This window comes from Pseudomonas huaxiensis, assembly GCF_003231275.1.
GTDB lineage: Bacteria > Pseudomonadota > Gammaproteobacteria > Pseudomonadales > Pseudomonadaceae > Aquipseudomonas > Aquipseudomonas huaxiensis.
The window spans coordinates 1-97,839 of record NZ_QKVL01000025.1; the positions used below are offsets into that span (position 1 = coordinate 1).

The 97,839-nt window shown below is 62.7% G+C and carries 94 protein-coding genes and 2 pseudogenes; 60 read left to right on the plus strand and 36 right to left on the minus strand.

Going from position 1 to position 97,839, the window contains the following annotated elements; translation table 11 throughout:
* The 3 genes from DM374_RS33790 to DM374_RS22000 form a co-directional block, all read left to right on the plus strand.
* Positions 1–229 (plus strand): hypothetical protein (locus tag DM374_RS33790; RefSeq protein ID WP_225422560.1); only part of this gene is annotated, 229 nt, incomplete at its 5' end.
* Between the two features lie 72 nt (positions 230–301).
* The gene (locus DM374_RS21995; RefSeq protein WP_110971799.1) at positions 302–1,378 is read left to right on the plus strand and encodes a diguanylate cyclase; all 1,077 of its coding nucleotides are present in this window, start codon (positions 302–304) and stop codon (positions 1,376–1,378) included.
* A gap of 57 nt (positions 1,379–1,435) precedes the next feature.
* Positions 1,436–4,027 (plus strand): bifunctional diguanylate cyclase/phosphodiesterase, encoded by a 2,592-nt coding sequence (locus DM374_RS22000; protein ID WP_110971800.1) that lies wholly within the window; start codon positions 1,436–1,438, stop codon positions 4,025–4,027.
* A gap of 24 nt (positions 4,028–4,051) precedes the next feature.
* Here DM374_RS22000 and DM374_RS22005 read toward each other — a convergent pair whose 3' ends face one another.
* Entirely contained in the window at positions 4,052–4,375 is a 324-nt protein-coding gene (locus DM374_RS22005) for a DUF2025 family protein (protein ID WP_110971801.1), read from the minus strand.
* A gap of 200 nt (positions 4,376–4,575) precedes the next feature.
* On the opposite strand from DM374_RS22005, the gene DM374_RS22010 reads away from it, so the two are divergent.
* Positions 4,576–5,790, plus strand: coding sequence for a GAF domain-containing sensor histidine kinase (locus DM374_RS22010; protein ID WP_110971863.1), 1,215 nt, complete (start codon positions 4,576–4,578; stop codon positions 5,788–5,790).
* Here DM374_RS22010 and DM374_RS22015 read toward each other — a convergent pair.
* On the minus strand, positions 5,729–6,646 hold the full coding sequence (locus DM374_RS22015; protein WP_110971802.1) for a LysR family transcriptional regulator: 918 nt from the start codon (positions 6,644–6,646) through the stop codon (positions 5,729–5,731). The genes DM374_RS22010 and DM374_RS22015 overlap by 62 nt on opposite strands.
* 119 nt (positions 6,647–6,765) lie before the next feature.
* On the opposite strand from DM374_RS22015, the gene DM374_RS22020 reads away from it, so the two are divergent.
* A complete protein-coding gene (locus DM374_RS22020; protein ID WP_110971803.1) occupies positions 6,766–7,524 on the plus strand; it encodes an SDR family NAD(P)-dependent oxidoreductase in 759 nt (252 codons plus the stop codon).
* Here the strand turns inward: DM374_RS22020 and DM374_RS22025 are convergent.
* Positions 7,521–8,309: a LysR family transcriptional regulator gene (locus DM374_RS22025; RefSeq protein WP_110971804.1), complete on the minus strand. Its 789-nt coding sequence runs from the start codon at positions 8,307–8,309 to the stop codon at positions 7,521–7,523. The genes DM374_RS22020 and DM374_RS22025 overlap by 4 nt on opposite strands.
* A 100-nt stretch (positions 8,310–8,409) precedes the next feature.
* Here DM374_RS22025 and DM374_RS22030 point away from each other — a divergent pair, with 100 nt between their 5' ends.
* The gene (locus DM374_RS22030; protein WP_110971805.1) at positions 8,410–9,138 is read left to right on the plus strand and encodes an SDR family oxidoreductase; all 729 of its coding nucleotides are present in this window, start codon (positions 8,410–8,412) and stop codon (positions 9,136–9,138) included.
* Here the strand turns inward: DM374_RS22030 and DM374_RS22035 are convergent, their stop codons facing one another.
* From DM374_RS22035 to DM374_RS22055, 6 genes are all read right to left on the minus strand, one after another.
* Complete coding sequence (locus DM374_RS22035) at positions 9,139–9,996, minus strand: efflux RND transporter periplasmic adaptor subunit (protein WP_110971806.1); 858 nt, start codon at positions 9,994–9,996, stop codon at positions 9,139–9,141. It abuts the gene before it with no gap.
* 11 nt (positions 9,997–10,007) lie between these two features.
* Positions 10,008–10,214, minus strand: coding sequence for a DUF1656 domain-containing protein (locus tag DM374_RS22040; RefSeq protein ID WP_110971807.1), 207 nt, complete (start codon positions 10,212–10,214; stop codon positions 10,008–10,010).
* Positions 10,201–12,189: an FUSC family protein gene (locus DM374_RS22045; protein WP_110971808.1), complete on the minus strand. Its 1,989-nt coding sequence runs from the start codon at positions 12,187–12,189 to the stop codon at positions 10,201–10,203. The genes DM374_RS22040 and DM374_RS22045 overlap by 14 nt, the downstream gene beginning before the upstream one ends.
* A gap of 208 nt (positions 12,190–12,397) precedes the next feature.
* A complete protein-coding gene (ccoM, locus tag DM374_RS34160; protein ID WP_042122864.1) occupies positions 12,398–12,514 on the minus strand; it encodes a cytochrome c oxidase subunit CcoM in 117 nt (38 codons plus the stop codon).
* Between the two features lie 134 nt (positions 12,515–12,648).
* Positions 12,649–12,819 (minus strand): hypothetical protein, encoded by a 171-nt coding sequence (locus DM374_RS33520; RefSeq protein ID WP_175652346.1) that lies wholly within the window; start codon positions 12,817–12,819, stop codon positions 12,649–12,651.
* Positions 12,820–12,885: 66 nt separating this feature from the next.
* Positions 12,886–13,218 carry an aspartate-semialdehyde dehydrogenase gene (locus DM374_RS22055; protein ID WP_110971810.1) on the minus strand — a complete coding sequence of 111 codons (333 nt, stop codon included), beginning with the start codon at positions 13,216–13,218 and terminating at the stop codon, positions 12,886–12,888.
* A gap of 189 nt (positions 13,219–13,407) precedes the next feature.
* On the opposite strand from DM374_RS22055, the gene rapA reads away from it, so the two are divergent.
* Complete coding sequence (rapA, locus tag DM374_RS22060; protein WP_110971811.1) at positions 13,408–16,254, plus strand: RNA polymerase-associated protein RapA; 2,847 nt, start codon at positions 13,408–13,410, stop codon at positions 16,252–16,254.
* A 30-nt stretch (positions 16,255–16,284) separates the two neighbouring features.
* Here rapA and DM374_RS22065 read toward each other — a convergent pair whose 3' ends face one another.
* On the minus strand, positions 16,285–17,640 hold the full coding sequence (locus DM374_RS22065) for a spinster family MFS transporter (protein WP_110971812.1): 1,356 nt from the start codon (positions 17,638–17,640) through the stop codon (positions 16,285–16,287).
* Positions 17,641–17,922: 282 nt separating this feature from the next.
* On the opposite strand from DM374_RS22065, the gene DM374_RS22070 reads away from it, so the two are divergent.
* Complete coding sequence (locus tag DM374_RS22070; RefSeq protein WP_110971813.1) at positions 17,923–20,181, plus strand: bifunctional diguanylate cyclase/phosphodiesterase; 2,259 nt, start codon at positions 17,923–17,925, stop codon at positions 20,179–20,181.
* Here DM374_RS22070 and DM374_RS22075 read toward each other — a convergent pair.
* Positions 20,081–20,971, minus strand: coding sequence for an NAD(P)-dependent oxidoreductase (locus tag DM374_RS22075; RefSeq protein WP_110971814.1), 891 nt, complete (start codon positions 20,969–20,971; stop codon positions 20,081–20,083). The two genes, DM374_RS22070 and DM374_RS22075, sit on opposite strands and share 101 nt — an antisense overlap.
* Before the next feature lie 196 nt (positions 20,972–21,167).
* On the opposite strand from DM374_RS22075, the gene DM374_RS22080 reads away from it, so the two are divergent.
* On the plus strand, positions 21,168–23,351 hold the full coding sequence (locus tag DM374_RS22080) for a hypothetical protein (RefSeq protein WP_110971815.1): 2,184 nt from the start codon (positions 21,168–21,170) through the stop codon (positions 23,349–23,351).
* A gap of 190 nt (positions 23,352–23,541) precedes the next feature.
* On the opposite strand, the gene DM374_RS22085 is transcribed toward DM374_RS22080, so the two are convergent.
* The gene (locus DM374_RS22085; protein WP_095154947.1) at positions 23,542–23,847 is read right to left on the minus strand and encodes a DUF2288 domain-containing protein; all 306 of its coding nucleotides are present in this window, start codon (positions 23,845–23,847) and stop codon (positions 23,542–23,544) included.
* 368 nt (positions 23,848–24,215) lie between these two features.
* Between DM374_RS22085 and DM374_RS22090 the strand changes: the two genes are divergently transcribed.
* The 7 genes from DM374_RS22090 to DM374_RS22125 all read left to right on the plus strand — a co-directional run bounded on the left by DM374_RS22090 (position 24,216) and on the right by DM374_RS22125 (position 31,787).
* Positions 24,216–25,343 (plus strand): branched-chain amino acid ABC transporter substrate-binding protein, encoded by a 1,128-nt coding sequence (locus tag DM374_RS22090; protein ID WP_095154946.1) that lies wholly within the window; start codon positions 24,216–24,218, stop codon positions 25,341–25,343.
* 228 nt (positions 25,344–25,571) lie between these two features.
* A complete protein-coding gene (gene livH / locus DM374_RS22100; RefSeq protein WP_095154945.1) occupies positions 25,572–26,495 on the plus strand; it encodes a high-affinity branched-chain amino acid ABC transporter permease LivH in 924 nt (307 codons plus the stop codon).
* Complete coding sequence (locus DM374_RS22105) at positions 26,492–27,748, plus strand: high-affinity branched-chain amino acid ABC transporter permease LivM (RefSeq protein WP_095154944.1); 1,257 nt, start codon at positions 26,492–26,494, stop codon at positions 27,746–27,748. The genes livH and DM374_RS22105 overlap by 4 nt, the downstream gene beginning before the upstream one ends.
* Complete coding sequence (gene livG, locus DM374_RS22110; RefSeq protein ID WP_110971816.1) at positions 27,745–28,512, plus strand: high-affinity branched-chain amino acid ABC transporter ATP-binding protein LivG; 768 nt, start codon at positions 27,745–27,747, stop codon at positions 28,510–28,512. Before DM374_RS22105 ends, livG begins: the two co-directional genes overlap by 4 nt.
* Positions 28,513–29,214 carry an ABC transporter ATP-binding protein gene (locus DM374_RS22115; protein ID WP_095154942.1) on the plus strand — a complete coding sequence of 234 codons (702 nt, stop codon included), beginning with the start codon at positions 28,513–28,515 and terminating at the stop codon, positions 29,212–29,214. It abuts the gene before it with no gap.
* A 176-nt stretch (positions 29,215–29,390) separates the two neighbouring features.
* Entirely contained in the window at positions 29,391–30,065 is a 675-nt protein-coding gene (locus DM374_RS22120; protein ID WP_110971817.1) for a COG3650 family protein, read from the plus strand.
* A 105-nt stretch (positions 30,066–30,170) separates the two neighbouring features.
* Positions 30,171–31,787, plus strand: coding sequence for an NAD(P)/FAD-dependent oxidoreductase (locus DM374_RS22125; RefSeq protein WP_110971818.1), 1,617 nt, complete (start codon positions 30,171–30,173; stop codon positions 31,785–31,787).
* Positions 31,788–31,836: 49 nt separating this feature from the next.
* On the opposite strand, the gene DM374_RS22130 is transcribed toward DM374_RS22125, so the two are convergent.
* Entirely contained in the window at positions 31,837–32,931 is a 1,095-nt protein-coding gene (locus tag DM374_RS22130; protein WP_110971819.1) for a PLP-dependent cysteine synthase family protein, read from the minus strand.
* Positions 32,932–33,196: 265 nt separating this feature from the next.
* On the opposite strand from DM374_RS22130, the gene nhaA reads away from it, so the two are divergent.
* The gene (gene nhaA, locus DM374_RS22135) at positions 33,197–34,378 is read left to right on the plus strand and encodes a Na+/H+ antiporter NhaA (protein ID WP_110971820.1); all 1,182 of its coding nucleotides are present in this window, start codon (positions 33,197–33,199) and stop codon (positions 34,376–34,378) included.
* Between the two features lie 80 nt (positions 34,379–34,458).
* Here nhaA and DM374_RS22140 read toward each other — a convergent pair whose 3' ends face one another.
* Positions 34,459–34,923 (minus strand): outer membrane lipoprotein, encoded by a 465-nt coding sequence (locus DM374_RS22140; RefSeq protein ID WP_095154937.1) that lies wholly within the window; start codon positions 34,921–34,923, stop codon positions 34,459–34,461.
* 145 nt (positions 34,924–35,068) lie between these two features.
* Here DM374_RS22140 and DM374_RS22145 point away from each other — a divergent pair, with 145 nt between their 5' ends.
* Positions 35,069–35,305, plus strand: a complete 237-nt coding sequence (locus DM374_RS22145; protein WP_110971821.1) for a hypothetical protein — start codon at positions 35,069–35,071, stop codon at positions 35,303–35,305.
* On the opposite strand, the gene pdxH is transcribed toward DM374_RS22145, so the two are convergent.
* The 7 genes and pseudogenes from pdxH to dinG all read right to left on the minus strand — a co-directional run bounded on the left by pdxH (position 35,302) and on the right by dinG (position 42,824).
* The gene (gene pdxH, locus DM374_RS22150) at positions 35,302–35,949 is read right to left on the minus strand and encodes a pyridoxamine 5'-phosphate oxidase (RefSeq protein ID WP_110971822.1); all 648 of its coding nucleotides are present in this window, start codon (positions 35,947–35,949) and stop codon (positions 35,302–35,304) included. The genes DM374_RS22145 and pdxH overlap by 4 nt on opposite strands.
* 19 nt (positions 35,950–35,968) lie before the next feature.
* Entirely contained in the window at positions 35,969–36,952 is a 984-nt protein-coding gene (locus DM374_RS22155) for an OmpA family protein (RefSeq protein ID WP_110971823.1), read from the minus strand.
* An 82-nt stretch (positions 36,953–37,034) separates the two neighbouring features.
* Positions 37,035–38,180, minus strand: a complete 1,146-nt coding sequence (locus DM374_RS22160) for a serine hydrolase domain-containing protein (protein ID WP_110971824.1) — start codon at positions 38,178–38,180, stop codon at positions 37,035–37,037.
* A gap of 106 nt (positions 38,181–38,286) precedes the next feature.
* Positions 38,287–39,027, minus strand: coding sequence for a beta-galactosidase (locus DM374_RS34655; protein WP_450088431.1), 741 nt, complete (start codon positions 39,025–39,027; stop codon positions 38,287–38,289).
* Positions 39,005–39,097: pseudogene (locus tag DM374_RS34660) on the minus strand (hypothetical protein); the annotation flags it as partial. The pseudogene DM374_RS34660 and the gene DM374_RS34655, both read right to left, overlap by 23 nt.
* A gap of 914 nt (positions 39,098–40,011) precedes the next feature.
* A pseudogene (locus DM374_RS34665) lies at positions 40,012–40,551 on the minus strand (beta-agarase); the annotation flags it as partial.
* A 128-nt stretch (positions 40,552–40,679) separates the two neighbouring features.
* Positions 40,680–42,824, minus strand: coding sequence for an ATP-dependent DNA helicase DinG (gene dinG, locus DM374_RS22170; protein ID WP_110971826.1), 2,145 nt, complete (start codon positions 42,822–42,824; stop codon positions 40,680–40,682).
* A 98-nt stretch (positions 42,825–42,922) separates the two neighbouring features.
* Here dinG and DM374_RS22175 point away from each other — a divergent pair, with 98 nt between their 5' ends.
* Positions 42,923–43,387, plus strand: a complete 465-nt coding sequence (locus DM374_RS22175) for a CopD family protein (protein ID WP_095154930.1) — start codon at positions 42,923–42,925, stop codon at positions 43,385–43,387.
* A 36-nt stretch (positions 43,388–43,423) separates the two neighbouring features.
* Here the strand turns inward: DM374_RS22175 and DM374_RS22180 are convergent, their stop codons facing one another.
* The 4 genes from DM374_RS22180 to DM374_RS22195 all read right to left on the minus strand — a co-directional run bounded on the left by DM374_RS22180 (position 43,424) and on the right by DM374_RS22195 (position 46,043).
* Positions 43,424–44,182 (minus strand): collagen-like triple helix repeat-containing protein, encoded by a 759-nt coding sequence (locus DM374_RS22180; protein ID WP_110971827.1) that lies wholly within the window; start codon positions 44,180–44,182, stop codon positions 43,424–43,426.
* Positions 44,175–44,450, minus strand: coding sequence for a DUF1145 domain-containing protein (locus DM374_RS22185; protein ID WP_095154928.1), 276 nt, complete (start codon positions 44,448–44,450; stop codon positions 44,175–44,177). The genes DM374_RS22180 and DM374_RS22185 overlap by 8 nt, the downstream gene beginning before the upstream one ends.
* An 84-nt stretch (positions 44,451–44,534) precedes the next feature.
* Complete coding sequence (locus DM374_RS22190) at positions 44,535–45,254, minus strand: OmpA family protein (protein ID WP_110971828.1); 720 nt, start codon at positions 45,252–45,254, stop codon at positions 44,535–44,537.
* A gap of 90 nt (positions 45,255–45,344) precedes the next feature.
* Entirely contained in the window at positions 45,345–46,043 is a 699-nt protein-coding gene (locus DM374_RS22195) for an OmpA family protein (RefSeq protein WP_110971829.1), read from the minus strand.
* A 159-nt stretch (positions 46,044–46,202) separates the two neighbouring features.
* Here DM374_RS22195 and DM374_RS22200 point away from each other — a divergent pair, with 159 nt between their 5' ends.
* From DM374_RS22200 to DM374_RS22235, 8 genes are all read left to right on the plus strand, one after another.
* The gene (locus DM374_RS22200) at positions 46,203–46,697 is read left to right on the plus strand and encodes a DUF6231 family protein (protein ID WP_110971830.1); all 495 of its coding nucleotides are present in this window, start codon (positions 46,203–46,205) and stop codon (positions 46,695–46,697) included.
* Between the two features lie 4 nt (positions 46,698–46,701).
* Entirely contained in the window at positions 46,702–47,178 is a 477-nt protein-coding gene (locus DM374_RS22205; RefSeq protein ID WP_110971831.1) for a YchJ family protein, read from the plus strand.
* A 5-nt stretch (positions 47,179–47,183) separates the two neighbouring features.
* Positions 47,184–47,657, plus strand: coding sequence for an LEA type 2 family protein (locus DM374_RS22210; protein ID WP_110971832.1), 474 nt, complete (start codon positions 47,184–47,186; stop codon positions 47,655–47,657).
* A 5-nt stretch (positions 47,658–47,662) separates the two neighbouring features.
* Positions 47,663–47,866 (plus strand): SEC-C metal-binding domain-containing protein, encoded by a 204-nt coding sequence (locus DM374_RS22215; protein ID WP_095154922.1) that lies wholly within the window; start codon positions 47,663–47,665, stop codon positions 47,864–47,866.
* Between the two features lie 119 nt (positions 47,867–47,985).
* Positions 47,986–48,627 (plus strand): glutathione binding-like protein, encoded by a 642-nt coding sequence (locus DM374_RS22220; protein ID WP_110971833.1) that lies wholly within the window; start codon positions 47,986–47,988, stop codon positions 48,625–48,627.
* Positions 48,628–48,743: 116 nt separating this feature from the next.
* Positions 48,744–51,176 (plus strand): penicillin acylase family protein, encoded by a 2,433-nt coding sequence (locus DM374_RS22225; protein ID WP_110971834.1) that lies wholly within the window; start codon positions 48,744–48,746, stop codon positions 51,174–51,176.
* Between the two features lie 181 nt (positions 51,177–51,357).
* On the plus strand, positions 51,358–52,377 hold the full coding sequence (locus tag DM374_RS22230) for a ligase-associated DNA damage response exonuclease (RefSeq protein WP_110971835.1): 1,020 nt from the start codon (positions 51,358–51,360) through the stop codon (positions 52,375–52,377).
* Entirely contained in the window at positions 52,374–54,032 is a 1,659-nt protein-coding gene (locus tag DM374_RS22235) for an ATP-dependent DNA ligase (RefSeq protein WP_110971836.1), read from the plus strand. Before DM374_RS22230 ends, DM374_RS22235 begins: the two co-directional genes overlap by 4 nt.
* Here DM374_RS22235 and DM374_RS22240 read toward each other — a convergent pair.
* Positions 54,025–55,647: an MFS transporter gene (locus tag DM374_RS22240; protein ID WP_404821366.1), complete on the minus strand. Its 1,623-nt coding sequence runs from the start codon at positions 55,645–55,647 to the stop codon at positions 54,025–54,027. The two genes, DM374_RS22235 and DM374_RS22240, sit on opposite strands and share 8 nt — an antisense overlap.
* Before the next feature lie 256 nt (positions 55,648–55,903).
* Between DM374_RS22240 and DM374_RS22245 the strand changes: the two genes are divergently transcribed.
* Genes DM374_RS22245 through pdeM form a run of 7 tightly spaced genes read left to right on the plus strand, consistent with a single transcriptional unit; the run spans position 55,904 to position 63,268 of the window.
* Positions 55,904–56,686, plus strand: a complete 783-nt coding sequence (locus DM374_RS22245) for a transporter substrate-binding domain-containing protein (protein WP_110971838.1) — start codon at positions 55,904–55,906, stop codon at positions 56,684–56,686.
* Between the two features lie 60 nt (positions 56,687–56,746).
* On the plus strand, positions 56,747–57,475 hold the full coding sequence (locus tag DM374_RS22250) for an ABC transporter permease (RefSeq protein ID WP_095154910.1): 729 nt from the start codon (positions 56,747–56,749) through the stop codon (positions 57,473–57,475).
* The gene (locus DM374_RS22255; RefSeq protein WP_095154909.1) at positions 57,472–58,182 is read left to right on the plus strand and encodes an ABC transporter permease; all 711 of its coding nucleotides are present in this window, start codon (positions 57,472–57,474) and stop codon (positions 58,180–58,182) included. Before DM374_RS22250 ends, DM374_RS22255 begins: the two co-directional genes overlap by 4 nt.
* 8 nt (positions 58,183–58,190) lie before the next feature.
* Complete coding sequence (locus tag DM374_RS22260; protein WP_110971839.1) at positions 58,191–59,306, plus strand: succinylglutamate desuccinylase/aspartoacylase family protein; 1,116 nt, start codon at positions 58,191–58,193, stop codon at positions 59,304–59,306.
* A gap of 10 nt (positions 59,307–59,316) precedes the next feature.
* Entirely contained in the window at positions 59,317–60,081 is a 765-nt protein-coding gene (locus DM374_RS22265; protein WP_110971840.1) for an ABC transporter ATP-binding protein, read from the plus strand.
* Between the two features lie 60 nt (positions 60,082–60,141).
* Complete coding sequence (locus tag DM374_RS22270; RefSeq protein ID WP_110971864.1) at positions 60,142–62,625, plus strand: ligase-associated DNA damage response DEXH box helicase; 2,484 nt, start codon at positions 60,142–60,144, stop codon at positions 62,623–62,625.
* Complete coding sequence (gene pdeM / locus DM374_RS22275) at positions 62,609–63,268, plus strand: ligase-associated DNA damage response endonuclease PdeM (protein ID WP_110971841.1); 660 nt, start codon at positions 62,609–62,611, stop codon at positions 63,266–63,268. The genes DM374_RS22270 and pdeM overlap by 17 nt, the downstream gene beginning before the upstream one ends.
* A gap of 1 nt (position 63,269) precedes the next feature.
* Here pdeM and DM374_RS22280 read toward each other — a convergent pair whose 3' ends face one another.
* The gene (locus DM374_RS22280) at positions 63,270–63,500 is read right to left on the minus strand and encodes a hypothetical protein (RefSeq protein ID WP_095154905.1); all 231 of its coding nucleotides are present in this window, start codon (positions 63,498–63,500) and stop codon (positions 63,270–63,272) included.
* A 99-nt stretch (positions 63,501–63,599) separates the two neighbouring features.
* Complete coding sequence (dcd, locus tag DM374_RS22285) at positions 63,600–64,166, minus strand: dCTP deaminase (protein ID WP_042122772.1); 567 nt, start codon at positions 64,164–64,166, stop codon at positions 63,600–63,602.
* A 345-nt stretch (positions 64,167–64,511) separates the two neighbouring features.
* On the opposite strand from dcd, the gene DM374_RS22290 reads away from it, so the two are divergent.
* Positions 64,512–64,721, plus strand: coding sequence for a cold-shock protein (locus DM374_RS22290; protein WP_028943495.1), 210 nt, complete (start codon positions 64,512–64,514; stop codon positions 64,719–64,721).
* Positions 64,722–64,828: 107 nt separating this feature from the next.
* Here DM374_RS22290 and apbC read toward each other — a convergent pair whose 3' ends face one another.
* A complete protein-coding gene (gene apbC, locus DM374_RS22295) occupies positions 64,829–65,923 on the minus strand; it encodes an iron-sulfur cluster carrier protein ApbC (protein WP_110971842.1) in 1,095 nt (364 codons plus the stop codon).
* A gap of 155 nt (positions 65,924–66,078) precedes the next feature.
* Here apbC and metG point away from each other — a divergent pair, with 155 nt between their 5' ends.
* The 7 genes from metG to DM374_RS22330 all read left to right on the plus strand — a co-directional run bounded on the left by metG (position 66,079) and on the right by DM374_RS22330 (position 71,861).
* Entirely contained in the window at positions 66,079–68,121 is a 2,043-nt protein-coding gene (metG, locus tag DM374_RS22300; RefSeq protein WP_110971843.1) for a methionine--tRNA ligase, read from the plus strand.
* A gap of 90 nt (positions 68,122–68,211) precedes the next feature.
* Positions 68,212–68,793, plus strand: a complete 582-nt coding sequence (locus tag DM374_RS22305; RefSeq protein ID WP_110971865.1) for an Rnf-Nqr domain containing protein — start codon at positions 68,212–68,214, stop codon at positions 68,791–68,793.
* On the plus strand, positions 68,790–69,773 hold the full coding sequence (locus DM374_RS22310; RefSeq protein ID WP_110971844.1) for an RnfABCDGE type electron transport complex subunit D: 984 nt from the start codon (positions 68,790–68,792) through the stop codon (positions 69,771–69,773). The genes DM374_RS22305 and DM374_RS22310 overlap by 4 nt, the downstream gene beginning before the upstream one ends.
* The gene (locus tag DM374_RS22315) at positions 69,770–70,381 is read left to right on the plus strand and encodes an RnfABCDGE type electron transport complex subunit G (protein ID WP_110971845.1); all 612 of its coding nucleotides are present in this window, start codon (positions 69,770–69,772) and stop codon (positions 70,379–70,381) included. The genes DM374_RS22310 and DM374_RS22315 overlap by 4 nt, the downstream gene beginning before the upstream one ends.
* On the plus strand, positions 70,374–70,934 hold the full coding sequence (locus DM374_RS22320; RefSeq protein WP_110971846.1) for an Rnf-Nqr domain containing protein: 561 nt from the start codon (positions 70,374–70,376) through the stop codon (positions 70,932–70,934). The genes DM374_RS22315 and DM374_RS22320 overlap by 8 nt, the downstream gene beginning before the upstream one ends.
* Before the next feature lie 3 nt (positions 70,935–70,937).
* Positions 70,938–71,576 (plus strand): endonuclease III, encoded by a 639-nt coding sequence (gene nth, locus DM374_RS22325; protein WP_110971847.1) that lies wholly within the window; start codon positions 70,938–70,940, stop codon positions 71,574–71,576.
* A 105-nt stretch (positions 71,577–71,681) separates the two neighbouring features.
* A complete protein-coding gene (locus tag DM374_RS22330) occupies positions 71,682–71,861 on the plus strand; it encodes a PA3496 family putative envelope integrity protein (protein WP_110971848.1) in 180 nt (59 codons plus the stop codon).
* 66 nt (positions 71,862–71,927) lie between these two features.
* On the opposite strand, the gene DM374_RS22335 is transcribed toward DM374_RS22330, so the two are convergent.
* Positions 71,928–72,554 (minus strand): response regulator transcription factor, encoded by a 627-nt coding sequence (locus DM374_RS22335; protein ID WP_095154897.1) that lies wholly within the window; start codon positions 72,552–72,554, stop codon positions 71,928–71,930.
* Between the two features lie 471 nt (positions 72,555–73,025).
* On the opposite strand from DM374_RS22335, the gene DM374_RS33795 reads away from it, so the two are divergent.
* Entirely contained in the window at positions 73,026–73,553 is a 528-nt protein-coding gene (locus DM374_RS33795; RefSeq protein WP_225422561.1) for a hypothetical protein, read from the plus strand.
* 27 nt (positions 73,554–73,580) lie between these two features.
* Here the strand turns inward: DM374_RS33795 and DM374_RS22345 are convergent, their stop codons facing one another.
* Together DM374_RS22345 and DM374_RS22350 are read right to left on the minus strand one after the other, a co-directional pair.
* Positions 73,581–74,798 carry an argininosuccinate synthase gene (locus DM374_RS22345; protein ID WP_095154896.1) on the minus strand — a complete coding sequence of 406 codons (1,218 nt, stop codon included), beginning with the start codon at positions 74,796–74,798 and terminating at the stop codon, positions 73,581–73,583.
* Between the two features lie 128 nt (positions 74,799–74,926).
* Entirely contained in the window at positions 74,927–75,946 is a 1,020-nt protein-coding gene (locus tag DM374_RS22350) for a flagellar protein MotY (RefSeq protein ID WP_110971849.1), read from the minus strand.
* Between the two features lie 131 nt (positions 75,947–76,077).
* On the opposite strand from DM374_RS22350, the gene pyrC reads away from it, so the two are divergent.
* The gene (gene pyrC, locus DM374_RS22355) at positions 76,078–77,124 is read left to right on the plus strand and encodes a dihydroorotase (RefSeq protein WP_095154894.1); all 1,047 of its coding nucleotides are present in this window, start codon (positions 76,078–76,080) and stop codon (positions 77,122–77,124) included.
* Positions 77,121–77,789 (plus strand): ribonuclease T, encoded by a 669-nt coding sequence (rnt, locus tag DM374_RS22360; protein WP_095154893.1) that lies wholly within the window; start codon positions 77,121–77,123, stop codon positions 77,787–77,789. Before pyrC ends, rnt begins: the two co-directional genes overlap by 4 nt.
* Before the next feature lie 153 nt (positions 77,790–77,942).
* On the opposite strand, the gene DM374_RS22365 is transcribed toward rnt, so the two are convergent.
* The gene (locus DM374_RS22365; protein WP_095154892.1) at positions 77,943–78,545 is read right to left on the minus strand and encodes a peroxiredoxin; all 603 of its coding nucleotides are present in this window, start codon (positions 78,543–78,545) and stop codon (positions 77,943–77,945) included.
* Positions 78,546–78,772: 227 nt separating this feature from the next.
* Here DM374_RS22365 and DM374_RS22370 point away from each other — a divergent pair, with 227 nt between their 5' ends.
* Positions 78,773–78,994: a bacterioferritin-associated ferredoxin gene (locus tag DM374_RS22370; protein WP_110971850.1), complete on the plus strand. Its 222-nt coding sequence runs from the start codon at positions 78,773–78,775 to the stop codon at positions 78,992–78,994.
* Between the two features lie 208 nt (positions 78,995–79,202).
* Positions 79,203–79,673: a bacterioferritin gene (gene bfr, locus DM374_RS22375; protein WP_095154890.1), complete on the plus strand. Its 471-nt coding sequence runs from the start codon at positions 79,203–79,205 to the stop codon at positions 79,671–79,673.
* A gap of 220 nt (positions 79,674–79,893) precedes the next feature.
* Here the strand turns inward: bfr and grxD are convergent, their stop codons facing one another.
* Entirely contained in the window at positions 79,894–80,229 is a 336-nt protein-coding gene (grxD, locus tag DM374_RS22380; protein ID WP_095154889.1) for a Grx4 family monothiol glutaredoxin, read from the minus strand.
* Between the two features lie 91 nt (positions 80,230–80,320).
* Positions 80,321–82,429 (minus strand): molybdopterin oxidoreductase family protein, encoded by a 2,109-nt coding sequence (locus tag DM374_RS22385; protein ID WP_110971851.1) that lies wholly within the window; start codon positions 82,427–82,429, stop codon positions 80,321–80,323.
* Between the two features lie 396 nt (positions 82,430–82,825).
* Between DM374_RS22385 and argF the strand changes: the two genes are divergently transcribed.
* Both argF and DM374_RS22395 read left to right on the plus strand, forming a co-directional pair.
* Positions 82,826–83,746 (plus strand): ornithine carbamoyltransferase, encoded by a 921-nt coding sequence (gene argF / locus DM374_RS22390; RefSeq protein WP_110971852.1) that lies wholly within the window; start codon positions 82,826–82,828, stop codon positions 83,744–83,746.
* Positions 83,743–84,852 (plus strand): ABC transporter ATP-binding protein, encoded by a 1,110-nt coding sequence (locus DM374_RS22395; protein WP_110971853.1) that lies wholly within the window; start codon positions 83,743–83,745, stop codon positions 84,850–84,852. Before argF ends, DM374_RS22395 begins: the two co-directional genes overlap by 4 nt.
* A 61-nt stretch (positions 84,853–84,913) precedes the next feature.
* Here DM374_RS22395 and ybaK read toward each other — a convergent pair whose 3' ends face one another.
* Positions 84,914–85,384, minus strand: a complete 471-nt coding sequence (gene ybaK, locus DM374_RS22400; protein ID WP_095154886.1) for a Cys-tRNA(Pro) deacylase — start codon at positions 85,382–85,384, stop codon at positions 84,914–84,916.
* A 297-nt stretch (positions 85,385–85,681) separates the two neighbouring features.
* On the opposite strand from ybaK, the gene DM374_RS22405 reads away from it, so the two are divergent.
* The 11 genes from DM374_RS22405 (at position 85,682) to DM374_RS22455 (ending at position 97,837) form a co-directional block, all read left to right on the plus strand.
* Entirely contained in the window at positions 85,682–86,530 is an 849-nt protein-coding gene (locus DM374_RS22405) for an MIP/aquaporin family protein (protein ID WP_110971854.1), read from the plus strand.
* Between the two features lie 57 nt (positions 86,531–86,587).
* Positions 86,588–88,087 carry a glycerol kinase GlpK gene (glpK, locus tag DM374_RS22410; protein WP_110971855.1) on the plus strand — a complete coding sequence of 500 codons (1,500 nt, stop codon included), beginning with the start codon at positions 86,588–86,590 and terminating at the stop codon, positions 88,085–88,087.
* 127 nt (positions 88,088–88,214) lie between these two features.
* Positions 88,215–88,970 (plus strand): DeoR/GlpR family transcriptional regulator, encoded by a 756-nt coding sequence (locus DM374_RS22415; protein ID WP_110971856.1) that lies wholly within the window; start codon positions 88,215–88,217, stop codon positions 88,968–88,970.
* Positions 88,971–89,155: 185 nt separating this feature from the next.
* Positions 89,156–90,688, plus strand: a complete 1,533-nt coding sequence (gene glpD / locus DM374_RS22420) for a glycerol-3-phosphate dehydrogenase (protein ID WP_110971857.1) — start codon at positions 89,156–89,158, stop codon at positions 90,686–90,688.
* 331 nt (positions 90,689–91,019) lie between these two features.
* Positions 91,020–91,943 carry a glutamate/aspartate ABC transporter substrate-binding protein gene (locus DM374_RS22425; protein WP_110971858.1) on the plus strand — a complete coding sequence of 308 codons (924 nt, stop codon included), beginning with the start codon at positions 91,020–91,022 and terminating at the stop codon, positions 91,941–91,943.
* Positions 91,944–92,041: 98 nt separating this feature from the next.
* Entirely contained in the window at positions 92,042–92,788 is a 747-nt protein-coding gene (locus tag DM374_RS22430) for an amino acid ABC transporter permease (protein ID WP_095154880.1), read from the plus strand.
* Complete coding sequence (locus DM374_RS22435) at positions 92,788–93,459, plus strand: amino acid ABC transporter permease (RefSeq protein WP_110971859.1); 672 nt, start codon at positions 92,788–92,790, stop codon at positions 93,457–93,459. Before DM374_RS22430 ends, DM374_RS22435 begins: the two co-directional genes overlap by 1 nt.
* Entirely contained in the window at positions 93,456–94,190 is a 735-nt protein-coding gene (locus DM374_RS22440) for an amino acid ABC transporter ATP-binding protein (protein ID WP_095154878.1), read from the plus strand. Before DM374_RS22435 ends, DM374_RS22440 begins: the two co-directional genes overlap by 4 nt.
* Before the next feature lie 66 nt (positions 94,191–94,256).
* A complete protein-coding gene (locus DM374_RS22445) occupies positions 94,257–96,164 on the plus strand; it encodes a two-component sensor histidine kinase AauS (protein ID WP_110971860.1) in 1,908 nt (635 codons plus the stop codon).
* Positions 96,161–97,486: a two-component response regulator AauR gene (locus DM374_RS22450; protein WP_110971861.1), complete on the plus strand. Its 1,326-nt coding sequence runs from the start codon at positions 96,161–96,163 to the stop codon at positions 97,484–97,486. The genes DM374_RS22445 and DM374_RS22450 overlap by 4 nt, the downstream gene beginning before the upstream one ends.
* 24 nt (positions 97,487–97,510) lie before the next feature.
* Positions 97,511–97,837, plus strand: coding sequence for a GlpM family protein (locus tag DM374_RS22455; RefSeq protein WP_177431592.1), 327 nt, complete (start codon positions 97,511–97,513; stop codon positions 97,835–97,837).
* Positions 97,838–97,839: the final 2 nt, after the last annotated feature.

A 97,839-nucleotide genomic window follows, 5' to 3' on the forward strand; every position in this document is an offset into this window, starting at 1 on the left:
TTCGCTTCACTCTGCGGCATTTGCTCGCTTCGTGGGGGCGCATTCTACAGAACTACAAAACCCCGTCAAGAGAATATTTCGAGAATTTTCAGAAATTTACGCCATCCCTGCCACAGGGGTTTTCCTGCCCAATCCCCTTCCTTATATAGAGAGAACAATCCCCTGTTTTGGCTGCGGATTAACAGGTTGCCGCCAGCAACCTTTAAATGGCTCGCAAGGCCATTCTTGAGCGGTGCGTGAATGTTCAACAATATTCAGGCGAATTATGCGATAAACGGCGCCCCCGGAAAAAACGAACACCATGACGGACAATAAACGAGGCAAGGGACTTTCATTTGTCAGGAGGATCTATGCACCGCGCACCATCGGCATGGGCATCGGCCTGCTCGGTGTGTACGCCGGCATGCTGCCTCTCGACCCACCACCATGGGTATGGGCAGTCATGTTCTTCAACGGACTGCTCTGGCCGCATCTGGCCTATCAGATAGGCCTTCGCTCGCGCACACCCTACCAGGCAGAGCAACGCAACCTGCTGATCGACTCCCTGACCGGCGGCTTCTGGACCGCCAGCATGCATTTCAATCCACTGCCAAGCATCACCATCCTGTCCATGATGACCATGAACAACGTGGCCGCAGGCGGCCAGCGCCTGTTCGTGCGCGGGATGCTTGCGCAGATCGCTGGCATGCTGCTCGCGATCGCCCTGTTCGGCCCCGGCCTGCAACTGGTGAGCAGCAACCTGCAGGTCTATGCCTGCCTGCCAATGCTCACTCTTTACCCGCTGGCACTTGGCTGGGTGTGCTATCGCTTGGCGATCCAGCTTTCCGAGCACAAACGTAGCCTCAGCGCATTGAGCCGTACCGACAGCCTCACCGGCCTGCTCAATCACGGCTCATGGAAGGACCTGCTGCAACTCAAGTTCCAGACCTGCCAGCAACAACTCAGCAGTGCCGTGATCGCGATCATCGACATCGACCACTTCAAGTCCATCAATGACACCTACGGCCATGTGGTCGGCGATGCCGTGCTACGCCACCTGAGCGCCGAGCTGAAAATCGGCCTGCGAGAGGATGACCTGGCCGGACGCTACGGCGGCGACGAGTTTTGCGTGATCCTTCCCGACACCAGCCTGGAGCAGGCCGCAAGAATCATGGAGCGCCTGCGCCAACAGGTTGCCAGCTACCGCGACCCCGCCCTTCCCGAGCTGCGTATCAGTCTGAGTATCGGCCTGGCCATCTGCCGCACCGACTTCGACGACCCGGTGGCCTGGCTCAACGAGGCCGACAAGGCGCTGTACACGGCCAAGAACAGTGGTCGCGACCGGGTCAATTTTGTCGGTGGGGAAAACGTGCCGTCCAGAGTCGCCTATCCTGAGTGAAGTTTGCCCGCGCCGCACGAGCCCGTGCGGTGCGCGCCCACAGGATTCGGCATCACCATGGAAAGGAATACCACCGCTCGTCAGCGCTGGGCTCAGCCCAGGCTGCAAACGCGAAAACTGATTACCGGCGCCGTCCTGCTGTTTTCACTGGCCTGCCTGATAGCCCTCGGTGCCCTGTTCAACATCGCTCATCAGTTGAACCAGAACGAAAGCCGACGAAGCATCTTTCACACCGACCGGGCCCTGCACCAGCGACTCGACGCGTCTCGCCAGTTTCTTTCCAGCTACGCCGTGTGGGATGCCGCCTACCAACACTTCAAAGGCGATCCGGACACACACTGGGCTTATATAGAGAAGAACATCGGCGAATCTCTCTACACCGCCAGCGGTTATGAAGGTGTATTCGTCATTGATGACCAGCGCACCAAGTACGCGTTGTTCAAGGGCCAGCCCAGCGACTCCCCGATAACCGCCTACCTCGACACCCCGCTGCAAGCCCTTGTTGACGAAGCCCGGAGGCTTGCGGCGAGCCGCCGTCAACTGAGCCGCTACGTGCTGTTCAACGGTTGGCCGGCGCTACTCAGCGCCGCAGCGATTCGCCCGGACGACGATGTACTGAGCATCGATCCGCAAACCGCCCCGGTCCTGATCTTCGTTGACCAGTTGACCCAACCCAAGCTCGACAAACTCGCCAGCGATATCGGCCTGGATACTATGCACATCGTCAAAGCCGGCGACGAATCCGCCAACTCTGTGCGCTTGCCGCTGGACACTATCGGCTACAGCCTGCAATGGAACCCGCCGCGTCCCGGCGACCACCTGCTCTGGGCCGTACTGCCGCCACTGCTCGGCGCAATCCTGGTGCTGAGCCTGTTGATGGCGTACTTCTTTCGTTACGCGTTGCACGCTTCACGGGAAATCGACAACAACCTGAATGCCCTGCAAGACAGCAACCAGGCCCTCGAAGCCAGCGAGCAGCGCTTTCGCGCCGTGGCCGAGGCCGCATCGGACTGGATCTGGGAGGTCGACCGTCATCAACGGTTGACCTACCTGTCGCAACGTTTCGTCGATGTCACGGGCTACCGTACCGAAGACTGGCTGGGCCAGCCGCTGAACCTGCTGCTCACCTGCGAAACCACGCCGCTGGGTGCCTGGCTCGACACCCTGGACGAACCAACCGGCCAGCAGGCCTCGCATCTGCGCTGCGCTTACCGCGACCAATACAACCTGCTGCGTTTCTGCCGGGTTTCGGCGCGACCGATCTACCTGAAGGGTCAGCCTGCGGGCTTCCGCGGCACCGCCAGCGACATCACCGACGAAGTGGCGGCCCATGCGCGCATCCAGCACCTGTCGATGCACGACGCTCTGACCGGTCTGGCCAATCGCAACAAGCTCTCGCGGTTTCTTGAGCAGGCGCTGCTCAAGGGCCCGGATGCTCCGCCGCTCACGCTGATCCTGCTGGATCTGGACAGCTTCAAGCCGATCAACGACTCCCTCGGCCACGCTGCCGGCGACGCGGTGTTACTGGAGGTGGCCGCACGGCTACGCGATTCGACCCGGGACGGCGATCTGGTGGCTCGGCTTGGCGGTGACGAATTCGTGCTGGTGATCGCCAAGCTGGACAACCGCAGCGAAATCGACCGTTTCTGCGCCCGCCTGATCGAAAACCTGCACACCCCAATCCTTTATGAAGATCACAGCCTGCATATCGGCGCCAGCCTGGGCATCGCCCAGACCCGCCTGCAAGGCACCGATGCCGGCGAACTGATCCGCTGCGCCGATATCGCGCTGTACCAGGCCAAGGCCGAGGGCAAGAACACCTGGCGTTACTTCTCGGCGGAGATGAACCAGCAGATCCAATACCGCCGGCAATTGGAAAACGATTTGCGCCGCGCCGTGAAGAACCACGAATTCGTCCTGCACTTCCAGCCGCGCTACCGCCTGCAGACACTGGAAATCGTCTCCGTCGAAACCTTGGTGCGCTGGCAACACCCGGTCGAGGGTTTGCTTGGCCCAGACACGTTCATCCCGCTTGCGGAACAGACTGACCTGATCGTCCCGCTGGGCCTGTGGGTGTTGCGCAGCGCGTGCGAGATAGCCCGCGGCTGGCCGGGGGCGTTACTGGTGTCGGTAAACCTGTCGCCGGCGCAGTTCTCCCGCAGCGATGTGGTCGCCGATGTCCGGCAGATCCTCATGGAGACAGGCTTCCCGGCCCAGCGCCTGGAGCTGGAGATCACCGAGAACGTCATGCTCAACGATATAGAAGGCGCGCTCGGCACCATGAATGCGCTGAAGGAACTCGGCGTGCGCCTGAACATGGACGACTTCGGAACCGGCTATTCATCGCTGGGTTACCTGCGCACGTACCCCTTCGACAGCATCAAGATCGACAAGCGCTTTGTCGCCGGGCTCAGCAGTGACAGCAATGACCGCGCGGTCGTCCAGGCGATCATCAACCTCGGCAAGGCCCTGGGCCTGACCGTCACCGCCGAAGGCGTGGAAACCGAGCAGCAGCTCAAGGCGCTGAGCATGGAAAACTGCCATGAGGTCCAGGGCTTCTATTTAAGCCACCCGCTGGAGCGCGGGGCATTCGAACAACTGCTCGAACGCCATCGCGAAGAAAGAAGTGAACGCGGGCAAGCCGGTTAAAGCGGCAACGCCCGCCCGACGCGCTCAGCTCACCCGACGCCGCTGCGCCATGATTTCCGGCAGGTCACGCCGCCGCTGGTAAACCCGCAGCGGTTCGCTGACGTTGAGCCGATCATCGACGTTCTGTGCCAGCAACACATCGATCAGTTCGCGACTGAGGGTCATGGCCTCGCCATCGCTACCCTGCCAGACGAATTCGCTGCTGGGCGTGATGCTGTCATCGGCCACATCCATACCGAACGAGTCTTCGCTGAAACGCACGATGTGCTTGCCGAGTTTGCGGTGGAAACCGACGAAGCCCTTGAGCTGGTCGGCGGCGGAGCAGATGTCCTGGGACGTGATGTGCATGTCAAACCTCGCTGAAAACACCCAAAAGGATGCAGGTCAAAAAGAGTTGGCACGCAAGTAGATGGGCATTCCTCTGACGTGAATGCTCGGGTCGGACAAGAGTAATGGAAATCACCTACCGCTTGTTCCGATTTTTCTATCTCATGCCGGATGCTCGCTACACTTGCAGCCGACACTCGATTTTCTGCAGCCGATGTTCCATGAAGACTTCAATATTTCCAGACAGCGCTACCATCAGCCGTATCCAGGTAGTGCCCGCCATTCTCCAGGTCATCAGCGAAACCACTGGACTGCGCTTTGCCGCCATCGCACGGGTGACGGAAACCCGCTGGACCGCCCTCGCCGTTCTCGACACCCTGGGCTTCGGCATGAAGGTCGGCGACGAGCTGGATGCCCACAGCACGTTGTGCGGTGAAATCCGTCGCACCCACCAGACCCTCGTCATCGACAAGGCCAGTGAAGATGCCACCTGCCTCACCCACCCCGCTCCGCGCACCTATGGCTTCGAAAGCTATATCGCCGTGCCGGTGTTTCGCAGCGAAGGCAGTTTTTTCGGCACCATCTGCGCGTTTGATCCACTGCCGCGATCACTGAAAGGCAGCGCCATCCAGCCGATGATGGAAGCCTTCGCCCGACTGCTGACCATCCAGATCGAAAGCGAAGAGAGCGCCCAGCGCACCGAAATCGCCCTGGAGAAAGAACGAGAAATCGCCGCGCTTCGTGAGAAGTTCATCGCGGTGCTCGGCCATGACCTGCGCAACCCGTTGTTCGCCATCACCGCCGGCGCCGAACTGCTTGTCAAGCGCCTGAGTGACGAACGTTCGCGCAATATCGCCGGACATATCCTCACCTCCGGTCGCCGGGCGACCCAACTGGTGCGCGATGTTCTGGATTTCGCCCGCGGGCGACTGGGCGATGGCATTCCACTGAGCATCCTGCCCTGCCCGGACCTGGGCGAGGCGCTGCAACATGTCGCCTCCGAGCTGCACCGGGTGCATCCGCAACGCCAGATACGACTGAACATCGCCGACCTGTCGAGCATCTATTGCGACCGCGAACGCATCTGCCAACTGCTCTCCAACCTGATCGCCAACGCCGTGCAACATGGCGACGAAAGCAGCCCGATCACCGTCTCGGCGACGATGGAGGACAACCTGTTCATCCTCGGCGTGCACAACTTCGGTCCGCCCATCGCACCAGACGTGGTGACGCAACTCTTCGAACCGTTTTCCCAGCTTCCATCGGAAACGCCCCAGGTTGGCCTCGGACTTGGCTTGTATATCGCCAAGCAAATCGCCCTGGCCCATGGCGGGCACATGGAGGTGCGCTCGTCCGCCGAGGCCGGGACATTGTTCAGCCTGTACCTGCCTGTGGATCGAGTTGAGTCGCCAGCACTCCCGCCAGCCAATCCATGAACACCCGCACCCGCGGCGGCAAGTAGCGCTGGCCGGCATAGAGCAGCGATACCGGCATGGCAGCCGGAACATGATCGGGCAGCAGTGCCACCAGTTGCCCGCGCGCCAGGTAGTCGCGCACGCCGATCCAGGGCGACTGGATGATGCCCAGTCCGGCCAGCCCGGCGCTTTCGTACGCATCCGTGTTGTTGGCGGTGATGGACCCGCCCATGCTCAGGAAACGGGAAACGCCCTGCTCCTGGTACTCGAAGCCCGGGCTGCGCGAACCGAGAGCCTGCACGTAGTGCACCAGATGATGGCACGCCAGATCCGCCAGCGACGTGGGCGTACCGAAGCGCGCGAGATAAGCCGGGCTGGCACAGTTGACCATGGCCAACTGGCCCAATGGCCGCGCCACTACCGCCAGGTCGCTCAAGGCACCAATTCGCATCACGCAGTCGAAACCTTCGCGCAGCAGATCGACCTGGCGATCGGTGCAGCTCAGTTCAACGCTCAAACCCGGATGCGCCGCCATGAATTGCGGTAGTTGCGGCAGGATGATGCGCCGGGCCATGCGGGTCGGCAGATCGACCCGCAGGCAGCCACTCAGCTCGGCGGGGTCGGCGCGAAACAGTCCCTCGATTTCCTCCATCCGCGACAGCAGCTCTTTACTACGCTCGTAGAGCAGCAAGCCGTCCTGGGTCGGCTGCACACGGCGCGTGGAGCGGTTGAACAAGCGCGCGCCGAGTTGGCGCTCCAGCGTCCGGATCTGCTCGGACACGGTCGAACGCGGCAGACCAAGCTGCTCGGCGGCCAAGGTGAAACTGGCCAATTCATTGACCCGGATAAAGGTGCGCAGCAGTTCCGGCTTGAGCATGGGCAGCGCCTGATTGTTCGATTGACCCGAACAGTATTTCCGAATATTGCGGATTTATCAGCAAATACGCGACCAATAGACTGCGCCCATCACGACCATCCCCTCCAGAGGTACAGCGCATGTCTCGCAAAATCGCACTCATCACCGGCGCCAGCCGTGGCCTGGGCAAGAACGCCGCACTGCACCTCGCGGCGCAGGGTTTCGACATCATCGGTACCTATCACAGCAAGGCCGGCGAAGCGCAAACGCTGGTGACCACGCTTGAACAGAGCGGCACCCGTGCCGCCATGCTGCAACTGGACGTCGGCAACAGCGCCAGCTTCGAAACCTTCGCCGGGGCCTTGAGCGAAACACTGAAACGCGACTTCGGCCGCGATCAGATTGATGTGCTGGTGAACAACGCCGGCATCGGCATCAACGCGCCCTTCGCCGAAACCAGCGAAGCGCAGTTCGACCAGTTGCTCAACATCCAGCTCAAGGGCCCGTTCTTCCTCACCCAGCGCCTGCTGCCGCTGATCGCCGATCAAGGCCGGATCATCAACGTGTCCACCGGACTGACCCGCTTCGCCCTGCCCGGCTATGCCGCCTACGCCGCGATGAAAGGTGCCATGGAAGTGCTGACCCGCTATCAGGCCAAGGAGCTGGGCCAGCGCGGCATCCGCGTGAACATCCTCGCGCCGGGGGCCATCGAGACCGACTTCGGCGGTGGCGCGGTGCGCGACAACTCGGACGTCAACGCCTTTGTGGCCAGCAACACAGCGCTGGGCCGGGTCGGCCTGCCGGACGATATCGGCGCCGCGATTGCGCTGCTGGCCAGTGACGCTGCCGGCTGGGTTACCGGCCAGCGCCTGGAAGTCTCGGGCGGAATGTTCCTTTAATCCGCCGAAGCGCCCAATGCCACCCGCAACTGCGCCAGCGCCGGCAGTTGCAGAGCCTGCGCGGCGTAGCACAAGCCGACCCGGCGACTCAGGGCCGCGCCCTGACACGGTCGCCAGTGCACGCCCGGATGATGTTCAACCAACGATTGCGGCAGCAGCGCCTGCCCCAGCCCCGCCGCTACCATATGCACCACCTGCTGCAGGCTGGCGGCGGTGCCGGCGCAATCCTGCGCGGCATCACCGTAAAAGCCGAGCAGGCGTTGGTGCGACGGCTGCTGCGGGCACGTGATCCAGCGCAACGCCGCGCCACTGCTCGGCAGCGCCAGCACGAACGGCTCGTCCCACAGCGGCAGGAACAGTTCATCCTCGCAGCACAATGATTCGACGCCGAGCCGCGCATCGCCCACGCACCCGTCCAGCAGCGTCAGTTGCAACGACGGCAGCGCCGCGCTGGCCATACGGAGGAAGGATTCCACCTGGCTGCCGGCAATATCCGCCTCGATCCCCAGTTGCAGCACCAGTTGCTGACGGCCTTCGCGAAAACTCAGGCTCAACGCCTCGGCCTCGGCCACCATGCGCTGCGCCTGCGGATACAGCACCCGCGCCTGCTCGCTGACGTCGACGCCACGGGCCTGCCGCAGGAACAAGGCGACGCCGAGCTCTTCCTCCAGTTGCCGGATGGTCACCGACAGCGACGGCTGGGCCACGCACAGGCGCTGCGCGGCCGAGGTGATGTTGCGTTCTTCGAAGACCGCGATGAAGGCCTTCAGGTGTCGAATATCCATAGTCATTTCCGATGCCAGCCAGCGGAATAAGCCGTTTCTCAAGACTTTCCGGGCTCAATAGAATTCAGCCATTCAAATTGATTATGCCTTGGAGGTCATCATGCTCAAGCCCCTGATTATCATCACCGGTGCCAGTTCCGGTATCGGCGAAGCCTGCGCGCGGCTGTTTTCGCAGGCCGGCCATCCGCTGTTGCTGCTGGCCCGCCGCCTGGAACGGATGCAGGCACTGGCGTTGCCCAACACCCTTTGTCGCGCCGTCGATATCCTCGATCGCGAGGCCTTCGCCGCTGCGGTGAACGAGGCCGAGGCGACCTACGGCCCGGCCGATGCGCTGATCAACAATGCCGGCGTCATGCTGCTCGGGCAGATGCACAACCAGGACCCGGCGCAGTGGGAGCGCATGCTCGACGTCAACGTCAAAGGCCTGCTCAACGGTATTCACCTGCTCGCCGCCGGGATGATCGAACGCCGCCACGGTACGCTGATCAACGTCAGTTCGGTGGCCGGGCGCAAGACCTTCCCCAACCATGTCGCCTACGTCGGCACCAAGTTCGCCGTGCACGGGATTTCCGAAAATCTGCGCGAAGAGCTGTCGCCGCACAACGTGCGGGTGGTGACCATCGCCCCCGGCGCGGTGGAGACCGAACTGCTCGGCCACACCACCGACGAGGCGATCAAGCGCGGTTACGAAGACTGGAAACAGCAGGACATGGGCGGCCAGGTGCTCAGTGCCGAGGACGTTGCCGGTTCCATCCTGTGGGCCTGCCAGCAGCCGCAGCACGTGTGTATCCGCGAGATCGTCCTGGCCGCAACCCGCCAACAGCCCTGATCAGTGCTCCTCGACCTGGACGCTGGCGGTCATCCCGGCGCTCAGGGCGAACCCTTCCGGCACCTCGTCGAGGCTGATCCGCACTGGAATGCGCTGGGCCAGACGCACCCAGTTGAAGGTCGGCTCGACTTCGGCCAGCAACTGGCTGTCAGGTGTGGCGTTGCGGTCGGTGATGCCGCGGCTGATGCTCTGTACATGGCCTTTCATCGGCTCGCCGGCACTCATCAGCCAGATTTTCACCGGCGCACCGACCTTGATTCGTGGCAGTTTGGTTTCTTCGAAATAGGCCTGCACGTAGAACGTCGAGTCGTCCACCAGGGCCATCACCGGCTGCCCGGCGTTGACGTAGTTGCCCTCGGCCAGGCGCAAGTTGGTGATGTGCCCGTCGCGGGGCGCCTGGACCTTGCTGCGGGCCAGGTTGATGGCGGCGAGTTTGGCATCGGCCTGGGCCTGACGCAGTTCGCCGCGGGCCACGGCGGCGTTGATCTGGGCGTTCTCGCGCAGCTCGGCACTGATCGCCTGTGGCCCCAGCGCGGCCCGGCGCGAAGCCTCGTGTTCACGCAGGCGCAACTGTTGCTGACGGGTTTCGGCCACGGCGTTGGCCTTGTCCAGCGCCGCCTCGAAACGGTCGCTGTCGATCGACATCAGCAACTCGCCGGCTTTCACCTGCTGGTTGTCCTTCACCTTCAATTCACGCACCCAGCCGGAAACATCCGGGGCGACGATCACCACATCGGCGCGAATCTTCGCGTCGCGGGTCCAGGGGGTAAGCATGTAGTACTGCCACAAGTGGGTGCCGGCGAACACGGCCACAGCCACCAGGCACAGGGTCAGGGCGATACGCACGGTGGTACGCATGGACAAACTCCTCAGACAGTTCCCAGGTACAGCGTTACCAGGGTCAGGATGCAAACGAACAAGGCGCAATCGAACAGGGCTTCGTGCCAGATCCAGCGCCCCACCGGGGTCAGGCGCAGGAGCAGACGCACAAGGCCGGTGAGCAGCAGCGCCAGCAATACATAAATCAGAAACGGACTGAGCAGGACCCCGCCCAGCGCCCATTCACGCAAGCCCATGGATTTCCTCCAGCCGGCGGCACCAGCGGCCCCAGCTCTTTTGCAGTTGCAGAACGGCGCCCACTGCCAGGCGCAGGGCGTCGCTGGTTGGCTGAGCCTGCAACGCGGCGATAAAGGTGGTGCTGGCCTCGTCCAGGCGGTGTTCGCGCCCGGGGCCAGGACCTTGCGCCAGCACCGCCTGCAGGTGTTGCAGGTATTCGCGCTGAGCCGACTCCACCGGCGCCCGGGCTACCGCCAGGCACATGCGCAGGTGCAACAACTCGTCGCCCATGTCCAGGCCATGCAATCCGTCATCCCAACGTCCGCGCTCCTGCTCGGGCAGTGCCGCGAAGTGCCGCGCCAGTTGCAGCAGGCGGTCGGCCATGCGTCCGCCAAACCAGGTTTCGGCCCCGCGCAGCTCACGGCGGGTCAGGCGCACCAGATCGCTCTGGGTCGCGGCGCGCAGGCGCCGGCCGTGCCAGGCGGGATTGCGCAGCACCAGCAGTTTGAACGCCAGAACCGCCACCCCGACGCCGATCATCATCGCCTGGCCATTGTTGAGAAAAGCCTCGACGCTGAAACTCATGTTGTTCAAGGGCGACACCAGCACGATGAAATGCAGGCAGTAAGAAGTGGCTGTGGCGCCGATTCGCGGATTGGCCATGCCCAACGCGCCGAAAAACAGCGGAACACCCATCCCCAGGCAGAGCATGGCGAAACTGCTCCACTGCGGCAGCAGAATCTGCCCGACGAAAAACGCCACCGGCAGCGCCAGCAGAATGCCGCGCAGAAAACTCATACCGATCTGCGCGCCATTTTCGCGGCTGGCGAACAGGCTGCAGACCACGCAGGTCAACACCAGCCCGCCCGGCGCCGAAGTCCAGGCGGTGGCCATCCAGAAGCTGGCCATGGCCAGGAATGCCAGGGCGCTGCGCGAGCCGAACAACAGGCCCAACGGAAAATCGCGGTGCACGGCAAGACTGTCCGGCAGGTCCGCCGGCGCCTTGCCCTCTTCTACTGCGTGCAGCGCGTGGGTCGCGGCGGCGGCGTTATCCAGCAGCAGGGTCAGGCGCGCCAGGCAATAGTGTTCGGCGGCGCTGTCACGCAGGTCCTGCGCGCCCTGCGAGACTCGCTGCCGCAGCGCCATCAGTTGCTCGGCGTCAGGCGCAGCCAGCGCCGCATGTACTTCGTCGAGCCAGGGCCGCAAGTGCTCTGCTTCGCCTTCGTCCAGTTGTCGCCACTGCCGGCGCACCGAACGGGCGATACGCAGCAGGATCAGCAATTTCTGGCTCAAGCCACGAATGGCCCGGGCGCGCTCACGGCCCAGGCGGCCTTCGAACCAGGCGTGTTCGCGCTGCGAATCGACTGCGACGATCCGCCCGAGGATTTCCACCAGGCTTTTGCGCCCTTCTTCATCGCCGGCAAGCGTCGCACTGGCCGCCTGCAATCCGCTTTGCCAGGCCTGGCGCGCCTGCCCGGCCAATTGCTGCTCGACCCGCATCGGCCAGAGCAAGGCACTGCTCAAGGTGGCGCAGATAATGCCCAGGCTGATTTCAGTGCAACGCGCCACCGCCTGATCGAACACCAGCAACGGATGATTGACCGTGGGCAAGGCGATGATCGCCACGGTGTAGCCGGCCAGTACGAAAGCGTAGGCCCAGGCGCTGCGCAGCAGGGTCGAACACGCGGTACACAGGCCCAGCCACAGCGCCAGGCAGATCAGGAACAACCAGGGCGTCTGGGCGAACACGGCGATGAACACCACCGACATCACCGTCCCCACCAGCGTCCCGACCAGGCGCGCCAAACCCTTCTGCAACACCATGCCGGACAACGGCTGGGCAACGATGAACGCGGTCATCAAGGCCCAGGCCGGTTGCTCCAGCCCCCAGCGCAACGCCAGCCACAACGCCAGCCCGCCACCCAGCAAGGTCTTGATGGCGAACTGCACGGCAAGGGTGTTGGGCGCGAAAAGCGCCTGCAAAGTGATTGGCACGGAGCGAACCTGAGGACGGTGGGGTTAACGATAGACAGAGGTGACAGGAAAAGATCTGAAACAAATTATTAGCTAGCTAACTATCAGAGTCCAGTGTCTTTTTCGACGTTCTCTTTCTACCCGCCTCGTCCTGCAAAAATCGCAGACAAAAAAAGGGGCGACCGAAGTCGCCCTAAATGCCTTGCGTGCTCGTTGTATCGGGAAGGAATCAGCGATCTTTGCGCTTCTGCGAGTCCTTCCAGATGAAAAGTCCGAAGCCGGCGAAGAAAACAAACATCAATCCGACTGTGACTACCCCTGCGACAACCACATTATCGAAGAACATGTTGGCCTCCATTTGCCTGTGCCTGTCCGATGAGTGAACAGTAGCGAATGTGCCGGGAGGGAAAATTGATCGAGGTCAATAGCGCCCTGAGCGGGCGCCGAAGGCGGGAGCAGGCTTGACCTGCATCAAGATTTTCAGCGCTTGGCGGGTTTGCCCTTGGGCTTTTTCTTGCCTTTCTTGGCGGCGCCCAAAGGCATGGCCTGCTCGAAAGCGTTGCGCACTTCGTTCAGGCGTTTCTCTTTAAGGTCGTGGACACGACGGGCGCGCTCGGCGCCGAAATCAATCAGGTTGTCGTCTTGGCTCATGGTCAGGCTCTGAGGCAGCGAAGGCTCCATGATGAAGGCTGATGCCGGTGCTGAACAGCCCGACGGTCAGACTTCGATGTCCACCAGCAGCCCTTGACGGCCTTCACCGCCCATCAACGGGGCCACCGGCACGGTGTTGTCGGCGTTGAGTTCGTCGCCGGGCATCGGCTGATAAGGGTCGTCGTCCTGTTCCTGGGACGCTTGCTGGCCCTGGCGCCTGCGCTGTTCTTCGCGCAGGAGCACGGCGGCCTGCTCGGGGTGGCGATGCTTGAGGTCGATCGTACCGTCGCTGGAACTGGGCTGGGTGGGCACCACGGGCTTGATGTCCGGGGTCGGTTTGACCGGGTCCAGTTGCGACGTGACGGGCACGGCGCTCAGCGGAATCATCGGTGGCAGCATGGTGAAGGGTCTCCTGTTGCCTCTGTGTCGGCACGTTTGACCACGGCTTGAGCAAGGAGTGCCGGCAACTGTGAGCGGCGTCACGGCGTGGAACCGACGCCCGGTCACCCGCTCATGGGCCAGAACCTTTGGTCAATACGCCGCTATCCGTTAAGATAGCCAGCTTTTTCATGGCGGGAGTCAGGCAGTATGGTGCAGCAGTATCAACCGGGGCAACGCTGGATCAGCGACAGCGAAGCCGAGCTGGGTCTGGGTACCGTCCTCGCACAGGATGGTCGCTTGTTGACCGTGCTCTACCCGGCCACTGGCGACACTCGCCAGTACTCACTGCGCAACGCCCCCCTGACCCGGGTGCGTTTCTCTCCAGGCGACCAGATCACTCACTTCGAAGGTTGGAAACTGACCGTCCGCGAAGTCGAAGTGATCGACGGGCTGCTGGTCTATCACGGCCTCAACGCACAGAACGAGGCGTGCACCCTGCCGGAAACCCAACTGTCGAACTTCATCCAGTTCCGCCTGGCCAGCGACCGCCTGTTCGCCGGGCAGATCGACCCGCTGTCGTGGTTCTCCCTGCGCTACAACACCCTCGAGCACACCAGCCGCCAGTTGCAGTCGTCGCTCTGGGGCCTGGGTGGCGTGCGCGCCCAACCGATCGCGCACCAGCTGCACATTGCCCGTGAAGTGGCCGACCGTATCGCCCCGCGGGTACTGCTGGCGGACGAAGTGGGCCTGGGCAAGACCATCGAAGCCGGCCTGGTGATCCACCGCCAACTGCTTTCCGGCCGTGCCAACCGCGTGCTGATCCTCGTCCCGGAAAACCTCCAGCACCAGTGGCTGGTGGAAATGCGTCGACGCTTCAACCTGGAAGTCGCGCTGTTCGATGCCGAGCGCTTCATTGAAAGCGACGCCAGCAACCCGTTCGAAGACGCCCAACTGGCGCTGGTCGCACTGGAATGGCTGGTCGAAGACGAGAAGGCCCAGGACGCACTGTTCGCCGCCGGCTGGGACTTGCTGGTGGTCGACGAAGCCCACCACCTGGTCTGGCACGAAGAGAACGCCAGCCCGGAATACGCGCTGGTCGAGCAACTGGCCGAGGTCATCCCCGGCGTGCTGCTGCTCACCGCGACCCCGGAACAGCTCGGTCAGGACAGCCACTTCGCGCGTCTGCGCCTGCTCGATCCGAACCGTTTCCACGACCTGGCCGCGTTCCGCGCCGAGAGCGAGCACTATCGCCCGGTCGCCGAGGCGGTACAGGAACTGCTCGACGAAGGCCGCCTGTCGCCCAAGGCCCACGCCACCATCCAGGGTTTCCTCGGTGCCGAAGGCGAAGCCCTGCTGGCAGCGGTCAACGATGGCGACACCGAGGCCAGCGCCCGCCTGATCCGCGAACTGCTCGACCGCCATGGCACCGGCCGCGTGCTGTTCCGCAACACCCGCGCCGCCGTCCAGGGTTTCCCGCAGCGCCAGTTGCACGCCTATCCGCTGCCGTGCCCCGACCAGTACATGGAACTGCCGGTTGGCGAGCACGCCGACCTCTACCCGGAAGTCAGCTTCCAGGCCCAGGGCGACAGTGATGAAGAAAACCGCTGGTGGCGTTTCGACCCGCGGGTCGACTGGTTGATCGACACCCTGAAGATGCTCAAGCGGGTCAAGGTGCTGGTCATCTGCGCCCACGCCGAAACCGCCATGGACCTGGAAGACGCCCTGCGCGTGCGCTCCGGCATTCCGGCCACGGTATTCCACGAAGGCATGAGCATCCTCGAGCGCGACCGTGCCGCAGCCTACTTCGCCGACGAAGAGTTCGGCGCCCAGGTGCTGATCTGTTCGGAAATCGGCAGTGAAGGCCGCAACTTCCAGTTCTCCCACCATCTGGTGCTGTTCGACCTGCCGGCCCACCCGGACCTGCTGGAACAGCGCATCGGTCGTCTGGACCGCATCGGCCAGAAACACACCATCGAACTGCACGTTCCGCACCTGCAGAACAGCCCGCAGGAACGCCTGTTCCAGTGGTACGACCAGGCCCTGAACGCCTTCCTCGCCACTTGCCCGACCGGCAACGCCCTGCAGCACCAGTTCGGCCCGCGCCTGCTGCCGCTGCTGGAAGATAGCGACGAAGACCAGTGGAAAGCCCTGATCGACGAAGCCCGCGCCGAGCGTGAACGCCTGGAAACGGAACTGCACGGCGGCCGCGACCGCCTGCTGGAGCTGAATTCCGGCGGTGCCGGCGAAGGCCAGGACCTGGTGGAAGCGATTCTCGAACAGGACGACCAGTTCACCCTGCCGATCTACATGGAAACCCTGTTCGACGCCTTCGGCATCGATAGCGAGGACCATTCGGAAAACGCCCTGATCCTCAAGCCGAGTGAAAAAATGCTCGACGCCAGCTTCCCGCTGGGCGACGACGAAGGCGTGACCATCACCTACGACCGTGACCAGGCGCTGTCCCGTGAGGACATGCAGTTCATCACCTGGGAACACCCGATGGTGCAAGGCGGTATGGACCTGGTCCTGAGCGGCTCGATGGGCAACACCGCCGTCGCGCTGATCAAGAACAAGGCGCTCAAGCCCGGCACCGTGCTGCTGGAACTGCTCTATGTCAGTGAAGTGGTCGCCCCACGCGCGCTGCAACTGGGCCGTTACCTGCCGCCGGCGGCGCTGCGCTGCCTGCTCGATGCCAACGGCAACGACCTGGCTTCGCGGGTGTCGTTCGAAACCCTCAACGACCAGCTCGAAAGCGTGCCGAAGGCCAGCGCCAACAAGTTCATCCAGGCTCAGCGCGATGTGCTGACGCCACGGATCAACGCCGGTGAAACCAAGATCCAGCCGCGACATAACGAGCGCGTAGCGGAAGCGCAACGCCGCCTGGCTGCGGAAACCGAAGAAGAGCTGGCACGCCTGACCGCGTTGCAAGCGGTCAACCCGACCGTGCGCGACAGCGAAATCGACGCGCTGCGCAAGCAGCGGGAAGATGGCCTGGCGATGCTGGACAAGGCAGCGCTGCGGCTTGAAGCGATCCGGGTTCTCGTCGCCGGTTGAAAGCATTGGGGCCGCAATGCGGCCCCAACATCACACAGCTTCGGCGGCCTTGCCGCCCAGGCCTTCTGCCTCCTCCAGCATCCCCGCCTTCATCTTCTGCGCATCGCGACTGAAACTCCGTGCCGCAAACAGTAAAAACACCAGAGTCAACAGCAAGGCCACCGGGATCAGCCCCATGGCGTCATGCAAGCCCACGGCCTTGAACACCTCACTCATCTCCTGCGCCCCCGCCTCCAGCATCGCCACCTTGGCGTAATGGTCCGACAACGACCCCACCACCACCGGCCCCAAGCCGCCACCCAACAAGTACAGTCCGGCGAAGAACAGCGCCATGGCCGTCGCCCGCAAGCGCGGCTGGACCACATCCTGAATCGCCGTGTACACGCAGGTGTAGAAGTTGTAGGCGAACAGCCAGCCCACACCGAACAGTGCGACGAACACGCCGATCTCGACACGCCCGGCATACAGCGCCCAACCTGTCCCCACCGTAGCCACCAGCATGCTGAATGCCCCGAACAGAAGACGCCCGGCTGGCATACGCTGGTGGATCTTGTCGGCGACCCAGCCGCCGAAGGTCAGGCCGATCAACCCTGTCACCCCGACGATCACACCAGTTGCCACCGCCGCCTGGTGCAGCGACAACACGAAGTAGCGCTGCAACATCGGCACCATGAACGAGTTGCAGGCATAGCTGGCGAAGTTGTAGCTCAGGCCCGCCAGCACCAGCCAACCGAAAGTCGGAATGCTCAGGACCCGGCGCAGCGGCCGGTCCAGTGGTGCCTGGGACGAGGCAATGACCTCCGCCGCGCCACGCGCCGGCTCGCGAATCATGAACATGAACAGCGCAAGGATCAGCCCCGGCACTGCGGCGATGAAGAACGGTGCACGCCAGCTGTCGAAGGCCTGGACCATCGCCCCGATCGTGAAGAACGCGAGCAACAGGCCCAGCGGCAGCCCGAGCATGAAGATGCCCATGGCCCGTGCACGACGCTCGGCGGGAAACAGGTCACCGATCAGCGAGTTGGCCGCGGGTGCATAGCTGGCCTCACCGACGCCGACACCCATCCGCACCAGCAGAAATGTCCAGAAGCTGCCGACCATACCGTTGACCGCAGTCAGACCGCTCCACACGGCCAGGCCCCAACCCATGACTTTGCGGCGCGACCCGGTGTCGGCCAGGCGTCCCAGCGGCAGGCCGGCAATCGCATACACCAGGGTGAACGCGGTCCCTATCAGGCCAATCTGCAAATCACTCAGGTGCCATTCCAGCCGAATAGGCTCGATGACGATGGCCGGAATCGCGCGATCGAAAAAATTGAACAGGTTCGCCAGGAACAACAGAAACAGAATGCGCCAGGCATTTGCCGCTTGGGTGGGGGTATGCATCAGTCAGATCCCTCTTGTTTTTGTCAGTACGCGCCAGTACGCCGGACAAAATCTAGAAGGCAATTTCAAGCCTGTCTGCCATCATCCATGTGCTTGATAGCAGGTAATTGTAACCATTTGCGCCGTTAGAACTGTTGGCTATTGGGGTCATTACCAATTCATTGAAGTCAATCTGCCATTAATCCCGATGCCTCAGCGCGGTCTTTCTATACTCAGCAAAAGAAAAGAGTCTCCAGGCGGTGTGGGGACGAGTGCGAACTCGGCTGAACTGGGAGGCACGCTATGGAATGGCTGCACATGCTGCTTGCCGATCATCCGGCGGGCCATTTTGCTCTGGCTGTACGCCATAACCCCTACCTGATACTGCTCGCCTATCTGGTGATGTGCGCAGGCAGCTTCGCCACCCTCGACATCATCGAACGCATCGGCGACAGCGAACACGGCGCCGCCCGCCGCCGCTGGAAAGTGCTGGGGGCCTGTTGCCTGGCCTGCAGCGTGTGGGCGATGCACTACATCGGCATGCTGGCCTTCGAAACGACGCTGGAAGTCCACTACGACATGTTCCTGACCGGCGTCTCGCTGCTGATCATGCTGTCCGCCGCCCTCTGCGCCATGAACATCCTCGGCCAGCCCCTGCCGCGCACCCGCCATTACGGCCTCGCCGCGCTGTGCGTCGCGGCCGGGGTGGCGATCATGCACTACACCGGCATGGCCGCCATGCGTTCCAACGCCTTGCAGCACTACAACCCCACACTGGTGCTGGTGTCGGTGATCGTCGCCCTGGTCGCCGCGCTTCTGCCGCTGTTGATGGCTCGCTACCTGCGTGGCGGCAACGGCTCCCGCCCGCAACTGTTCAAGTACAGCGCTGCAGTGGTCATGGCCGGGGGCATCATCGCCACCCATTACACCGGCATGTGCGCCCTGAGCCTGATCCTGCCCGACGGCACCAGCACGCAAATGGCCCTGAGCGACAACAGCCTGCAACTGAGCCTCACCATCGCCGTGATCACCCTGCTGATCAGCGGCAGTTGCATCAGTGCGGCGCTGTCGGACAAGAAACTGCAAAGCAAGGAGCAGGACCTGCGTCGGGTCAACACCCTGCTGAGCCAGCTCGACCAGGCCAGAGTTTCGCTGCAACAGGCCGCGCACTACGACGCCCTGACCAACCTGATCAACCGTCGCGGTTTCAACCAGATTTTCGCCGAGCGCCTGGCCGAGCAAAGCCAGATCGGCGGCATGCTCGGGGTGATGTTCCTCGACATCGACCATTTCAAGCGCATCAACGACAGCCTCGGCCACGACGCCGGCGACCAGTTGCTCAAGGCCATCGCCAACCTGATCAAAGCCGCGACCCGTAACCAGGACGTGGTGTCGCGGCTTGGCGGCGACGAGTTCTGCATCCTCTTCAACCTGAAAAGTCCGGATGAGGCCCGCGGCCTTGCGCAGCGCATCCTGCAGAAAGTCCGCGAGCCAATCGACCTGGCCGGGCGGCGCATGGTCATGACCACCAGCATCGGCATCAGCCTGTTCCCGGACGACGGCGGCAGTTGCGACGAACTGCTCAAGCACGCCGACCTGGCGCTCTATCAATCCAAAGGCAGCGGGCGCAACAAACTCAATTTCTTCAGCGACAACCTCAAGACCCGCGCCACCCTGGAGCTACAACTGGAGGAAGAACTGCGCATCGCGCTGCTGGAAGAGCGCGGCCTGCGTATTCACTACCAGCCGATCTACGAACTTGCCAGTGGTCGGGTGACCAAGCTCGAAGCGCTGATTCGCTGGCAACATCCGCAACATGGCCTGCTCAGCCCCGACCGTTTCATCGGCATCGCTGAAACCAATGGCTTGATTGCCGACCTGGACCTGTGGGTCATGCGGCGGGCCTGCCTGGACCTCGCCGAACTGAGCCAGCACGGCTTCGGTGATCTGAAAGTAACGGTCAACTGCTCCGCCCTCACCCTGGGCCGCGATGAGCTGGCCAACGAAGTCCAGGAAGCCCTGCTGGGGGCCGGCCTGCCGGCCTGGCGCCTGGAGCTGGAAGTGACCGAAAACGCCTTGATGGCCAATATCCACAGCACCATCGCCCTGCTGCGGCGGATCCGCGAGCAGGGTGTGTCGCTGTCCATCGATGACTTCGGCACCGGCTATTCATCCCTGGCCTATCTCAAGCGCCTGCCGCTGGACACCCTGAAGATCGACCGCTCGTTCATCCAGGACGTGCCGCGCTCACGGGCGGACAAGGACATCGTCCAGGCGATCATGGTCATGGCCCACACCCTGCACCTCAAGGTGATCACCGAGGGTGTGGAGACCGAGGAACAGTACGAATTCCTCCAGCAACTGGAGTGCGACGCCATTCAGGGCTACCTGCTCAGCCGGCCGGTGCCGCTGGAAGCGCTGCGCGACGTGCTCAACGAGCTCAACCATCGCGAAGAACGGCTTATGGCTTGCTGCGATACAGATCAATCAGCGTCGCGGGATCTTTTTCCAGATAGCCCTGACTGCCATGCAGGCGCATCAACTGCGCGGCCAGTCCGCTGACCGGGGTTGCCGAGCCCTGCTCGCGGGAGAACTTGACGGCGGTATCGAGGTCCTTGAGCAAGGTCCGCACATGCCACTTCACTGGCTCGAAACGGCTTTCGGCCATTTGCGGCGCAAGGATCTGCAAGGGTTTCGAGTCGGCGAAACCACCGGCCAGGGCTTCGGCGATCAGGCTGGCATCGACCCCGGACTGCTCGGCCAGGGCCACCACTTCGGCAATCACCAGCGCATTGCAGGCCACGATCATCTGGTTGCAGGCCTTGGTCACCTGCCCCGCCCCGACCCCGCCCATATGCGTCACCCGCTGACCCAGTGACAGCAACGCCGGGCGCACCCGCGCCAGATCATTCGCCTCACCGCCAACCATGATCGCCAGGGTGCCAGCCTCAGCGCCCGGGGTGCCGCCGGACACCGGCGTATCCAGCCAGCTCATGCCGCTGGCGGCCTTGAGCCGCGCGGCCATTGCGCGGGTGGCGGTCGGTTCCAGGCTGGAAAAGTCCACCAGCAACTGCCCGGCCTTAGCCGTACTGGCGATACCCTCGGCACCGAACACCACGTCGTGGACCACCGAGGTGTCCGCCAGACAGAGCATCACCACATCCGCCGCCTCGCACAGCTCGGCCGGCGTTGCCACTTGTCGCGCTCCGGCAGCCACCAATGGTGCGCATTTATCCGGCGAGCGGTTCCACACTGTCAGCGAAAAACCCGCCGCCAGCAGGCGCCGACACATGGGCAAGCCCATCAGACCGATACCGGCAAAGCCCAGGGACAACGGCATTGGATTGCTCATCTACAGCTCCAGATAATTAAAGAAGTTGACGACTTGGACGATTCAGAAGAGGTACGAGGGGAAAACCCCTAGGGTTTATAGGGTAAAACCTGATCGCGTACGCCAGAGACGCGCTGATACAGTCGCGAAACTTATCCAGGGATGGCTGAATGATATCGACTGTTTCAATGCCACCCTCCCAGGCAAATGGCGCAAAATGACCTCCAAGAATACTCCAGCCAACGTGATTTCCGAGCTGCTTGCAGCCACCGCGCCCTCCAGCTACGGGGCCCGCGGCTATTACAACCAGCCCACCCTGACGCCACAGCAATACCTGTACTTCACCGAACCAGACACCCAGCGCATCCTCGACAACCTCGACGGCCTGCGCGATCTGGTGTTCCCGCCGAGCCTGCATGTCGAAGACGACAGCCAGTTGCGGCTGGACCAGCAATTCCCCTCGGTCTGCCTTATTGGCCTGGGCCGCTGCGGCTCGAACATCGCCCTGGATGTCGCCGAGTTGGTCTACAACGCCCGGACGTTCTACCTCAACGAATTCAATAACGACGAGCGCACCGGGACCGACCCGAGCTACAACCCGGCGCGCTGGATCCGCAACAACCTGCGCCTGGTCCAGGCCAAGAGCGCCAAGCCGGTGTTCCTGGTCGAACCGCTGGTCATGCTCGGCGACCTGGACAAGGACATCGCCGGACGCATCCGTTTCTCGCGCAAAGGCGAGAAAAGCGGCTTCCTGCGCGACTACAGCAAAATGAAGATCATGGACCTCTCCGAAGTCCATGCCGGCGGCGCCGGTAACGCGCCGATCCTCGGCCAGTACCTGGCGAAGATCATCCTCAACAAGGAAACCCACCGTTTCTCCAGCGCCGACTGGAAGCTGATCCACTCGTACCTGATCGATTCCTGCGGGATCAAGGCCAACCAGTCGCGATTGTACTTCTACATTTTCAGCGCCGGCGGCGGTACCGGCTCGGGCATGGCCTCGGAGTTCGGCCTGGCCCAGCAGTTCTCGTACATGAACAAGACGTTCGACACCAAGCCTGCCGACGAGCAAGACGGCGAGTCCGGGCATTCGTTCGTCTTCGAGCCGATCTTCACCAGCGGCATCTGCGTGCTGCCGAACATTTCCGACCATCGCAGTGAAATGTCCGAGGCGTTGCACATCAACGCCGGCCGACTGCTGTGCAAATACCTGTCGGAAGAATGGGACTTCTCGTACAACTTCGACAACGAAGACAGCAGCGAAGCCAGTGTCATGGGCCGCATTCGCCCATGGAACGCGATGATGCTGATCTCCAACGACATCATGCGCTATGCCGAAGAAAGCGATGACGGCAACATCCAGAACATCGACGTCAACGCAATGGAGAAGCACGCCAACCAGTACATCTCCCAGCAGATATTCAACATCCTTACCGCCCAGGCGGTGACCACCGACTACGACCAGAACTACTTCCGTCGCGCCGGCATCGACATCGGCGAAACCATCCGCCTCGACGCCAACGACCTGTTTATGAGCCTGGCCGGCCCGGTGGCCATCGCCTACGCCGAATCGGTCGTGCCGGAAACCCCGACCCAGAGTTCCGAGAAGGGCTTCAAGGTGTTCGAGAAGGAACAGCCGCGACTGGACATCGACGACCTGTTCTTCCGCTCCATCGACCTGCCGCACTTCAACAAGGACACCCAGGCCATCGAGGGCATCAGCCTGCTGCCGATCGAGTCCAAGCGCTATCGCGCGGCCCTGGAGCAATACCGCACGTCCGGCTGCGACGCCGCGGCGCTGCATGACCTGCACTTCTTCAAGAACTGCTCGTCGGTGGTGTCGATCGTTTCGCTGCCCAAGGACTACAAGCTGTCCTATATGGACCTGAACCGGCTCAAGACCCACCTCAACAGCCTGTTCCCCAACACCACCCTCAAGCGTTACGCGCTGGTGATCGGCGCTTCGGCCAACCTGTCGCTGACCACACTGATCGCCAAGAGCCCGTGCCTGTCGGACGATTTCCTGACGCTGATCGTGGCATTCATCAAACGCTGCTTCGCTCGGGCGCCTTATCGCTTCGACGAAACCCTGGACAACGCGATCCTCGACTTCATCACCCAGGAGGAATTCGAGGAGGAGCGCATCGATGAGTTGCTCAACGAATTCGAGAACCCGGCGAAGATCCTCGATACCAACTGGTACGCAATCAAACCGATGTACGAGAAGAAGTATCGCGAGTTGATCAACGACAAGAGCAAGTTTGTCTCGATCAACGATATTCGCCTGTCACGGGAATGCGTGAAGAAAGCCGTGAAGTATCTGCGCGAGATTTATCGCCACCGGATTGGCAAGACCAAAGTCATTTCGCTCAATTACCACACCGGTAAAGTCGACTACTGAGTCTGCCAAGAAACAAAAACGGGGCGCCCATAAGAGCGCCCCGTTTTGTATTTGCCCTGTTTCAAGGCTGGTGACTGTTACCGCCCGCCCGTGATGCGGCAGGACTGTTACCAACGGTCACCTTGCCTGAACAGGCTCGCGCACCAAAATGGACTCGCTGTGCGTTTTCACGCACCAAATCAGATCGCGATCAGGCGGATTTGCGTTCCTGAATCAGGATGAACGGCGAAACCACCACCGCCCATATCTCTGGATCGCGGCTCTGAAGGTCAAGGGCCTGCTCGGCAGTGACCGCGCCGACAGTGCCAGCATTGCGCCACAAGGCCACGCTTTCGGCACGATTCTCGGCCATTGCCTGTGCGACTTCGATCAGGTCGACGGTAGGCTCGACCCAAATCAGGTCACCCTTCGCCCAAAAACGCTCCAAGGCTTTCCACTCGATTACCGCCGTCTCACCGAGCAATTTGGCATAGAGGGTGCTTGGTTCATCTGTCATGGGTTCCACCAAAAATAATCCGGCTTGAGTAAAGCCCGGTATTTTTGCAGAAAAACCCAGTTTCAAATAAGTAATTGATCGACGGATACAGCAAAGCCGAGTCTTTCCGGGCAATACCGGAACACTAGAAGACGCTTTTTTGTAACTTTATGTCGATCAGGCGACACCCTCGGTTTTTGCCTCGGCGCACCTGCTTTTCAAGCGAGGAAGCAGCGCTCTACACTGTACCGGTACAGTTGCCAGGGCATTCACCGGGGGCGATTCCGGAAGATCAGCCTCGCGGTACGGCGTAGCCGCACCGGATCTGGTCAGGTCCTCTGCCTTGGCGCTTAGGACTATAAAAATTACAACAGAATGAGTGGAGCACTATGAGTAAGGCTACCAAGCAAATTTCCAAGCTGTTTGCCGCAATGGTTCTGGCCGGCGTCGCCAGCCATTCGTTTGCAGCCGATACCATCAAGATCGGCATCGCCGGCCCGAAAACCGGTCCGGTCACTCAATACGGTGACATGCAGTTCCTCGGTGCAAAACAGGCAATCAAAGACATCAACGCCAAGGGCGGCGTCGATGGCAAGATGCTCGAAGCCAAGGAGTACGACGACGCTTGCGACCCTAAACAAGCCGTGGCCGTTGCCAACAAAGTGGTCAACGATGGCGTCAAGTACGTGATCGGTCACCTCTGCTCCAGCTCCACCCAGCCAGCGTCCGACATCTATGAAGACGAAGGCGTGATCATGATTACCCCGGCCGCTACCAGCCCGGAAATCACCGCTCGTGGCTACAAGCTGATCTTCCGCACCATCGGTCTGGACAGCGCTCAGGGCCCGGCCGCCGGCAACTACATCGCCGATCACGTCAAGCCGAAAGTCGTCGCGGTCCTGCACGACAAGCAGCAGTACGGTGAAGGCATCGCCACCGCGGTCAAGGAAACCCTGGAGAAGAAAGGCACCAAGGTTGCCGTCTTCGAAGGCCTGAACGCCGGTGACAAGGACTTCTCCTCGATCATCCAGAAGCTCAAGCAAAACAACGTCGACTTCGTTTACTACGGCGGCTACCACCCAGAGCTGGGCCTGATCCTGCGCCAGGCCCAGGAAAAAGGCCTGAAAGCCAAGTTCATGGGTCCGGAAGGCGTCGGCAACGACTCCATCTCGCAAATCGCCCAGAACGCCTCCGAAGGCCTGCTGGTCACCCTGCCGAAGTCGTTCGACACCGACCCTGCGAACAAGGCCATCTCCGACGCCATCAAGGCTGACGGCAAGGATCCAAGCGGTCCGTTCGTGTTCCCGGCCTACTCCGCAGTCGAGCTGATCGCTGAAGGTATCAAGGCAGCCAAGAGCGAAGACACCGACAAGGTGGCAGCCGCCATCCACGCCGGCACCTTCAAGACTCCGACCGGCGATCTGTCGTACGACGCCAAGGGCGACCTGAAGGACTTCAAATTCGTGGTCTACGAATGGCATTTCGGCAAACCGAAAACCGAAGTTTCCCCTCAGTAACACTGTTTGATACATGACCGAAAAGCCCACTGTGCGAGCAGTGGGCTTTGTTTTACGAGGTTCATGGACCTGTTTCCCGCGATCCGGGATCGGGTTCACCTGAAAATCTTAAAACCGTCACCAGCGGTTCCCTGGCAGTTGCGCGCGTCGAAGTGGCTATAGACCACAAGGCCGTGCCGGGTACAAACCCACCAGAGAAATGCGTATCAGGTTTTTAGGAGCGCTGTAATGCCTGAGATCTATCACTTCTTCCAACAGCTGGTTAATGGCCTGACCATTGGCAGCACCTATGCCTTGATAGCCATTGGCTACACAATGGTTTACGGCATCATTGGAATGATCAACTTCGCCCATGGCGAGGTGTACATGATTGGTTCCTACGTGGCCTTCATCGTCCTTGCCGGACTGGCCATGATGGGCATCCACTCACTGCCGTTGCTGATGACCGCCGCGTTTGTCGCGACGATCCTCGTTACCAGTGCTTATGGCTACAGTATCGAACGGGTCGCCTACCGGCCGTTGCGTAACAGCAACCGCCTGATCCCGCTGATTTCCGCCATCGGCATGTCGATTTTCCTGCAGAACACCGTACTGCTTTCCCAGGATTCCAAGGACAAGTCCATTCCCAACCTGATCCCGGGGAGCATCTCCTTCGGCCCGGGCGGCGCGGAAGAAGTCCTGATTTCCTACATGCAAATCCTGGTCTTCGTGGTCACCCTGATCGCCATGACCGGCCTGACCCTGTTCATCTCCCGCTCCCGTCTGGGCCGGGCCTGCCGGGCCTGCGCCGAAGACATCAAGATGGCCAACCTGCTGGGTATCAACACCAACAACATCATCGCCCTGACCTTCGTCATCGGCGCCGCACTGGCGGCCGTCGCGGCCGTATTGCTGAGCATGCAGTACGGCGTGATCAACCCCAACGCCGGCTTCCTGGTGGGCCTGAAAGCCTTCACCGCGGCAGTCCTCGGCGGCATCGGCAGCATTCCGGGCGCCATGCTCGGTGGCCTGGTGCTGGGTGTGGCCGAAGCCTTCGGCGCTGACATCTTCGGCGACCAGTACAAGGACGTCGTGGCGTTCGGCCTGCTGGTTCTCGTTCTGTTGTTCCGGCCGACTGGCATCCTGGGCCGTCCGGAGGTTGAGAAAGTATGAACAGACACCTCAAATCGGCGTTTTTCAGCGCCTTGCTGGTCTGGGCCGTGGCATTCCCGGTACTGGGCCTGAAGCTCAGCATTGCCGGCATCAACCTCGAAGTGCATGGCCAGGGTCCCTTCACCCTCGGCGTCATCGCCTTGTGCTCGGTGCTGATGTTCCTGCGCGTGCTGTTCGACAAGCAATGGAGCGCGGCGATGAAGTCCCGTCGCGACGGTCCGTTGATCCCCGCCAATGTCAGCAACTACCTGACCCTGCCGAAGACCCAGCGCTACATCATCCTCGGCCTGATCGTGGTCGCCCTGGTCTGGCCGTTCTTCGGCTCGCGCGGCGCGGTCGACATCGCCACCCTGATCCTGATCTACGTCATGCTCGGCCTCGGCCTGAACATCGTGGTCGGTCTGGCGGGCCTGCTCGATCTGGGTTACGTCGGCTTCTACGCCGTCGGCGCCTACAGCTACGCGATGCTGTCGCACTACTTCGGCCTGAGCTTCTGGGTCTGCCTGCCGATCGCCGGCCTGATGGCTGCCACCTTCGGCTTCCTGCTGGGCTTCCCGGTGTTGCGCCTGCGCGGTGACTACCTGGCCATCGTGACCCTCGGCTTCGGTGAGATCATCCGCCTGTTCCTGCGTAACCTCACCGAGTGGACCGGCGGCCCCAACGGCATCAGCAACATCGAGAAACCGACCTTCTTCGGCCTGACGTTCGAACGCAAGGCCGCCGAAGGCATGCAGACCTTCCACGAGTTCTTCGGGCTGGAATACAACTCGATCAACAAGGTGATCTTCCTCTACCTGGTTGCGCTGTTGCTGGCCCTGGTGGCGCTGTTCGTCATCAACCGCCTGCTGCGCATGCCGATCGGCCGCGCTTGGGAAGCGCTGCGTGAAGACGAAATCGCCTGCCGTGCGCTGGGCCTGAATCCGACCGTGATCAAGCTGTCGGCCTTCACCCTGGGTGCGTGCTTCGCCGGCTTCGCGGGTAGCTTCTTCGCCGCTCGCCAAGGGCTGGTGACACCGGAATCCTTCACCTTCATCGAATCGGCGATCATCCTCGCCATCGTCGTGCTCGGTGGCATGGGCTCGCAACTGGGCGTGATCCTCGCGGCCATTGTGATGATCCTGCTGCCTGAGCTGATGCGTGACTTCAGCGAGTACCGCATGCTGATGTTCGGCGCCCTGATGGTATTGATGATGATCTGGCGTCCGCAGGGCCTGCTGCCTATGCAACGTCCTCATATGGAGCTGCGTCGATGAGCCGCGAAATTCTGAAAGTCAGCGGCCTGAGCATGCGCTTCGGCGGCTTGTTGGCGGTCAACGGCGTCGCCCTCACCGTCAAGGAAAAACAGGTGGTTGCCCTGATCGGCCCGAACGGCGCCGGCAAGACCACCGTGTTCAACTGCCTGACCGGCTTCTACAAGCCAAGCGGCGGCACCATCCTGCTCGATGGCCAGCCGATCCAGGGCCTGGCCGGCCACCAGATCGCCCGCAAGGGCGTGGTGCGGACCTTCCAGAACGTGCGGCTGTTCAAGGAAATGACCGCGCTGGAAAACCTGCTGATTGCCCAGCACCGCCACCTCAACACCAACTTCTTCGCGGGCCTGTTCAAGACCCCGGCGTTCCGCCGCAGCGAGAAGGAAGCAATGGAGCGGGCCCAGTACTGGCTGGAAAAGGTCAACCTGACCGAGTTCGCCAACCGCACCGCCGGCACACTGGCCTATGGTCAGCAACGCCGCCTGGAAATCGCCCGCTGCATGATGACCCAACCGCGGATCATCATGCTCGACGAGCCTGCGGCCGGCCTGAACCCGAAGGAAACCGACGACCTCAAGGCACTGATCGGCTACCTGCGCGAGTCCCACAACGTCACCGTGCTGCTGATCGAGCACGACATGAAACTGGTCATGAGCATTTCCGACCATATCGTCGTGATCAACCAGGGCACTCCGCTGGCCGACGGCACGCCGGAGCAAATCCGTGACAACCCTGATGTGATCAAAGCCTACCTGGGGGAAGCGTAAATGCTGCAGTTCGAAAACGTTTCCACCTTCTACGGCAAGATCCAGGCGCTGCACGACGTCAACGTGGAAATCCGCCAGGGCGAGATCGTCACCCTGATCGGAGCCAACGGCGCCGGCAAGTCGACCCTGCTGATGACCCTTTGCGGTTCGCCGCAAGCCCATAGCGGCAGCATCCGCTACCTGGGTGAAGAACTGGTCGGCCAGAGTTCCTCGCACATCATGCGCAAGAGCATTGCCGTAGTGCCGGAAGGCCGTCGGGTGTTCTCGCGACTGACCGTCGAGGAAAACCTGGCGATGGGTGGTTTCTTCACCGACAAGGGCGATTACCAGGCGCAGATGGACAAGGTCCTGCAACTGTTCCCGCGCCTCAAGGAACGCTTCAGCCAGCGTGGCGGCACCATGTCCGGCGGCGAGCAGCAGATGCTGGCCATCGGTCGTGCCCTGATGAGCAAGCCCAAGCTGCTGTTGCTCGACGAACCGTCGCTGGGTCTGGCGCCGATCATCATCCAGCAGATCTTCGACATCATCGAACAACTGCGCCGTGATGGCGTGACGGTGTTCCTGGTGGAGCAAAACGCCAACCAGGCGCTGAAGATCGCTGACCGCGCCTATGTGCTGGAAAACGGCCGGGTGGTGATGCAGGGCACGGGTGAAGCGCTGTTGACCGATCCGAAGGTGCGGGACGCCTACCTCGGCGGTTGATCCTTCAGCGTTTTGGGGCTGCTTTGCAGTCCTTCGCGACGGTTCGGCGCCCCGCCGAGCTCGCGAAGGGCCGCAACGCGGCCCCAAGCATTTTCTGAAGCAACTTCACTTGTGATCCCACGCCTCCCTGCGTACCGTTGAAAACTTTTCTGGTCGAGATCCCGGAGTTTTCCTCGATGCGTATCGCTCATTCCCTGTTGGTCGCCGCCCTGCTGCCGCTGTTCGCCGGTTGCCAGTTGCTGGCCGACCAGCCGGAACCCGTCTCCACCGCCGGCATGACCCGCCTGCAAGGTGAACTCAGCGCCGCCAATGGCCAGTTGCTGTTCAAGCCCTGCACCGAAAGCCGCCGCTTCGTCATCAAGGACACCGGCAACACCAGCCTGTTGCAGGAGGCCGTAGCCCTCGCCAACACGCCCGGAGCACTGTTCGCCGACATCCGCGGTACCCTCGCCGGTAGCCAAAGCACCGGCGCCGACGGCCAGTTCAACGTGCACCAGGTCTACCGTGTCGAACACGCCGCCAACGCCTGCAGCGACCCGAACTTCAAACGCCTGACCCTGCGCGCCTTCGGCCACGAGCCGGACTGGAACCTGAACATCAGCGGCAAGGGCATGGTCCTCGACCGTCCAGGCCAGCCGCCCTTGGCGCTGCCGTACCTGGAAGAGCAACTGCCGGAAGGCCGCATCAACCTGAGCACCGAGGCCAACGGCCAGAAGATCGACCTGTGGCTCGCCCCGCAACGTTGCGTCGACAGCGCCACCGGCGGCATCAGCCACCTCAGCGCGCAATTGCGCCTGGACGGCAAGACCCTGAACGGCTGCGCCTACTACGGAGGCTCGCGCAACGACTGACAGCCGGCGCGCATTCAACCTGAGTGCTCGCACGGCGAAACCTTTATACTCGGCGGTTTGTGTAAAGCCGCCGGCCCCTCCATGGCCGGGATACTGGACCCTGTCATGCTACGAATTACCGAACTGAAGCTGCCGCTGGATCACCCCGACGAAGCCCTGCGCGACGCTATCGTGCAACGCCTGGGCATCAGCGACGACCAGTTGCTGGACTTCACCATCTTCAAGCGCAGCTACGATGCGCGCAAAAAGAACACCGAACTGCTGTTCATCTACGCCATCGACCTGAATGTCCGTGATGAAGCGGCCGTACTGAGCAAGTTCGCCGACGATCACAACATCGGCGTCGCCCCCGACGTGACCTACAAACCCGTGGGACCAGCACCCGAGGGTGGCCTTGCCGAACGTCCGATCGTGGTCGGTTTCGGCCCCTGCGGTATTTTCGCCGGCCTGATCCTGGCCCAGGCCGGGCTGCGCCCGATCATCCTCGAGCGCGGCAAGGAAGTTCGTCAGCGCACCAAGGACACCTGGGGTTTGTGGCGTAAAAGCGAGCTCAACCCGGAGTCCAACGTCCAGTTTGGCGAGGGCGGCGCCGGTACATTCTCCGACGGCAAGCTGTACAGCCAGATCAAGGACCCGAACCACTACGGCCGCAAGGTCCTGCACGAGTTCGTCAAGGCCGGCGCGCCGGACGAGATTCTCTACGTCAACAAGCCGCACATCGGTACCTTCCGCCTGACCGGCATGGTCGAGAACATCCGCGAGGAAATCGGTGCGCTGGGCGGCGAAGTGCGCTTCGAACACAAGGTCACCGACCTGGTGATGGACGACGGTCAACTGACCGGCGTGGTCCTGCAGAACGGCGAAACGCTGCATTCGCGCCATGTGGTCCTGGCCCTCGGCCACAGCGCCCGCGACACCTTCCGCATGCTGCACAGCCGCGGCGTGTACATGGAAGCCAAGCCGTTCTCCATCGGTTTCCGCATCGAGCACCCGCAATCGCTGATTGACCAGGCTCGCCTGGGCAAATACGCCGGTCACCCGAAACTCGGCGCCGCTGATTACAAACTGGTGTACCACGCCAAGAACGGCCGCTCGGTCTACAGCTTCTGCATGTGCCCAGGCGGCACCGTGGTCGCCGCCACCAGCGAACCAGGCCGGGTGGTCACCAACGGCATGAGCCAGTACTCGCGCAACGAGCGTAACGCCAACTCGGGCATCGTCGTCGGCATCACCCCCGAGCAGGATTACCCGGGTGGCCCGCTGGCAGGCATCGAGTTGCAGGAACGCCTGGAATCCCTCGCCTACGTGCTGGGCGGCAGCAACTACCAGGCGCCGGCGCAACTGGTCGGCGATTTCGTCGCCGGTCGTCCGTCCAAGGCCTTGGGCAGCGTCGAACCTTCCTACAAGCCGGGCATCAACCTTGGCGACCTGGCTCCGAGCCTGCCGGACTTCGCCATCGAAGCCATCCGTGAAGCCCTGCCGGCCTTCGACCGTCAGATCAAAGGCTACAACCTGCCAGATGCAGTGCTGACCGGCATCGAGACGCGCACCTCGTCGCCGCTGCGAATTACCCGCGACGAGACGCTGCAGAGCCTGAACCTGAAAGGGCTGTTCCCGGCCGGTGAAGGCGCAGGTTACGCCGGCGGGATTCTCTCGGCCGGTGTCGACGGGATCCGCATCGCCGAAGCCGTGACCCGCAGCATGCTGGGCCTGACCAAGTAATCACGCCTGTCGCGACGGTTGCGGGTACCGAACCGTCGCGACAAGCGAGTCAAATCCCTTCGCGCAAGACCGTCTCGGGCAGCGCTTCGCCCCGCTCGACACATCCCGCCACCACCTCGATCAACGCCTCCAGTTGATACCCCTGCGCCTTCAACCACTGCTCGTCGTAGTAGGTCGTCGCGTAGCGTTCGCCGCTGTCGCAGAGAATCGCCACGATCGATCCCGCCTCGCCTGCCGACTTCATCTGCAATGCTGCCTGCAACGCCCCGATCAGGTTGGTCCCGCTGGAAGCACCGACCCGCCGCCCCAGACGGCGCGCCAGGTAATGCATGGCCGCCAGCGACAAAGCGTCCGGCACTTTGACCATCGCATCGATCACCGCCGGCAAGAACGAAGCCTCGACCCTCGGCCGGCCAATGCCTTCGATCCGCGACCCGCAGTCCAGTCGCAGGTCGCGGTCACCGGTGCGGTAGCAATCGAAAAACACCGACCGCTCGGCATCCGCACACAACACTTGGGTGGCATGGCGCCGATAGCGCACATAGCGCCCCAGTGTCGCGGTGGTGCCACCCGTACCGGGGCTGGAAATCAGCCAGCTTGGCTCGGCATGCCGCTCGAAACGCAATTGACTGAAGATCGATTCAGCGATGTTGTTGTTCGCCCGCCAGTCGGTGGCGCGTTCGGCATAGGTGAATTGGTCCATGAAGTGCCCGCCGCTTTCCCGGGCCAGGCGTTCGGACTCGGCGTAGATCTGCGTCGGATCTTTCACCAAATGCGGCTGCCCACCGTAGAACTCGATCTGAGCGATCTTCTCCCGCGACGTGGTGGCCGGCATCACTGCAATGAAGGGCAGGCCCAGCAAGCGGGCGAAGTAGGCTTCGGAAATCGCCGTCGAACCGCTGGAAGCCTCGATTACCGGGGCTCCGGGCCGCAACCAGCCGTTGCACAGCGCATACAGAAACAGCGATCGCGCCAGCCGATGCTTGAGGCTGCCGGTGGGATGGCTGGATTCGTCCTTGAAATACAGGTCGACCTCGGGAAAGCCAACCATCGGCAACGGAATCAAGTGCGTGTCGGCGCTGCGCTGGAAATCGGCCTCGATGATGCGGATGGCTTCGCGGGCCCAAGTGCGGTCATGGGTCATGGGGGGTTCTCAAGCGAAAGGACTACAGCACGCTAACACAGGATGTGTAGCGCTTTAAAAATCACAAGCGCGCCTCAAATTACAAATCCTGTCTAACCAACTACTGTCCAGATAAGCCAATTCCTACATTCCATTCGGAAAACATGGACGAAACTGAAACAGTCGAAATTACTTATAACAAAAAAGAATATAGTTTTTATTTTAATGAATAACACAAAGGGTTAGGGTGGCCGGCCTTTTGCACATTTGATAGGAGGAAGCGACCTTGCCTCTTCGTAGCACATTCAATCGTTTCTTTCAGTTGGAAGCCGCCAGTGGCCTGTTGTTGATCGCTGCCGCGGTCCTGGCCCTGATCATCAACAATTCCCCTCTTTCCTGGTTATACAGCGGGCTGTTGGAAGTCCCGGTGGCCGTCCAGATTGGCGCACTGAATATCGCCAAGCCGCTGCTGCTGTGGATCAACGACGGCCTGATGGCGCTGTTCTTCCTGCTGATCGGCCTGGAGGTCAAGCGCGAGGTATTGGAGGGACAACTGTCCAAACCTTCACAGGTGGTACTGCCCGCCGCTGCCGCAGTTGGCGGCATGGTGGTACCGGCGCTGATCTACTGGTTCCTCAACCGGGACAACCCCGCCGCTGTCGCGGGCTGGGCGATTCCTACCGCGACCGACATCGCCTTCGCGCTTGGCGTGCTGGCCCTGCTGGGCAAGCGGGTACCGGCCTCGCTCAAGCTGTTCCTGATGACCCTGGCGATCATTGACGACCTCGGTGCCATCATCATCATCGCGCTGTTCTATTCCGGCTCGCTGTCCAGCCTTTCGCTGATGCTGGCCGCCGCCTGCCTGCTGGTGCTGATTGCGATGAACCGGCTAGGGGTGGTCAAGCTCGGTCCGTACATGGTGGTCGGCCTGATCCTCTGGGTCTGTGTGCTGAAAAGCGGTGTCCACGCGACCCTGGCCGGGGTCACCCTGGCGCTGTGCATTCCACTGCGCACCCGCAATGCCGAGACCTCGCCGCTGCGCAGCCTCGAACATGCCCTGCACCCTTGGGTCGCATACGGCATCCTGCCATTGTTCGCCTTTGCCAATGCCGGTGTGTCGCTGACCGGCGTGACCCTGGAAAGCTTCACCCACACCGTGCCCATGGGCATCGCCCTCGGCCTGCTGGCAGGCAAGACCATCGGCGTGTTCGGCCTGACCTGGATCGCCATCAAGCTCGGCATGGCCGCCCTGCCCAGCGGCGCCAACTGGGGACAGGTCCTCGGCGTGGCGATTCTCTGTGGCATCGGCTTCACCATGAGCCTGTTTGTCGGTTCGCTGGCCTTCATGCCCGGTAGCAGCGAATACGCTGGCATGGACCGGATGGGTATCCTCACCGGTTCACTGTTTGCCGCGCTGATCGGCTACGGCATCACCGCCCTGTCCAGCCGCAAGGCCCAGGCAAACTGATTCACGGCCTTTTCAGGCAGCAATAAAAAACCCCGAACGGCGCGAGCCGTGTCGGGGTTTTGTCTTTCAGGCGTTGCCGATCAGTGGGTGACGCGGCTGGTGCCATCGACGGTCACGATACGCACGCGCTCGCCGACCCGGAAAATCTCGTTTTCCTGAACCTGCTGTACATAGGCGCGCATGCTGCCATCATCCTCGCGAACGGTGACTTCCACACCTTGGGTACGGGTCAGCCCTTCCTCGGCGGCAGAACCGGCCAAGCCGCCGGCTACCGCACCGATCACCGCCGCGACGATGCTGCCGCGACCGCCACCGATGGCGCTACCCGCTACACCACCGACCACCGCACCGGCGCCACCACCAATCGGGGTTTTGGTGCCTTCAATTTTCACAGGGCGCAGGGATTCGATGGTACCCATGCGCACGGTCTGGACGCGGCGTGCCTCGTCCCGAGAGTAGGAGTCGCCGGACAGGTTGGAGGCACATCCTCCCAGCAGCAGCGACATCGTGGTGAACGATGCAACCAGCAGAACAGACTTACGCATAGGATCATCTCCTTAAGACAGGTGCTCATTAGACTCCGCACATTGACGACTGTCACGACACGCACCGGATAAAATTGCTTCCATTCAGCTTGGGTACAGGCAGCACACCTGGAACTGTCAGAAGGCTTGGTTAACAAGGATAGACATGGATTACTTCATCATCGCCGTCACCACCGTGGCCGGCCTGTATTTTCACGGTTGGCTGTACGTGCGGATCAGGCGCTGGACCGACCGGGACCTGGCCCTGTCGTTTGCGGGGAAGGATGAGCAGAAACGCGAATTCATGCTTCAGCGGCTGGACGCCGCGAAGGCGCAGAAGGTCAAGCGCAAGGAGTTGGCGGCCTGGCTGGAGCGCGAGGCCGCCGGATACAGCGCGGGTTAAGGCGCCAGCCGCTCACGCAGCCAGGCGCCCTGCTCCAGACGGTAGTTGAGGCGATCGTGCAAACGGCTCGGACGGCCCTGCCAGAACTCGATGCGCTCCGGCAACAGGCGGTAGCCACCCCAGTGCTCGGGGCACTGCGGCTGGCTGTCGCTGAAACGCTGCTCGGTCGCCTTGAGCAGCGCTTCAAGCTCGCCACGATCGGCGATCACCCGGCTCTGCGGTGAAGCCCAGGCACCCAGGCGGCTACCCAACGGACGCACCTGATAATAGGCATCAGACTCTTGCGGCGACACCTTCACCACCTTCCCTTCGATACGCACCTGGCGCTCCAGGGTCGGCCAGAAGAAGGTCATGGCCGCGTACGGATTGGCCAGCAAATGCTGCCCCTTGGCGCTCTCGTAGTTGGTGAAGAAGGTAAAGCCCTGCTCGTCCAGGCCCTTGAGCAGGAGAATGCGGCAATGCGGACGGCCGTGCTCGTCCACGGTTGCCACGGTCATGGCATTGGCTTCCACCGGAGCCTGTTCGGTTTTCACCGCGTCGGCGAACCATTGGTGAAACAGCGCAAAGGGCTCGCTCGGGGCCTGGGCTTCGGCCAGGCCGTCGCGGGTGTAGTCACGGCGCATATCTGCCAGCGTCTGAGTCATCTACAGCGTTCCTTGAGGATCAGTTGGTCTTCGCAGGGCTGTTGGCCGCAACCTTCTTGGCTGCGGGCTCGGCTTTTTTCGCAGCCGGTTTGGCTGGTGCCGCTTTCTTCTTGGCCGCGGTATCTTTCACCGGGGCAGCTTTCTTCGCAGTCGCCGCTTTGGCCGGGGCTTTGGCAGCAGCCTTGGCGGCTGGTTTGGCCGCAGGTGCCTTGACCGCAGGTTTGGCATCCTGGACAGCGACCAACTCAGCCGGGGTCGGGGTTGGCTGCTGGTACTTGGCAAGCAGCGCCACCATGGTAGCTTGCGGGGTCAGGATCATTTCCACACGACGGTTCAGCGAACGGCCCTGCTGGCTGTCGTTGGCTGCCCGTGGCGCCACCGAACCCAGGCCGCGCAGGCCCAGGCGATCACGTTGCAGGCCGCTGAGGCGGAAGATCGCTGCCACCGACTGGGCGCGCTCCTGGCTCAGCTTCTGGTTGGCCACGGCGGCGCCGCTGCTGTCGGCATGGCCGAGGACCAGGACGGCAGTCTTGGTGTCGGTTTCGACGATCTTGGCGATCCGGGTGATCGGGCCGAGGGTAACCGGCAGCAACATGGCCGGACGATCCGGGTTGTAACCGCTGTCCACCGGTAAGATCACCACCAGAACGTCTTCACGGCGTTCCAGTTCCAGCTTGCTGTCCTTGACTGCCTCGCGCAGGCGCGGCTCGTAAGTGTCCAGCCAGGCCTGGGTGGCCTTCACGTCAATCTTCGGTACCGCCGCCGCTGCGACCTCCTTGTCGTCACTACCACCAAAAGGCCACCACCAACTACCGCCTTCGGACTTGGCTTCGGACTTGACGACTTTCTCGGTTACGGCTGCCTTCACTTCCTGATCGGCGACCTTGTCCGAGCCAAACGGCCACCAGCTGTGACCGCTGTCGGCGGCGTCTTTCTGGGGGTTCTGGGCGCAGCCGGTGATGGCCAGGCACAGGGCAAGAGCTAAGGTTTTATGTGAAGACATCAGCGATACACCATGAAAATGAAAGAAAAAATACGTGGAATGCAGAATAGCCAACCGGCCCCCTGAGTGCAGGGCCAACCGATCAAAGGCACGCTTTCAGGACCCGCACCAGCTTTTGCGCACGGGGGTCCATGAGGATGTAGGGGCCCAGGGTATTGGTGACGAAGCCGAAGGCAACGTCATGCTCAGGGTCAGCGAAACCGACCGAGCCACCCGCGCCAGGATGCCCGAACGCACGGGCGCCTAGGCCAAACGTCGCGTTGGCCACCGCCGGCTGGTCAAGCATGCAGCCCAGGCCGAAACGGGTGCGGGTGAGCAGGGTCTTGTCTTCGCCGAGGCTGTGTTCGCGGGTCAGTTCGTCGAGCAGTTCGGATTCCAGCAGGCTGCCATCGAGCAGCCCGGCGTAGAAGCCGGCCAGACTGCGAGCGTTGCCGTGGCCATTCGCCGCCGGCTGCTGCATGCGCCGCCACTCGGGCTTGTTGGTGCTGGTCAGGATGGCCGGCGGGTTGGTGAAGGCCCGGGTCGACAAGGCCTGCGGCTCGCGCATGGTGACCTGAAGCAGGCGCTGCGCCGCTTCGTCGCCGAGGTTGCCCTTGCCACGAGCGATATGGGCGACACGGTGGAACTCCTCGTCGGCCAGGCCGATATGAAAATCCAGTCCCAAGGGTTTTGCCGTACGGGCAACGATCGACTCCCCTGGTCCCCGGCCATCGGCGCGGCGAATCAGCTCACCCACCAGCCAGCCATAGGTGATCGCGGCGTAGCCATGCGCACTGCCCGGCGTCCACCATGGCGCTTCAGCGGCCAGGGTGTCGACCATGGTTTGCCAGTTATAGAGAGCTTCGGCGGGGAGCAGTTCGCGGATCGCCGGCAGGCCGGCCTGATGGCAAAGCAGGTGACGCAGGGTCACCGACTCCTTGCCGGCCTGGGCGAACTCGGGCCAGTAGCGCGCAACCGGCGCATCGAGTTGCAGCTTGCCCTCGCCCACCAGTTGCAACGCGGTGACTGCGGCAAATGTCTTGGTGCACGAGAACAGATTGGCGATGGTGTCGCTGTGCCAGGCCTCCTGGCCGTCCTTGTCGGCGCTGCCGGCCCACAGGTCGAGGACGGTCTCGCCACCAACCTGGATGCACAACGCCGCACCGCGCTCCTGGGGATCGTCGAAGAGGGCCGCGAAGGCCTCGCGTACCGCTTCGAACTTCAGTTCGAAATGACCCTGAATCTGCACCCGACGACTCCTGCACAACCTGCCTGAAAAGTGGCGTGCATTGTTTCAGCACGGAGCGGATTTGGGAACAGACACGGGTCAGACGGCGACATCATTCATTTAAGGCTCAGGGTTTGCCTGGCTCGCTCGCCGGTTGCCGGGCCGGTGCACTGCCGACGATCTCTTTCTCCACCTGCAGGTTGGCCTTGCGCACCTGTTCGACGAAGCCCTGGAACGGCACGTCGGTGATGCCGACCAAACCGAAGTGGCCGTTTTCGCCATCGAGCAGACGTCCGCTGGCCGGCTGATCAGCGAACTGGAACCAGTGCGCGCCGACAATGCTCGGCTCTGACAGCGCCGCCTTGAGGAACGCCGTGTAGGCCGGGCCGCGATCTTCTTCACGGGCGACTTCCATCGGCCCCGGCCAGAACGGTCCGCGGTCGCGGGAACCGAAGTGGAACTCGGAGACCAGCACTGGTTTGTCCAGCGTCCGCAACTGGGCGAAGTCGTAGCCGTCCTGAGGTTTCAGGGTGTAGAAATTGAAGCTCAGCACATCACAGTATTGGGCGCAGGCCGCCACGGCCTCCGGGGTGGTAACCGCGAAGCGGCCGCCCAGCAGCAGTTGGTTCGGCGCATGCCACTTCAGTGCATCGGAGATGGTCTTGAAGTAGGCGTCGGCGAAGGTGCGCTGGAAATGCTTGAAGTCGGCTTCGATTTCCGGGTGCTCGGCGCTTGGCAGCGGCGGCTCGAAGCCCGGGTCTTCCATCAGCTCCCAGGCGCTCAGCTCGATGCCCCAGGCCTTGGACAGACCTTCCTGGTTGCGGTACTTGTCGCGCAGTTGCTTGAGGAAGGCACGCTTGGCCGGCACGTCGGTGGTCAGGCGCAAGGTGCCGTAGGCCAGGCCATAGCGCGACTTGGGGTCGTCTCCCGGCGCAGCCCAGGCCAGTTCGTTGTCGGCGAAGTAGCCGATCAGCCACGGATCATCGCGGTGATCCCGGGCAGCAATGGCGACCGCACGTTCGGTGGCCATGGCGAAACGCGGGTCGAACGGGTCGGGCATCGCGCCCCACCAGTCCATGCCGGTGCTGATGCTGGCGTAATCGCCGACGATCGCCAGCGGCAAGGTGTAAGGCAGACGCTGGGCATGGCCCAGGTCGGGGTCGCTCCAGTTGCCGAGGGTGTTGAAGCCCCAGGCCTGCAAACGGTCGAGGGCCTGGGCCTGCCAGCGCCCGGCATCGAAGGCGACTGGCGGGCACGGCGCGGCCGGAGCGCTCCCGGTTGCTGCGACGGGTGTGCAAGGTTTGCCGTAGCTGCGTTCGAGGTTGGCCGCATAGAAGTCGAACCAGCGGCCCTGGTTGAAGTTGCGGCCCTTGGACGAGGCATTGCCGTCGTTGTTGTTGCCTTCACCGTAGAAGACCGCCAATGGCGAATCCGCCGCCGGCAACCCGCTGAACATCGCTTCACGTCCGGCGACATAAGTGCGCCCGGGTTCAGCGTTCACCGCGTTGACGCCCAGCGAATAGAACGGATGCCCCTCCGGCGTAACCAGGTACCAGCGACCATCACGCTTGACCGTGCGGAAGAAGCCCTTGGCATCGAAGGTCTGCCCGCCGGTCCAACCGCCGAAGCGGTCCAGCGGCTGCTTCTGGCGTTCAGCCAGCCAGGTCTTGAGTTGTTGCTGCTCTTTGGCGGCGGCGCTGCGCAGTTGCTCGTCGCTGCTGACCTTTTCCGGCCAGCGACCCCGGCTGAACTGGCCATAGCCATCGATCAACTGGCTGTAGGCCGCCTGCTGCAGGCGGTCGTCGTCCTGCACGTTGATGCATTCGATCAGCACGCTCTGGGCGACATTCGGCTGGTTCATCGACAGGGTGACGGAGGTGACCTGGCTCAGGTCCAGCTCACCAGCACTGCCGGTCAGGATCAGACGCTGACCTTCGAAGGTCCAGGGCATCGGCGGGCCGGCGCGCATGCCCTGGCTCAGCGGCGAACTGGCCTGGAGCGGGATCAGCACAGTCTGTGCCGGGCCGGCTGGCAGGTCGATGCGGCTGGTGAGGGTTTTGCCGTCGGCACTCTGGATGGTCACGTTGACCGTCAGGGCCCAGTCCATACCGCTTTGCAGGCGCAGGGTCAGGGCCTTTTGCGCGGACCAGTCCCAGACGCCGGTTTGCGGGCTCATTCGCAGATTGGGACGCTGCACCGGATTGAACACCACTCGGCGCAGTACTTCGCCTTCGGCCGTCTGCTCAGCGTTGTACTGCGGCAGGCTGGCCTCCTCGGTCGCCACATTGACCACCGAAGTGGGGCGCACAAAGTTGAACAGCGTCTGCTGCGCGGCCAGCAGTGGCGGGCAGAACATCAGCGCGAAAACGGCGGGAAGGGTACGGCGCAACATGGGGCTCGAGTTCTCCTTGAAGGACCCTTGCGGGTCTTGGGTCCGGTGAATAGACAGCGAGAAATGCAAAAGATTTTCAGGACCTGATCGCTGCGGCTTGGCGGGACGCCGAAGCGCAGCGATTGGGCTCAGGAAATTTCCCGGCGAAACGGCGGCAGCGCGTTAAGAATAGCCTTGCCGTAGCGTTGGGTGACCACGCGGCGGTCAAGCAGGGTGATGATTCCACGGTCCTCTTCGGTCCGCAGCAGGCGACCGCAGGCCTGGATCAGTTTCAGCGACGCATCCGGCACGGCGATTTCCATGAACGGGTTGCCGCCGCGCGCCTCGATCCATTCGGCCAACGCCGCTTCCACCGGGTCATCCGGCACGGCGAAGGGGATCTTGGCGATCACCACGTGCTCGCAATAGGCACCCGGCAAGTCCACCCCTTCGGCGAAACTGGCGAGGCCGAACAGCACGCTGGAATCACCACCATCGACCCGCGCCTTGTGCTTGTTCAAGGTTTCCTGCTTGGACAGATTGCCCTGGATAAACACCTGCTTGCGCCAGTCGCGGTCCAGGCCGTCGAACACGTCCTGCATCTGTTTGCGTGAGGAGAACAACACCAGCGAACCCCGCGAACCTTCCACCAGTTCCGGTAGATCGCGAATGATCGCCGCAGTGTGGGCGGCCGCGTCTCGCGGATCGGCCCGCAGGTCCGGCACGCGCAGAACGCCAGCATCGGTGTGATGGAACGGGCTTGGCACCACCGTGGTGACCGCCGCCCGCGGCAAACCGGAGCGCATGCGGAAACGGTCGAAGGTGCCTAGCGCGGTGAGTGTCGCCGAGGTCACCAGGGCGCCGTGGGCGACGCTCCACAGATTGCGGCGGAGCATCTCGGCGGCCAGGATCGGGCTCGCGTTGACTTCGATATCGAACAGCGCGCCGCTCTCGGCCAGGGTCAGCCAGCGCGCCATTGGCGGGCTGTCTTCCGGGTCTTCGGCGGTGAAGGCGGTCCACAGTTCCCAGTTGCCCTGGGCGCGGGTCAGCAAGGTGCCGAACAGCGGGTACCACTCCTCGGCCTGGTGGCTGGCGATGCCGATATTGACCTCGCCGTCCATGCCTTCCTTGAGCAGGTCGGTGAGACGGGAGAACAAGTCGTTGAGACGTGAAAAGCCCTTCTTCAGTTCGATACCGATCTCGCGGATATGCTCCGGAATCACACCACCAACGAAGCGATGCCGAGGCCGCTCGCGGCCTTCGATGTCTTCGCTGGGACGGAAGTCGGCAACCTGCTCGCAGGCGCTGAACATGAACTGCTGCTGGTTCTTGATCTCCCGGGCCAGCTCCGGCACCTGCTCGATGAACTTGCCGAGGTCGCCCGGCAGCGGGTTCTGGGCCAGCAACTTGGTCAGGTTCTTCGCGGTCTGTTCCAGCCAGTCGGCGGTGGAACGCAGGCGGCTGTAATGGGCGAAGTGGCCGATGGCCTTGTCCGGCAGGTGATGGCCTTCGTCGAAGACGTAGATGGTGTCGCGCGGATCGGGCAACACCGCGCCGCCGCCCAGGGCCAGGTCGGCGAGGACCATGTCGTGGTTAGTGACGATCACATCGACCTTGCCCATGCCCTCGCGCGCCTTGTAGAAGGTGCACTGGCCGAAGTTGGGGCAGTGGCGGCCGGTACACTGGCTGTGGTCGGTGGTGACCCGCATCCAGTCCTTGTCTTCCAGGGCCATGGGCCAACTATCGCGGTCACCGTCCCAGCGGTTGCCGGCGAGCTTCTCGATCATGCTGTTGAACAGCTTCTGGCTGACTTCATCCACCTCGATCTTGAAGCCTTCTTCCTCGAACAACTGCGCCGTGGCGCTCTGCGCGTGGCCTTCCTGCAACAGCAGGTCAAGCTTGGACAGGCACAGGTAGCGGCCGCGCCCTTTGGCCAGGGCGAAGCTGAAATTCAGGCCGCTGTTGCGCATCAGGTCGGGCAGGTCCTTGAAGACGATCTGCTCCTGCAGGGCGACGGTTGCCGTGGCGATGACCAGGCGCTTGCCGGCGGCTTTGGCCGCGGGGATCGACGCCAGGCTGTAGGCCACGGTCTTGCCGGTACCGGTGCCAGCCTCGACCGCCACCACGGCAGGGTCGCCAGAACGCCGACCTTCGTCGTCGCAGTCGATGTCGCCGAGCACCTTCGCCACTTCGGCGATCATCAGGCGCTGGCCATAACGCGGTTTGAGGCTCTTGGCTTCGAGAAAACGGGAATAGGCGCCCTGAATCTGGGACTTGAGTTCGGTACTGATCATGGTCTCGGGGCGCCCAAAAGGCTGGATAAATTTTCAGTGTTTCGAGTGGGCCGGCTATCATACCCCGCTATTGCCCTTTGCGCCGAATGGAGTGCCCGATGACTGCCTACGCCCTTCCCTACAGCCTGCATGTCCTGGCCGCCATGGTCTGGGTCGGCGGCATGTTCTTCGCCTGGATGATCCTGCGCCCGGCGGCCGCCACGGTCCTCGAAGGCCCGCCCCGGCTCCAGTTGTGGCTGGAAGTGTTTCCGCGTTTTTTCAGTTGGGTGTGGATCGCCGTGCTGGTGCTGGCGGTCAGTGGCGTGGGCATGCTGCACATGCACTATTCCGGTTTCGACCATGCGCCGCGCCATGTGCAGGTGATGATGGGCGGTGCCATCGCCATGTTCGCCCTGTTCATGCGGGTTCAGAGCCTGTTGCTGCCTGAGCTGCGCAAGGCCGTCGAGGCGGGCGACTGGGCAGCAGGCGCCGGTGTGATGGGGCGCATCCGGCGCATGGTGGGGATCAATCTGTTGCTGGGAATTGCCGTGATCGTGGTGGCGGCGTCGCGATTGTCGTTCTGAGGGCCGCGGCAGCGCCGCCGACCCTCGCGCCACAGGTTACAGCCGCTGCACGCTCAACTCGCCCGGCGACCCGGCCAGCCCAGGCTGGCCAGCGGCACCGGGACGACCATCGGCACCGCCATCGGTGCGATAGACCAGGCACCCTTTGCTCGCCCCGCCCTGACCCGGCTTGCCGGCGACGCCCGGCGCACCGGGCGCCCCGCCGTCCAGACGCACCTTGATCTGCTCTGCCGGATAATCCGCCGGCAGGCTCAGGCGCACCCGGCCACCGGGAGCACCGTCATGACCATTGCCGCCGTTGTCACCATTGGCGCCACGGCTGGCCTGGCCCCAGGTGCAGCCACCGGCCTTGCCGTTGGCGCCATCGAGCCCCACGTAACCCGGCGCCCCGGCACCGCCACGTGCATCGATGAACAGCAGCGGCGCCTGCAAACGGTTCAGCCGCAGGTCCAGATTACGGCCTGACTGCGCCGGTTTTTCATAAGTCCCCGGCGCACCATGGGCGGCGATCTGGCTGCCTTCGGCCAGTTGCGCGCTGCCGGCTTCGATACGCAAGGTGTCCTGGGCCGGCACCACGGCAATTCGTGCATCGCGGCCGAGTGTCAGTTGATCGACTTTCAGCTCCACCAGACTGGACGGCAGCAGCAAGGTGGCGGAATCCGCCACATCGAGGCGCTCCAGGTGAACGACACTGGCCTTGTTTGCCAGACGCAGCACCGAATGCGGTGCAACGCTCAGGACATCGGCCATGCTCAGCGGGCTGAACAACGCGGTCAACAGCATCAGCTTACGCATGCTTGGCTTCCTTGGGAGGTGCGGGAATGGAGAGGATATGGAAGATGCCCACCAGCAGAATCTGCAAGCGGTCGAACCAACGGTGGCTGCGCTGGCGCAGGCGACCGTTGAAGAACAGGATTTCGAGCAGATGAAGCCCCAGCAGTGAGGCGCCGGCCAGGTTGATCAGTTGGTGGAACGGCGGTTGCGCGGGAATCAGCAGATTCACCAGCACCACCCACCAAAACACCACTGTCAGCGCCTTGAACAAGCCGAGAAAGCCTTTCATAGCCTTGCCTCCTGAAGGGTTCGCGTCAGCCGTGGCGGTCCGCCAGGAGACAGACTGCCACCATAACGGCTGACGCCGCGCCGATCAATTGAGGTGCAGCTCTACCCGGCGATTCTGGGCACGGCCAGCGTCAGTTTCATTGTCCGCGACCGGCTGGCTTTCGCCGCGTCCCTCGCTGGTGACTTTCTGCGGTGACACGCCCTGGCTGATGAGGTACTCGGCGGCAGCGCTGGCGCGGCGCTCGGAGAGGCTCTGGTTATAGGCATCGGTGCCCTTGCTGTCGGTGTGCCCGACCACGCGGATGCGGGTCACCGCCGGGTTACCCAGGCGCTCGACCAGCGCTTGCAGTTGCTGCTGCGCGGCCGGCGTCAGTTCGGCCGAGTCGAAGGCGAACAGCACGTTGCCCTGGTCACTGAGGGTGATGACTTCCTGCACAGGCTCAGGCTCGGCGACTTTTTCCGATACCGGGTACTGCGGCAGCGGGCAGCCGTTGTGGCTGACCGGGGTATTGGCCGGGGTGTCCGGGCAGCGGTCGCGGCGGTCGAACACGCCGTCGCCGTCTTCATCGCCATCATGGGCATAGCAGATCAATCCGCCGGCAATGACACCGGCAGCACCACCGCCCGCCGCCCAGGCCGAGCTTTCGATGGCGCCGAGTCCACCGCCCACCAGGCCGCCGAGCAGGCTACACAGTGGCCAGGTCCGTTGATTGAGTGGTGCGCTTCCATCGCTGTGGGTCGCGCAACCGGGGAGCAAGCCGGCCGCCAACAACACGGGAAGCGCGGCTCTGGTAAGTGCGGTCATGGGGAAATGCCTCCTGTGTTACTGGCTATTACCAGCACACAGGAGTAAAGACCGGCCCGCGACACTTCACAAGCCACGGGCCGCGAGGCTTCAGCGCTCGATGCGGATTTCCGTACGGCGGTTCTGTGCCCGTCCGTCCGCAGTGCGGTTGTCGGCTTCAGGCTGGCTTTCACCGGCACCGCGCACCGAGACGAAGCTGGCGCGTGGCACGCCGCTTTCGATCAGGTACTCGGTCACCGAATGCGCGCGGCGCTCGGAGAGTTTCTGGTTGTAGGCGTCGGAACCGACGCTGTCGGTGTGCCCGGTCACGCTCAGTCTGGCGCTTGGCGCTTCCTGTTTCAGGCGAGTGGCGATGGTGTTCAGGCGGGACTTGTCAGCCGCCGTCAGCTTGGCCGAGTCAAACTCGAAGTGGATGTCACGGATCACGATGGTCTCTTCCTTCACGACCACCACTTCTTCGACCACCGCGACCGGCGCAGGCTCTGGTGGGCAACCGTTGGCATCTACCTGGACGCCACGCGGCGTGCCCGGGCACTTGTCGCGGCTGTCCGGCACGCCATCGCCGTCTTCATCACCATCGCCATGCACCCAGCAATACGCTGCGGCCAGAGTACCGCCGGCCAGCGCGCCCCAACCGGCCCAAGCGCTGCTCTCGATCGCGCCCAGCGCGGCGCCACCGACGCCTCCGACGGCTGCACATTTCGGCCAGTCGGTTTTTTGCAAACCTGCACAACCAGTCAATACGCTGGCTAGCAGAACCAGAGGTAAAGCTGTGCGAACTATGCTCATTTGTTGCATCTCCCAGGAGGATTCGGTGCAAAACCGATGCTCTGGGAGTAAAGACCGCAGCGTCCATCTCCGCCAGCAATAAGCCATGACGCAACCACCGCGCCCCTTTGCCTTGGCGCCGTGGCCCGCTAGTCTTGGCGGATCAGATGAGGACCTTCGATGACTGAGAGCTTTTCTTCGCGCACGCCGCAACAGGCCCTGGCCGCGCTATTGGAACACCATGCCCCGCAACGCCTGTTGCTGGTGGGCACACGCTTCCCCGCCCTGGAAGCTTTCGCCGCCGCGCATCCGCAGGCCAGCATCGATGTCGCCGCACCCGGCCCGCTGCCGGCGGAACTGGCGGGCAAGCGCTACGACCTGGCGCTGCTGGTGGACTGCCTGGAACACCTGCCCAAGCGCAACGGCCTGGAATTGGTGGGCGGCATCCGCAACCTCAATTCCAACCGCATCGCCGTGCTGGCCGACCTCGCCGCCAGCGGCTGGGAAGACACTGACTTCTACTCGCTGGCGCTGCAGGCCAACGAGCGTTTCCAGCGTGATGACCAGGTCCTCGGCCTGTTCAGCTACGATCTGCGTGACTATAAACAGGTACCCGACTGGCTCAACGCCAAGTTCTGGGCCAATCCGCAAAACTTCGGCAAGTACTGGTGGTGACGCGATGAGTGTTTCGGTTTGTCCCTGCGGCAGCGGCAACCTGGTGGATACCTGCTGCGGGCACTATCACGCCGGGCACCCGGCTCCGGACGCCCAGACGCTGATGCGTTCGCGCTACAGCGCCTACGTGCTGGGCCTGGTGGACTATCTGGTGAAAACCACCCTGCCGGTGCAGCAGGTCGGCCTCGACCGCCCGGCCATCGCCGCCTGGAGCGCGCAAAGCACCTGGCTCGGGCTGGACGTGGAATCGGCGGAGGTCTTCGGCGGTCAGCCCGAGCACGCCTTCGTCACCTTCACCGCGCGCTGGCATGACGCTGATGGCGAACACAGCCACCGCGAGCGTTCGGCCTTCGTGCAGAACCAGGGCCACTGGTACTTCATCGACCCGACCGTCGGCCTCAAGGCCGGCCGCAACGACGCCTGCCCCTGCGCCAGCGGGCAGAAATTCAAGAAGTGCTGCTCCAGTTATGTAGGCGGATAGCGACCATGCGCCGTCTGGCCCGTCTGTCAGTGCTCATGCTCCTGCTGAGTCTGACAGGCTGCGCCAGTTGGCTGGACAGCGACTTCCGCGATCCCGAGGTGCACCTGATCAAGGTGGAAACGGTCAGGGCGCGGCTGATGCAACAGCGCTTCATCCTTCACTTTCGTATCAACAACCCCAACGACAGCGCCTTGCAGGTCCGCGGCCTGAGCTACGCGGTACGACTCAACGAGCTGTTGCTGGCCCAGGGCGACGACGGCCAATGGCTGCGGATCGATGCCCACGGCCGGCGCACCGTCCAGGTCGAGGTGCGGACCAACCTCTGGCAGCACCTGAAACCGCTGGCGAAGATGCTGCGCGCCGGTACGCCGCTGCACTATCGCCTCGAAGGCACGCTGCGCACCGGATTATTCTTCACCCGCAACCTGCACTTGTCCCGCAGTGGTGAGATAATTCCCGGCGATTTTGTCCCGGAGTAACCCAGATGACCCAGCAACCTCACGTTCACGGCCCTGATTGCAATCACGATCATGACCATCACCACGATCACGACCACGGCCATGTGCACGGTCCGCACTGCAACCACGCGCCCCAGGAGCCGGTGCGCAACACGTTGAAAGATGTCGGCCGCAACGACCCTTGCCCCTGCGGCAGCGAGAAAAAATTCAAGAAGTGCCACGGCGCCTGAGTGTGACTTCCTGTAACAGCGGTCGCGCTTTGTGATATCCATAACGCCGACCGCTGCGCCCTGGCGCGGCAGAACGACGGCAGCATGCGCCATGCTGCCGTTTCCTGATGGAGCGCCTCATGATCGATCTGTACTACTGGACCACCCCCAACGGCCACAAGATCAGCCTGTTTCTTGAGGAGACCGGCCTTCCGTACCGGATCCACCCGATCAACATCGGCAAAGGCGAGCAATTCGCCGCCGACTTTCTGAAAATTGCCCCCAACAACCGCATTCCGGCCATCGTCGACAACGACACCGCCGACGGCCAGCCACTGTCGCTGTTCGAATCCGGGGCCATCCTGCTTTACCTCGCCGAAAAAACCGGCCAATTCATTCCGCAAGACCTTCGCGGTCGCCAGGAAGCCCTGCAATGGCTGTTCTGGCAAATGGGCGGCCTCGGCCCGATGGCCGGGCAGAATCACCATTTCAATCGCTTTGCACCGGAAAAGATCCCGTACGCCATCAAACGCTACGTCGACGAGACCAAACGCCTCTACGGGGTGCTGAACAAGCGCCTGGAAGACCGACCGTTCGTCGCCGGCGAGGCGTACAGCATTGCCGACATGGCGATCTACCCGTGGATCGTTCCGCACAAATGGCAGGAGCAGAATATCGACGACTTCCCGGCCCTTAAAGGCTGGTTCGAGCGCATTCAGGCCCGTCCCGCCACCCAGCGCGCCTATGCCCTGGTGGAAAAGATCAACCCGCCGCAGCCATAAGCCCGCGTCACCGGCGCGGCGCTTTGCAAATAAAGCCCGCGCCCCCGCTTGCATGGGGCCATCGCGCTCACTAACGTAGCGCCTTTCAGCCGCCACCCCCTTGCAGGAGCTTTGCCATGGCCTCGCCAGCCTTTCCCCTTTCACGTCTTCGGTTCGGCGTCGCCGCGGCCGCACTCGGGCTGCTCAGCCTGGGTGGTTGCCAGATGGGCAACGTTCGCGACAGCGTGCCACCGACCGTCGGGGTCGAGCCGCTCAAGGGCCTGGCGCAGAACGTTTCGGTACGGCGCAATGCCCAGGGCATGCCGCTGATCGAAAGCAGCTCCTTCCATGACGCCCTGTTCAGCCTCGGCTACGTGCACGCCTCCGACCGCATCGGCCAGATGCTCGGCATGCGCCTGCTGGCCCAGGGTCGGCTGTCGGAGATGGCTGGCGCCGAGGCGCTGGACGTCGACCGCTTCATGCGCGCCACCAACCTGCGCCAGAGCGCGACCCAGCTCTATGCCGACGCCTCGCCGCGTCTCAAGCGCTTCTTCGAGGTCTATGCCCGCGGCGTCAACGCCTACCTGTTCCGCTACCGCGAAAAACTGCCGTCGCCGCTGGCGGGCTACCGTCCGGAGTACTGGAAAGCCGAGGACTCGGCGCTGGTCTTCGCCCTCTATAGCTTCAGCCAATCGGTGAACCTGCAGGAAGAGCTCGCTGCCCTGACTCTGGCGCAGAAAGTCGGCGCCGACAAACTGGCCTGGCTGCTGCCCAACTACCCGGACGAACCGCTGCCGGAAGCCGAGGCCGACAAGCTCAAGGGTCTGAACCTCGCCAGCCAGTTGACCGGCCTGGCGCCGGTGGCGGCGGTCAGCGCGCAACTCGCCGCGTTCAACGTGCTCGGCAATGCCAACTCGGCCAACTGGGCCCTCGGCCCGCAGCGCAGCCGCAGCGGCCGCAGCCTGCTCGCCAGCGACAGCCAGGGCGGCTGGGTGCTGAGCCCGGTGCAGATCCGCACCAGCAAATACCAGGCCGCCGGCTTCACCCTGCCCGGTCTGCCTTTCGTGCTCGCCGGTTTCAACGGCAAGCTGGCCTGGAGCGGCAGCGCGGCCATGGGCGACAACCAGGACCTGTACCTGGAAAAACTGCGGCGCCAGGGCAGCCAGTTGCTCTACGAAGTGGACGGGCGCTGGCAACCGGCGCGGGCGCGCAACGAAACCTTCTTCGTCAAGGGCCAGCGCCCGCAGCGCGAAGTCATCTACGAAACTGGCCACGGCGCCCTGCTCACCGGCGACAAGGGCGGCCTCGGCCTGGCGCTGCGCATGCCCGACCTCAAGGGTGACAAGAGCCTCGACGCGTTCTTCGACCTGTCGCGGGCCCAGAATGTCGAGCGCGCCTTCGACGCCAGCCGCGAGATTGGTGCGGCAGCGCTGAACATGGTCTTCGCCGATGCCAGCAACATTGGCTGGCAAGTCACCGGCCGCTACCCCAACCGCCGCGAAGGCCAGGGCCTGCTGCCCTCGCCGGGCTGGGACAGCCGCTACGACTGGGACGGCTACGCCGACGCCATGCTCCATCCCTACGACCAGGACCCGCCGCAAGGCTGGCTCGGCAACGCCAACCAGCGCAGCGCACCGCGCGGCTACGGCATGCAGTTGTCCAACAGTTGGTCGTACCCGGAGCGTGCCGAACGCCTTGCGCAACTGGCCGGCAACGGCAAGCACGACAGCCGCAGCCTGATCGCCATGCAGAACGACCAGACCACCCTGTTCGCCAACAAACTCAAGGCCATGTTTGAAGCGCCGGGCATGGCCCAGCCGCTGAAAAAGGCCATCGACAGCCTGCCGGCCGAGCAGAAGGCCCGTGCCCGCGAGGCCTACACCCGTCTGATGGCCTTCGACGGCCGCCTGAGCCAGACCTCCGCCGATGCCGCGGTGTACGAACTGTTCCTCCAGGAAAGCACGCGGCTGACCTTCCTCGATGAACTGGGTCCGGAGTCGAGCCCGGCGTGGCAGGCGTTCGTCGCCAATGCGCGGCTGTCCTACTCGGCCCAGGCCGACCACCTGCTGGGTCGCGACGACAGCCCGTTCTGGGATGACCGCACGACCCCGGCGAAAGAAGACAAACCGACCATTCTCGCCCGCAGCCTGGCTGCGGCGATCAGTGCCGGTGAACAGCAACTCGGCGCCGACCGCAAGACCTGGCAGTGGGGCAAGCTGCACCAGTACCAATGGCCGACGGCCAACCTGCATGGCCTGGGCGACAACCTCAGCCGACGTGCGCAAGCGGTGGGCGGCGACCACAGCACCCTGAACCCGTCGACCTATGCCTGGGGCCAGGACTTCAAGGCCAGCCTCGGCCCGGCAGTGCGCATGGTGGTGGACTTTGGCCAGGTCGAGCCACTGCAGTTGCTCACCAGCAGCGGCCAGTCCGGCAACCCGGCCAGCCCGCAGTTCGCCAATGGCCTGGATGCGTGGTTCCGCGGGCAGTACCAGAGCGTGCCGCTGCAAACGCAGAACTATGAGCGGGCGTATGGCAGCAAGCGCCTGACCTTGGTGCCGGGGAAGTAATTTAGCGATCTTTAGGGCCTCACATCGCTGGCAAGCCAGCTCCCACAGGGTTCACACACATCTCAAGATTTGTGCAAAACCTGTGGGAGCCGGCTTGCCGGCGATGAGGCCCTCAAAAACACCGAACTTCCCCAACCCGTAACCGCTCTACCGATACAAGCCCTCCACCAGCAGCCCTGCCATGGACCTTGTCATCGCCCGCCCCGAAGGCCTCTACTGCCCGCCCGGTGATTTCTATATCGATCCCTGGCGCCCGGTGGAACGGGCGGTCATCACCCATGGCCACGGCGACCATGCCCGCACCGGCAATCGCCATTACCTGTGCGCAGCCCCCGGCGCCGGGATCCTGCGCGCCCGCCTCGGCGCCGACATCAATCTGCAAACCCTGCCCTACCACGAACGCCTGTCGCACCACGGCGTCACCCTGAGTTTCCATCCCGCCGGCCATGTGCTCGGCTCGGCCCAGGTGCGCCTGGAATACCAGGGCGAAATCTGGGTCGCCTCGGGGGACTACAAGGTCGAGGCCGATGGCACCTGCGCGCCCTTCGAGCCAGTGCGCTGCCACACCTTCATCACCGAATCCACCTTCGGCCTGCCGATCTACCGCTGGCAGCCGCAAGCCGAGGTGTTCAGTGAAATCAACGACTGGTGGCGCGCCAACCAGACCCGCGGCAAAGCCAGTGTTTTGTTCTGCTACGCCTTCGGCAAGGCCCAGCGCATCCTCCACGGTATCGACGCCAGCCTCGGGCCGATCCTCGCCCACGGTTCGGTCGAACCGCTCAACCGGGTCTACCGCGAGGCCGGCATCGCGCTGCCATTGACGCAATACGCTGGCGACATTCCACGCAACGATCCCCTCCTGCGCCAGGCCCTGATCATCGCCCCGCCCTCGGCCGGCGGCAGCACCTGGATGCGCCGTTTCGGCGATTACAGCGATGCCTTCGCCAGCGGCTGGATGCGCCTGCGCGGCACGCGGCGGCGGCGTGGGGTCGATCGCGGCTTCGTGCTGTCCGACCACGCCGACTGGCCGGGCCTGCTCTGGGCCATCGCCGAAACGGGCGCGCAACGGGTAATGGTCACCCACGGCTCGGTCAATGTGCTGGTGCGCTATCTCACCGAGCAGGGACTCGACGCCCGTCCCTTCGTCACCGAATACGGCGACGAAGACGACGCACCGACCGCAGCGCAGGCCGAGGGATGAAAGCCTTCGCCGAGCTGTACCTGCGTCTGGACGCCACCACCTCCAGCAACGCCAAGCTGCAAGCCCTGCAGGACTACTTCAGCCAGGCGCCAGCGCGGGACGCCGCCTGGGCGGTGTACTTTCTCTCCGGCGGTCGTCCCCGACAATTGGTGCCCACTCGCCTTTTGCGCGACATCGCTACCCGCCTGGCGGCGCTGCCGGAATGGCTGTTCGAGGAAAGCTATCAGGCGGTGGGCGATCTGGCCGAAACCTTCTCCCTGCTGTTGCCGGAGGCTGAACACAGCAGCGACGCGGGCCTGGCGCACTGGGTCGAAAACGAGCTGCTGCCGCTGCGCGGCCTGCCAGCCGAAACCCTGGCGCAGCGCCTGCCGCAACTCTGGGCGCAACTGGACCGCAACAGCCTGCTGGTCTGCCTGAAACTGATCACCGGCAGTTTCCGTGTCGGGGTGTCGAAGCTGCTGGTCACCCGCGCCCTCGCGCAACTGGCCGGCCTTGACGCCAAGCAGGTAGCCCAGCGCCTGGTCGGCTACACCGACCTCAGCCACCGGCCTACCGCGGACAGCTACCATGCGCTGGTCGCCGAGGCGTCCGCCGACGAGCACGCCCAACGCGGCGGCCAGCCTTATCCCTTCTTCCTCGCCCACGCCCTGCAACAGCCGGTCGAGCAGTTCGACGCATTGCTCGGCCCCGTCAGCGACTGGCAGGCGGAGTGGAAATGGGACGGCATCCGCGCGCAACTGGTTAAACGCGACGGCCAGTTGTGGATCTGGTCGCGGGGCGAAGACCTGGTCACCGAGCGTTTTCCCGAGCTGCACGCGTTGACCGTGAGCCTGCCCGACGGCACGGTGCTCGACGGCGAAATCGTGGTCTGGAAACCCGATCCCGAGACAGACGCCATCGCCGTCCAGCCCTTCGCCCTGTTGCAGCAACGGATCGGCCGCAAGACCCTCGGCAAGAAGCTTTTGGCCGATGCCCCGGTGGCCCTGCTCGCCTACGACCTGCTGGAATGGCAGGGCGAAGACTGGCGCAGCCGTCCGCAGCACGAACGCAGGCGGCAACTGGAAAGCGTGGTCGGCCAGTGCCAGGACGCGGTGCTGCAACTGTCGCCCGTGCTCGCCGCCAGCGACTGGGCCGACCTCGCCCGCCAGCGCGAGAACTCCCGCAGCCTTGGCGTCGAAGGGCTGATGCTCAAGGCCCGCGACGCCCTCTACGGCGTGGGCCGGACCAAGGACATGGGCGTGTGGTGGAAATGGAAGATCGACCCCTTCACCGTCGACGCCGTGCTGATCTATGCCCAGCGCGGCCACGGCCGCCGCGCCAGTCTCTACAGCGACTACACCTTCGCCGTCTGGGACGCCCCGCCCGGCACGCCGGAACGCACTCTGGTGCCGTTCGCCAAAGCCTATTCCGGGCTCAGCGACGCCGAGATGCGCAGCGTCGACGCCATCATTCGCAAGACCACGATCGAGACCTTCGGCCCGGTACGTAGCGTCACCCCGACCCAGGTCTTCGAACTGGCCTTCGAAGGCATCGCCCTGTCCCGCCGCCACAAAAGCGGCATCGCCGTGCGCTTCCCGCGCATGTCCCGCTGGCGCCAGGACAAACCGGTGGAAGAAGCGGATGACCTGGCGACGTTGCAGGCGTTGCTCAGCTAGCGCTGACCCCGCGAAGCCCGCGCAGCGCTACCCATGCGAATAGCGCCGCAACAACCGCCACCACTGCGCTGGTCTGCTCCACGCCTGCGCGAAACGCCAGATCCACCGCGTGCAGCAATGCCGAGGCCCCGTCGAACGTCCCCGCATGGCCAACGGCATGGGCGCCACCCAGTGTGTCGGCGGCCTTGCTCGCATCCTCCGACAGCCCGGGCGGCAGCACCAGCGACAAGCGATACAGCGCCGCCACCGCGCCACCGATCAGGGTGGTGCCCAGCACCACGCCGACTTCGTAGGCGGTCTCGCTGACCGATGACGCACTCCCGGCGCTCGCCGCTGGCACCGTGGACAGCACCAGGTCGTTGGACACGGTGGTAATCGCCGCCACGCTGACATTGAGCAAAACAAAAGCGACACAAACGCTGACAACGCTGGCGTGCAGCAGCGCCATCACGGCGAACGCCGCCGCACCCAGCAGCAGGCAGCCCGCGATCACCCGATTAGGGGCGACCTTGCGCGCCACCGGAACGATGGACAGACCAGCCGCGATGCCGAGCACCTGCCCCGGCACCAGAATGAGGCTGGCGAGCAAGGGCGACAGGCCGAAGACCAGTTGCAGCAACTGAGTGGCGAAGAAAATGAAGCCAATCAGCAAGCCGAGGCTGACCAGGTTGACCGCGATCGAAACGCTGAACGCCGGCAAGCGAAACAGGCGCAAATCCAGCAACGGCTGCGCGACCCGCAACTGGCGGCGAACGAACAGCACACCAACAGCGACACCGGCGCACAGGAACAACAACGCCTGACTGTCCAGCCCGGTGGTAGCGCCATGCTTGAGTCCGAGCATGACGCCGGTCATGGCGCCAAGGCTCAGGACGATGCTCGGAATATCGGCGCGCTGCCCCGGTTGCAGTGCCGTTTCGCGGAGGGAAGGCGCCAGCACCAACACCGGCAGCAGGAACGGCAGCGCGACCAGAAACACCACGGGCCAGTCGAAAAACTCCAACAGCACGCCGCCAAACAGCGGCCCCAGTGCCGAGCCAAAGGTCAGGCAGGTCGCCCACACGGCCACTGCCACACGCCGTTCTTCACGGTCTTCGAACGCGCTGCGGATCAGCGCCAGGGTCGAGGGCAGGATCATCGTGCCGAACACACCCAGCAAGGCCCGGCCGCCGATCAGTTGCCAGGCCTCTTGCGACAGCGCGACCAGCAGCGACACGGCAGCGAACCCCGCGCACCCCAGCAGCAACATGCGTCGATGGCCCAGGCGGTCACCGGTACTGCCCATGGTCACCAGCAGGCCCGCAAGCACCAGAGAATAGGCGTCGATCATCCATAGCTGTTCGGCAGCCGAAGGGCTCAATCCCGCAGCGATATGCGGCAAGGCAAAGTTGAGGATGGTGTTATCGATAGTCACCAACAGGACGGGCAGCATGATCACCAGCAGGGCGAGCCCTTTCGAACGATCCCTGATGATCGCGGACAGCGGGCTGACGGCATCTTGCATCCGGCGTTTCTCCTTGAAACGGGTTCGGCAACTTGAAAAGACTGACGCTACTGCTGGCTTGATTCCCACAAACACGCGCCAAGCGAGCGAACCTAGCAGACTCGCAACCACTGGCAATGAATGCGCCGATATCGAAATGTTTCAGTTCTTGAGCCAAACAGCCCGCACACGCACCGGCACAGGGCGCGCTGCAACGCAGCATGCACTCCTGCGAGGCGGCCCACCATCGCTGAAGAGGGCCTGAACACGGGACAAAACCGCGTCACCTTTACAGTGGTGCGGAACTTGCTATCACTGTGATGTCGGGCCGCGACCGGTAACGGTGCACGGCCACCCCAATATTTCGCCGCTTCTCAAGGACTACACGATGAAAAAAGCATGGCTGACGCTTTCCGCTGTTGCTCTGTGTCTGGCTGCCGGCAACGCCCTGGCCAAGGAGTACAAGGAGCTGCGTTTTGGCGTCGATCCTTCTTATGCGCCGTTCGAGTCCAAAGCCGCCGATGGTTCGCTGGTGGGCTTCGATATCGACCTGGGCAACGCGATCTGCAAGGAGCTGAAAGTCACCTGCAAGTGGGTGGAAAGCGATTTCGACGGGATGATCCCGGGCCTCAAGGCCAACAAGTTCGATGGTGTGATTTCGTCCATGACCGTGACGCCAGCGCGACAGAAGGTCATCGACTTCTCCGAGGAGCTGTTTTCCGGCCCTACCTCCTTCGTCTTCAAGAAAGGCGCGGGCCTGAGTGCCGATATCGCTTCGCTCAAGGGCAAGACCGTCGGCTACGAGCAAGGCACCATTCAGGAAGCCTACGCCAAGGCCGTGCTGGACAAGGCCGGGGTCAAGACCCAGGCCTACCAGAACCAGGACCAGGTCTATGCCGACCTGATTTCGGGCCGTCTGGATGCGTCTATCCAGGACATGCTGCAAGCCGAACTGGGCTTCCTGAAGTCGCCGCAAGGGGCCAACTATGAGGTGAGCCAGCCGGTGGACAGCGAACTGCTGCCATCGAAAACCGCAGTCGGTATCCGCAAAGGTAACAAAGACCTGCAGGACCTCTTGAACAAAGGTATCAAAGCGTTACACGCCGACGGCACCTACGCCGAGATCCAGAAGAAGCACTTCGGTGAACTGAACCTCTACAGCGGCAAATAACCGCCAACCGGTGCCCATCCCACGGATGGGCATCTTTTTTTCACCCCAAGGGTTCGCTTCATGTTCGACGATCTGCTTGCGCTGCTCGGGCTTTCGGCGTTCAGCCTGAAGGGCTTCGGCCCACTGTTGTGGCAGGGCACCTGGATGACCCTGAAACTGTCTTTCATGTCGCTGCTGGTCGCCGTCGGCCTGGGATTGCTGGGCGCCAGCGCCAAGCTCTCGGCACTGCGCATGCTGCGCCTCCCCGCCCAGCTCTACACCACGCTGATCCGCGGCGTGCCTGACCTGGTGCTGATGCTGCTGATTTTCTACAGCCTGCAAACCTGGCTCACCAGCCTCACCGACTACCTGGAATGGGAATACATCGAGATCGACCCGTTCGCTGCCGGGGTCATCACCCTGGGCTTCATCTACGGCGCCTATTTCACCGAGACCTTCCGTGGCGCGATCCTCGCCGTGCCCCGCGGCCAGGTCGAAGCGGCCACGGCCTACGGGCTCAAGCGCATGCAACGCTTTCGCTTCGTGGTCTTCCCGCAAATGATGCGCTTCGCCCTGCCGGGCATCGGCAACAACTGGATGGTGATGCTCAAGGCCACCGCGCTGGTGTCGATCATCGGCCTCGCCGACCTGGTCAAGGCCGCCCAGGACGCCGGCAAAAGCACCTATCAACTGTTCTTTTTCCTGATCGTGGCGGCGCTCATCTACCTGTTGATCACCAGTGCCTCGAACATCGCCCTGCGCTGGCTGGAACGGCGCTATAACGTCGGCACCCGGGAGGCACTGCGATGATCGAACTGCTACAGGAATACTGGCGCGCCTTCCTCTACACCGACGGCACCCACATCACCGGCCTGGCCATGACCATGTGGCTGCTGAGCGCCTCGCTGGCTATCGGCTTCCTCGTTTCCATCCCACTGTCGATCGCCCGGGTTTCGCGGCGTTTCTGGGTACGCTGGCCGGTGCAGTTCTACACTTATCTGTTCCGTGGCACGCCGCTGTATATCCAGTTGCTGATTTGCTACACCGGCATCTACAGCCTCGCTGCGGTGCGCGAACAGCCGCTGCTGGATGCGTTTTTCCGCGACGCGATGAACTGCACCATCCTCGCCTTCGCCCTCAACACCTGCGCCTACACCACGGAAATCTTCGCCGGGGCGATCCGCGGGATGAACCACGGCGAAATCGAGGCCGCCCGCGCCTACGGCCTGCAAGGCTGGAAACTCTATGCTTACATCATCATGCCGTCCGCATTGCGGCGCTCGCTGCCGTTCTACAGCAATGAGGTGATCCTGATGCTGCACTCGACCACCGTGGCCTTTACCGCCACCGTGCCCGATATCCTCAAGGTGGCCCGGGATGCCAACTCGGCCACCTTCCTGACGTTCCAGTCGTTCGGCACCGCGGCAATCATCTATCTGTGCGTCACCTTCGCCCTGGTCGGTCTGTTCCGCCTCGCCGAACGGCGTTGGCTGGCCTTCCTCGGCCCCGCTCACTAGGACTTTTCATGCACCACAAGACCCACGACCTTCTGGCCCCGGTCCCCGGCATTTCCCGCCAGATCCACAGTTTCCACTTCGGCCCGCGGGCCGGCGGCAAGATCTATATCCAGGCCTCGCTGCACGCCGACGAACTGCCCGGCATGCTGGTGGCCTGGCACCTCAAGCAACGCCTCGCCGAACTGGAAAGCCAGGGACGCCTGCGCCAGGAAGTCGTTCTGGTGCCGGTGGCCAACCCGGTGGGCCTTGAGCAGGTGTTGATGGACGTGCCGCTGGGCCGCTACGAGTTGCAGAGCGGCGAGAACTTCAACCGGCGCTTCGTCGACCTGTCCGACCTGGTCGGCGACCAGATCGAAGGCCACCTGAACCAGGACCCGCAGCACAACGTCGAGCTGATCCGCGAGAGCCTGCGCCGCGCCCTGGCCGGGCACCCGGCGCACACGCCGCTGCAGTCCCAGCGCCTGACCCTGCAACGGCTGGCCTGCGATGCCGACATGGTGCTGGACCTGCATTGCGACTTCGAAGCCGTGAAACACCTCTACACCACGCCGGAAGCCTGGGCGCAGGTCGAGCCGCTGTCGCGCTACCTCGGGGTGCAGGCCAGCCTGCTGGCCACCGACTCCGGCGGGCAGTCGTTCGACGAGTGCTTCACCCTGGTCTGGTGGCAATTGCAGCAGCGGTTCGGCAAGCATTTCCCGATTCCGATGGGCAGCTTCTCGGTCACCGTCGAGCTGCGCGGCCAGGGTGACGTCAGCCATCCGCTGGCCCAGGCCGACTGCCAGGCCATTCTCGATTACCTGACCCACTTCGGCGCCATCGACGGCGAACCCGCGCCGTTGCCGCCGCTGCTGTATCCGGCCACGCCGCTGGCCGGCGTCGAGCCGGTCGCCACGCCGCTGGGCGGGCTGCTGGTGTTTCATGTCAGCCCCGGTCAGTACCTGGAAGCCGGGCAACTGGTGGCCGAGGTCATCGACCCGCTCAGCGACCGCGTGACCCCGGTGCATAACGTCCAGCCGGGCCTGGTCTACGCCCGTTCGCTGCGGCGCATGGCCACCGCCGGGATGGTCATCGCCCACGTCGCCGGCCGCGAGGCCTACCGAAGCGGTTATCTGCTGTCGCCATGAGGGCTTGTGCGTGTACAAACTGACCATCGAAGACCTTCACAAGAGCTACGGCGATCACAAGGTGCTCAAGGGTGTCTCGCTCAAGGCGAACACTGGCGACGTCATCAGCCTGATCGGCGCCAGCGGCTCGGGCAAAAGCACCTTCCTGCGCTGCATCAACTTCCTCGAACAACCCGATGACGGGCGCATGACCCTGGACGGCAAGGATATCCGCATGGTCCATGACCGCCATGGCCTGCATGTCGCCGACGCCGATGAGCTGCAGCGTCTGCGCACGCGGCTGGCCATGGTTTTCCAGCACTTCAACCTGTGGAGCCACCTCAGCGTGCTGGAGAACATCTGCATGGCGCCACGCCGCGTGCTGGGGGTGAGCAAGCACGAGGCCGAAGAACGCGCGCGCCGCTACCTGGACAAGGTCGGCCTGGCGCCACGGGTCGCCAACCAGTACCCGGCGTTTCTCTCCGGTGGCCAGCAGCAACGGGTAGCCATCGCCCGCGCGTTGGCGATGGAACCAGAGGTGCTGCTGTTCGACGAACCGACCTCGGCCCTCGACCCGGAACTGGTGGGCGAAGTGCTGCGGGTGATCCAGGGCCTGGCCGAAGAAGGCCGGACCATGATCATGGTCACCCACGAAATGGCCTTCGCCCGCCAGGTCTCCAGCCAGGTGATGTTCCTCCACCAGGGACTGGTGGAAGAACAGGGCACGCCGGCCGACGTGCTCGGCCAGCCGAAGAGCGAGCGGCTGCAGCAATTCCTGCGGGGCAATCTGAAATAAAACCAATGCGTCCGGCCGATGGTCTGTGAAGACACAGCCCTCATCGAGCCGGACGCGCCCATGCCAGTCAGCCCCAACCTCGCCGATGCCTGGTTCGCCGCCCGCGGCTGGACGCCGTTCGCCTTTCAGCGGCAGGTCTGGGCGGCGGTAGGCCGCGGCGAATCCGGCTTGCTGCACGCCAGCACCGGCGCGGGCAAGACCTACGCGGTGTGGCTGGCCGCCTTGCGCGCCTTCGCTGGCAAACCCGTCATCAACGCCAAGCGTCCCCAGCCTGCGCCCTTGCAGGTACTGTGGATCACGCCGATGCGCGCCCTCGCCGCCGATACCGCCCGCGCCCTGCAGGCACCACTGGACGAGCTGGAACTGCCGTGGAGCGTCGGCGTGCGCAGCGGCGACACCAGCAGCGCCGAACGCGCCCGCCAGGCCCGACGCCTGCCCAGCGCGCTGATCACCACCCCGGAAAGCCTGACCCTGTTGCTGACCCGCGCCCAGGCCGAAGACGACTTCGCCAGCCTGCGCATGGTGGTGGTCGACGAGTGGCACGAATTGCTCGGCAACAAGCGCGGCGTGCAACTGCAACTGGCCCTCGCGCGCCTGCGCCGCTGGCATCCGCAGTTGGTGGTGTGGGGGTTGTCGGCGACCCTCGGTAATCTTCCCCACGCCCTTGACGTGCTGGTGCCGGAAAATGGCCGGCTGATCGAAGGTCGCCAGGACAAACGCCTGCTGGTGGACAGTCTGCTGCCCGCCACCATCGAGCGCTTTCCCTGGGCCGGGCATATGGGCCTGAATCTGGTCGAGCCGGTCTGTCGGGAGATCGACGACTGCCACAGTTGCCTGGTCTTCACCAACACCCGCGCCCAGGCCGAACGCTGGTATCAGGCGCTGCTGGAAGCCCGTCCGCAGTGGGCCGGACTGATCGCCCTGCACCACGCCTCACTGGCCCGCGGCACCCGCGAATGGGTCGAGCGCAATCTCAAGGAAGGCGGGTTGAAGGCGGTGGTGTGCACCTCGAGCCTGGACCTCGGCGTGGATTTCCTGCCGGTGGAGCGGGTCCTGCAGATTGGCTCGGCCAAAGGCGTGGCGCGGCTGATGCAGCGCGCCGGTCGCTCGGGGCACGCGCCGGGGCGGGCGTCGCGCATCACCCTGGTGCCGACCCACAGCCTGGAACTGGTGGAAGCCGCCGCCGCGCGCCAGGCCCTGGCGGCCGGGCATATCGAGGCGCGGCAATCACCTCGACTGTGCCTGGACGTGCTGGTACAGCATCTGGTGAGCATGGCGCTGGGCGCGGGCTTCAGGCCGCTGGAACTGCTCAAGGAGGTTCGCACCACCTTCGCCTTTCGCGACCTGCGCGACTGCCAGTGGCAATGGGCGCTGGATTTCGTCCGGCATGGCGGCAACTCCCTCAGCGCCTATCCGGATTACCAGCGGGTCGAGGCCCATGCCGACGGTATCTGGCGGGTCGCCAGCGAGCGCTTGGCGCGACGGCATCGCATGGGCATCGGCACCATCGTCAGCGACGCAAGCATCCAGTTAAAGTTCTGGAGCAAGGGCGGCGGCGGCACGAACCTCGGCAGCGTCGAAGAAGCCTTTATCGCCCGTCTGCGGCCCAACGACGCCTTCGTCTTCGCCGGGCGGGTGCTGGAGCTGGTGCGGGTCGAGAACATGACCGCCTATGTGCGGCGCAGCACCGCGCGCAAGGCCGCACTGGCGCGCTGGAATGGCGGACGCATGCCGCTTTCCAGCGAACTGGCCGACGCCGTGGTGGAGCAGTTCGATGCCGCTGCCAAGGGGCTATTCAGCGGCGCGGAAATGCAGGCCGTGCGCCCGCTGCTGGAGTTGCAGGCCGCTTGGTCGGCGCTGCCGACGCAACACAGCCTACTCGCGGAAACCTGGCTCTCGCGGCAGGGCTGGCACCTGTTTCTCTACCCCTTCGCCGGGCGCATGGCCAACCTCGGGCTGGCCAGCCTGATCGCCTGGCGGGCGAGTCGCGAGCAGCCGCTGAGTGTGTCCATCGCGGTCAACGACTATGGCTTCGAACTGCTGAGCCCGACCGCCGTGGACTGGGCCAGTGTCCTGCCGGCAGCGTTGAGCGCCGACAACCTGCTCGAAGATGTGCTCGCCAGCCTCAACGCCGGGGAAATGGCCCAGCGGCGATTTCGCGAGATCGCGCAGATTTCCGGGCTGGTGTTCGGCGGCTACCCTGCCGCGCAGAAAAGCACCCGGCAGATCCAGGCCTCCAGCGGGCTGTTTTTCGAAGTTTTCCGGCGCCACGACGCCGACAACCTGCTGCTGGGCCAGGCACGGGATGAAGTGTTGCGCGAGGAACTGGAAATCGAGCGGCTGCATCGCCAGTTGCTGAAGATGAGCAGCCAGCGCCTGGACCTTCACGAACTGCATCGGCCGGGGCCGTTGGCCTTCGCGCTGGTGGTCGAGGGCATGCGCGAAACCATGAGCACGGAAAAGCTCGCCGACCGTATCGCACGGATGGTCGCCGACCTGGAAAAAGCTGCAGACGGGGGGCGCCGGAATGCACGAGCACTGTGAAATCGAGCTGTGCGGCGAGCGCCTGTGGCTGCTCGCCGATCGCGCGCTGTATTGGCCTGCACGCAAGGCGCTGCTGCTGGCCGACGTGCATATCGGCAAGGCCGCCAGCTACCGCGCCCAGCATCAGCCAGTGCCGCGTGGCACCACCGCCGCAACCTTGCAGCGGCTGGACGCCCTGCTGGAAAGCTATCCGAGCGAGCAACTGGTGGTGCTGGGGGATTTCATCCATGCCCGCCAAGGGCGCGCGCCAGCCACCCTGGCGCTATTGCAGGCCTGGCGTGAACGCCACCCGGCATTGCAGATCCGCCTGATTCGCGGCAATCACGACCGGCATGCCGGAGATCCGCCCCACAGTCTGGGCATCGAGATGCTGGACGAACCCTGGTTGCTGGAGCCCTTCGCCTTGCAGCACGACCCCGTGGCTCACCCGACCCACCCGGTGCTGTGCGGGCATGTGCACCCGGTCTGCGTGTTGCACGGCAAGGCACGCCAACGTCTGCGCCTACCGTGCTTCGTGATCGACGAGCACGTCAGCCTGCTGCCGGCGTTCGGCGAATTTACCGGCGGTTGGCGAGTGACCCCGGCCGCACCGGCCAGGATATTCCTGGCGGGCGCCGGCAGGGTCTGGCCGCTGGCGCGCTGAATCAGGCTACCGGAGCGGGCGGCGGTTCATCGGGAAGGGTGGGTTCGCCGGGTTCCATCGGTGGATTTTCACCGGGTTGCGGCGGTTGCGGGGTATCCGGGTCGGGCTGGCCGGGGACACCGCCAGCGTGCATCGCCGGATGCGGATGGGCCAGCAGCGACCATACCGGCAGCCCGATGTGGTTGGGCTGCAGCACGGCCAGCTTGGCGCTGATTGCGGGATCGAGTTTCATTGGCTGCTCCTGACGAGGTCCGGCGCACGTCGTGCGCGCCGGGACGGTTCATCTTCTTGGAGTGCCACAAGGCGGGGGAATTCCCACCAGTTCGTCGGTTCAGGTACGCGGCAGGGTGACGCCGCGCTGGCCTTGGTATTTGCCGCCACGGTCCTTGTAGGAGACTTCACATTCCTCGTCGGACTCCAGGAACAGCATTTGCGCCACGCCTTCGTTGGCGTAAATCTTCGCCGGCAGCGTGGTGGTGTTGGAGAATTCCAGGGTCACATGGCCTTCCCATTCCGGTTCCAGCGGCGTGACGTTGACGATGATGCCGCAACGGGCGTAGGTGCTCTTGCCCAGGCAGATGGTCAGCACGTTGCGCGGAATGCGGAAGTACTCGACGGTGCGGGCCAGCGCGAAAGAGTTCGGCGGGATGATGCAGACGTCGCTCTTGACGTCGACGAAGCTGCCGGCGTCGAAGTTCTTCGGATCGACGGTGGCCGAATTGATGTTGGTGAACACCTTGAATTCATCGGCGCAGCGCACGTCGTAGCCGTAGCTGGAGACACCGAAGGAGATCAGCTTGTCGTTGCCGTCATTACGCACCTGGCGCTCGACGAACGGCTCGATCATGCCGTGTTCCTGCGCCATGCGGCGAATCCACTTGTCCGATTTGATGCTCATGGCGGGGTGTCCTGAAGTAGCGTGGTGAAAAAGGTGAGCGGCATCTTACCGGGACGAGCGCCCGCTTCAAAGAATTAGCCTGCATCCGGCCGTCGATCCATTAGTGGCGAATGGCTACAGCCCGCAAACGGCGCCGTCAGTCATGAATTGTGCAAAAGCCGCGTAAGACCATTGGCACCTCGAAGAAAAACCGGTAAGGTGCCGACACTGTGCTGCACGCTGTCACTGAGAATCTCTACTCGATGCAAGATCTCGATCAACCATCCATGAATTTTCTGTCTTTTTGCACTCAGTCTCGGCCAGGGCGTTCCTGAGCCGGAAAACTTTTGTCCAAGGAGACAGACCATGTCCAATCGCCAAACCGGTACCGTTAAGTGGTTCAACGATGAAAAAGGCTTCGGCTTCATCACCCCACAATCCGGTGACGACCTGTTCGTACACTTCAAAGCCATCAAGGCTGACGGCTTCAAGAGCCTGAAAGAAGGCCAACAGGTCTCTTTCATCGCTACCCGCGGTCAGAAAGGCATGCAAGCTGAAGAAGTTGAAGTTATCTAACTTCTGCTTCATCGCTTGAAAAAACCCCGCTCTCGAGCGGGGTTTTTTTATGGGCGATAGGTTCTTGCAGGCCCGCCGCGCAACAGCGCAGCAGGCCGGGCTCACACTCAGTCGTCGCTGACAGTGATATTCGGCATCGCCGGGGCCGCCGCTTCCTGCAATACCAGGCGCGCACCCACCGAGCGGGCCAGTTCCTGATAGACCATGGCAATCTGGCTTTCCGGCTCGGCGATCGCGGTAGGCTTGCCGTTATCGGCCTGCTCGCGGATCAGCATCGACAGCGGCAGCGAAGCCAGCAGTTCAACACCGTACTGCGCCGCCAGCTTCTCGCCACCACCTTCGCCAAACAGGTGCTCGGCGTGACCACAGTTCGAGCAGATGTGCACGGCCATGTTTTCCACCACACCCAGCACTGGAATGTTGACCTTGCGGAACATTTCCACGCCTTTCTTCGCATCGAGCAAGGCCAGGTCCTGCGGCGTGGTGACAATCACGGAACCAGCGACCGGCACCTTCTGCGCCAGGGTCAACTGGATGTCGCCAGTGCCCGGCGGCATGTCGATCACCAGGTAGTCGAGGTTATCCCAGGCGGTCTGGGTCACCAATTGCAGCAGCGCTCCGGACACCATCGGACCGCGCCACACCATCGGCGTGTTGTCGTCGGTCAGGAAGGCCATCGACATGACCTCGACACCATGGGCCTGCAACGGCACGAACCACTTCTGGTCCTTGACCTGCGGCCGCGTGCCTTCGGCAATGCCGAACATCACACCCTGGCTCGGGCCATAGATGTCCGCGTCGAGAATGCCCACCCGGGCGCCTTCACGGGCCAGTGCCAGCGCAAGGTTGGCGGCGGTGGTGGACTTGCCGACACCGCCCTTGCCCGAGGCCACGGCGATGATGTTCTTGACGTTGGCCAGCCCCGGAATCTGTGCCTGGGCCTTGTGCGGCTCGATCACGCAATCGATGCTCACCTTCGCCGCGCTCACACCGTCCAGGCCTTCGAGCGCGGTCTGCAGCACCTGGGCCCAGCCGTTCTTGAACAGGCCAGCGGCATAGCCCAGTTGCATCTGCACGTTGACGCGGCCGTCCTGAATCTCGATGGCGCGGACGCTGCCGGCGCTGACGGGATCCTGGTTCAGGTAAGGGTCGGTGTATTGACGAAGGACGGCTTCAACCGCTGCGCGAGTGACGGCGCTCATGGAGACTCCCGATAAAAAGGCTGAGTAAAACAGGCCGCTATGCTAACCCGCGAGCCACCGTCGGGACGTCCACAGGGTGAAATAAATTTCCCGGCGCTTTATAGTGGCCGATCACGTTTTCCTCCTGTTTAGCCGAATAAAGTAGCCGAGCCCCCATGTCCGAGCCACGCCAGATCCTTGTCACCAGTGCCCTGCCCTATGCCAACGGTTCCATCCACCTTGGCCACATGCTTGAGTACGTCCAGACCGACATGTGGGTGCGCTTCCAGAAACACCGTGGCAACCAGTGCATCTATGTATGCGCCGACGACGCTCACGGCTCGGCGATCATGCTGCGCGCGGAAAAAGAAGGCATTACCCCGGAACAGTTGATCGACGGCGTCCAGAAGGAACATGCCGGCGACTTCGCCGACTTCCTCGTCGACTTCGACAACTTCCACTCCACCCACGCCGAAGAGAACCGTGAGCTGTCCAGCCACATCTACCTGGCACTGCGCGACGCTGGCCATATCGCCACCCGTTCGGTGACCCAGTACTTCGACCCGGACAAGAAAATGTTCCTGGCCGACCGCTTCATCAAGGGCACCTGCCCGAAATGCGCGGCGGAAGACCAGTACGGCGACAACTGCGAGAAGTGCGGCGCCACCTACGCGCCCACCGAGCTGAAGAACCCCAAGTCGGCCATCTCCGGCGCCACTCCGGTGCTCAAGGACTCCCAGCACTTCTTCTTCAAGCTGCCGGACTTCCAGGCCATGCTCCAGGAGTGGACCCGCAGCGGCACCCTGCAGGACGCCGTGGCCAACAAGCTGGCCGAATGGCTGGATTCCGGCCTGCAGGAGTGGGATATCTCCCGTGACGCGCCGTACTTCGGCTTCGAGATTCCGGACGAGCCGGGCAAATACTTCTACGTCTGGCTGGACGCGCCGATCGGCTACATGGCCAGCTTCAAGAACCTCTGCGCCCGCCGCCCCGAACTGGACTTCGACGCCTTCTGGAACAAGGATTCCAAGGCCGAGCTGTACCACTTCATCGGCAAGGACATCGTCAACTTCCACGCCCTGTTCTGGCCCGCCATGCTGCAGGGCGCCGGCTACCGCAAGCCGACCGCGATCAACGTGCACGGCTACCTGACCGTCAACGGCCAGAAGATGTCCAAATCCCGTGGCACCTTCATCAAGGCCCGCACCTACCTGGATCACCTGTCGCCGGAATACCTGCGCTACTACTATGCGTCCAAGCTGGGCCGCGGCGTCGATGACCTGGACCTGAACCTCGAAGACTTCGTGCAGAAGGTCAACTCCGACCTGGTGGGCAAGGTGGTCAACATCGCCAGCCGCTGCGCCGGCTTCATCCACAAAGGCAACGACGGCGTGATGGTCGCGGGCGATGCCGCCCCGGAACTGACCGAAGCCTTCCTCACCGCCGCGCCGAGCATCGCCGAAGCCTATGAGGCACGCGATTTCTCCCGTGCCATGCGCGAAATCATGGGTCTCGCGGACCGCGCCAACGCCTGGATCGCCGACAAGGCGCCATGGGCCCTGGCCAAGCAGGAAGGCAAGCAGGATGAAGTCCAGGCGGTCTGCGCCCAGGGCATCAACCTGTTCCGCCAACTGGTGATCTTCCTCAAGCCGGTGCTGCCGGTACTGACCGCCGAGGCCGAAGCCTTCCTGAACGTCACGCCGCTGACCTGGAACGACCACCTGACCCGCCTGGAAAACCACAAGCTGAACCCGTTCAAGGCGCTCATGACCCGGATCGACCCGGTCAAGGTCGAAGCCATGGTTGAAGCCTCCAAGGAAGACCTGGCCGCCAGCCAGGCCACGTCGGCACCTGTCGGCAACGGTGAGCTGGCCAAGGACCCACTCTCTCCCGAGATCGAGTTCGATGCCTTTGCCGCGGTAGACCTGCGCGTTGCTCTGATCCTCAAGGCCGAAGCCGTCGAGGGTGCCGACAAGCTGCTGCGCCTGACCCTGGATATCGGTGACGAGCAACGCAACGTGTTCTCCGGCATCAAGTCGGCGTACCCGGACCCGGCCAAGCTCGAAGGTCGCCTGACCATGATGATCGCCAACCTGAAGCCGCGGAAAATGCGCTTCGGCGTTTCCGAGGGCATGGTCATGGCCGCCGGTCCTGGCGGCGAAGAAATCTACCTGCTCAGCCCTGACAGCGGCGCCAAGCCGGGTCAGCGCATCAAGTAAAACCAGCGCCCCGGCCTCACCCGCCGGGGCGTTCTCATTGAACCGTCATTGCCGGATAATGGCGTCCTGCACCCTGCCGCTGGCACCGCCATGACCGAACTGATCCTCGCCCTGATCGGCGCAGCGCTGATCAACAACATCGTCCTGCAACAGACGCTGGCGCTGGATCCCTTGCTGCGCCCGGACGACCAGACGAGCCGCCCACGCGTCCACGCCCTGGGGCTGGCAACGCTGGTGGCGATGATCCTGATCAGCACCCTCGGGCAACTGCTCCACCATTACCTCCTGCTGCCGCTGCAACTCGGCTACCTGCGCCTGTTCGTCTTCCTGCCGCTCTGTGTGCTGAGCGCCGGGCCGATTCTTCATGGCTTGCAGCGCTGGCGGAAAAACGCGGTGTTCGACGGGCTCAAGCCGATGTTGATGGGCAACGCCGCGGTGCTTGGCCTGTGCCTGCAACTGGCCGAGGAACAGCCCAGCGTGCTCTACAGCCTGGCGGTTGGCCTGGGCAGCGGGCTAGGCTTCTGGCTGGTGCTGGCGCTGTTCGACGACCTGCGCCAGCGCAGCCAGCATGACGATGTTCCACTGGACTTTCGTGGTCTGCCCATCGAGTTGATGGGCGCCGGGATCATGGCCATGGCTTTTCTCGGTTTCAGCGGATTGTTCACATCATGAGCGCCGTTCCTGATACCGACCTTCGTCTGCGCAGCGCCATGCAGCAGGTGCTGCTGGCCTGTGCCCCGGGTTTGTTGGCGCTGTTCTGGGCCTACGGTTGGGGGGTGTTGTTCAATCTGCTGCTGGCTGGCAGCGCCGCCCTGCTCACGGAAGCGTTGTTGCTGCGCCTGCGTCAGCGCCCGGTGCTCCCAGCATTGAACGATGGCAGCGCGCTGGTCAGCGCCACCCTGCTGGCTGCCGCCCTGCCCGCTCATGGCCCTTGGTGGCTACCGGTGATCGCCGCCGCTAGCGCCATCGCCCTCGGCAAGCAGCTTTATGGCGGCGTTGGGCGCAACCCGTTCAATCCAGCCATGCTCGGCTACGTCGTCGTACTGCTCTCGTTCCCTGTGCAAATGACCCATTGGCCGGCGCCCCAGCCGCTAGACCTGGGTCACAGCCTGAATGCGTTGTTCGGCCTCGGCGAGCGTCCCGACGCCTGGGCGCAGGCCACGGTGCTGGACGGTTTGCGACAGAACAAGAGCCTGACCATCGATGAGCTGTTCGCCAGCCACCCGGGCTTTGGCCACTTCGCTGGCCGCGGTAGCGAATGGGCCAGCCTGGGCTTCCTGCTCGGCGGCCTGTTCCTGCTGCAACGCAAGGTAATCGCCTGGCAGGCACCGGTCGCCATGCTGGGCGCACTGTTCGTGATCAGCCTGCTTTGCTGGAACGGTTCGGGGTCAGACTCCAACGGCTCGCCGCTGCTGCACCTGTTGGCCGGCTCGACCATGCTGGGCGCGTTCTTCATCGTTACCGAACCGGTCAGCGGCCCGAAAACCCCTTGGGGAAGGCTGCTGTTCGGTGCGGCGGTGGGCGTACTGGCCTACCTGATTCGCACCTGGGGCAATTACCCGGACGGCACCGCCTTTGCCGTATTGCTGATGAACCTCTGCGTGCCAGCGCTGGACCGCTGGGCGGAACGTCGACAAACGGAGGCGGCATGAACGGGCGCAGCGTTGTGCTGACCGTCGCCCTGGCGCTGCTGGGCGTGGGCGCCAGTGTCACCTGGCAACAGTTTTGTGCCCCACGAATCAGTACAGCCGAAGAACAACTCAAGGCACGTACCTGGCTCAGCGTGCTGCCCGCGGGCAGCTACGACAACGAGCCGCTGCGACAGCCACTCGCCCTCCCCGAGCCGGAGCTGGCCCATAGCAGCCTGCTTGGCGGCTATCTCGCCACCCTGGCCGGCAAAACCACTGCGGTGGTGCTGCACAGCCGTGTGCAAGGCTATGCCGGCCCCATTCAACTGTTGATCGCCATCGGCCCTGATGGCCGGGTGATCTCCAGCCATGTCCTGCAACATCAGGAAACGCCGGGGCTCGGCGCTCGCCTGATTGAACCTGGCAACCGCTGGCTGCAGGGTTTCGCCGGCCGCAGCCAGGCCAACACGCCAGAGTCGGCCTGGGCCCTGAGGCGCGACAACGGCCAGTTCGACCAACTGGCCGGCGCCAGCGTGACCTCCCGGGCGGTGATCCACGCCATCCAGGACGCCCTGCGCTACTTCGACGAACACGCCCAAGGCTGGATGACGGAGGGCACCGCCCATGAATAAGTCGTGGCTGGCGGCCCTCAGTCTGGCGCCACTGCTCGGCGCGACCCAGACACTGCTCCAGGCCAGTGTCATGGCCGGGCTTACCCTGTCGGCGGTGCTGGCTCATCTCGCCTGCATGACACCCCTGCGGCGCTGGCTAGATGAGGCCGCGAGCGAGGTCTCCAGCATTCTGCTCGCCGCTACCCTGGTCACTTGCCAGACCCTGGCCCTGCACGCCTGGGGCCTGGAAGCGCGCAATGCGCTCGGCATCTACCCAGAACTGATCGCCCTGCAATGCCTGCTCTTCGAACAGAGCCTCGGCAAGACCGAGCAATGGCGCCGTGCTTGCGCATTGCTGGGTGGATTCTGTGGGTTGTACCTGCTGCTCGGCACGACCCGAGAACTGCTGGCGAGCGGCACCTTGCACCTGACATCCATCAGCGGGCCGGACATTACCGGCCTGCGCCTGGCCAGCCTCGCACCCGGCGCCCTGCTGCTGCTCGGCGTGCTGCTGGCCCTGATCAAACGAGCCTGTCCGAAACAGGCCACACCAGACCGTGAAGGAAATAGCTGATCCATGAATGCCGCCAAACGCCTGGAGATCTTTCGCCGGCTACACGAAGACAACCCCGAACCGAAAACCGAGCTGGCCTACAGTTCGCCCTTCGAGCTGCTGATCGCCGTGATTCTCTCCGCTCAGTCCACCGACGTGGGCGTCAACAAGGCCACCGCCAAGCTGTACCCGGTCGCCAACACGCCCGCCGCGATTCATGCGCTCGGTGTGGAAGGCTTGTCCGAGTACATCAAGACCATCGGTCTGTACAACAGCAAGGCGAAGAATGTCATCGAGACCTGCCGGATTCTGGTGGAGCAGCACGGCGGTGAAGTCCCGGAAACCCGCGAAGCGCTGGAGGCCTTGCCGGGCGTGGGCCGCAAGACTGCCAACGTGGTACTCAACACCGCGTTCCGGCAACTGACCATGGCGGTGGATACGCATATTTTCCGGGTGAGCAATCGCACCAACATCGCACCTGGAAAGAATGTCGTTGAGGTAGAAAAGGCGCTGCTGAAGTTCGTTCCCAAGGACTATCTGCTGGACGCGCATCACTGGCTGATCCTGCTTGGCCGCTATGTGTGCCAGGCGCGCAAACCCCGTTGCGGAAGTTGCCGGATCGAAGACTTGTGCGAGTACAAGCACAAGACCTCCGACGATTGAGAACATAGTGAAAACCCTCACCGGGTGATTGAAAAAATCTTTTTTACCCGCTTCAGGAATATCGTTATAAGGAGCGCGAATGGCCCTCTTGTAACGGAGTGACTCATGAGCACTGAAAAAGAAGACCTTGATGTTGATGACGAATCCCCGGCGTCCGACGAGTTTGTCAACGACACCCCGGTTGAAGCTGCAAAAACCAATCTGAGCAAACGCCGCACCATCGACAACCTGCTGGAAGAACGCCGTTTGCAAAAGCGACTGGCTGATTACGACTTCGATCTTTGAGACGTTACGGGCCTGGAAAAACAAAAGCCTCCATTACGGAGGCTTTTTGCGTTTTGGGGGGAGCGGTCAGACCAGGCCGTTGCGCTGCGCCAACTCGATCAGATCGACCAATGAACGAGCATTGAGCTTGAGTAGAAGACGGGTCTTGTAGGTACTTACCGTCTTGTTGCTGAGGAACATGCCATCGGCGATCTCCTTGTTGGACTTGCCCCGGGCCAGTTGCTGCAGCACCATCATTTCCCGCCCTGACAGGCGCCCCACCATGTCCGCCTCGCTGGAACCGCCGAGATTGGCGCGTACCGAGTGCAGCGCCTGGTTGGGAAAGTAGCTGTAGCCCGAGAGCACGGCCTTGATTGCACTGAGCAACTCCGTAAGGTCCTGCTGCTTGCACACATAGCCGGCAGCGCCCGCCTGCATGCAACGCATCGAAAAATGTCCCGGCGCCTGGGAAGTCAGTACGAGAACCTTGATGACGATTCCATTGGCCGTGAGGCGGCCAATCACTTCAAGCCCATCAAGCTTTGGAATCCCGATATCCAGAATCACGATATCCGGCAAATGCTCCCTGGCCAGTTGCAGCGCATCCACCCCGTTATCCGTTTCCCCAATCACTTCATAACCATGCCGGTCCATCAGCATGCGCACGGCCAAGCGAATGACCGGATGGTCATCGACGATCAGCACTTTATTCATGGGCAAGATCCATTCTTTACTATTCGACTTGTTAGAAGCCCGCACAATAGCCCAGTCCGCTTGTTCAGTGCAGGGCGTATGTTCTGAACACCCGCACACTCAGACGTGGACTACAAAAACAAAAGAAGCTTCTTACAGAAGATTCCTACAGGCAGCTTATTTGACCGTTACTGCGAACCTTGTTTTGAAGATCAAAAAAGGCATCTCCGGATGCTAGCCTCGCCAGCAGAAAATATCGCTACGAATAACGGAAAAAGACATGAAGGAAATATCCTTAATATTCGCCACATAAGTCCTAGCAAGAGACGGCAAACCGCGTAAGGATAAAATTACCCGCTGAAATACTTCTCCAATAAGACTCATCACCCTGTGATGACTGGATCCCTTTTGCTGCACACTGCGCTCATCCCCCCCTGTATTCCCTGCCCAAAGCAGGGATAGAAACACGCACCGTACGCAGAGATCACAGCCATGAGCAGTTCGGAACCGAAAAGCCCGCTGACCATAATCGCTATCTTCGCAGGCATTATCGAGGCGTCGGCACTCGCATCTTTACCCTTCCTCGGGGAAAGTAGCCAAAGCGTTTACACCTGGTTCCTGGTGGGTTTTCCGCCATTCCTGACGTTATTGTTCTTTCTTACACTCAACTTCAATACCAAAAGCCTATACGGCCCTGATGAGTATTCGAACACAACGGACGCTGCTGAAACTAACCCGCCAATACAACAGCCCCCTTCGGTGACGGATAATCCAGCAACTCCACGGCTACTTCCCTCTCCTGCTTCACAAGTACCGGAAGTAACCAGTTCGACTGTGATCATCTCCGGGCCCAATGCCCAGGTTTTACTCGCACTACTCGCTCAACATGCCGTAACGAGGCCGGATGCCAACAATCTGATCCTGCAAGATCTGGATTCCGGCACGCGCACGACCATCATTACGGAGCTACCCAAAAATCACTCGCCACCTTTGGACGAACAAAAAAAAACCCGGCACTAATGCCGGGTTTTTTTCAACGAGGCGCGATTACACCAACGAACGACCTTTGTTCGCAGCGATCCGCATACGCAGGGCGTTGAGCTTGATGAAGCCCGCCGCGTCCGCCTGGTTGTAGGCACCGCCGTCTTCTTCGAAGGTGGCGATGTTGGCGTCGAACAGCGAGTCGTCGGACTTGCGACCGGTGACGATGACGTTGCCCTTGTACAGTTTCAGGCGAACGACGCCGTTCACGTTGACCTGGGAAGCGTCGATCATCTTTTGCAGCATCAGACGCTCAGGGCTCCACCAGTAGCCGGTGTAGATCAGGCTGGCGTACTTCGGCATCAGCTCATCTTTCAGGTGAGCGACTTCGCGGTCCAGGGTGATCGACTCGATGGCGCGGTGGGCGCGCAGCATGATGGTGCCGCCCGGGGTTTCGTAGCAGCCACGGGACTTCATGCCGACATAACGGTTCTCGACGATGTCCAGACGGCCGATGCCGTTGGCGCCGCCGATACGGTTCAGTTCAGCCAGAACGGTAGCCGGGGACATCTCGACGCCGTCGAGGGCGACGATGTCACCGTTACGGTAGGTCAGCTCGAGGTAGGTCGCCTGGTCAGGGGCGTTCTCAGGCGAGACGCTCCAACGCCACATGTCTTCCTCGTGCTCGGTCCAGGTATCTTCCAGGACACCGCCTTCGTAGGAAATGTGCAGCAGGTTGGCATCCATCGAGTATGGCGACTTCTTCTTGCCATGACGCTCGATCGGGATGGCGTGCTTCTCGGCGTAGTCCATCAGCTTCTCGCGGGACAGCAGGTCCCACTCGCGCCATGGAGCAATAACCTTGACGCCCGGCTTCAGCGCATAGGCGCCCAACTCGAAACGAACCTGGTCGTTACCCTTGCCGGTAGCGCCATGGGAAATGGCGTCAGCGCCGGTTTCGTTGGCGATTTCGATCAGACGCTTGGCGATCAGCGGACGGGCGATGGAAGTACCCAGCAGGTACTCGCCTTCGTAGACGGTGTTGGCGCGGAACATCGGGAACACGAAGTCTCGGACGAACTCTTCGCGCAGGTCATCGATGTAGATCTCTTTGACGCCCATGGCCTGAGCCTTGGCGCGGGCCGGCTCGACCTCTTCGCCCTGACCCAGATCGGCGGTGAAAGTCACCACTTCACAGTCGTAGGTATCTTGCAGCCACTTGAGAATCACCGAAGTATCAAGGCCGCCGGAATACGCCAGTACGACCTTTTTTACGTCCGCCATGCCATCACTCCACGGGGTTGTACGGAAAACCCCGGATTCTACCGCTCTTGGTGCGGAATTTACAGTGGGGCGACAGCTTGTGACGACAAAGCGACAGGAACTGTCGTGAGCGCGACGGACGGTCGCACTCAGGACTTCAACGACGTTTTGCCCGGCGTCAGCTGCGTGGCGGGAACATTCGACTTCGCCGGCGCCACCGGGGTTGCCGCAGGCGCCGCGGCCGCCGGTGCGGCGGGAGTGGCAGCTGGCGCCGGTGCTGGCGCTGCGGGTTTCTCCGCTGCTGGCGTCTCGACCGGCGTCACGCGGTCCAGCTCGATATTCACCCGCCGGTTGCGTGCACGGTTGCCCGCCGAATTGTTGGCCGCCAGCGGATAACGCTCGCCATGGAAACGCACGACGATGTTGCTTTCAGGCACGCCATGGGCCTTGAGGTACTCCATCACCGCCAACGCACGACGACGGGACAGGTCACGGTTGGTCAGACGGTTACCGCTGTTGTCGGAGTGGCCGTCCAGCTCGATATGGTTGACGGTAGGGTCAGCCTTGAGGAAGTCGAGGATCACGTCCAGGCGGGCGCGGGCATCGGCGTCCAGGTCGATTCCATTGCCGGGGAATCCGATCCGCGCCTGGCGGATCTGGTCGAAGTTCATCGGCAGCAGCTTGGCGGTGCAGGCCTGATAGTCCGCAAAGGCCTTGTTGAACTTAACCGGCAGCAGTCGGACTTCCATGGCCCGCCCGGCTTCCCCGGCGTAGTTGCGGACCACGGTGCTGCGGCCATCCATCAGCCCGTTGATCAGGCGACTGGCCTGGCCTTGCGAGCTATTGAACAGCACGCCGCTACCGGACATGCGGATCGATCCCAGGTTGATGTCGCCACGCCCCGGCTGCCACGGCGCGGCGGCAGCCAGCAGGGTCGCCGACCCCGCGCCGAGCATGTTGCTGGACGAGCGCAGGCGGAACGTCGCCTGCTCGCCGGCGCGACGCACGAACTCACCGCTGCCGAAATCGGCGATCGGCTGGATCAGGCGACACTCGAACTGATCGCCTTCGACCTTCCACTCGATATTTTCCACGCGCGTCTGAAACGTGAGCGCGGCGGCCGGAAGGCTGACGAAGATGCTGAACAGGGCTAGATAACGCTGGCGCACGGGCGGCTCCACAAAATTCTTTCGACTTACCAGCAGGCTATCGGACGGCTTTGGCAAAACTTGATAGCGAGTGCTCGGCCCAGGCTTTTCCGGTAGCATTCGCCCAGAGTTCGAACCGCCTGGAATCCCCAATGTCCGACCGCCTGACCCTCCTGCGTCCCGACGACTGGCACATCCATCTTCGCGATGGAGCCGTCCTGCCTCACACCGTCGCTGACGTGGCGCGCACCTTTGCCCGCGCCATCATCATGCCTAACCTGGTCCCGCCGGTACGCAATGCCGACGAAGCCGGCGCCTATCGCCAGCGCATCCTTGACGCCCGTCCGGCCGGCAGCCGCTTCGAGCCACTGATGGTGCTGTACCTCACCGACCGCACGCAGCCGGAAGAAATCCGCGCCGCCAAGGCCAGCGGCTTCGTCCATGCTGCCAAGATGTACCCGGCCGGTGCCACCACCAACTCGGACTCCGGCGTTACCAGCATCGACAAGATCTCTCCGGTGCTCGAAGCCATGGCCGAAGTCGGCATGCTGCTGCTGGTGCACGGTGAAGTGACCCGCAGCGAGGTCGACGTGTTCGACCGCGAGAAGCTGTTCATCGACGAGCATCTGCGTCGCGTGGTCGAGCGTTTCCCGACGCTGAAAGTGGTCTTCGAACACATCACCACCGCCGATGCCGCGCAGTTTGTCAGCGAAGCCCCGGCCAACGTCGGCGCAACCATCACCGCCCAGCATCTGCTGTACAACCGCAACCACATGCTGGTCGGCGGTATTCGCCCGCACTTCTATTGCCTGCCGATCCTCAAGCGCAATACCCACCAGGTCGCCCTGCTCGACGCCGCCACCAGCGGCAACAGCAAGTTCTTCCTCGGCACCGACTCGGCACCGCACGCCCGTCACGCCAAGGAAGCTGCCTGTGGCTGCGCAGGCTGCTACACCGCCTATGCGGCGATCGAGATGTACGCCGAGGCCTTCGAACAGCGCAATGCCCTGGACAAACTCGAAGGCTTCGCCAGCTTGCACGGCCCGGCGTTCTACGGCCTGCCGGCGAACACCGACACCATTACCCTGGTCCGCGAGAGCTGGACCGCACCCGACAGCCTGCCCTTCGGTGAGCAGACTGTCGTCCCGCTGCGCGCCGGTGAGCAACTGCGCTGGCGCCTGCTGGAGGAAAACGCGTGAGTGACGATCAGTTCGACGACCAGGAAGGTCTTGGCGGTGGTTCGCGCCACCCGATGGCAGAACGTTTCCGTGGCTATCTGCCCGTTGTGGTGGATGTCGAGACCGGCGGCTTCAACAGCGCCACCGACGCGCTGCTGGAAATCGCCGCGGTTACCATCGGCATGGATGAAAAGGGCTTCCTGTTCCCGGAACACACCTATTTCTTCCGGGTCGAGCCCTTCGAAGGCGCCAATATCGAACAGGCTGCCCTGGAGTTCACCGGGATCAAGCTCGATCACCCGCTGCGCATGGCAGTGAGTGAAGAAGCGGCGCTGACCGATATCTTCCGCGGCGTGCGCAAGGCACTGAAGGCCAATGGCTGCAAGCGGGCGATTCTGGTCGGCCACAACAGCAGCTTCGACCTCGGCTTCCTCAACGCCGCCGTGGCGCGCACCGACATGAAACGCAACCCGTTTCATCCGTTCTCCAGCTTCGACACCGCCACCCTCGCCGGCCTCGCCTATGGCCAGACCGTCCTGGCGCGGGCCTGCCAGAGCGCCGATATCGACTTCGATGGTCGCGAGGCGCATTCCGCCCGCTACGACACCGAGAAGACCGCCGAGCTGTTCTGCGGCATCGTCAACCGCTGGAAGGAAATGGGCGGCTGGCACGATTTCGACGAGTGACGCAGCTCCGAGCCTCAAGCCGCAAGCTACGAGAAAAAGCGCAGCGCATGCGTTCCCGCTTTATCTTGTAGCTTGAAATTTGCAGCTTGAAACTTGAAATGCAGCCATAAAAAAACCGGCCTGAAGAAGGCCGGTTTTTTTATGCGTGGCGGATTACAGCTTGCCAGCGTTCTCGCTCAGGTAAGCAGCAACGCCTTCTGGCGAAGCGGTCATGCCCTTGTCGCCTTTTTTCCAGTTGGCAGGGCAGACTTCGCCGTGCTCTTCGTGGAATTGCAGGGCGTCGACCAGACGCAGCAGCTCGTCCATGTTACGGCCCAGTGGCAGGTCGTTGACGATCTGCGAACGGACGACACCGTTGGTGTCGATCAGGAACGCGCCACGGAAGGCTACGCCGCCTTCGGACTCAACGTCGTAGGCTTTGCAGATTTCGTGGGAGATGTCGGCTGCCAGGGTGTATTTGACCTGGCCGATACCGCCGTTGTTGACCGGGGTGTTACGCCAGGCGTTGTGGGTGAAGTGCGAGTCGATCGAGACGCCGATGACTTCGACGTTGCGCGCCTGGAAGTCAGGGATGCGGTGGTCCAGCGCGATCAGCTCGGACGGGCAGACGAAAGTGAAGTCCAGCGGGTAGAAGAACACCAGGCCGTACTTGCCCTTGATAGCCGAAGCCAGGTTGAAGCTGTCGACGATTTCGCCATTGCCCAGTACTGCGGCGACGGTGAAGTCCGGGGCTTTTTTGCCAACGAGCACGCTCATTCGATTTCTCCTGATGGTGTGAAACTAACTACGCAGGCGATCGAAGTCGCCTGACACGAGTTGGGCATCATACACCGCGCTGCGCGGGACGCCGAGTAATGGCGATCAGACAGTTTTGCCTACCGGCGGTCGCTCTATCTCGCGGCTCACGAGAAGAGTTTTGACAAGCATTCTCATTAACATTAAGCTTCGTTCCATTGAGCCCGCCACCCTGATGGTCTTCTTCTATGTATGTGTGTCTTTGTGTTGGTGTAACCGACGGACAGATCCGCGATGCGATCTATGAAGGATGCTGTAGCTACAAGGAAGTCCGCGCCGCCACCAACGTTGCCAGCCAGTGTGGCAAGTGTGCGTGTCTTGCCAAGCAGGTCGTCCGCGAGACCCTGACTGAAATCCAGGCCAGCCAGGCTTCTGCCCTGCCTTACCCTGTGGAATTCTCCGCCGCCTGAAAAAATCTTTTCCCCATTTATAAAGAACCGGACCTAGTGTCCGGTTTTTTTATGCCCATAATTCAACTAGTTAGGTGTAAAACGCGGAACACAAACATTCTTATTCCGATTAATTTTCACTTATTATTCAATAACTTAGGTTTGACAGAGAAAGTTGCCAGGCTCAAACTCCTGCTTATTGGCACACTTGAAGAGCAGGACCTCAATCATGAAAGGCGACGTAAGCGTCATCCAGCATCTCAACAAGATCCTCGGAAACGAGCTGGTCGCGATCAACCAATACTTCCTGCATGCACGCATGTACGAAGACTGGGGTCTGGAAAAACTCGGCAAGCACGAATACAAAGAATCCATCGACGAGATGAAACACGCTGACAAACTGATCAAGCGTATTCTCTTCCTCGAAGGCATCCCCAACGTCCAGGACCTGGGCAAGCTGCTGATCGGCGAGCACACCCGCGAAATGCTGGAATGCGACCTGAAGATCGAGCAGAAAGGCCTGATCGACCTGAAAGCCGCCATCGCTCACTGCGAAACCGCTGGCGATTTCGGCAGCCGCGAACTGCTGGAAGACATCCTCGAGGCCGAGGAAGAGCATATCGACTGGCTGGAAACCCAACTGAGCCTGATCGACAAAGTGGGCCTGGAAAACTACCTGCAATCGCAGATGGGTGAGTAACGCAGCCGCGAGCTTCAAGCTTTAAGCGACAAGAAAGAGCGGTCAACACCCACCTCTTTCTCGCTTGATCACTCAGCTTTGAAATGAAAACGCCGCGCTCCGGAAGGAGCGCGGCGTTTTCATTTCAACAATCAGCGGCGTGAATCAGAAACCTGCCTCACCACCACTTGCCTTACTGCTTGAAGCTTGAAGCTCAAAGCTTGAAGCTAAAAAGGAGTGATCAGGCTTCGGAAGCCTTGGCCTTGGCAGCAGCTTCTTTGATCAGGGTCTGCAGCTCACCATTGGCGGCCATCTCGATCATGATGTCGCTACCGCCGACCAGCTCACCAGCTACCCACAGTTGTGGGAAGGTTGGCCAGTTGGCGTACTTCGGCAGGTTGGCGCGAATTTCCGGGTTCTGCAGGATGTCCACGTAAGCGAACTTCTCGCCGCAGCCCATTACGGCTTGCGCCGCTTTTGCCGAAAAGCCGCACTGCGGGGCATTCGGCGAGCCTTTCATGTAAAGCAGAACGGTGTTGTTGGCGATCTGCTCTTTGATTGTTTCGATGATATCCATGAAGCACCTCGGCTGAACTTTCCGACCTGGTTGTCGGCACGGTGGCGAATTGTATCGGAAAGCCGAGCATGACGCTCGGCCTTGCCGACAATCATGCAGCAACCACCTCCACGGGCACACCGTTGAGCACTGCATTGCCGGACAGTGCGTCGAGCAGACGCTCATCGGTCAGGTCGTTGGCACTGGCCCCGGACTGTGCTCGCGCGATGTCCAGCAATACACCGGGCCGGGCGTGGCCGAAACCATGGGGCAGGCTGACCACGCCACGCATCATGTCGGTGCTGGCCTGCACATCCACCTCGATGCTGCCAACCCGCGAAGTCACCTTCACCCGCTGCCCATCCTGCAACTGGCGCCCGGCCAGGTCTTCCGGGTGCATCAGCAACTGATGGCGGGGCTTGCCTTTGACCAGCCGATGGAAATTGTGCATCCAGGAGTTGTTGCTGCGCACATGGCGTCGGCCAATCAGCAGCAACTGCGCGGCGCTGGGTGGCTGTTGCGCGGCGAAGCGCTGCAGGTCGGCGAGGATCTCCGCCGGGGCCGCTTCAATGCTGGCGCTCGCGGTTTTCAGACGCCCGGCCAGATTGGGCTGCAAAGGCCCCAGATCGATGCCGTGCGGGTACTGGTCAAGCGTTTCCACCGACAGGCCGAACGCCGAACCTTCACCATAGCGTCCACCGCGCAGGCCCAGGTCGATCATCTGTGCAGGCGGCAAGGTCGGCTTCAGTGGTTTGTCGCTGATCGCCGCGAAGGCCCGCGCCAGGCCGACGAAGATTTCCCAATCGTGCAGCGCGCCTTGAGGCTTGGGCAGGATCGCCCGGTTGAAGCGGGAAATGTTGCGTACCGCGAACAGGTTGAATGTGGTGTCGTAGTGATCGTTTTCCAGTGCGGAGGTCGATGGCAGGATGAGGTCGGCGTAGCGCGTGGTCTCGTTGATATAGAGATCGATGCTCAGCATGAACTCCAGGCCGTCCAGCGCTTGCTCGAGCTGTCGGCCATTAGGCGTGGACAACGCCGGGTTGCCGGCCACGGTCACCAATGCGCGCACCTGTCCTTCGCCATCGGTGAGCATTTCTTCAGCCAGGGCTGACACCGGCAGCTCGCCGCCATACTCCGGCAGCCCGGATACCCGGCTCTGCCACTGATTGAAATGCCCGCCGCTGGTGGTCGCCACCAGGTCCACCGCAGGTTCGGTGCAGAGTGCGCCGCCGACGCGGTCGAGGTTGCCACTGACCAGATTGATCAACTGCACCAACCAGTGACAGAGGGTACCGAACGCCTGGGTCGACACCCCCATGCGCCCATAGCACACCGCCTTGTCCGCCGCCGCGAAGTCCCGCGCCAACTGCCGGATCAGCCCCGCGTCGATACCGCACAGCAAGCTCATGATCTCCGGCGTGAACGACTGCAGGGCCTCGCGAACCTGATCCAGGCCGTTGACCGGCAAATGCGTCACCCGGGTGAGGTTTTCCTCGAACAGGGTGTTGAGCACGCCACAGAGCAGCGCCGCGTCGCCTCCCGGACGGACGAACAGATGCTGGTCCGCCATCGCCGCGGTTTCGCTGCGCCGCGGATCGACCACCACCAGCTTGCCGCCGCGCGCCTGGAGCGCCTTCAGCCGCTTCTCGACATCCGGCACCGTCATGATGCTGCCGTTCGAGGCCAGCGGGTTGCCGCCAAGGATCAACATGAAATCGGTGTGGTCGATGTCCGGGATCGGCAGCAACAGGCCATGCCCGTACATCAGGTAGCTGGTCAGGTGATGCGGCAATTGGTCGACCGACGTCGCGGAAAAGCGGTTGCGGGTCTTGAGCAGGCCGAGGAAGTAGTTGCTGTGGGTCATCAGCCCATAGTTGTGCACGCTCGGGTTGCCCTGATAGACCGCGACGGCATTCTGGCCGTGGCGCTGCTGAATGTCGTACAGCTTGCGGGCGGCCAGTTCGAAGGCTTCTTCCCACGGAATCGGCAGCCATTGGTCGCCCACGCGCACTACCGGCCCGCGCAGGCGATTGGGGTCGTTCTGGATGTCCTGCAGCGCCACCGCCTTGGGGCAGATGTGGCCGCGGCTGAAACTATCGTGGGCATCGCCCTTGATCGAGGTAATACGCGGGAGGCCGCCCTCGTCGGTATCGAGCTCGAAGGTCAGGCCGCAGATGGCCTCGCACAGGTGACAGGCTCGGTGGTGCACGGTCTTGGTCATGGCCGCCTCTTGTTCTCGGATCGGGGGGGAGTGCCGTCCCCGACTATGGCCCCGGCAAGCGCGGGCTGCCAGCGACCTTCGCGGCGTGAATCCCCGGCCATCAGGAGGAACGATGGTTCCAGATGGCCGACAAACCCTTGTCGCTTCATTGCCAAGCGCGTCTGGGGCAGTGTAAAAAGCTCTCTTGCTCTGGAAAAAGAAGCAGACCAACGGCTCGCTCAAATCCCCGGCCCACGCCATGGATGCAGCCCCACTTGGTAAGACGCGACATTTAATTATAGTATTGCGCCTTCCCCTATTTCGTCGCCCCGTGCGGCTTTCGCCGCAGGTCTCATCCGTGTTTCCGAAAAACCGGTTTTTGCTGATCTGCGGTCTGTTGCAAAAAGGTAGTCAATGATGAGCGCTAGGCACTTTCTCTCCCTGATGGATTTCACCGCCGAAGAACTGGTCAGTGTGATCCGCCGAGGGATCGAGCTGAAAGACCTGCGTAACCGCGGCGTACTCTTTGAGCCCCTGAAAAACCGCGTGCTGGGCATGATTTTCGAGAAATCCTCGACCCGTACCCGGCTGTCCTTCGAAGCCGGCATGATCCAGCTCGGCGGCCAGGCAATCTTCCTGTCCCCGCGCGATACCCAACTGGGCCGCGGCGAGCCGATCGGCGACTGTGCCATCGTCATGTCGCGCATGCTCGATGCGGTAATGATCCGTACCTTTGCCCACAGCATCCTGACCGAATTCGCCGCCAATTCGCGGGTTCCGGTGATCAACGGCCTGTCCGACGACCTGCACCCGTGCCAGTTGCTGGCCGACATGCAGACCTTCCTCGAGCACCGCGGCTCGATCCAGGGCAAGACCGTGGCCTGGATCGGCGACGGCAACAACATGTGCAACAGCTATATAGAAGCGGCCATCCAGTTCGACTTCCAGTTGCGCATCGCCTGCCCGGAAGGCTACGAGCCAAACCCGAAATTCGTCGCCCAGGCCGGTGACCGCGTGCAGATCGTCCGCGATCCGAAGGAAGCGGTACGTGATGCCCACCTGGTCAGCACCGATGTCTGGACTTCCATGGGCCAGGAAGAGGAAACTGCACGGCGCCTGGAGCGGTTCGCGCCTTATCAGGTCAACCGCGCACTGCTCGACCTGGCAGCCCCCGATGCCCTGTTCATGCACTGCCTGCCTGCCCACCGTGGCGAGGAAATCAGTGTGGACCTGCTCGACGACCCTCGTTCGGTCGCATGGGACCAGGCGGAAAACCGTCTGCATGCACAGAAGGCGCTTCTCGAATTCCTTGTTGAACCGGCCTACCACCACGCATGAGTCGTCCCCTATTGCTCAACCTGCGCAACCTCGCCTGCGGCTATGGCGAGGCGCGCATCGTCCAGAACCTCAACCTGCACCTGAACGCCGGTGACATCGGCTGCCTGCTTGGCTCCTCGGGGTGCGGCAAGACCACCACCCTGCGCGCCATCGCCGGCTTCGAGCCTATCCACGATGGCGACATCCAGCTGGCCGGCGAGACCATCTCCAAGGCCGGGTTCACCCTGGCACCGGAGAAACGCCGGATCGGCATGGTGTTCCAGGACTACGCGCTGTTCCCCCACCTGACGGTGGCGGACAACGTCGCGTTCGGCATCGGCAAACACCCGCACAAGCAGCAGGTGGTCAAGGAGATGCTCGAGCTGGTCAAACTCGACGGCCTCGGCGGGCGCTACCCGCATGAGCTTTCCGGTGGCCAGCAGCAACGGGTCGCCCTGGCCCGCGCCCTGGCGCCAGAGCCGCAGTTGCTGCTGCTGGACGAACCCTTCTCCAACCTCGACGTGGAACTTCGCCGGCGTCTGAGCCACGAAGTCCGCGACATCCTCAAGAGCCGCGGCACCAGTGCGATCCTGGTGACACACGACCAGGAAGAGGCCTTCGCCGTCAGCGACAATGTCGGCGTCTTCAAGGAAGGCCGGCTGGAGCAGTGGGATACGCCCTACAACCTCTACCACGAGCCGGCGACCCCGTTCGTGGCCAGCTTCATCGGTCAGGGCTATTTCATTCGTGGCCAGTTGCTCGACCCGGAGACGGTACACACTGAACTCGGCACGTTGCGCGGCAACCGCGCCTACACGCTGCCGGTCGGCGGCGCGGTGGATGTGCTGCTGCGACCCGACGACATCATCCATGCCCCGGACAGCGCCCTGAGCGCGCGGATCAACGGCAAGAGCTTCCAGGGCGCCTCGACGCTGTACCGCCTGCAACTGGGCACCGGCACCCAGCTCGAAGCGATTTTCCCAAGCCATATCGATTACCAGATCGGCCAGGACGTCGGGATTGCCGTTGCGGCGGATCACCTGGTGCTGTTCGCTGCTTCAGGCAGTGTCGAAGCGAGGTTGCCGGCTGCCGAGAGCGGCGTACGCCGATACGGCTCGGTTAGCTGATACGGATACAAAAAAGGCCGCCACAATCGTGGCGGCCTTCTCGTTTGGGCATCCCCGTTTTCTATTCGCGACCAATATCCGCGAACTTGCCCTGGGTATGCTCGGCAAGCACCGCGGCCGCCAGTTCCACCTCCAGCCCGCGCCGTCCGGCGCTGACATGAATCGTCTCGTGAGCCTCGGCCGATTGGTCGATAAAGGTGCGCAGACGTTTCTTCTGACCCAGCGGGCTGATTCCGCCCAACAAGTAGCCCGTTGAACGCTGCGCTGCGGCGGGGTCAGCCATTTCGCACTTCTTCACACCCGCCGCCTGGGCCAGTGCCTTCAGATCGAGGCTGCCGCCCACCGGCACCACCGCCACCAGCAACTCGCCTTTTTCACTGCTGGCCAGCAGGGTCTTGAACACCCGCTTGGGGTCCAGACCCAGTTTTTCAGCGGCCTCCAGGCCGTAGGACGCGGCCTTGGGGTCGTGTTCATAACTGTGAATGCGGTGTTCGGCGCGAACTTTCTTCAACAGGTCCAGAGCAGGGGTCATGCGGGGCTCCAACATTCGTTCTGTATTCGGCGGCTACTGTAGGACAAATCGTGTGCCACAACCATTGGCCTGTAGGACACGAATATGACAACTCGTAGGCCGACAGTCAGATTATGAATGGCAGTTCACTTTCGACCTTTGACATCAGCGTTTCTTGTCTATATTTTTTCGAATCTGAATATTGGTGATGCCCTTATAAGGTGCATTTCTATCGTCTGCCTGACCGAAATGGGGATTTCGCTCGGGTTTCTGTCGAGCGCTCACTGCGCCTCACAACAACAAAAACCGAGGTAACGAATGACGACTGCTCTACAACAACCGACGTTGTCCAGCCAATGCATGGCCGAATTCTTCGGCACTGCACTGTTGATCTTCTTCGGTACTGGCTGTGTTGCCGCGCTCAAGGTGGCGGGTGCCAGCTTCGGCCTGTGGGAAATCAGCATCATCTGGGGGGTGGGCGTCAGCATGGCGATCTACCTCACCGCCGGGATTTCCGGCGCGCACCTGAACCCCGCCGTGAGTATCGCGCTGTGCCTGTTCGCCGGTTTCGAGAAGGGCAAACTGCCGTTCTACATCGTCGCCCAGATCGCCGGCGCCTTTTGCGGCGCGGCGCTGGTCTACACGCTCTACAGCAGCCTGTTCTTCGATTACGAACAAACCCACCAGATGATTCGCGGCAGCCAGGCCAGCCTCGAACTGGCCTCGGTGTTCTCCACCTACCCGCACCCGGCGCTGTCCACCGGCCAGGCGTTCCTCGTTGAAGTCATCATCACCGCGATTCTCATGGCCGTGATCATGGCCCTCACCGATGACAACAACGGCCTGCCGCGCGGCGCCCTCGCCCCACTGCTGATCGGCCTGCTGATCGCCGTGATCGGCAGCGCCATGGGCCCGCTGACCGGCTTCGCGATGAACCCGGCGCGTGATTTCGGCCCCAAACTGATGACATTCCTGGCTGGCTGGGGCGAAGTAGCCTTCACCGGCGGCCGTGATATTCCGTACTTCCTCGTTCCGGTTTTCGCGCCGATCATGGGAGCGAGCCTTGGCGCCGCCCTGTACCGCGGCGTGTTCGCCCGCAGCCTGCCCAGCGCCGCTGCCAGCACACCGACCGACGACAAGACCCAGGGCAAGACCCAGACGTCCTGATCCGCACGCGGATAGAGCTGCCCTGACTCCAACCTATTTCACTGCAAGGCCAACGACATGACAGACAGTCAGAACAAGAACTACATCATTGCCCTCGACCAGGGCACGACCAGTTCGCGGGCCATCATTTTCGACCGCGATGCCAACGTGGTCGGCACCTCCCAGCGCGAGTTCGCCCAGCACTACCCGCAGGCCGGCTGGGTCGAGCACGACCCGATGGAAATCTTCGCCACCCAGAGCGCGACCATGGTCGAAGCCCTGGCCCAGGCGGGTATCAGCCACGACCAGGTCGCCGCCATCGGTATCACCAACCAGCGTGAAACCACGGTGGTCTGGGACAAGGAAACCGGTCGCCCGGTGTACAACGCCATCGTCTGGCAGTGCCGACGCAGCACCGAGATCTGCGAACAGCTCAAGCGCGACGGCCTGCAGGACTACATCCGCGAAACCACCGGCCTGGTCACCGACCCCTACTTCTCCGGCACCAAGCTCAAGTGGATCCTCGACAACGTCGAAGGCGCCCGCGAGCGCGCCGAGCGCGGCGAACTGCTGTTCGGCACCGTCGATAGCTGGCTGATCTGGAAATTCTCCGGCGGCAAGGTTCACGTCACCGACTACACCAACGCCTCGCGCACCCTGCTCTTCAACATCCACACGCTGCAGTGGGATGACAAGATGCTGGAAGTCCTGGGCATCCCGCGGCAAATGCTGCCCGAGGTGCGTTCGTCCTCGGAAATCTACGGCAAGACCAAGAGCGGCATCGACATCGCCGGTATCGCCGGCGACCAGCAAGCCGCGCTGTTCGGCCAGATGTGCGTGGAGCCGGGCCAGGCCAAGAACACCTATGGCACCGGCTGCTTCCTGCTGATGAACACCGGCGACAAAGCCGTGCAGTCCTCCCACGGCCTGCTCACCACCATCGCCTGCGGCCCGCGCGGCGAAGTGGCCTACGCGCTGGAAGGCGCGGTGTTCAACGGTGGCTCAACCGTGCAGTGGCTGCGTGACGAACTGAAGATCGTCAACGACGCCCACGACACCGAGTACTTCGCCAGCAAGGTCAAGGACAGCAACGGCGTGTACCTGGTGCCGGCCTTCACCGGCCTCGGCGCGCCCTACTGGGACCCGTACGCACGTGGCGCCCTGTTCGGCCTGACCCGCGGGGTCAAGGTGGACCACATCATCCGCGCCGCACTGGAGTCGATTGCCTACCAGACCCGCGACGTCCTCGACGCCATGCAGCAGGATTGCGGCCAGCGCCTCAGCGCCCTGCGCGTGGACGGCGGCGCGGTCGCCAACAACTTCCTGATGCAGTTCCAGGCCGACATCCTCGGCACCTGTGTCGAGCGTCCGCAGATGCGCGAAACCACCGCCCTCGGCGCCGCCTACCTGGCAGGCCTGGCCTGTGGTTTCTGGAGCGGCCTGGATGAATTGCGCGGCAAGGCGCTGATCGAGCGGGAATTCACACCGCAACTGGCTGAAGCGGAGAAGGAAAAACTCTACAGCGGCTGGCTCAAGGCCGTTGATCGCACCCGCGACTGGGAACCCCACGAAGAGTAAGCAGTGCATACAGGGCACATCCGCAATGGATGCGCCCTGTGCTACGCGGCTGCCGCACTCAGGCTGGTCCCCGGCTACTTCCTACGGCATCATTGCAGCATTTTTCGGCCGCCCCTGAAGGACGCCAATGAATCTGCCTCCCCGCCAACAACAAATTCTCGAACTGGTCCGCGAACGCGGCTACGTCAGTATCGAAGAAATGGCGCAATTGTTCGTTGTCACCCCGCAAACCATCCGCCGCGATATCAACCAACTGGCGGAGGTCAATCTGCTGCGGCGCTATCACGGTGGCGCGGCCTACGACTCCAGCATTGAAAACACCGCCTACGCCATGCGCGCCGACCAGATGCGCGATGAGAAACAGCGCATCGCCGAAGCCGTGGCCCAGCAAATCCCCGATAACGCCTCGCTGTTCATCAATATCGGCACCACCACCGAGTCCATCGCCCGCGCCCTGCTCAACCACAATCACCTGAAAATCATCACCAACAACCTGCATGTCGCCTCGATCCTCAGTGCCAAGGACGACTTCGAAGTGCTGCTGGCCGGCGGCAATGTGCGCCGCGACGGCGGTGTGGTGGGCCAGGCCAGCGTCGACTTCATCAACCAGTTCAAGGTCGATTTCGCACTGGTGGGCATCAGCGGCATCGACGAAGACGGTAGCCTGCTGGACTTCGACTATCAGGAAGTGCGCGTTTCCCAGGCGATCATCGCCAATGCCCGCCAAGTGATCCTCGCCGCCGACTCCAGCAAGTTCGGCCGTAACGCCATGGTCCGCCTCGGCCCGATCAGCCTGATCGATTGCCTGGTAACCGATCAGGCCCCCGTCGCAGCCCTGAGCCAGTTGCTCAACCAGAACAAGATCCGCCTCGAAGTGGTGTGACGGCCCCGCAACCGCCATCGCAAGGTTGGCGGTTTCAATGTTCGGTTTTTTTCACTTATTTGTAACCAGATCAGTATTTTCTATGGAAAGTCACTGGTCGGCGGCTTTCCGTTCGGCTAACATTTTCGAATACGAACATTAATGTTCAGAAAAGATACCAGAACGACTTTACAAGAGGCCGCGCCGTGTCCAATTCCAGCTCCCCCATCCTTGCCGAAATCTATGACGTTGCCGTCATCGGTGGTGGCATCAATGGTGTCGGCATCGCCGCCGACGCTGCCGGACGCGGCCTTTCGGTGTTCCTCTGCGAAAAGGACGACCTCGCCAGCCACACCTCGTCGGCCAGCAGCAAGCTGATCCACGGCGGCCTGCGCTATCTCGAACATTACGAATTCCGCCTGGTGCGCGAAGCCCTCGCCGAACGCGAAGTGCTGCTGGCCAAAGCCCCGCACATCGTCAAACCGATGCGTTTCGTTCTGCCGCACCGCCCTCACCTGCGTCCGGGCTGGATGATCCGTGCCGGCCTGTTCCTCTACGACAACCTGGGCAAGCGCAAGCAACTCGGCGCCTCGCGCAGCCTGCGCTTCGGTCCGGGCAGCCCGCTCAAGCCGGCCATCACCCGTGGTTTCGAATACGCCGACTGCGCAGTGGACGATGCCCGTCTGGTGGTGCTCAACGCCATGGCCGCCCGTGAACGCGGCGCGCACATCCTCACCCGCACCCGCTGCCTGAGCGCGCGTCGCAGCGGCAAGCTGTGGAACGTGCAGGTCGAGCGCGCCGACGGCAGCCAGCAGACTATCCAGGCCCGCTCGCTGGTCAACGCCGCCGGACCGTGGGTGGCCAGGTTCATCAAGGATGACCTGAAACTCGACGCGCCCTACGGCATCCGCCTGATCCAGGGCAGCCACCTGATCGTGCCGAAGCTGTATGAAGGCGAACATGCCTACATCCTGCAGAACGAAGACCAGCGCATCGTGTTCTGCATTCCTTATCTGGAACGTTTCACCCTGATCGGCACCACCGACCGCGAATACAGCGGCGATCCGGCCCAGGTGGCAATCACCGAAGCCGAAACCGACTACCTGCTCAACGTGGTCAACCAGCACTTCAATCATCAACTCAGTCGGAGCGACATCCTCCACACCTACTCCGGTGTACGTCCGCTGTGCAACGACGAGTCGGACAACCCGTCGGCGGTGACCCGCGACTACACCCTGGCGTTGTCCTCGGAAAACGGCCAGGCACCGCTGCTGTCGGTGTTCGGCGGCAAGCTGACCACCTATCGCAAGCTGGCCGAATCGGCCATGGGCGAACTGGCTCCCTGGTTTACCCAGATGACCGGAAGCTGGACCGCAAGCGCGCCGCTACCCGGCGGTGAAGGCATGAGCACGCCGCAAGCCCTTTGCGACGAAATCCTCGCCCGCCACGGCTGGCTGCCTGCGGCCCTGGCCAAACGCTGGGCGCTGACCTACGGCAGCCGCACCAAGGCGCTGCTGGAAGGCGTGCAAGGCCCGGAAGATCTGGGCGAAGCCATCGGCGGTGGCCTGTTCAGCCGTGAAGTGGATTACCTGTGCCGCGAAGAATGGGCGCTGAACGCCGACGACATCCTGTGGCGGCGCAGCAAACTGGGGCTGTTCCTGAGCGCTTCGGAACAACAGGCGCTGCGTGAATATCTGCAGCGGGTCGAGCTGAAGCGTGGTCGGGTGCAGGCTGCCTGAATCGCGACGGTTGACACGCAACCCGTGGGAGCGGCCCATCGCGGCTAACAGCCACTCCCACACGTTCCGCGTCAACCCCATCGCCGCCGTCGTTCGGCTTTCCGAACGCCAATCCTCCCAGGATTCGGCCTACCGTACACAGCCTCCTGTCAAACGCCCGTCAAATAACCCTGCTATCCAGTAAAACCGGGCGTTGATGACCGAAGTCAGCGCCTGGCACGACTCATGCTCTACACTCAGTACCCGAATGCGCAAACGCTTTATTGCAGTGTTCGCTGAACGAAACGGCCGACAACGGCCTCATAAAAAAAACAACGTCGAGGAAAATTAGATGCGTATCGTTCGTCATCTGTTGGGCGCCGCTATCGCGGCCGCTGTGATCGCTTCGCCCGTCATGGCCGAAGAACTGACCGGCACCCTGAAGAAGATCAAGGACTCGGGCACCGTTACGCTGGGGCATCGGGACGCTTCCATTCCGTTTTCTTACATCGCCGACGCTTCGGGTAAACCGGTCGGTTACTCCCACGACATCCAGTTGGCCATCGTCGAGACCCTGAAAAAGGATCTGGACCTTCCCAACCTGAACGTCAAATACAACCTGGTCACCTCCCAGACCCGCATCCCGCTGGTACAGAACGGCACCGTTGACGTCGAGTGTGGCTCCACCACCAACAACGTCGAGCGCCAACAACAGGTCGCCTTCTCGGTCGGCATCTTCGAAGTCGGTACCCGCCTGCTGACCAAGGTCAAGGACGGTCAACCCGCCTACAAGGACTTCCCGGACCTGGCCGGCAAGAACGTAGTGACCACCGCTGGCACCACCTCCGAGCGCATCCTCAAGGCCATGAACGCCGACAAGCAGATGAAGATGAACGTCATCTCGGCCAAGGACCACGGCGAGTCGTTCCAGATGCTCGAATCCGGTCGCGCCGTCGCCTTCATGATGGACGATGCCCTGCTCGCAGGCGAAATGGCCAAGGCCAAGAAGCCAACCGACTGGGTCGTTACCGGTACGCCGCAATCCTATGAAATCTACGGCTGCATGGTCCGCAAGGACGACGCACCGTTCAAGGCTGCAGTCGACAAGGCCATCGTCGCGCTCTACAAATCGGGCGAGATCAACAAGATCTACGACAAGTGGTTCCAGCAGCCAGTCCCACCAAAAGGCCTGAACCTCGGCTTCCCGATGAGTGAAGAACTCAAGGCGCTGATCGCCAACCCTACCGATAAAGCCGCGGACGACAAGAAGTCCTGAATCCCGTCTAGTTAGTGTCTAACCTTTCATCCGAGGGCGTGCGCGCCCCCGGATGCTCGAAGGTGCCCGTGAAACAACTGATCTGAGGGGAGACCCCGATGAATTACAACTGGGACTGGGGCGTATTCTTCAAGTCCACCGGCGTGGGCGACGAGACCTACCTCGACTGGTACATCACCGGTCTGGGCTGGACCATCGCCATTGCGATCGCCGCCTGGATCATCGCGTTGCTGCTGGGCTCGGTCCTCGGCGTCATGCGCACCGTACCGAACCGCGTGGTATCGGGTATCGCCACCTGCTACGTGGAACTCTTCCGCAACGTGCCGCTGCTGGTGCAACTGTTCATCTGGTACTTCCTGGTGCCCGACCTGTTGCCCGAAGGCCTGCAGGAATGGTTCAAGCAGGACCTCAACCCGACGACCTCGGCACTGATCAGCGTGGTCATCTGCCTCGGCCTGTTCACCGCCGCACGGGTCTGCGAACAGGTCCGCACCGGCATCCAGGCCCTGCCCCGCGGTCAGGAAGCCGCCGCCCGCGCCATGGGTTTCAGCCTCTCGCAGATCTACAGCAACGTGCTGCTGCCCCAGGCCTACCGGATCATCATTCCGCCGCTCACCTCGGAGTTCCTCAACGTCTTCAAGAACTCGTCGGTCGCCTCGCTGATCGGCCTGATGGAGCTGCTGGCGCAGACCAAGCAGACCGCCGAATTCTCCGCCAACCTGTTCGAAGCCTTCACCCTCGCCACGCTGATCTACTTCACCCTGAACATGGGCCTGATGCTGCTCATGCGCATGGTCGAGAAGAAAGTCTCGGTACCGGGCCTGATTTCCGTGGGAGGTAAATGATGGAACTGGACTTCAGCGGGATCATTCCCGCCCTGCCGGGCCTCTGGAACGGCATGCGCATGACCCTGCAACTGATGGTCATGGGCATCGTCGGCGGTATCGTGCTGGGTACCCTCCTGGCGCTGATGCGGCTGTCATCGAACAAGCTGATGTCGAACCTGGCCGGTGCCTACGTCAACTATTTCCGCTCCATCCCGCTGCTGCTGGTGATCACCTGGTTCTACCTGGCGGTGCCGTTCGTGCTGCGCTGGATCACCGGCGAAGACACCCCGATCGGTGCGTTCACCTCTTGCGTCGTGGCCTTCATGATGTTCGAGGCGGCGTACTTCTGCGAAATCGTCCGTGCGGGCGTGCAGTCGATCGCCAAGGGCCAGATGGGCGCGGCACAAGCGCTGGGCATGACCTACGGCCAGACCATGCGCCTGATCATCCTGCCCCAGGCGTTCCGCAAGATGACCCCGTTGCTGCTGCAGCAGAGCATCATCCTGTTCCAAGACACCTCGCTGGTTTACACCGTCGGCCTGGTGGACTTCCTCAACTCGGCACGGGCCAGTGGCGACATCATCGGACGCTCGAATGAGTTCCTGATCTTCGCCGGCGTCGTGTACTTCGTCATCAGCTTCTCCGCTTCCTTCCTGGTCAAGCGTCTGCAGAAAAGGATAACCGTATGATTTCCATCAAGAACGTCAACAAGTGGTACGGCGACTTCCAGGTGCTGACCGACTGCAATACCGAGGTCAAGAAAGGTGAAGTGGTGGTGGTCTGCGGGCCGTCCGGCTCAGGCAAATCGACCCTGATCAAGTGCGTCAACGCGCTGGAACCGTTCCAGAAAGGCGACATCATCGTCGACGGTACCTCCATCGCCGACCCGAAGACCAACCTGCCGAAGCTCCGCTCGCGAGTGGGCATGGTGTTCCAGCACTTCGAGCTGTTCCCGCACCTGACCATCACCGAGAACCTGACCATCGCCCAGCGCAAGGTGCTCGGTCGCAGCGAAGCCGAAGCCAGCAAGAAAGGCCTGGCCCTGCTCGACCGCGTCGGCCTGAGCGCCCACGCCAAGAAGCACCCCGGTCAGCTTTCCGGCGGTCAGCAGCAGCGCGTTGCGATTGCCCGCGCACTGGCCATGGACCCGATCGTCATGCTGTTCGACGAACCGACCTCGGCCCTGGACCCGGAAATGGTCAGCGAAGTACTGGACGTCATGGTCCAGCTGGCCAATGAAGGCATGACCATGATGTGCGTGACCCACGAAATGGGCTTCGCCCGCAAGGTCGCCAACCGGGTCATCTTCATGGACAAAGGCAACATCATCGAGGACTGCACCAAGGAAGAATTCTTTGGTGACCAGAGCGTGCGCGACCAGCGTACCCAACACTTCCTCAGCAAGATCCTGCAGCACTAAGCAGACCGCAGCCCGCTGTCCGGTGTTCGCCGGGCAGCGGGCGCTGGTCGTCATAAGGCCACTGTGATGAAATGCGATCCCACGCTCTTTCGCCCAGCCAAGCCTGCCCTTGCCGTGAAACCCCGCCTGATTCGCCAGCTCATCATTCCGCCACTGATCCTCATGCTGACGATCGGCCTGGGCGTCGCCGGCTTCATGGTCAGCGAGCACAACGGCATCCGCACCTTGAGCGACAACGGCGAGCGCCAGCTCGAGCTGCACGCGCGCACCGTTGAAAGCGAAATCAGCAAGTACACCTACCTGCCCAGCCTGCTGGAGCTGGAAGACAGCGTCTCGAAACTGCTGACCGAACCAGATGGCGAACACCGCCAGGTGGTCAACGACTACCTCGAAGGCCTGAACCGGCGCAGCCGCAGCCGGGCGATCTTTGTCCTCGACACCAGCGGCCGGGTCCAGGCCTCCAGCAACTGGCGCGATGTCGACAGTTTCCTCGGTGAAGACCTGTCGTTCCGCGCCTATTTCCAGGACGCCGTACGCGGCCAGCCGGGACGTTTCTACGGGATCGGCAGCACCACCGGCGAGCCGGGCTACTACCTGGCCCACGGTCTTGAAGAACACGGCAAGATCATTGGCGTGGCGGTGATCAAGGTTCGCCTCGAACCCCTCGAAGAACGCTGGCAACGCGCCCGCCTGGAAGCCTTCGTCAGCGACGAGAACGGCATCATCATCCTTTCCAGCGACCCGGCCCGGCGTCTGAAGTCGGTGCGCCCGCTGAACCCGGAACTCAAGGAGCGCCTGGCCCGCAGCCTGCAGTACTACTGGTTCTCGCTCAACGAGCTGCAGCCGCTGGGGCGGGAAAAGCTCGGCGACGACCTGGAGAAACTGACCTTCCCGGCCAACGCCCGGCTCGACGACGGCACCCATGAAGTCGCCTACCTGGCGCAGACTCGTCGCCTGGTCGACACACCCTGGCACTTCACCCTGCTGACGCCGCTGCAAGACCTGCGTCGCGAATCGATCATCCAGGGTGTTCTGGTGGCCGTGGCCTTCGCCCTGCTGGCCATCCTCGCCATCGCCTGGAACGAACGGCGCAAGGTGATCGCCACCCGCCTGGCTGCTCGCGAAGCGCTGGAAGAAGCCAACAACCAGCTCGAACGCAAGATCGCCGAACGCACCGCCGACCTGCGCGCCAGCAACGATCGCCTCAAGGCGCAGATCCGCGAACGGCGGCAGGCCGAGCAGACCCTGCGCCACGCCCAGGACGAACTGGTGCAGGCCGGCAAGCTGGCGGCCATCGGCCAGATGTCCACCAGCATCGCCCACGAACTGAACCAGCCGCTGGCCGCGCTGCGCACCTTGTCCGGCAACACCGTGCGCTTCCTCGAACGCGGCTCGCTGGAAATCGCCAGCGCCAACCTGCTGACCATAAACGACCTGATCGACCGCATGGGCCGCATCACTGCCAGCCTGCGCTCCTTCGCCCGACGCGGCGACGACCGTGGCCAGGCGTCGCTGAGCAAGGCGGTCGAGGCCACCCTGCAAGTACTCAACGCGCGTATCGAAGGCTGCCACCTGAAGCTGCACAGCAACTACAGCGATCAGCAACTGGCCATCGACCAGACCCGCCTCGAGCAGATTCTCGTCAACCTCATCGGCAACGCCCTGGACGCCATGGCCACGGTGCCGTTGCCGCAACTCTGGCTGGAGGGCGAGCGCCACGACGACAAGTACCGCCTGCGAGTCCGCGACAATGGCCACGGCATTGACGACGACGCCCGCAAGCACTTGTTCGAACCGTTCTTCACCACCAAACCGGGCGAGCATGGCCTCGGCCTGGGCCTGACCCTGTCCGCCAGCCTTGCGGCTGCGGCCGGCGGCAACCTGAGCGTCGAACACCCTGCCAACGGCGGCACCGCGTTCGTCATCAGCCTGCCGCTGGTCAAAACCGCCCCTGAACCCGCCGAGTCCTTATGAATTCATCGCCCCTTACCGTCCTGATCGTCGAAGACGACCCGCATGTGTTGCTCGGCTGCCAACAGGCGTTGGCGCTGGAAGACATCGCCAGCGAAGGCGTGAGCAGCGCCGAACAGGCCCTGGAGCGGATCGGCGACGACTTCGCCGGGATCGTCGTCAGCGACATCCGCCTGCCTGGCATCGATGGCCTGGAACTGCTCAGCCGCCTCAAGGCCCGCGACAGCAGCCTGCCAGTGGTGTTGATCACCGGCCACGGCGATATCGACATGGCTGTTGGCGCGATGCGCAACGGCGCCTACGATTTCATGGAAAAACCCTTCTCGCCGGAGCGCCTGGTCGACGTGGTACGCCGCGCCCTCGAACAGCGCGGGCTGGCCCGGGAAGTCTTCGCCCTGCGCCGTCAACTGGCCGAGCGCAGTACCCTGGAAGGCCGCATCATCGGCCGCTCGCCGGCGATGCAGAACCTGCGCGAACTGATCGCCAACGTCGCCGACACCTCGGCTAACGTGCTGATCGAAGGCGAGACCGGTACCGGCAAGGAACTGGTCGCCCGCTGCCTGCATGATTTCAGTCGACGTCAGTCCCAGCCGTTCGTTGCGCTGAACTGCGGCGGTCTCCCGGAAAACCTGTTCGAAAGCGAAATCTTCGGCCACGAGGCCAACGCCTTCACCGGTGCCGGCAAGCGGCGGATCGGCAAGATCGAACACGCCAATGGCGGCACGCTGTTCCTCGATGAGGTCGAGAGCATGCCGATCAACCTGCAGATCAAACTGCTGCGGGTATTGCAGGAGCGGACCCTGGAACGCCTCGGCTCGAACCAGAGCATCGCCGTGGATTGCCGGGTGATCGCCGCGACCAAATCCGACCTGGACGCCCTCGGCCAGAGCGGCCAATTCCGCAGCGACCTGTATTACCGCCTCAATGTCGTGACCCTGGAACTGCCGCCGCTGCGCGAACGCCGAGAAGACATCCTGCAATTGTTCGAACACTTCCTCCAACTGTCGTCCCTGCGTTTCGACCGCGAGGCGCCGCAACTGGACAGCCAGACCCTGTCGCGCCTCATGAGCCATGACTGGCCGGGCAACGTGCGCGAACTGCGCAACGTTGCCGAGCGCTTCGCCCTGGGCTTGCCGGCGTTCAAGAAGAGCGGCACCAGCCCGTCCCAAGGCGTTGGTTTTGCCGAGGCGGTGGAAGCCTTCGAACGCAACCTGCTCAGCGACGCGCTGCAACGTACCGGGGGCAATCTCAGCCAGGCCAGCCAGGAACTGGGCATGGCCAAGACCACCCTGTTCGACAAAGTGAAAAAGTACGGCCTCGGCTGACAAGGCGGAAACCACATGGACCTGATACTCAAAGCCTGTCTTGGCGCCGCCGTGGTGGTGATCCTCGCGATGCTGGCCAAGACCCGCAATTACTACATCGCCGGGCTGGTGCCGCTGTTCCCCACCTTCGCTCTGATCGCCCACTACATCGTCGGCAAGGGCCGCTCGCTGGACGATCTGAAGACCACCATCGTGTTCGGCATGTGGTCGATCATTCCGTACTTCGTCTACCTCACGGCGTTGTATTTCCTCGTCGACCGCCTGCGTCTGGAGGCCTCACTGGCCTTGGCCGCACTGGCGTGGCTGGTGGCGGCGGCGATTCTGGTCAGTGTCTGGCTACGTTTTCACTAGGG

Excerpts from the sequence above, each read along its gene's own strand:
- DM374_RS22175 (WP_095154930.1), top strand. The coding sequence starts at position 42,923 with ATGACTGCCTACGCCCTTCCCTACAGCCTGCATGTCCTGGCCGCCATG.
- DM374_RS22405 (WP_110971854.1), top strand. The coding sequence starts at position 85,682 with ATGACGACTGCTCTACAACAACCGACGTTGTCCAGCCAATGCATGGCC.
- DM374_RS22180 (WP_110971827.1), bottom strand. The coding sequence starts at position 44,182 with ATGCGTAAGCTGATGCTGTTGACCGCGTTGTTCAGCCCGCTGAGCATG.
- DM374_RS22025 (WP_110971804.1), bottom strand. The coding sequence starts at position 8,309 with ATGGATATTCGACACCTGAAGGCCTTCATCGCGGTCTTCGAAGAACGC.
- DM374_RS22365 (WP_095154892.1), bottom strand. The coding sequence starts at position 78,545 with ATGAGCGTGCTCGTTGGCAAAAAAGCCCCGGACTTCACCGTCGCCGCA.
- DM374_RS22200 (WP_110971830.1), top strand. The coding sequence starts at position 46,203 with ATGACTGAGAGCTTTTCTTCGCGCACGCCGCAACAGGCCCTGGCCGCG.
- DM374_RS22395 (WP_110971853.1), top strand. The coding sequence starts at position 83,743 with ATGAGTCGTCCCCTATTGCTCAACCTGCGCAACCTCGCCTGCGGCTAT.
- DM374_RS22310 (WP_110971844.1), top strand. The coding sequence starts at position 68,790 with ATGAGCGCCGTTCCTGATACCGACCTTCGTCTGCGCAGCGCCATGCAG.
- DM374_RS22330 (WP_110971848.1), top strand. The coding sequence starts at position 71,682 with ATGAGCACTGAAAAAGAAGACCTTGATGTTGATGACGAATCCCCGGCG.
- DM374_RS22090 (WP_095154946.1), top strand. The coding sequence starts at position 24,216 with ATGAGTAAGGCTACCAAGCAAATTTCCAAGCTGTTTGCCGCAATGGTT.
- DM374_RS22205 (WP_110971831.1), top strand. The coding sequence starts at position 46,702 with ATGAGTGTTTCGGTTTGTCCCTGCGGCAGCGGCAACCTGGTGGATACC.
- DM374_RS22130 (WP_110971819.1), bottom strand. The coding sequence starts at position 32,931 with ATGACCCATGACCGCACTTGGGCCCGCGAAGCCATCCGCATCATCGAG.
- DM374_RS22020 (WP_110971803.1), top strand. The coding sequence starts at position 6,766 with ATGTCTCGCAAAATCGCACTCATCACCGGCGCCAGCCGTGGCCTGGGC.
- DM374_RS22075 (WP_110971814.1), bottom strand. The coding sequence starts at position 20,971 with ATGAGCAATCCAATGCCGTTGTCCCTGGGCTTTGCCGGTATCGGTCTG.
- DM374_RS22125 (WP_110971818.1), top strand. The coding sequence starts at position 30,171 with ATGCTACGAATTACCGAACTGAAGCTGCCGCTGGATCACCCCGACGAA.
- DM374_RS22030 (WP_110971805.1), top strand. The coding sequence starts at position 8,410 with ATGCTCAAGCCCCTGATTATCATCACCGGTGCCAGTTCCGGTATCGGC.
- DM374_RS22040 (WP_110971807.1), bottom strand. The coding sequence starts at position 10,214 with ATGGGCTTGCGTGAATGGGCGCTGGGCGGGGTCCTGCTCAGTCCGTTT.
- DM374_RS22320 (WP_110971846.1), top strand. The coding sequence starts at position 70,374 with ATGAATAAGTCGTGGCTGGCGGCCCTCAGTCTGGCGCCACTGCTCGGC.
- DM374_RS22315 (WP_110971845.1), top strand. The coding sequence starts at position 69,770 with ATGAACGGGCGCAGCGTTGTGCTGACCGTCGCCCTGGCGCTGCTGGGC.
- DM374_RS22270 (WP_110971864.1), top strand. The coding sequence starts at position 60,142 with ATGCCAGTCAGCCCCAACCTCGCCGATGCCTGGTTCGCCGCCCGCGGC.
- DM374_RS22245 (WP_110971838.1), top strand. The coding sequence starts at position 55,904 with ATGAAAAAAGCATGGCTGACGCTTTCCGCTGTTGCTCTGTGTCTGGCT.
- DM374_RS22115 (WP_095154942.1), top strand. The coding sequence starts at position 28,513 with ATGCTGCAGTTCGAAAACGTTTCCACCTTCTACGGCAAGATCCAGGCG.
- DM374_RS22250 (WP_095154910.1), top strand. The coding sequence starts at position 56,747 with ATGTTCGACGATCTGCTTGCGCTGCTCGGGCTTTCGGCGTTCAGCCTG.
- glpK (WP_110971855.1), top strand. The coding sequence starts at position 86,588 with ATGACAGACAGTCAGAACAAGAACTACATCATTGCCCTCGACCAGGGC.
- rapA (WP_110971811.1), top strand. The coding sequence starts at position 13,408 with ATGGTGCAGCAGTATCAACCGGGGCAACGCTGGATCAGCGACAGCGAA.
- metG (WP_110971843.1), top strand. The coding sequence starts at position 66,079 with ATGTCCGAGCCACGCCAGATCCTTGTCACCAGTGCCCTGCCCTATGCC.
- DM374_RS22220 (WP_110971833.1), top strand. The coding sequence starts at position 47,986 with ATGATCGATCTGTACTACTGGACCACCCCCAACGGCCACAAGATCAGC.
- DM374_RS22120 (WP_110971817.1), top strand. The coding sequence starts at position 29,391 with ATGCGTATCGCTCATTCCCTGTTGGTCGCCGCCCTGCTGCCGCTGTTC.
- dinG (WP_110971826.1), bottom strand. The coding sequence starts at position 42,824 with ATGATCAGTACCGAACTCAAGTCCCAGATTCAGGGCGCCTATTCCCGT.
- DM374_RS22425 (WP_110971858.1), top strand. The coding sequence starts at position 91,020 with ATGCGTATCGTTCGTCATCTGTTGGGCGCCGCTATCGCGGCCGCTGTG.
- argF (WP_110971852.1), top strand. The coding sequence starts at position 82,826 with ATGAGCGCTAGGCACTTTCTCTCCCTGATGGATTTCACCGCCGAAGAA.
- DM374_RS22065 (WP_110971812.1), bottom strand. The coding sequence starts at position 17,640 with ATGCATACCCCCACCCAAGCGGCAAATGCCTGGCGCATTCTGTTTCTG.
- DM374_RS22215 (WP_095154922.1), top strand. The coding sequence starts at position 47,663 with ATGACCCAGCAACCTCACGTTCACGGCCCTGATTGCAATCACGATCAT.
- DM374_RS22345 (WP_095154896.1), bottom strand. The coding sequence starts at position 74,798 with ATGGCGGACGTAAAAAAGGTCGTACTGGCGTATTCCGGCGGCCTTGAT.
- DM374_RS22035 (WP_110971806.1), bottom strand. The coding sequence starts at position 9,996 with ATGCGTACCACCGTGCGTATCGCCCTGACCCTGTGCCTGGTGGCTGTG.
- DM374_RS21995 (WP_110971799.1), top strand. The coding sequence starts at position 302 with ATGACGGACAATAAACGAGGCAAGGGACTTTCATTTGTCAGGAGGATC.
- livH (WP_095154945.1), top strand. The coding sequence starts at position 25,572 with ATGCCTGAGATCTATCACTTCTTCCAACAGCTGGTTAATGGCCTGACC.
- pdeM (WP_110971841.1), top strand. The coding sequence starts at position 62,609 with ATGCACGAGCACTGTGAAATCGAGCTGTGCGGCGAGCGCCTGTGGCTG.
- DM374_RS22280 (WP_095154905.1), bottom strand. The coding sequence starts at position 63,500 with ATGAAACTCGATCCCGCAATCAGCGCCAAGCTGGCCGTGCTGCAGCCC.
- DM374_RS22055 (WP_110971810.1), bottom strand. The coding sequence starts at position 13,218 with ATGCTGCCACCGATGATTCCGCTGAGCGCCGTGCCCGTCACGTCGCAA.
- DM374_RS33795 (WP_225422561.1), top strand. The coding sequence starts at position 73,026 with ATGAGCAGTTCGGAACCGAAAAGCCCGCTGACCATAATCGCTATCTTC.
- DM374_RS22155 (WP_110971823.1), bottom strand. The coding sequence starts at position 36,952 with ATGTCTTCACATAAAACCTTAGCTCTTGCCCTGTGCCTGGCCATCACC.
- DM374_RS22370 (WP_110971850.1), top strand. The coding sequence starts at position 78,773 with ATGTATGTGTGTCTTTGTGTTGGTGTAACCGACGGACAGATCCGCGAT.
- grxD (WP_095154889.1), bottom strand. The coding sequence starts at position 80,229 with ATGGATATCATCGAAACAATCAAAGAGCAGATCGCCAACAACACCGTT.
- DM374_RS22080 (WP_110971815.1), top strand. The coding sequence starts at position 21,168 with ATGACCTCCAAGAATACTCCAGCCAACGTGATTTCCGAGCTGCTTGCA.
- DM374_RS22435 (WP_110971859.1), top strand. The coding sequence starts at position 92,788 with ATGGAACTGGACTTCAGCGGGATCATTCCCGCCCTGCCGGGCCTCTGG.
- DM374_RS22450 (WP_110971861.1), top strand. The coding sequence starts at position 96,161 with ATGAATTCATCGCCCCTTACCGTCCTGATCGTCGAAGACGACCCGCAT.
- DM374_RS22210 (WP_110971832.1), top strand. The coding sequence starts at position 47,184 with ATGCGCCGTCTGGCCCGTCTGTCAGTGCTCATGCTCCTGCTGAGTCTG.
- DM374_RS22445 (WP_110971860.1), top strand. The coding sequence starts at position 94,257 with ATGAAATGCGATCCCACGCTCTTTCGCCCAGCCAAGCCTGCCCTTGCC.
- DM374_RS22140 (WP_095154937.1), bottom strand. The coding sequence starts at position 34,923 with ATGCGTAAGTCTGTTCTGCTGGTTGCATCGTTCACCACGATGTCGCTG.
- DM374_RS22015 (WP_110971802.1), bottom strand. The coding sequence starts at position 6,646 with ATGCTCAAGCCGGAACTGCTGCGCACCTTTATCCGGGTCAATGAATTG.
- DM374_RS22145 (WP_110971821.1), top strand. The coding sequence starts at position 35,069 with ATGGATTACTTCATCATCGCCGTCACCACCGTGGCCGGCCTGTATTTT.
- DM374_RS22415 (WP_110971856.1), top strand. The coding sequence starts at position 88,215 with ATGAATCTGCCTCCCCGCCAACAACAAATTCTCGAACTGGTCCGCGAA.
- DM374_RS22000 (WP_110971800.1), top strand. The coding sequence starts at position 1,436 with ATGGAAAGGAATACCACCGCTCGTCAGCGCTGGGCTCAGCCCAGGCTG.
- bfr (WP_095154890.1), top strand. The coding sequence starts at position 79,203 with ATGAAAGGCGACGTAAGCGTCATCCAGCATCTCAACAAGATCCTCGGA.
- ccoM (WP_042122864.1), bottom strand. The coding sequence starts at position 12,514 with ATGTTCTTCGATAATGTGGTTGTCGCAGGGGTAGTCACAGTCGGATTG.
- nth (WP_110971847.1), top strand. The coding sequence starts at position 70,938 with ATGAATGCCGCCAAACGCCTGGAGATCTTTCGCCGGCTACACGAAGAC.
- DM374_RS22385 (WP_110971851.1), bottom strand. The coding sequence starts at position 82,429 with ATGACCAAGACCGTGCACCACCGAGCCTGTCACCTGTGCGAGGCCATC.
- DM374_RS22010 (WP_110971863.1), top strand. The coding sequence starts at position 4,576 with ATGAAGACTTCAATATTTCCAGACAGCGCTACCATCAGCCGTATCCAG.
- pyrC (WP_095154894.1), top strand. The coding sequence starts at position 76,078 with ATGTCCGACCGCCTGACCCTCCTGCGTCCCGACGACTGGCACATCCAT.
- DM374_RS33520 (WP_175652346.1), bottom strand. The coding sequence starts at position 12,819 with ATGAGCCAAGACGACAACCTGATTGATTTCGGCGCCGAGCGCGCCCGT.
- livG (WP_110971816.1), top strand. The coding sequence starts at position 27,745 with ATGAGCCGCGAAATTCTGAAAGTCAGCGGCCTGAGCATGCGCTTCGGC.
- dcd (WP_042122772.1), bottom strand. The coding sequence starts at position 64,166 with ATGAGCATCAAATCGGACAAGTGGATTCGCCGCATGGCGCAGGAACAC.
- DM374_RS22235 (WP_110971836.1), top strand. The coding sequence starts at position 52,374 with ATGAAAGCCTTCGCCGAGCTGTACCTGCGTCTGGACGCCACCACCTCC.
- DM374_RS22440 (WP_095154878.1), top strand. The coding sequence starts at position 93,456 with ATGATTTCCATCAAGAACGTCAACAAGTGGTACGGCGACTTCCAGGTG.
- DM374_RS22230 (WP_110971835.1), top strand. The coding sequence starts at position 51,358 with ATGGACCTTGTCATCGCCCGCCCCGAAGGCCTCTACTGCCCGCCCGGT.
- DM374_RS22005 (WP_110971801.1), bottom strand. The coding sequence starts at position 4,375 with ATGCACATCACGTCCCAGGACATCTGCTCCGCCGCCGACCAGCTCAAG.
- DM374_RS22225 (WP_110971834.1), top strand. The coding sequence starts at position 48,744 with ATGGCCTCGCCAGCCTTTCCCCTTTCACGTCTTCGGTTCGGCGTCGCC.
- pdxH (WP_110971822.1), bottom strand. The coding sequence starts at position 35,949 with ATGACTCAGACGCTGGCAGATATGCGCCGTGACTACACCCGCGACGGC.
- DM374_RS22070 (WP_110971813.1), top strand. The coding sequence starts at position 17,923 with ATGGAATGGCTGCACATGCTGCTTGCCGATCATCCGGCGGGCCATTTT.
- ybaK (WP_095154886.1), bottom strand. The coding sequence starts at position 85,384 with ATGACCCCTGCTCTGGACCTGTTGAAGAAAGTTCGCGCCGAACACCGC.
- DM374_RS22190 (WP_110971828.1), bottom strand. The coding sequence starts at position 45,254 with ATGACCGCACTTACCAGAGCCGCGCTTCCCGTGTTGTTGGCGGCCGGC.
- DM374_RS22335 (WP_095154897.1), bottom strand. The coding sequence starts at position 72,554 with ATGAATAAAGTGCTGATCGTCGATGACCATCCGGTCATTCGCTTGGCC.
- DM374_RS22430 (WP_095154880.1), top strand. The coding sequence starts at position 92,042 with ATGAATTACAACTGGGACTGGGGCGTATTCTTCAAGTCCACCGGCGTG.
- DM374_RS22105 (WP_095154944.1), top strand. The coding sequence starts at position 26,492 with ATGAACAGACACCTCAAATCGGCGTTTTTCAGCGCCTTGCTGGTCTGG.
- DM374_RS22260 (WP_110971839.1), top strand. The coding sequence starts at position 58,191 with ATGCACCACAAGACCCACGACCTTCTGGCCCCGGTCCCCGGCATTTCC.
- DM374_RS22305 (WP_110971865.1), top strand. The coding sequence starts at position 68,212 with ATGACCGAACTGATCCTCGCCCTGATCGGCGCAGCGCTGATCAACAAC.
- DM374_RS22255 (WP_095154909.1), top strand. The coding sequence starts at position 57,472 with ATGATCGAACTGCTACAGGAATACTGGCGCGCCTTCCTCTACACCGAC.
- DM374_RS22290 (WP_028943495.1), top strand. The coding sequence starts at position 64,512 with ATGTCCAATCGCCAAACCGGTACCGTTAAGTGGTTCAACGATGAAAAA.
- DM374_RS22085 (WP_095154947.1), bottom strand. The coding sequence starts at position 23,847 with ATGACAGATGAACCAAGCACCCTCTATGCCAAATTGCTCGGTGAGACG.
- DM374_RS22195 (WP_110971829.1), bottom strand. The coding sequence starts at position 46,043 with ATGAGCATAGTTCGCACAGCTTTACCTCTGGTTCTGCTAGCCAGCGTA.
- apbC (WP_110971842.1), bottom strand. The coding sequence starts at position 65,923 with ATGAGCGCCGTCACTCGCGCAGCGGTTGAAGCCGTCCTTCGTCAATAC.
- DM374_RS22185 (WP_095154928.1), bottom strand. The coding sequence starts at position 44,450 with ATGAAAGGCTTTCTCGGCTTGTTCAAGGCGCTGACAGTGGTGTTTTGG.